At 63.6% G+C, this 109,327-nt stretch carries 117 protein-coding genes, 1 tRNA gene and 1 pseudogene (2 of these 119 cut by a window edge); 51 read left to right on the top strand and 68 right to left on the bottom strand.

All coding sequences use genetic code 11. From position 1 onward, the window contains the following. Positions 1 to 674: the 3' portion of a nucleoside hydrolase gene (locus tag ACYHH6_RS32355; RefSeq protein ID WP_352585732.1), read on the top strand. The gene continues 268 nt to the left of window position 1, outside the view; only the last 674 of its 942 coding nucleotides appear in the window; its start codon lies beyond the left edge, outside the window; its stop codon occupies positions 672 to 674. 60 nt (positions 675 to 734) lie between these two features. Here the strand turns inward: ACYHH6_RS32355 and ACYHH6_RS32350 are convergent, their stop codons facing one another. From ACYHH6_RS32350 to ACYHH6_RS32325, 6 genes are all read right to left on the bottom strand, one after another. Continuing rightward, positions 735 to 1,106, bottom strand: coding sequence for a hypothetical protein (locus ACYHH6_RS32350; RefSeq protein WP_352585734.1), 372 nt, complete (start codon positions 1,104 to 1,106; stop codon positions 735 to 737). A 57-nt stretch (positions 1,107 to 1,163) separates the two neighbouring features. Beyond that, positions 1,164 to 1,436: a hypothetical protein gene (locus tag ACYHH6_RS32345; RefSeq protein ID WP_352585736.1), complete on the bottom strand. Its 273-nt coding sequence runs from the start codon at positions 1,434 to 1,436 to the stop codon at positions 1,164 to 1,166. Between the two features lie 148 nt (positions 1,437 to 1,584). Then, positions 1,585 to 2,199, bottom strand: a complete 615-nt coding sequence (locus tag ACYHH6_RS32340; protein ID WP_352585737.1) for a LysE family translocator — start codon at positions 2,197 to 2,199, stop codon at positions 1,585 to 1,587. Positions 2,200 to 2,324: 125 nt separating this feature from the next. Further along, positions 2,325 to 3,785, bottom strand: coding sequence for an amidase (locus tag ACYHH6_RS32335; RefSeq protein ID WP_352585739.1), 1,461 nt, complete (start codon positions 3,783 to 3,785; stop codon positions 2,325 to 2,327). Next, on the bottom strand, positions 3,782 to 4,690 hold the full coding sequence (locus ACYHH6_RS32330) for a ribokinase (protein ID WP_352585740.1): 909 nt from the start codon (positions 4,688 to 4,690) through the stop codon (positions 3,782 to 3,784). The genes ACYHH6_RS32335 and ACYHH6_RS32330 overlap by 4 nt, the downstream gene beginning before the upstream one ends. A 148-nt stretch (positions 4,691 to 4,838) precedes the next feature. Further along, positions 4,839 to 5,744, bottom strand: coding sequence for a methylated-DNA--[protein]-cysteine S-methyltransferase (locus tag ACYHH6_RS32325; protein ID WP_352585742.1), 906 nt, complete (start codon positions 5,742 to 5,744; stop codon positions 4,839 to 4,841). 115 nt (positions 5,745 to 5,859) lie between these two features. On the opposite strand from ACYHH6_RS32325, the gene ACYHH6_RS32320 reads away from it, so the two are divergent. After that, positions 5,860 to 6,675, top strand: a complete 816-nt coding sequence (locus tag ACYHH6_RS32320; protein WP_352585744.1) for a class I SAM-dependent methyltransferase — start codon at positions 5,860 to 5,862, stop codon at positions 6,673 to 6,675. Between the two features lie 9 nt (positions 6,676 to 6,684). Here ACYHH6_RS32320 and ACYHH6_RS32315 read toward each other — a convergent pair whose 3' ends face one another. Beyond that, positions 6,685 to 7,179: a DUF2244 domain-containing protein gene (locus ACYHH6_RS32315; protein ID WP_352585746.1), complete on the bottom strand. Its 495-nt coding sequence runs from the start codon at positions 7,177 to 7,179 to the stop codon at positions 6,685 to 6,687. A gap of 22 nt (positions 7,180 to 7,201) precedes the next feature. On the opposite strand from ACYHH6_RS32315, the gene nth reads away from it, so the two are divergent. Beyond that, positions 7,202 to 8,008: an endonuclease III gene (nth, locus tag ACYHH6_RS32310; RefSeq protein WP_352585748.1), complete on the top strand. Its 807-nt coding sequence runs from the start codon at positions 7,202 to 7,204 to the stop codon at positions 8,006 to 8,008. Here nth and ACYHH6_RS32305 read toward each other — a convergent pair. From ACYHH6_RS32305 to ACYHH6_RS32290, 4 genes are all read right to left on the bottom strand, one after another. Beyond that, the gene (locus tag ACYHH6_RS32305; protein WP_352585750.1) at positions 8,005 to 9,513 is read right to left on the bottom strand and encodes a tripartite tricarboxylate transporter permease; all 1,509 of its coding nucleotides are present in this window, start codon (positions 9,511 to 9,513) and stop codon (positions 8,005 to 8,007) included. The genes nth and ACYHH6_RS32305 overlap by 4 nt on opposite strands. A gap of 9 nt (positions 9,514 to 9,522) precedes the next feature. Then, complete coding sequence (locus ACYHH6_RS32300) at positions 9,523 to 9,996, bottom strand: tripartite tricarboxylate transporter TctB family protein (RefSeq protein WP_352585752.1); 474 nt, start codon at positions 9,994 to 9,996, stop codon at positions 9,523 to 9,525. 82 nt (positions 9,997 to 10,078) lie between these two features. Continuing rightward, positions 10,079 to 11,056, bottom strand: a complete 978-nt coding sequence (locus ACYHH6_RS32295) for a tripartite tricarboxylate transporter substrate-binding protein (protein WP_352585754.1) — start codon at positions 11,054 to 11,056, stop codon at positions 10,079 to 10,081. A gap of 179 nt (positions 11,057 to 11,235) precedes the next feature. Next, a complete protein-coding gene (locus ACYHH6_RS32290) occupies positions 11,236 to 11,691 on the bottom strand; it encodes a DUF2214 family protein (protein WP_352585755.1) in 456 nt (151 codons plus the stop codon). Between the two features lie 245 nt (positions 11,692 to 11,936). On the opposite strand from ACYHH6_RS32290, the gene ACYHH6_RS32285 reads away from it, so the two are divergent. Next, complete coding sequence (locus ACYHH6_RS32285; RefSeq protein WP_352585757.1) at positions 11,937 to 12,476, top strand: GNAT family N-acetyltransferase; 540 nt, start codon at positions 11,937 to 11,939, stop codon at positions 12,474 to 12,476. Positions 12,477 to 12,596: 120 nt separating this feature from the next. Then, entirely contained in the window at positions 12,597 to 13,697 is a 1,101-nt protein-coding gene (locus tag ACYHH6_RS32280; RefSeq protein ID WP_352585759.1) for an OmpA family protein, read from the top strand. Between the two features lie 25 nt (positions 13,698 to 13,722). Here ACYHH6_RS32280 and ACYHH6_RS32275 read toward each other — a convergent pair whose 3' ends face one another. Further along, positions 13,723 to 16,209: an EAL domain-containing protein gene (locus ACYHH6_RS32275; protein ID WP_352585760.1), complete on the bottom strand. Its 2,487-nt coding sequence runs from the start codon at positions 16,207 to 16,209 to the stop codon at positions 13,723 to 13,725. A 336-nt stretch (positions 16,210 to 16,545) separates the two neighbouring features. Beyond that, the gene (locus ACYHH6_RS32270; RefSeq protein WP_112562645.1) at positions 16,546 to 17,298 is read right to left on the bottom strand and encodes an IclR family transcriptional regulator; all 753 of its coding nucleotides are present in this window, start codon (positions 17,296 to 17,298) and stop codon (positions 16,546 to 16,548) included. Positions 17,299 to 17,603: 305 nt separating this feature from the next. Here ACYHH6_RS32270 and ACYHH6_RS32265 point away from each other — a divergent pair, with 305 nt between their 5' ends. The 5 genes from ACYHH6_RS32265 to ACYHH6_RS32245 all read left to right on the top strand — a co-directional run bounded on the left by ACYHH6_RS32265 (position 17,604) and on the right by ACYHH6_RS32245 (position 22,929). Further along, a complete protein-coding gene (locus ACYHH6_RS32265; protein ID WP_352585763.1) occupies positions 17,604 to 18,581 on the top strand; it encodes a Bug family tripartite tricarboxylate transporter substrate binding protein in 978 nt (325 codons plus the stop codon). Between the two features lie 241 nt (positions 18,582 to 18,822). Beyond that, positions 18,823 to 19,359, top strand: a complete 537-nt coding sequence (locus ACYHH6_RS32260) for a tripartite tricarboxylate transporter TctB family protein (protein WP_352585765.1) — start codon at positions 18,823 to 18,825, stop codon at positions 19,357 to 19,359. Between the two features lie 4 nt (positions 19,360 to 19,363). Further along, on the top strand, positions 19,364 to 20,887 hold the full coding sequence (locus tag ACYHH6_RS32255) for a tripartite tricarboxylate transporter permease (RefSeq protein WP_352585767.1): 1,524 nt from the start codon (positions 19,364 to 19,366) through the stop codon (positions 20,885 to 20,887). A gap of 15 nt (positions 20,888 to 20,902) precedes the next feature. After that, complete coding sequence (locus ACYHH6_RS32250; RefSeq protein WP_352585768.1) at positions 20,903 to 22,081, top strand: CaiB/BaiF CoA transferase family protein; 1,179 nt, start codon at positions 20,903 to 20,905, stop codon at positions 22,079 to 22,081. Beyond that, entirely contained in the window at positions 22,078 to 22,929 is an 852-nt protein-coding gene (locus tag ACYHH6_RS32245) for a citryl-CoA lyase (RefSeq protein WP_352585770.1), read from the top strand. The genes ACYHH6_RS32250 and ACYHH6_RS32245 overlap by 4 nt, the downstream gene beginning before the upstream one ends. Before the next feature lie 3 nt (positions 22,930 to 22,932). Here the strand turns inward: ACYHH6_RS32245 and ACYHH6_RS32240 are convergent, their stop codons facing one another. Both ACYHH6_RS32240 and ACYHH6_RS32235 read right to left on the bottom strand, forming a co-directional pair. Then, positions 22,933 to 23,409 carry an NUDIX hydrolase gene (locus ACYHH6_RS32240; RefSeq protein ID WP_352585772.1) on the bottom strand — a complete coding sequence of 159 codons (477 nt, stop codon included), beginning with the start codon at positions 23,407 to 23,409 and terminating at the stop codon, positions 22,933 to 22,935. Between the two features lie 122 nt (positions 23,410 to 23,531). Next, positions 23,532 to 23,804: a hypothetical protein gene (locus ACYHH6_RS32235; RefSeq protein WP_192259130.1), complete on the bottom strand. Its 273-nt coding sequence runs from the start codon at positions 23,802 to 23,804 to the stop codon at positions 23,532 to 23,534. 225 nt (positions 23,805 to 24,029) lie between these two features. On the opposite strand from ACYHH6_RS32235, the gene ACYHH6_RS32230 reads away from it, so the two are divergent. Further along, the gene (locus ACYHH6_RS32230) at positions 24,030 to 24,608 is read left to right on the top strand and encodes an invasion associated locus B family protein (protein WP_352585774.1); all 579 of its coding nucleotides are present in this window, start codon (positions 24,030 to 24,032) and stop codon (positions 24,606 to 24,608) included. Positions 24,609 to 24,616: 8 nt separating this feature from the next. On the opposite strand, the gene ACYHH6_RS32225 is transcribed toward ACYHH6_RS32230, so the two are convergent. From ACYHH6_RS32225 to ACYHH6_RS32185, 9 genes are all read right to left on the bottom strand, one after another. After that, positions 24,617 to 25,309 carry a response regulator transcription factor gene (locus ACYHH6_RS32225; protein ID WP_192259127.1) on the bottom strand — a complete coding sequence of 231 codons (693 nt, stop codon included), beginning with the start codon at positions 25,307 to 25,309 and terminating at the stop codon, positions 24,617 to 24,619. Continuing rightward, complete coding sequence (locus ACYHH6_RS32220) at positions 25,306 to 28,032, bottom strand: DUF4118 domain-containing protein (RefSeq protein ID WP_352585776.1); 2,727 nt, start codon at positions 28,030 to 28,032, stop codon at positions 25,306 to 25,308. Before ACYHH6_RS32220 ends, ACYHH6_RS32225 begins: the two co-directional genes overlap by 4 nt. Before the next feature lie 67 nt (positions 28,033 to 28,099). Next, entirely contained in the window at positions 28,100 to 28,663 is a 564-nt protein-coding gene (kdpC, locus tag ACYHH6_RS32215; RefSeq protein ID WP_352585778.1) for a potassium-transporting ATPase subunit KdpC, read from the bottom strand. 12 nt (positions 28,664 to 28,675) lie between these two features. After that, the gene (gene kdpB, locus ACYHH6_RS32210) at positions 28,676 to 30,769 is read right to left on the bottom strand and encodes a potassium-transporting ATPase subunit KdpB (RefSeq protein WP_352585781.1); all 2,094 of its coding nucleotides are present in this window, start codon (positions 30,767 to 30,769) and stop codon (positions 28,676 to 28,678) included. Further along, positions 30,766 to 30,981, bottom strand: a complete 216-nt coding sequence (locus ACYHH6_RS32205) for a hypothetical protein (RefSeq protein WP_352585783.1) — start codon at positions 30,979 to 30,981, stop codon at positions 30,766 to 30,768. Before ACYHH6_RS32205 ends, kdpB begins: the two co-directional genes overlap by 4 nt. Before the next feature lie 8 nt (positions 30,982 to 30,989). Beyond that, positions 30,990 to 32,693, bottom strand: coding sequence for a potassium-transporting ATPase subunit KdpA (kdpA, locus tag ACYHH6_RS32200; RefSeq protein WP_352585785.1), 1,704 nt, complete (start codon positions 32,691 to 32,693; stop codon positions 30,990 to 30,992). A 24-nt stretch (positions 32,694 to 32,717) separates the two neighbouring features. Further along, positions 32,718 to 32,807: a K(+)-transporting ATPase subunit F gene (locus tag ACYHH6_RS32195; protein WP_023669708.1), complete on the bottom strand. Its 90-nt coding sequence runs from the start codon at positions 32,805 to 32,807 to the stop codon at positions 32,718 to 32,720. A 382-nt stretch (positions 32,808 to 33,189) separates the two neighbouring features. After that, on the bottom strand, positions 33,190 to 33,459 hold the full coding sequence (locus ACYHH6_RS32190) for a hypothetical protein (protein WP_352585787.1): 270 nt from the start codon (positions 33,457 to 33,459) through the stop codon (positions 33,190 to 33,192). Between the two features lie 72 nt (positions 33,460 to 33,531). Further along, on the bottom strand, positions 33,532 to 33,930 hold the full coding sequence (locus ACYHH6_RS32185) for a GFA family protein (protein ID WP_488500506.1): 399 nt from the start codon (positions 33,928 to 33,930) through the stop codon (positions 33,532 to 33,534). 218 nt (positions 33,931 to 34,148) lie between these two features. On the opposite strand from ACYHH6_RS32185, the gene ACYHH6_RS32180 reads away from it, so the two are divergent. Then, positions 34,149 to 35,942, top strand: a complete 1,794-nt coding sequence (locus tag ACYHH6_RS32180; RefSeq protein WP_352585791.1) for an NAD(P)-binding domain-containing protein — start codon at positions 34,149 to 34,151, stop codon at positions 35,940 to 35,942. A gap of 148 nt (positions 35,943 to 36,090) precedes the next feature. Here ACYHH6_RS32180 and ACYHH6_RS32175 read toward each other — a convergent pair whose 3' ends face one another. Next, complete coding sequence (locus ACYHH6_RS32175) at positions 36,091 to 37,317, bottom strand: amidohydrolase/deacetylase family metallohydrolase (RefSeq protein ID WP_352585793.1); 1,227 nt, start codon at positions 37,315 to 37,317, stop codon at positions 36,091 to 36,093. 29 nt (positions 37,318 to 37,346) lie between these two features. Then, positions 37,347 to 37,712 carry a RidA family protein gene (locus ACYHH6_RS32170; RefSeq protein WP_112562601.1) on the bottom strand — a complete coding sequence of 122 codons (366 nt, stop codon included), beginning with the start codon at positions 37,710 to 37,712 and terminating at the stop codon, positions 37,347 to 37,349. A 185-nt stretch (positions 37,713 to 37,897) separates the two neighbouring features. Here ACYHH6_RS32170 and ACYHH6_RS32165 point away from each other — a divergent pair, with 185 nt between their 5' ends. Continuing rightward, on the top strand, positions 37,898 to 38,383 hold the full coding sequence (locus tag ACYHH6_RS32165; protein WP_352585795.1) for a hypothetical protein: 486 nt from the start codon (positions 37,898 to 37,900) through the stop codon (positions 38,381 to 38,383). Between the two features lie 135 nt (positions 38,384 to 38,518). Here ACYHH6_RS32165 and ACYHH6_RS32160 read toward each other — a convergent pair whose 3' ends face one another. Together ACYHH6_RS32160 and ACYHH6_RS32155 are read right to left on the bottom strand one after the other, a co-directional pair. Then, complete coding sequence (locus ACYHH6_RS32160; RefSeq protein WP_352585797.1) at positions 38,519 to 38,668, bottom strand: hypothetical protein; 150 nt, start codon at positions 38,666 to 38,668, stop codon at positions 38,519 to 38,521. 152 nt (positions 38,669 to 38,820) lie between these two features. After that, the gene (locus ACYHH6_RS32155; protein WP_192259115.1) at positions 38,821 to 39,051 is read right to left on the bottom strand and encodes a hypothetical protein; all 231 of its coding nucleotides are present in this window, start codon (positions 39,049 to 39,051) and stop codon (positions 38,821 to 38,823) included. Between the two features lie 152 nt (positions 39,052 to 39,203). Here ACYHH6_RS32155 and ACYHH6_RS32150 point away from each other — a divergent pair, with 152 nt between their 5' ends. The 3 genes from ACYHH6_RS32150 to ACYHH6_RS32140 all read left to right on the top strand — a co-directional run bounded on the left by ACYHH6_RS32150 (position 39,204) and on the right by ACYHH6_RS32140 (position 42,579). After that, positions 39,204 to 39,845 carry a glutathione S-transferase family protein gene (locus ACYHH6_RS32150; protein ID WP_352585799.1) on the top strand — a complete coding sequence of 214 codons (642 nt, stop codon included), beginning with the start codon at positions 39,204 to 39,206 and terminating at the stop codon, positions 39,843 to 39,845. Between the two features lie 136 nt (positions 39,846 to 39,981). Beyond that, a complete protein-coding gene (locus tag ACYHH6_RS32145) occupies positions 39,982 to 41,484 on the top strand; it encodes a helicase HerA domain-containing protein (RefSeq protein WP_352585801.1) in 1,503 nt (500 codons plus the stop codon). Between the two features lie 129 nt (positions 41,485 to 41,613). After that, complete coding sequence (locus ACYHH6_RS32140; RefSeq protein ID WP_352585803.1) at positions 41,614 to 42,579, top strand: hypothetical protein; 966 nt, start codon at positions 41,614 to 41,616, stop codon at positions 42,577 to 42,579. 78 nt (positions 42,580 to 42,657) lie between these two features. Here ACYHH6_RS32140 and ACYHH6_RS32135 read toward each other — a convergent pair whose 3' ends face one another. Then, positions 42,658 to 43,101, bottom strand: a complete 444-nt coding sequence (locus ACYHH6_RS32135; protein WP_352559626.1) for an SRPBCC family protein — start codon at positions 43,099 to 43,101, stop codon at positions 42,658 to 42,660. A gap of 408 nt (positions 43,102 to 43,509) precedes the next feature. On the opposite strand from ACYHH6_RS32135, the gene eglC reads away from it, so the two are divergent. Genes eglC through ACYHH6_RS32120 form a run of 3 tightly spaced genes read left to right on the top strand, consistent with a single transcriptional unit; the run spans position 43,510 to position 48,030 of the window. After that, positions 43,510 to 44,934 (top strand): endo-1,3-1,4-beta-glycanase EglC, encoded by a 1,425-nt coding sequence (gene eglC / locus ACYHH6_RS32130; protein WP_352585804.1) that lies wholly within the window; start codon positions 43,510 to 43,512, stop codon positions 44,932 to 44,934. Further along, positions 44,935 to 46,707, top strand: a complete 1,773-nt coding sequence (locus tag ACYHH6_RS32125; RefSeq protein WP_352585806.1) for a type I secretion system permease/ATPase — start codon at positions 44,935 to 44,937, stop codon at positions 46,705 to 46,707. Positions 46,708 to 46,710: 3 nt separating this feature from the next. After that, entirely contained in the window at positions 46,711 to 48,030 is a 1,320-nt protein-coding gene (locus tag ACYHH6_RS32120) for an HlyD family type I secretion periplasmic adaptor subunit (RefSeq protein ID WP_352585808.1), read from the top strand. Here the strand turns inward: ACYHH6_RS32120 and ACYHH6_RS32115 are convergent. The 3 genes from ACYHH6_RS32115 to ACYHH6_RS32105 form a co-directional block, all read right to left on the bottom strand. Continuing rightward, positions 48,017 to 48,331 carry a type II toxin-antitoxin system RelE/ParE family toxin gene (locus tag ACYHH6_RS32115; protein ID WP_352585809.1) on the bottom strand — a complete coding sequence of 105 codons (315 nt, stop codon included), beginning with the start codon at positions 48,329 to 48,331 and terminating at the stop codon, positions 48,017 to 48,019. The genes ACYHH6_RS32120 and ACYHH6_RS32115 overlap by 14 nt on opposite strands. Further along, on the bottom strand, positions 48,328 to 48,606 hold the full coding sequence (locus ACYHH6_RS32110; protein ID WP_352585811.1) for a type II toxin-antitoxin system ParD family antitoxin: 279 nt from the start codon (positions 48,604 to 48,606) through the stop codon (positions 48,328 to 48,330). The genes ACYHH6_RS32115 and ACYHH6_RS32110 overlap by 4 nt, the downstream gene beginning before the upstream one ends. A gap of 91 nt (positions 48,607 to 48,697) precedes the next feature. Beyond that, entirely contained in the window at positions 48,698 to 49,687 is a 990-nt protein-coding gene (locus ACYHH6_RS32105) for a GlxA family transcriptional regulator (RefSeq protein ID WP_352585813.1), read from the bottom strand. A 236-nt stretch (positions 49,688 to 49,923) separates the two neighbouring features. Between ACYHH6_RS32105 and ACYHH6_RS32100 the strand changes: the two genes are divergently transcribed. Together ACYHH6_RS32100 and ACYHH6_RS32095 are read left to right on the top strand one after the other, a co-directional pair. After that, positions 49,924 to 51,072, top strand: coding sequence for an amidohydrolase (locus ACYHH6_RS32100; RefSeq protein WP_352585815.1), 1,149 nt, complete (start codon positions 49,924 to 49,926; stop codon positions 51,070 to 51,072). An 86-nt stretch (positions 51,073 to 51,158) separates the two neighbouring features. After that, positions 51,159 to 51,518 carry a protein kinase family protein gene (locus ACYHH6_RS32095; protein WP_352559620.1) on the top strand — a complete coding sequence of 120 codons (360 nt, stop codon included), beginning with the start codon at positions 51,159 to 51,161 and terminating at the stop codon, positions 51,516 to 51,518. 268 nt (positions 51,519 to 51,786) lie between these two features. Here ACYHH6_RS32095 and ACYHH6_RS32090 read toward each other — a convergent pair whose 3' ends face one another. After that, the gene (locus ACYHH6_RS32090; protein ID WP_352585817.1) at positions 51,787 to 52,512 is read right to left on the bottom strand and encodes an SDR family oxidoreductase; all 726 of its coding nucleotides are present in this window, start codon (positions 52,510 to 52,512) and stop codon (positions 51,787 to 51,789) included. 36 nt (positions 52,513 to 52,548) lie between these two features. After that, positions 52,549 to 53,028 (bottom strand): VOC family protein, encoded by a 480-nt coding sequence (locus ACYHH6_RS32085; RefSeq protein ID WP_352585819.1) that lies wholly within the window; start codon positions 53,026 to 53,028, stop codon positions 52,549 to 52,551. A gap of 127 nt (positions 53,029 to 53,155) precedes the next feature. On the opposite strand from ACYHH6_RS32085, the gene ACYHH6_RS32080 reads away from it, so the two are divergent. Then, on the top strand, positions 53,156 to 54,037 hold the full coding sequence (locus ACYHH6_RS32080; RefSeq protein ID WP_352585820.1) for a transcriptional regulator GcvA: 882 nt from the start codon (positions 53,156 to 53,158) through the stop codon (positions 54,035 to 54,037). A 193-nt stretch (positions 54,038 to 54,230) separates the two neighbouring features. On the opposite strand, the gene ACYHH6_RS32075 is transcribed toward ACYHH6_RS32080, so the two are convergent. Next, positions 54,231 to 55,220, bottom strand: coding sequence for a quinone oxidoreductase family protein (locus ACYHH6_RS32075; RefSeq protein ID WP_352585822.1), 990 nt, complete (start codon positions 55,218 to 55,220; stop codon positions 54,231 to 54,233). 17 nt (positions 55,221 to 55,237) lie between these two features. Further along, entirely contained in the window at positions 55,238 to 56,887 is a 1,650-nt protein-coding gene (locus ACYHH6_RS32070) for an ABC transporter substrate-binding protein (protein WP_352585823.1), read from the bottom strand. 139 nt (positions 56,888 to 57,026) lie between these two features. Here ACYHH6_RS32070 and ACYHH6_RS32065 point away from each other — a divergent pair, with 139 nt between their 5' ends. Both ACYHH6_RS32065 and ACYHH6_RS32060 read left to right on the top strand, forming a co-directional pair. After that, a complete protein-coding gene (locus ACYHH6_RS32065) occupies positions 57,027 to 57,911 on the top strand; it encodes a LysR family transcriptional regulator (protein WP_352585825.1) in 885 nt (294 codons plus the stop codon). Between the two features lie 183 nt (positions 57,912 to 58,094). Further along, positions 58,095 to 58,484 carry an ester cyclase gene (locus tag ACYHH6_RS32060; protein ID WP_352585826.1) on the top strand — a complete coding sequence of 130 codons (390 nt, stop codon included), beginning with the start codon at positions 58,095 to 58,097 and terminating at the stop codon, positions 58,482 to 58,484. 217 nt (positions 58,485 to 58,701) lie between these two features. Here ACYHH6_RS32060 and ACYHH6_RS32055 read toward each other — a convergent pair whose 3' ends face one another. From ACYHH6_RS32055 to ACYHH6_RS32045, 3 genes are read right to left on the bottom strand one after another with little or no spacing between them, the layout of a single operon-like run. Continuing rightward, positions 58,702 to 58,932, bottom strand: coding sequence for a hypothetical protein (locus ACYHH6_RS32055; protein ID WP_352593662.1), 231 nt, complete (start codon positions 58,930 to 58,932; stop codon positions 58,702 to 58,704). Then, positions 58,929 to 60,122 (bottom strand): IS91 family transposase, encoded by a 1,194-nt coding sequence (locus ACYHH6_RS32050; RefSeq protein ID WP_352593664.1) that lies wholly within the window; start codon positions 60,120 to 60,122, stop codon positions 58,929 to 58,931. Before ACYHH6_RS32050 ends, ACYHH6_RS32055 begins: the two co-directional genes overlap by 4 nt. 2 nt (positions 60,123 to 60,124) lie before the next feature. Further along, positions 60,125 to 61,033 (bottom strand): tyrosine-type recombinase/integrase, encoded by a 909-nt coding sequence (locus tag ACYHH6_RS32045; protein ID WP_352593666.1) that lies wholly within the window; start codon positions 61,031 to 61,033, stop codon positions 60,125 to 60,127. 336 nt (positions 61,034 to 61,369) lie between these two features. Here ACYHH6_RS32045 and ACYHH6_RS32040 point away from each other — a divergent pair, with 336 nt between their 5' ends. Next, positions 61,370 to 61,810, top strand: coding sequence for a lipid-binding SYLF domain-containing protein (locus ACYHH6_RS32040; RefSeq protein WP_352586171.1), 441 nt, complete (start codon positions 61,370 to 61,372; stop codon positions 61,808 to 61,810). 314 nt (positions 61,811 to 62,124) lie between these two features. On the opposite strand, the gene ACYHH6_RS32035 is transcribed toward ACYHH6_RS32040, so the two are convergent. The 8 genes from ACYHH6_RS32035 to ACYHH6_RS32000 all read right to left on the bottom strand — a co-directional run bounded on the left by ACYHH6_RS32035 (position 62,125) and on the right by ACYHH6_RS32000 (position 71,348). After that, positions 62,125 to 63,105 (bottom strand): ABC transporter permease, encoded by a 981-nt coding sequence (locus ACYHH6_RS32035; protein ID WP_352586172.1) that lies wholly within the window; start codon positions 63,103 to 63,105, stop codon positions 62,125 to 62,127. Positions 63,106 to 63,310: 205 nt separating this feature from the next. Beyond that, complete coding sequence (locus ACYHH6_RS32030) at positions 63,311 to 64,282, bottom strand: ABC transporter permease (protein ID WP_112563462.1); 972 nt, start codon at positions 64,280 to 64,282, stop codon at positions 63,311 to 63,313. Further along, a complete protein-coding gene (locus ACYHH6_RS32025) occupies positions 64,279 to 65,829 on the bottom strand; it encodes a sugar ABC transporter ATP-binding protein (protein WP_352586173.1) in 1,551 nt (516 codons plus the stop codon). Before ACYHH6_RS32025 ends, ACYHH6_RS32030 begins: the two co-directional genes overlap by 4 nt. Positions 65,830 to 66,033: 204 nt before the next feature. Continuing rightward, positions 66,034 to 67,068 (bottom strand): ABC transporter substrate-binding protein, encoded by a 1,035-nt coding sequence (locus tag ACYHH6_RS32020; RefSeq protein ID WP_352586174.1) that lies wholly within the window; start codon positions 67,066 to 67,068, stop codon positions 66,034 to 66,036. A 69-nt stretch (positions 67,069 to 67,137) separates the two neighbouring features. Further along, the gene (locus ACYHH6_RS32015; RefSeq protein WP_352586175.1) at positions 67,138 to 68,052 is read right to left on the bottom strand and encodes a sugar phosphate isomerase/epimerase family protein; all 915 of its coding nucleotides are present in this window, start codon (positions 68,050 to 68,052) and stop codon (positions 67,138 to 67,140) included. Positions 68,053 to 68,067: 15 nt separating this feature from the next. Continuing rightward, complete coding sequence (locus ACYHH6_RS32010) at positions 68,068 to 69,603, bottom strand: mannitol dehydrogenase family protein (RefSeq protein WP_352586176.1); 1,536 nt, start codon at positions 69,601 to 69,603, stop codon at positions 68,068 to 68,070. Then, on the bottom strand, positions 69,600 to 70,382 hold the full coding sequence (locus tag ACYHH6_RS32005) for an SDR family oxidoreductase (protein ID WP_352586177.1): 783 nt from the start codon (positions 70,380 to 70,382) through the stop codon (positions 69,600 to 69,602). The genes ACYHH6_RS32010 and ACYHH6_RS32005 overlap by 4 nt, the downstream gene beginning before the upstream one ends. A 78-nt stretch (positions 70,383 to 70,460) precedes the next feature. Continuing rightward, positions 70,461 to 71,348, bottom strand: a complete 888-nt coding sequence (locus ACYHH6_RS32000; RefSeq protein ID WP_352586178.1) for a MurR/RpiR family transcriptional regulator — start codon at positions 71,346 to 71,348, stop codon at positions 70,461 to 70,463. Positions 71,349 to 71,627: 279 nt separating this feature from the next. Between ACYHH6_RS32000 and ACYHH6_RS31995 the strand changes: the two genes are divergently transcribed. Then, on the top strand, positions 71,628 to 72,812 hold the full coding sequence (locus ACYHH6_RS31995; RefSeq protein WP_352586179.1) for a Gfo/Idh/MocA family protein: 1,185 nt from the start codon (positions 71,628 to 71,630) through the stop codon (positions 72,810 to 72,812). A gap of 113 nt (positions 72,813 to 72,925) precedes the next feature. Here the strand turns inward: ACYHH6_RS31995 and rsgA are convergent, their stop codons facing one another. After that, on the bottom strand, positions 72,926 to 73,951 hold the full coding sequence (gene rsgA / locus ACYHH6_RS31990) for a ribosome small subunit-dependent GTPase A (protein ID WP_435053303.1): 1,026 nt from the start codon (positions 73,949 to 73,951) through the stop codon (positions 72,926 to 72,928). Positions 73,952 to 74,122: 171 nt separating this feature from the next. Here rsgA and ACYHH6_RS31985 point away from each other — a divergent pair, with 171 nt between their 5' ends. Both ACYHH6_RS31985 and ACYHH6_RS31980 read left to right on the top strand, forming a co-directional pair. Next, positions 74,123 to 74,467 (top strand): hypothetical protein, encoded by a 345-nt coding sequence (locus ACYHH6_RS31985; protein ID WP_352586181.1) that lies wholly within the window; start codon positions 74,123 to 74,125, stop codon positions 74,465 to 74,467. Between the two features lie 274 nt (positions 74,468 to 74,741). Continuing rightward, positions 74,742 to 75,887, top strand: a complete 1,146-nt coding sequence (locus ACYHH6_RS31980; protein ID WP_352586182.1) for an extracellular catalytic domain type 1 short-chain-length polyhydroxyalkanoate depolymerase — start codon at positions 74,742 to 74,744, stop codon at positions 75,885 to 75,887. Between the two features lie 39 nt (positions 75,888 to 75,926). On the opposite strand, the gene ACYHH6_RS31975 is transcribed toward ACYHH6_RS31980, so the two are convergent. The 5 genes from ACYHH6_RS31975 to ACYHH6_RS31955 all read right to left on the bottom strand — a co-directional run bounded on the left by ACYHH6_RS31975 (position 75,927) and on the right by ACYHH6_RS31955 (position 78,229). Next, positions 75,927 to 76,100 carry a hypothetical protein gene (locus tag ACYHH6_RS31975; protein WP_352586183.1) on the bottom strand — a complete coding sequence of 58 codons (174 nt, stop codon included), beginning with the start codon at positions 76,098 to 76,100 and terminating at the stop codon, positions 75,927 to 75,929. A 15-nt stretch (positions 76,101 to 76,115) separates the two neighbouring features. After that, the gene (locus ACYHH6_RS31970; RefSeq protein WP_112559173.1) at positions 76,116 to 76,724 is read right to left on the bottom strand and encodes a cysteine hydrolase family protein; all 609 of its coding nucleotides are present in this window, start codon (positions 76,722 to 76,724) and stop codon (positions 76,116 to 76,118) included. 34 nt (positions 76,725 to 76,758) lie between these two features. Then, positions 76,759 to 77,280: a DUF6894 family protein gene (locus tag ACYHH6_RS31965; protein ID WP_352586184.1), complete on the bottom strand. Its 522-nt coding sequence runs from the start codon at positions 77,278 to 77,280 to the stop codon at positions 76,759 to 76,761. A 104-nt stretch (positions 77,281 to 77,384) separates the two neighbouring features. After that, complete coding sequence (locus ACYHH6_RS31960; RefSeq protein WP_352586185.1) at positions 77,385 to 77,894, bottom strand: YciE/YciF ferroxidase family protein; 510 nt, start codon at positions 77,892 to 77,894, stop codon at positions 77,385 to 77,387. 125 nt (positions 77,895 to 78,019) lie between these two features. Further along, complete coding sequence (locus ACYHH6_RS31955; RefSeq protein WP_352586186.1) at positions 78,020 to 78,229, bottom strand: hypothetical protein; 210 nt, start codon at positions 78,227 to 78,229, stop codon at positions 78,020 to 78,022. Between the two features lie 103 nt (positions 78,230 to 78,332). Between ACYHH6_RS31955 and ACYHH6_RS31950 the strand changes: the two genes are divergently transcribed. Together ACYHH6_RS31950 and ACYHH6_RS31945 are read left to right on the top strand one after the other, a co-directional pair. Beyond that, positions 78,333 to 78,476 carry a hypothetical protein gene (locus tag ACYHH6_RS31950; RefSeq protein WP_352586187.1) on the top strand — a complete coding sequence of 48 codons (144 nt, stop codon included), beginning with the start codon at positions 78,333 to 78,335 and terminating at the stop codon, positions 78,474 to 78,476. Continuing rightward, positions 78,461 to 78,864, top strand: a pseudogene (locus ACYHH6_RS31945) (inorganic diphosphatase). Before ACYHH6_RS31950 ends, ACYHH6_RS31945 begins: the two are co-directional and overlap by 16 nt. 27 nt (positions 78,865 to 78,891) lie before the next feature. Here the strand turns inward: ACYHH6_RS31945 and ACYHH6_RS31940 are convergent. Further along, complete coding sequence (locus ACYHH6_RS31940) at positions 78,892 to 79,182, bottom strand: hypothetical protein (RefSeq protein WP_352586188.1); 291 nt, start codon at positions 79,180 to 79,182, stop codon at positions 78,892 to 78,894. A gap of 19 nt (positions 79,183 to 79,201) precedes the next feature. Next, positions 79,202 to 79,393: a hypothetical protein gene (locus ACYHH6_RS31935; protein ID WP_112559179.1), complete on the bottom strand. Its 192-nt coding sequence runs from the start codon at positions 79,391 to 79,393 to the stop codon at positions 79,202 to 79,204. A gap of 169 nt (positions 79,394 to 79,562) precedes the next feature. Between ACYHH6_RS31935 and ACYHH6_RS31930 the strand changes: the two genes are divergently transcribed. The 3 genes from ACYHH6_RS31930 to ACYHH6_RS31920 all read left to right on the top strand — a co-directional run bounded on the left by ACYHH6_RS31930 (position 79,563) and on the right by ACYHH6_RS31920 (position 81,360). Then, positions 79,563 to 79,901, top strand: a complete 339-nt coding sequence (locus tag ACYHH6_RS31930) for a hypothetical protein (RefSeq protein WP_112559180.1) — start codon at positions 79,563 to 79,565, stop codon at positions 79,899 to 79,901. 186 nt (positions 79,902 to 80,087) lie between these two features. Further along, positions 80,088 to 80,675 carry a TetR/AcrR family transcriptional regulator gene (locus tag ACYHH6_RS31925; protein WP_352586189.1) on the top strand — a complete coding sequence of 196 codons (588 nt, stop codon included), beginning with the start codon at positions 80,088 to 80,090 and terminating at the stop codon, positions 80,673 to 80,675. A gap of 109 nt (positions 80,676 to 80,784) precedes the next feature. Further along, entirely contained in the window at positions 80,785 to 81,360 is a 576-nt protein-coding gene (locus ACYHH6_RS31920; RefSeq protein ID WP_352586190.1) for a DUF308 domain-containing protein, read from the top strand. A gap of 283 nt (positions 81,361 to 81,643) precedes the next feature. Here ACYHH6_RS31920 and ACYHH6_RS31915 read toward each other — a convergent pair whose 3' ends face one another. Then, the gene (locus ACYHH6_RS31915) at positions 81,644 to 82,102 is read right to left on the bottom strand and encodes a DUF3237 domain-containing protein (RefSeq protein WP_352586191.1); all 459 of its coding nucleotides are present in this window, start codon (positions 82,100 to 82,102) and stop codon (positions 81,644 to 81,646) included. A 93-nt stretch (positions 82,103 to 82,195) separates the two neighbouring features. On the opposite strand from ACYHH6_RS31915, the gene ACYHH6_RS31910 reads away from it, so the two are divergent. The 3 genes from ACYHH6_RS31910 (at position 82,196) to ACYHH6_RS31900 (ending at position 83,739) form a co-directional block, all read left to right on the top strand. Further along, positions 82,196 to 83,053 (top strand): LysR family transcriptional regulator, encoded by an 858-nt coding sequence (locus ACYHH6_RS31910; protein ID WP_352586192.1) that lies wholly within the window; start codon positions 82,196 to 82,198, stop codon positions 83,051 to 83,053. A gap of 143 nt (positions 83,054 to 83,196) precedes the next feature. Beyond that, complete coding sequence (locus tag ACYHH6_RS31905; RefSeq protein ID WP_112559186.1) at positions 83,197 to 83,406, top strand: hypothetical protein; 210 nt, start codon at positions 83,197 to 83,199, stop codon at positions 83,404 to 83,406. Positions 83,407 to 83,469: 63 nt separating this feature from the next. Continuing rightward, on the top strand, positions 83,470 to 83,739 hold the full coding sequence (locus tag ACYHH6_RS31900) for a PilZ domain-containing protein (RefSeq protein WP_352586193.1): 270 nt from the start codon (positions 83,470 to 83,472) through the stop codon (positions 83,737 to 83,739). A gap of 305 nt (positions 83,740 to 84,044) precedes the next feature. Here ACYHH6_RS31900 and ACYHH6_RS31895 read toward each other — a convergent pair whose 3' ends face one another. Continuing rightward, positions 84,045 to 84,344, bottom strand: coding sequence for a DUF1236 domain-containing protein (locus ACYHH6_RS31895; protein WP_352586400.1), 300 nt, complete (start codon positions 84,342 to 84,344; stop codon positions 84,045 to 84,047). 191 nt (positions 84,345 to 84,535) lie between these two features. Here ACYHH6_RS31895 and ACYHH6_RS31890 point away from each other — a divergent pair, with 191 nt between their 5' ends. Together ACYHH6_RS31890 and ACYHH6_RS31885 are read left to right on the top strand one after the other, a co-directional pair. Further along, on the top strand, positions 84,536 to 85,186 hold the full coding sequence (locus tag ACYHH6_RS31890) for a DUF1236 domain-containing protein (protein ID WP_352586194.1): 651 nt from the start codon (positions 84,536 to 84,538) through the stop codon (positions 85,184 to 85,186). Positions 85,187 to 85,333: 147 nt separating this feature from the next. Beyond that, entirely contained in the window at positions 85,334 to 86,335 is a 1,002-nt protein-coding gene (locus ACYHH6_RS31885; protein WP_435053305.1) for a L,D-transpeptidase family protein, read from the top strand. Positions 86,336 to 86,387: 52 nt separating this feature from the next. Here the strand turns inward: ACYHH6_RS31885 and ACYHH6_RS31880 are convergent, their stop codons facing one another. Next, entirely contained in the window at positions 86,388 to 86,579 is a 192-nt protein-coding gene (locus ACYHH6_RS31880) for a hypothetical protein (protein ID WP_112559191.1), read from the bottom strand. Between the two features lie 381 nt (positions 86,580 to 86,960). Next, entirely contained in the window at positions 86,961 to 87,905 is a 945-nt protein-coding gene (locus tag ACYHH6_RS31875) for a DMT family transporter (RefSeq protein ID WP_352586401.1), read from the bottom strand. Positions 87,906 to 88,263: 358 nt separating this feature from the next. Between ACYHH6_RS31875 and ACYHH6_RS31870 the strand changes: the two genes are divergently transcribed. After that, positions 88,264 to 90,264 carry an AI-2E family transporter gene (locus ACYHH6_RS31870; protein ID WP_352586196.1) on the top strand — a complete coding sequence of 667 codons (2,001 nt, stop codon included), beginning with the start codon at positions 88,264 to 88,266 and terminating at the stop codon, positions 90,262 to 90,264. Between the two features lie 223 nt (positions 90,265 to 90,487). Here ACYHH6_RS31870 and ACYHH6_RS31865 read toward each other — a convergent pair whose 3' ends face one another. The 3 genes from ACYHH6_RS31865 to ACYHH6_RS31855 all read right to left on the bottom strand — a co-directional run bounded on the left by ACYHH6_RS31865 (position 90,488) and on the right by ACYHH6_RS31855 (position 92,381). Continuing rightward, positions 90,488 to 91,261: a hypothetical protein gene (locus ACYHH6_RS31865; protein WP_352586197.1), complete on the bottom strand. Its 774-nt coding sequence runs from the start codon at positions 91,259 to 91,261 to the stop codon at positions 90,488 to 90,490. A gap of 233 nt (positions 91,262 to 91,494) precedes the next feature. Beyond that, positions 91,495 to 92,157, bottom strand: coding sequence for a DUF6998 domain-containing protein (locus ACYHH6_RS31860; protein ID WP_352586198.1), 663 nt, complete (start codon positions 92,155 to 92,157; stop codon positions 91,495 to 91,497). Positions 92,158 to 92,291: 134 nt separating this feature from the next. Further along, a tRNA-Ser gene (locus ACYHH6_RS31855) sits at positions 92,292 to 92,381 on the bottom strand. Positions 92,382 to 92,741: 360 nt separating this feature from the next. Between ACYHH6_RS31855 and ACYHH6_RS31850 the strand changes: the two genes are divergently transcribed. The 3 genes from ACYHH6_RS31850 (at position 92,742) to ACYHH6_RS31840 (ending at position 95,157) form a co-directional block, all read left to right on the top strand. Beyond that, positions 92,742 to 93,494 (top strand): hypothetical protein, encoded by a 753-nt coding sequence (locus ACYHH6_RS31850; RefSeq protein WP_352586199.1) that lies wholly within the window; start codon positions 92,742 to 92,744, stop codon positions 93,492 to 93,494. 117 nt (positions 93,495 to 93,611) lie between these two features. Beyond that, positions 93,612 to 93,935 carry a hypothetical protein gene (locus ACYHH6_RS31845; RefSeq protein WP_352586200.1) on the top strand — a complete coding sequence of 108 codons (324 nt, stop codon included), beginning with the start codon at positions 93,612 to 93,614 and terminating at the stop codon, positions 93,933 to 93,935. Between the two features lie 232 nt (positions 93,936 to 94,167). Continuing rightward, positions 94,168 to 95,157, top strand: coding sequence for a BMP family lipoprotein (locus tag ACYHH6_RS31840; protein WP_352586201.1), 990 nt, complete (start codon positions 94,168 to 94,170; stop codon positions 95,155 to 95,157). 193 nt (positions 95,158 to 95,350) lie between these two features. Here the strand turns inward: ACYHH6_RS31840 and ACYHH6_RS31835 are convergent, their stop codons facing one another. Further along, on the bottom strand, positions 95,351 to 95,770 hold the full coding sequence (locus tag ACYHH6_RS31835; RefSeq protein WP_352586202.1) for a hypothetical protein: 420 nt from the start codon (positions 95,768 to 95,770) through the stop codon (positions 95,351 to 95,353). Positions 95,771 to 95,783: 13 nt separating this feature from the next. Next, a complete protein-coding gene (locus ACYHH6_RS31830) occupies positions 95,784 to 95,993 on the bottom strand; it encodes a SlyX family protein (protein WP_142866097.1) in 210 nt (69 codons plus the stop codon). Between the two features lie 215 nt (positions 95,994 to 96,208). Here ACYHH6_RS31830 and ACYHH6_RS31825 point away from each other — a divergent pair, with 215 nt between their 5' ends. From ACYHH6_RS31825 to deoA, 6 genes are all read left to right on the top strand, one after another. Further along, complete coding sequence (locus ACYHH6_RS31825) at positions 96,209 to 97,741, top strand: ABC transporter ATP-binding protein (protein WP_352559571.1); 1,533 nt, start codon at positions 96,209 to 96,211, stop codon at positions 97,739 to 97,741. After that, positions 97,738 to 98,877, top strand: coding sequence for an ABC transporter permease (locus ACYHH6_RS31820; RefSeq protein WP_112559200.1), 1,140 nt, complete (start codon positions 97,738 to 97,740; stop codon positions 98,875 to 98,877). Before ACYHH6_RS31825 ends, ACYHH6_RS31820 begins: the two co-directional genes overlap by 4 nt. Position 98,878: 1 nt before the next feature. Next, the gene (locus ACYHH6_RS31815) at positions 98,879 to 99,850 is read left to right on the top strand and encodes an ABC transporter permease (RefSeq protein ID WP_023671125.1); all 972 of its coding nucleotides are present in this window, start codon (positions 98,879 to 98,881) and stop codon (positions 99,848 to 99,850) included. Positions 99,851 to 99,964: 114 nt separating this feature from the next. Continuing rightward, positions 99,965 to 100,357 (top strand): cytidine deaminase, encoded by a 393-nt coding sequence (gene cdd / locus ACYHH6_RS31810; RefSeq protein ID WP_352586203.1) that lies wholly within the window; start codon positions 99,965 to 99,967, stop codon positions 100,355 to 100,357. Between the two features lie 12 nt (positions 100,358 to 100,369). Next, positions 100,370 to 101,191: a purine-nucleoside phosphorylase gene (locus ACYHH6_RS31805; RefSeq protein ID WP_352586204.1), complete on the top strand. Its 822-nt coding sequence runs from the start codon at positions 100,370 to 100,372 to the stop codon at positions 101,189 to 101,191. Continuing rightward, on the top strand, positions 101,191 to 102,510 hold the full coding sequence (gene deoA / locus ACYHH6_RS31800; RefSeq protein WP_352586205.1) for a thymidine phosphorylase: 1,320 nt from the start codon (positions 101,191 to 101,193) through the stop codon (positions 102,508 to 102,510). Before ACYHH6_RS31805 ends, deoA begins: the two co-directional genes overlap by 1 nt. 9 nt (positions 102,511 to 102,519) lie before the next feature. Here deoA and ACYHH6_RS31795 read toward each other — a convergent pair whose 3' ends face one another. The 3 genes from ACYHH6_RS31795 to ACYHH6_RS31785 form a co-directional block, all read right to left on the bottom strand. Continuing rightward, positions 102,520 to 103,083, bottom strand: coding sequence for a TIGR02281 family clan AA aspartic protease (locus ACYHH6_RS31795; protein WP_352586206.1), 564 nt, complete (start codon positions 103,081 to 103,083; stop codon positions 102,520 to 102,522). A 129-nt stretch (positions 103,084 to 103,212) separates the two neighbouring features. After that, positions 103,213 to 103,842 carry a uracil phosphoribosyltransferase gene (gene upp / locus ACYHH6_RS31790; RefSeq protein ID WP_095084682.1) on the bottom strand — a complete coding sequence of 210 codons (630 nt, stop codon included), beginning with the start codon at positions 103,840 to 103,842 and terminating at the stop codon, positions 103,213 to 103,215. 100 nt (positions 103,843 to 103,942) lie between these two features. After that, positions 103,943 to 104,917 (bottom strand): adenosine deaminase, encoded by a 975-nt coding sequence (locus tag ACYHH6_RS31785; RefSeq protein WP_352586207.1) that lies wholly within the window; start codon positions 104,915 to 104,917, stop codon positions 103,943 to 103,945. A 134-nt stretch (positions 104,918 to 105,051) separates the two neighbouring features. Between ACYHH6_RS31785 and ubiE the strand changes: the two genes are divergently transcribed. The 3 genes from ubiE (at position 105,052) to coaBC (ending at position 109,014) form a co-directional block, all read left to right on the top strand. Then, positions 105,052 to 105,828, top strand: coding sequence for a bifunctional demethylmenaquinone methyltransferase/2-methoxy-6-polyprenyl-1,4-benzoquinol methylase UbiE (ubiE, locus tag ACYHH6_RS31780; protein ID WP_192259058.1), 777 nt, complete (start codon positions 105,052 to 105,054; stop codon positions 105,826 to 105,828). Positions 105,829 to 105,886: 58 nt separating this feature from the next. Beyond that, on the top strand, positions 105,887 to 107,461 hold the full coding sequence (ubiB, locus tag ACYHH6_RS31775; protein ID WP_352586208.1) for a 2-polyprenylphenol 6-hydroxylase: 1,575 nt from the start codon (positions 105,887 to 105,889) through the stop codon (positions 107,459 to 107,461). An 80-nt stretch (positions 107,462 to 107,541) separates the two neighbouring features. Continuing rightward, entirely contained in the window at positions 107,542 to 109,014 is a 1,473-nt protein-coding gene (coaBC, locus tag ACYHH6_RS31770; protein WP_352586209.1) for a bifunctional phosphopantothenoylcysteine decarboxylase/phosphopantothenate--cysteine ligase CoaBC, read from the top strand. Positions 109,015 to 109,037: 23 nt separating this feature from the next. Here the strand turns inward: coaBC and ACYHH6_RS31765 are convergent, their stop codons facing one another. Further along, positions 109,038 to 109,327 carry the 3' portion of an aspartate aminotransferase family protein gene (locus ACYHH6_RS31765; RefSeq protein ID WP_352586210.1) on the bottom strand. 1,042 nt of this gene lie beyond the right edge of the window, so 290 of the gene's 1,332 nt are visible here — the last part of the coding sequence; the start codon falls outside the window, past its right edge; its stop codon occupies positions 109,038 to 109,040.

Genomic DNA, 109,327 nt, shown 5'->3' with positions numbered 1-109,327 from the left:
ACGGCCCGCAACTGCCCGACCCGAAGATGAAGCTGCAGCACCAGTATGCGGTCGATTTCATCGTCGAGACGTTGATGAAGGAAGAGGCCGGCACGATCACGCTGTGCGCACTCGGCCCGCTCACCAATGTCGCGCTGGCGCTGATCCGCGAGCCGAAGATCGCGCCGCGCATCAAGGAAATCGTGCTGATGGGCGGCGGTTTCTTCGAGGGCGGTAATGTCACACCGACCGCCGAGTTCAACATCTATGTCGACCCGCAGGCCGCCGACCTGGTGTTCAAATCCGGCATTCCGATCGTCATGATGCCGCTCGACGTTACCCACAAGGCGCTGACCACGGCCAAGCGCACGCAGGCCATCCGCAAGCTCGGCACCAGGGTCGGCACGGCGACGGCCGAGATGCTGGAATTCTTCGAGCGCTTCGACGAGGAGAAATACGGCACCGATGGCGGGCCACTGCACGACCCCTGCGTCATTGCCTATCTGTTGAAGCCGGACCTGTTCAAGGGCCGCAAGTGCAACGTCACCGTGGAAACGGCCTCCGAACTCACCATGGGCATGACCGTGATCGACTGGTGGGGCGTGACCAAGCGGCCGAGGAACGCCATGGTGATGCGCGACATCGACCATGACGCGTTTTTCGCGCTGCTGGTGGAGCGGTTGGCGCGGCTTTAAGCCTGCCTTGACGCAGATGTTCGCCCAGGGGCCTGGCGCCTCTGGGCGTTACCTGTGCGCCTATTCACGCAGCAGGCGGTATGTTTCGGTATCGTTGCGGCGATGCTGCCGCTCGATCGAAACCTTGGAGCCAATGGCTCTCGGCACTGTCGTGTTGTCATAGGCAAACACCAGGCCGTCATTTTCATCGAGGCGAATTCCATACAAGTAGCGGAACCCGCTGCCGATCGCGACTTGGGGACTTGCAGGAGCGTTGAGAACGTTGACCACTGTACCGGTCAGGCGCTCGACATCGACGATCGGACTGCTTCGCCTTGCAATCGGAATGCCGATCGCCAGCGCGCAAACGCCCACGACAAGAATGGTGATGAGAATGCCCCTGAGGTTCTCCTGCACGGTCATCCAGGCAAGGGAATGGCGAGCCTTGGCCATGTGTATCACCTGACAGCAGGGACGCTGTGTTTCATCGGTATCGTGACCGGCGGTCGTTCAATTTGCGAACCTGTAGAAGGTCGAGCCATTCTCGCGCGTGACGAGCTCAATGTTTGCGTGAGCGCCGATCAGATGCGGGCGTTCGTCTTCTACAAGAAAAGACGAGCCGTCCTCGGCAGACACCAGATAGATGCCGCGGCCGTGATCCAATTGGACACTTTTGACCGTTGCATCGATTGGCTCAGCCGAGCGAATCGGGCTGGCGTCATTCGCCCATTTGTGCGGATCCATGGCGAAAAGCGCCGCAAATACGGCAACGATCAGGATCACGCCAGGCGCATTCCTTTTAATGTCAGCAACAGCCCACGGCACCGGCATGAATCCCCAACTGCCTATTCATGTAGTGGACAGGAGGCCGACTTTCAATCGGCCTACCTATTCAGGAGATTGTGGTTTGCGTCTTGGCTTCTGACTGCCGTTACTTCGCCTTCGAAAAGGCCAACCACAGGCCGCCGCCGACCAAAAAACTGCCGCTGATCCTCGACATCAGTTTGATGCGGTTGGCCGAGAGCAGGCGGCCGGCACGGCTGGCGGCGAGCGCGTAGGTCGAATCCGAGACGGCGGCGAAGATCATGGCGGTGAGGCCCATGACGACGATCTGCAGCGTGTAATTGCCCTGAGGGGCGATGAACTGCGGGAAGAAGGCGCCGAAGAAGACCAGCGTCTTGGGGTTGCTCAGCGCCACAGCCAAGCCCTGCAGGAAGAAGCCGCCGCGCGGCTTCCTGGCGGTGCCGTCGGCGTTCAGCGTGCCCTTGGCGCGGAACATCTGCACGCCCATCCAGATCAGGTAGGCGGCGCCGATCAGGCGCACCCATTCGAACCAGTGGCCCATGCCCGATATCAGCGTGTTGAGGCCGATGCCGACAATGGCGATCATCACGGCAAGCCCGGCCTGCGTGCCGGCGACATTGGCGAGCCCGGCGCGCGCGCCGTGGCGGATGCTGTTGGCGATGATCAGCGTCACGGTCGGGCCGGGCACCAGGATGATGACGATGCAGGCAAGGACATAGGCGGCGTAGAGTTCCAGCGACATTGGGATTCCTCGGGGATTTCCTCAACAGAAAGCGCCTCGCGCGGGCGCGGCAGGGCCTGATCAATGCACGCCGGCGACGCCGGTGCAAGCCGGCAGGAGAGGTCGCCGGCAGCCGCGGGTTGACATCAGGAGGCTCCGGCCTGCCACGGCAGCGTCGCCTCATAGGCCGCGCCGGCCCTGAGCACGGCGAGATCGCCGCGCGGCCGGCCGACCAGCTGCATGCCCATCGGCCTGCCCGCGGCGTCGAAGCCGACCGGCACGTTGAGCGCCGGACAGCCACCCAGTGTGGCGAAGGCCGAAACCTGCATCCACCGGTGGTAGCTGTCCATCGCGCGTCCGGCGACCTCCTGCGGCCAGTGGATGCCGACCTCGAAAGGAAAGACCTGCGCCGTCGGCAGCGCGATGAGATCGAAGCGCTCGAACAGCGACAGCAGCGTGCGGTGCCAGGAGGTGCGGACAACCGACGCCGCGCGGACCTGCGGCGCCGTCAGCCGCATGGCGTTCTCTACCTCCCAGACGGCTTCTGGCTTCAGCAGGGCGCGTTTGTGCGGGTCGTCATAATGGACTTTCAGCGCCGAGCCACTGCTCGCCTGGCGCAGTGTCACGAAGGCCTGCCACAGCGCTTCGAAATCGACATCCGGCAGCAAGGGCTCGCTCACGAAGGATGCCTCCGCGAAGCGGCCGAGGGCTGATTCGCACAGATCGAGGATACCGGGCTCTGTCGGCAGGTGACCGCCGAGGTCGCCGAGCCAGCCGATGCGGCCGCCCTTTGCCGGCGTTGCCAACCCTTCGAGGAAGGAGCCAGGCTTGTCCCATGACAGTGGCGCGTGCGGGTGATAGCCCGCCTGCACATCGAGCAGCAGCGCCATGTCACGCACATTACGGCCCATCGGCCCGTCGACGCCCATCTGGGCATGAAAGACTTCGACGTCCGGTCCACCGGGGACAAGGCCCTGCGACGGGCGGAAGCCATAGACATTGTTCCAGGCGGCCGGATTGCGCAGCGAGCCGCCGAAATCGCTGCCGTCGGCGACAGGCACCATGTCCAGCGCAAGGGCGACCGCGGCGCCGCCGCTCGAGCCGCCGGCGGTGAGCGCCGGATCGAAAGCGTTCAACGTCGGGCCGAACACGTTGTTATAGGTGTTGGACCCCAAGCCAAATTCGGGAACGTTGGTCTTGCCGATGATGATGGCGCCGGCCTTGCGGATGCGCTCGACGAAGAAATCATCTTCCTGCGGCACGAAATCGGCGAAGATCGGTGAGCCGGAACTGGTTCTTAAGCCGCTGGTCATGGCGAGGTCTTTTATCGCCATCGGCAGGCCGAACAGGGAGCCGGTCTGTCCGCCCTGCGCCAGATGCGCGTCAGCCGCGTCGGCCTCGCGCAAAATGTCTGCGCGCTCGCGCAGCGACACGATGGCGTTGACCAGCGGGTTCACCGCCTCGATACGGTCGAGGAAGGCCGTGACTACGTCGCGCACGGACAGGCGACGAAGCCTGATCGCCTCGGCAAGGTCGATGGCGGAAAGGCGGCAAATATCGCCGGCCGGTGGCACTGCATGCTTCGTGGCAGGGCGCATCACTGTCATCCGGCGGCGTTACGCAGGGCGGCATCGACATCCGCCGCCAGCGGGATCGCCGGCTGGGCGCCGGGCTTCAGGCAGGCCAGGGAGCCTGCGGCGGCGGCACGGGTGAGAGCCTGGTCGAGCGGCAGGTTGGACGCCAGCCCGGCCGCAAGATAGCCGCAAAACGTGTCGCCGGCGCCGACCGTATCGACCGGGGTGATCTTGAGCGCCGGCACGGTCAGGAAATCGTCCGGGGTCGCGGCCAGCACGCCGTCGCCGCCGAGCGTGACGACAATGGTGCGGCCGGTCTTGCCGGCGAAGTCGCGCATGCGCGCCGCGCGGTCGCGGCCTTTCAGCGACAGCGCCTCGCCGTAAAGGTCGAATTCGGTTTCGTTGGCAACGGCGTAGTCGGCCTTGCCGAGAAAGGAAGCCGCGTCGCCGCGGAAGGGCGCGGTGTTGAGCAAGGTGATCGCGCCGGCGGCGCGGGCGGCGTCAAGCGCTGCATCGACCGTCTGCAGCGGGATTTCGTGCTGCAGCAGAACGACGTCGCCCTTACCAAGGAAAGCTTTGGCGAGATCGCCGGGCAGCACCGAATCATTGGCGCCCGGCACCACGGCGATCACGTTCTCGCCGTCGGCGCCGACCAGGATCAGCGCCGTGCCGGTGGAAGCGAAGCTCTGGCCGACGCCCGACAGATCGACCTTGCCCGCGACAAGCAGCGCCTGCGCCTCGGTGGCGAAGTTGTCCTTGCCGACGGCCCCGACCATGCGCACCTTGGCGCCGGCGCGCGCCGCGGCCAGCGCCTGGTTGGCGCCCTTGCCGCCGGGCGCGGTGGTGAAACCGGAGCCGCGGACCGTTTCACCCGGCGAAGGCAAGCGGTCGACATTGGCGATGAGGTCGAGGTTGATCGAGCCGACAACGATGATCAAGAAAAGGCCTCCTGCGGGAATGCGCGGGAAGCTAACCTGTAAGCCGGCGGCTTGCCAGAGCGTGCGGATGTTTTGCTCGACTTCCGAGGCTCGCAAAAAGAAAAACACCGGCGAAGGGTTTTCGCCGGTGTTGTTTGATGCGGGTGCTTCAGGAAGCGGTCTGGCCCGCTTCCCAACCGAGGATGGCGCGTTTGCGCGTCAGACCCCAATGGTAGCCGGTCAGCGCGCCGGACTTGCCGATCGCCCGGTGGCACGGCACGACGAAGGACAGCGGGTTGGCGCCGACTGCCGCGCCGACCGCACGGCTCGCCTTCGGCGCGCCGATCCCGGCGGCGATCGAGGAGTAGGTGCAGGCCCTGCCCATCGGGATCCTGAGCAGCGCGTCCCAGACACGCAGCTGGAAGTCGGTGCCGATCATCACCACGCGCAGCGGCTGGTCGGCGCGCCACAGCGTCGGATCGAAGATGCGCGCGGCATAGGGTTGGGTGGCGCTCATGTCCTCGACATAGGTCGCGTTCGGCCAACGGCCCGACATGTCGGCGAAGGCCGCCCGCTCGCCGCCCGGATCGTTGAAGGCGAGCCCCGCAAGGCCGCGTTCGGTGACCATGATGAGGGCAATGCCGAAGGGCGAGATGTGGTAGCCGTAGCGGATAGTCAGCCCGGCGCCGCGCGTCTTGTAATCGCCCGGCGACATCGCTTCATGGGTGACGAAGAGATCATGCAGCCGGCCAGGGCCGGACATGCCAAGCTCGAACGATGTTTCCAAGAGCGGCATGCCGGAATCGAGCAGCTTGCGCGCATGGTCGAGGGTGACCGCCTGCAGGAAGGCTTTCGGCGACAGGCCAGCCCAGCGGGTGAACAGCTTTTGCAGGCCGGTCGGCGTCTCGCCGACATCGGCTGCCAAAGCTTCCAGCGAGGGCTGGTCGCGATAGTCGAGGCTGATCTTCTCGATGGCGCGGCGCACGACCTCGTAGTCGCTGCCTTCGGGGGTGATGTCGTTCTGCAGGATCGCTGTCGGCTTCATCTGCGTATTCATGGTCATCTGGGCGTTCATGGCAATACCTCCTTGACCGCGAATATCGGTCTTTGCGCCCTTTACAACCACCCGAAACTTGCCTTGTCGCCGACCATTCACAAATAGACAGTGCATTCCCAAGCGCGAGATGCCGATGGCCGGCGAAAAGGTAAATCTGACCGGGGCAAGGGAGACCTTGCTGATGACGCTCTACGGCAAGGCGCTGGAGAGCCGGCTGCCGCAGTCACTGCTCGGGGATCGCTTCGCCGACGAGGCCGTGCGCAAGATCGACTATGATTTTTCGCGCCTCAAGGTCGACACCAATCTCGGCATCGGCCTGGCGATCCGGGCCAGGACGTTCGACGTCCGTGTGCAGGACTTCGTCGCCAGAAATCCCTGCGCCATCGTGCTGCATCTCGGCTGCGGGCTCGACACGCGCATCTTCCGTGTCGATCCGCCTGACGGCGTGGAGTGGTTCGATGTCGACTATCCCGATGTCATCGCGCTACGGCGCAAGCTCTACCCGTCCCGGGAGCTCTATCACCTGGTCGGCTCTTCGGTGACCGAACCGGACTGGCTGACGCAAGTGCCACGCAATCGCCCGGCCGTCGTGGTGATGGAGGGGCTGACGCCCTATCTCCCGGCCGAGGAAGGGCCGCGCCTGTTGTCGCGTCTCGTCTCGCATCTTGCCGGCGGCGAGCTGATGTTCGACGCCTACAGCCGATTCGGCCTGAAGATGCTTCGCCTCAATCCGACCATCAGGGCGACCGGCGCCGAGGTCCACTGGGCGATCGACGACCCGCACGAACTGGAGCGCGCCGTTCCGAAGCTGCGCTTCGTCGATGACATCTCGGCCTACAGCGCCGAACGCACCACTCACATGGGCTGGTCCGCGAAACTGTTCATCGTGCTCTGGAGACACATTCCCGCACTGCGCAAGGTCGGCAGGATTCTGCGCTTCCGTTTCTGAGGCGCCGCTTCAGCGCGTTTTAGCGGTCGCAAGAGCGCGCGAGAACGCGGTGGCAAAACTTTCGCGGGAGTCTGGATCCAGGAACGAGCCGATCGGCACATTCTGCCCCTGTGCTTCAACTGCCATCCTGGTGATACCGATCTCGGCGTGGCGGGCGACGGAAAAGCGCGCCCAGAACGGGTTGAAGCGATGCGCCTCCGATTTGCCCGAGGGCGCGGTCTTGCGGATGTCGAGGCTGGTGCGCGACACCGAGACCTCCTCGCGGGCGCGGGCGGCGCGGTAATTGGCGCGGAAGGCGATGTAGACGGCGATCACGTCGAGCCCGAAGAAGCCGAACACCGGCCAGGCGCCGCGCGACAGGAAAAACGCCCCGGTCACCACCCAGCCCAACAGCAGCGCGCCCATCAGGATCAGGAAGCCCGTCCTTCCCAGCGACCGGTGTGGGGTCAACAATGCGTGAAAGAAGGGCTCGTCAGCCTGAAACGAGGCGTTTGTGTCGCTCATGGCGGGATATTATAGGAGGGAAATGGCTAGCCCCAAGTCCAAAGATTCTTCCATGCCCAAAAGTGAACTGCCACCAGGCCGGCGCGACGGCTCGAACGCGAAGCCGCGGCCACGGCCGGCAAGGGTTCGTTCGCTCTACAGCGCTGCCGAAGTGCATGAGATCTTCCGACGGTTTTCGGTGCAGCGGCCCGAGCCGAAGGGCGAACTCGAGCACGTCAACGCCTTCACGCTGCTGGTGGCGGTGGTGCTGTCGGCGCAGGCGACCGATGCCGGCGTCAACAAGGCGACGCGGGCGCTGTTCAAGGTCGCCGACACGCCGCACGAGATGCTGGCGCTGGGCGAGGCCAAGGCGGGCGAATACATCAGAACCATCGGGCTCTGGCGCAACAAGGCCAAGAACGTGATTGCGCTGTCGGAGGCGCTGATCCGCGACTATGGCGGCGAGGTGCCCGGCGACAGGGATGAGTTGGTCAAGCTGCCGGGGGTCGGACGCAAGACCGCCAATGTCGTGCTCAACATGGCGTTCGGCCAGCACACGATGGCGGTCGACACCCACATTTTTCGCATCGGCAACCGGCTCGGCCTGGCGCCGGGCAAGACGCCTGAGCAGGTCGAGCAGGGGCTGCTGCGGATCATTCCGGACGAATATATGCGCCATGCGCATCACTGGCTGATCCTGCATGGCCGCTATGTCTGCAAGGCGCGCAAGCCGGATTGCCCGGCCTGCGTCATCGCCGATATCTGCAAGGCGGCGGAGAAGACCACCGATGTACCGGCGCCGCTGGTGGAGATCGCGGCGCTCGGCGCCTCCGACGTTCCGGATAACTAGTTCTCCTCCACGAACACCTCTTCGCGCTTCTTCTTGACCGAGGGCAGGAAGACGACGACGAGCACGGCCAATGCCACGAGCAGCAGGCCGGCGCTGATCGGCCGGGTCACGAAGGTCGAGGGGTCGCCGCGCGACAGGATCATGGCGCGGCGCAGGTTTTCCTCCAGCAACGGGCCGAGCACGAAGCCGAGCAGCAGGGGTGCGGGTTCGCAGCGCAGCTTGGTCAGGACGTAGCCGAGCAGGCCGAAGAAGGCGACGGCATGCAGATCGAAGGCGTTGGTGTTGACGCTGTAAACGCCGATCGAGCAGAACGCCATGATGATCGGGAACAGCACGTAATAGGGGATCGTCAGCAGCTTCACCCAAAGCCCGATCAGCGGCAGGTTCAGCACGATCAGCATCAGATTGCCGATCCACATCGAGGCGATGATGCCCCAGAACAGTGCCGGCTGCTCAGTCGCGACATTGGGACCGGGCACGATGCCCTGGATGATCATGGCGCCGATCATCAGCGCCATGACCGGGTTGGCCGGAATGCCCAGCGTCAGCATCGGGATGAAGGACGTCTGGGCGCCGGCATTGTTGGCTGATTCCGGCCCGGCGACGCCGGCGATCGCGCCCTTGCCGAATTCCTCCGGGTGTTTCGAGACGCGCTTTTCGACCGTGTAGGAGGCAAAGGCGGCAAGCACCGCGCCGCCGCCGGGCAGGATGCCGAGCGCCGAACCGATGATGGTGCCGCGCACGATGGGTGCCGCCATGGCCTTGAAGTCGTCGCGGGTCGGCATCAGGCCGGACACCTTTTTGATCAGCACCGAGCGCTCATGCTCGTTTTCGAGGTTGCGCAGGATCTCGGCGACGCCGAAGACGCCGACCGCCACCGCGACAAAGTTCAGCCCGTCGGCATACTCGCGGATTCCGAGCGTGAAGCGCGGCGTGCCGGTGTAGATGTCGGTGCCGACGATGCCGAGCAGCAGGCCGAGCACGACCATCGCCAGCGCCTTGACGATCGAGCCGTGGGCGAGCGCGACGGACGAGACGAGGCCGACGATCATCAGTGAAAAATACTCCGCCGCGCCGAATTGCAGGGCGATTGCCGTCAGCGGCGGGGCAAAGACGGCGACGAGGAAGGTCGACACCGTGCCGGCGAAGAACGAACCGATCGCGGCGATCGCGAGCGCCGCCCCGGCGCGGCCGTTGCGGGCCATCTGGTAGCCGTCGATCGCGGTCACAGCCGAGGAGGATTCGCCGGGCATGTTGATGAGGATGGCGGTGGTCGAGCCGCCATACTGGGCGCCGTAGTAAATGCCGGCAAGCATGATCAGCGAGGAGACCGGGTCGCCGATCTGGAAGGTGATCGGCAACAGCATGGCGATGGTTGCCGTGGCGCCAATGCCGGGCAGGACGCCGATCAGCGTGCCGAGCAGAACGCCGATCAGGCAGAAACCGAGATTGGCCGGCGTTGTCGCCGTTGAGAAGCCGAGTTCGAGGTTTTTGAGCAGGTCCATCTCATCACCTCACAATGCCGGCCATTGGGGCAGCCAGGGGCCGAAGCGCTGGAACGGCAGCCCGAGCGCGTAGCTGAAGACGAGCACCGAAAACAGCGTCAGTGCGGCTGACAGCACAAGCGCGGTCAGCGGCTTCATACGGCCGCTGGCAAAGGAGGCGATCAGCGCCGTCAGGAAGATCGACGGGACGAAGCCGAGCCCGCGCACCGTCAGGCCGAAGAAGATCGGCGCCGGCAGGATGAACAGCATGCCGCGCCAGGCAATGGGGCCGATCGGTTCACCTTCGACGCGCACCGCCTGGACGAGGATGATGGCGCCGAGCACGATCAGCACGATCGCCAGCACCAGCGGGAAATAGCCCGGTCCCATGCGGAAGGCGGTGCCGATCTCAAGGCCGAGCGACTGTATCGCGAAAAAGGCACCGAAAAAGATGAACAGCGCGGCGCACAGGCCGTTTGTCCTGTCGATTGCGAAAGGTTTCATGACGGTCCTCCCAGGGGCCTGCCGTTGCAAATGTGAAAACCGAAGCGAAAACGAGGCGCCGGAAGCGCCCCCGTTCAAGCCCTCAGTCGGCGTACTGGCCGGCGGCTTCGATGATCGGCTTCCAGCGTGTGATCTCGCCCTCCAGCTTGGCCTTCAGCGCCGCCGGCGTCGCATCGGCTTCGGGTGACGGCTTGGTGCCGAGTTCGGCGAAGCGGGCGATGACGTTGGGGTCCTTCAGCGCCACCTGGAGCGACTTCGACAGCCGGTCGGTGATCGCGGCCGGCGTGCCTTTCGGCGCATATAGGCCGTGCCAGATGCCGACCTGCACTGCGGGCAGGCCACCTTCGATCGTCGTCGGGACGTCCTTCATGACATCGAGGCGTTCCGGCGTGGTGACGGCATAGGCCTTGATGGTACCGCCCTGGATCTGCTTGGTGGTGTTGGTGGTCTGGTCGCACATGATATCGACCTGACCGCCGAGAAGGTCGGTCATGGCCGGGCCGGTGCCCTTGTAGGGCACGGTGACCAGCGGCGTGCCGATGGCGCTCATGAACAGCATGCCGCACAGATGCGAGGCCGCCCCGATGCCGGCATTGGCGACGGTGATGGAGTCCTTGTTGGCCTTGGCGTATTCGACCAGCCCTTTGAGATCGGTCGGCTCCAAATCCTTGCGGGCGACGATGGCCATCGGCACCTCGGTGACGAGGCCGACATATTCGAAGGCGTTCAGCGTGTCGTAGGCGAGCTTCCTGTAGAGTGTGGCGCTTGTCGCCATGCCGATGTGATGGAGGAGCAGCGTGTAGCCGTCCGGATCGGCGTTGGCGACGCGGCCGGCGCCCAGCGTGCCGCCGGCGCCGCCGACATTCTCGACGATGATCTGCTGGCCGAGATCCTTCGACATGGCTTCGGCGACAAGGCGCGTGACCGTATCGGTCGGACCGCCGGCTGCAAACGGCACGACGACGGTGATGGTGCGCTCGGGATAGGTCTGTGCGCCGGCGGTGAACGAATAAAGCGTGACGGCCGCGGCGGCGGCCAGGGCGGTAACGAATTTCCTCATCGTAATTCTCCTCCCAGGATATCAATTTCCAACCGTTGCCCGGAACCCGCCAGCGATGTGCAACATTGGCAGGCTAACAGATTGTCGCCTGACGCAAACTGCAAAATACAGTCGTCCGCAAGCATGGCGATCGGTGGGGAGTATGCCCGGCGGCGATGCGGTTTCGTGTTGGCGTTGCTTCAATAACCGTAGCCGCGCGCCATGGCCGCTGCAAAGACCGGGATCAGCAGGAAGATGAAGGCTTCGGCGCGCACATAGGTCTTCACCGAGGCGAGCTCCGCCGCCGGCACCTGAAAGCCGGGACTGCCGCTGGCCTGCCGGTTCCAGGAGATGAAGCGGATGGTCGGGATGATCGACAGCATGCCGACAATGGCGAACGCCGAGATCTTGGCCCAGAACACCCAGTTGTAGACGTAGAACTCCCAGCCCTTCAGGCCAAAGATGACGCGGCCGATGCCGATGATGATGATCAGACTGGCGATGATGCCATAGTGGCGGTCAATGCCGGCAAGCCGTTTGAGCGTGGCGGCGGAGAGGTCGCCGAGGATCAGGACAAATTCGGCGCCGATGATGCCGGCCAGCGAGAGCACCAGCAGGTGATGGAAAATGGCAAGCACAAGGTCCGTGGTGTCCATGGCGCGCTCCTCCGTTGGCGGTGTCGAGTCCGGCCCTCACCGGACCGGTCGCGGAAGGTAGCATCGTTCGGCAGAATTCCCAGAGGCAGGCTGCTTCCTGTCCAGTCATCAGTGTCATTGACGCCACATCCTGACCCTAGCTTGATTGATCGAGATGGTTTCGCTGGCCGTACGATGATCCGCCTTGGCCCTTGTTGGCGAGCGTTGGTCTGTTAAGCGACGACCGTCAACGGAGGCAGAGTTTCATGGGCAATCCAAAAGTTGCCGGCGTCCCGGTTCTCGAGACGGAGCGGACCATCCTGCGGGCGCACCGGATCGATGATTTCGACGACTATGCCGTCATGTGGGCCAATCCCGTCACCACCCGCTTCATCAGCGGCAAGCCGCGGACGCGCGAGGAAAGCTGGATGCGATTCCTCAGGCACGCCGGCTTGTGGTCGCTGCTCGGCTACGGCTTCTGGGCGATCGAGGACAAGGCCAGCGGGCGTTTCATCGGCGAGGCCGGGTTCCACGATCTCAAGCGCGATATCGAGCCGTCGCTCGAGGGCATTCCGGAAGCCGGCTGGGCGCTGGCGCCGCAGGCGCATGGCAAGGGTTTTGCCAGCGAAGTCGTCAGGCGGGCGCTGGCCTGGGGCGACGAAACCTTTGCCGGCGCCAGAACCGTCTGCATCATCGATCCGGAAAACACCGGCTCGCTGAACGTCGCGGCAAAGTGCGGCTACACCAAAGTGCTGGAAACCACCTATCACGATGGGCCGACAATCCTGCTCGAACGGCGGGTGTGAAGCACTTCATCGACGCAATTGCCTCGTTCTGCAAAAATTGCCATCCTGATCTAGCTACGCAGTTCCTGTGGGAAAACCGCTCACACTTTTCCTGGAATTGCTCTTTGGGGGAGGCTGACCATGCGTACGATCAATGCGATACTTGCAAAGCTTTTCTGGGCCGGGCTGCTCATCTTTGCGACCGTGCGGCTGGCTGGCGCCGATGCGACGGTGCCGACCGCCGACATCGAGGGTGCCGCCGACAATCATCTGGCCAAGCGCTATGAGGGGTCATTCATCGTCTCCTACGAAAAATTCGCCTATACCGATTTCACCGTGCCGCTGTCGCCGCTGAAGCCGAGTGCCGATGCGGACGCGCGCGATACGATGAACAATCGCATCTATGCACCGGACAAGAAGGCCGAGGTCGAGGGTGCGCTGACCCGCATCGCCTATGTGCTGCCGGCCGAGCGCTCGCCGCTCGAAGTGCTGCGCAACTATCAGGATGTGATCGAGGCCGCCGGCGGCGAAGTCCTGTTCGAATGCAAGAAGGAAGAGTGCGGCGGCGCTGCCGACCGGTCGTCGAGCGGCGGTGGCGGCGACATGAGCTTGATGATGTATTTCTTCCATGAAAGCGATATCAAGTACGCGGCGTTTTCCAATGGCGCCTGTGCAGTAACCACGGGCATCAACGACCAGCGCTTCTTCTCAGCCAAGGTGCCGCAGGATGGCGGCGACGCCTATGTCACGGTGCAGGCCTACTCGCTGATCGATGACCTCTACTGCAAGGAACTAAACGGCCGCACCATCGCCGTCGTCCAGGTGCTGGAGCCGAAGGCGCGCGACAAGAAGATGGTGGTCGTCGAGGCCGCCAAGATGGCGGATTCGCTCTCCACCACCGGCTCGATCTCGCTCTACGGCATCTTCTTCGACACCGACAAGTCTGACATCAAGCCGGAATCGGAGCCGACGCTGAAGGAGATCTCGACGCTTTTGACCAACGAGCCCGGCATGGCGGTGATCGTCGTCGGCCACACCGACAATCAGGGCGCTTTCGACTACAATATCGACCTGTCGTCGCGGCGGGCGCAGTCGGTGAAGGCGGCGCTTGTCTCTAAATACGGCATTGACGGCGGGCGGCTGACTGCCGCCGGCGCCGGCATGATGGCGCCCGTCGCCAGCAATGACGACGAAACCGGCCGCGCCAAGAACCGGCGCGTGGTGCTGGTCAAGGCGAACTGACGAAGTCCGGCGACGGCTTTTCTTGTCATCCGGCCTTGCGCAATTTTCGCGCAAGGCCGTTCCAACGATCTTTGTCCCTCCCCTTTGCTGGCCCCGCTGGATGCAGCAGCGTCATGGAGGCGTTGAAACGTTGCGGCCTGGCTATCGCATAGCCTTGCGCATAGTCGACGCCGATGGTCTTCAGTGCCGCGATGATGCCGTCGCTTTCGACGAATTCGGCAATGGTGCGCTTGCCCATCACCTTGCCGATATGATGGATCATCTCGACCATGGCACGGTCGATCCGATCCTCCAGCATGTCCTTGACGAAGCTGCCGTCGATTTTCAGATAGTCGACGGGCAGGTGTTTCAGGTAGGCGAAGGACGACATGCCGGAGCCGAAATCGTCGAGGGCGAAGCGGCAACCCAAGCCGCGCAGATCGGCAATGAAGCGCATGGCATTGGCGAGATCGGCGATGGCGCTGGTCTCCGTGATCTCCAGACAAATCATTTTCGGCGGAATGCCATGGGCAAGAAACTGCTCGCGCAGGAAGCCGAGGAAGGTCTCGTCGCCGAAGCTGGCGCCGGAAAGATTGATGGCACAAGTGGTGATGGGAGAGGCCGTTGGATCGGCGAGGCGCGCCGCCAGGACGCCGAAGGTGTTGCGCACGACCCAACGGTCGATCGACGGCATCAACCCATAGCGCTCGGCCGCCGGAATGAAGCTGGCAGGCGAGACGACGAGACCGTCCTCGTCGGTCAGCCGCAGCAAGATCTCGATATGCGCGCCGGCTTCGGCGGCCGCCTCGTTCAGCGGCCAGATCTCCTGGGCATGAAGCGTAAAGCGGTTTTCTTCCAGCGCGGCATGCAGGCGCTGAACCCAGGCCATCTCGCCGAAGCGTTCGCGCAAGGCGACATCGCTATCGCTGTGCAGCTGAACCCGGTTGCGGCCTTTTTCCTTGGCCATGTAACAGGCGACATCCGCAGCCCGCAGGGTCTCCTCAAGCGTGATTTCGGCATTGGTGATCTGAACCATGCCGATGCTGACGCTGCTGTTGAAAGGCCTGGCTTCCCAGGTGAAATGCAGGTCCTGCACCGTTGCACGCAGGCGTTCGGCGATGTCGACAGCGAGATCCAGGCTGCAATCGAACAGCAGAACGCCGAACTCGTCGCCACCCAGCCGCGCTAGCATGTCGCCCGGCCGCAGCGCATTGCCGAGGAGCATGGAAATCTGCCGCAGCAACTGATCGCCGGCCGCATGACCACACGTATCGTTGACAAGCTTGAACTGATCTAGATCCAGGTACATCAGCGCGTGCTGACGGGGCTTGTGACGCAATTCGGCAATTTCCGACTCCAGCCGGCTTTCGAAGTCGTGGCGGTTGGCAAGTCCGGTCAGCGCGTCATGCGAGGCCTGCCAGGAGAGCCGCTCGATGTAGTCCTGTTCGCGCGTCATGTCGTGGAAAGCCAGCACTGCGCCAACCACATGGCCGGAAATGAGCAGTGGCGCGCCGGTCAGCGCCACGGGAATGACCGAGCCGTCCGCGCGCTGCAGCAGTTGCGGGCGGACGTTGGGGCGACGTGGCTCGCCAGCCAGCAGGCGTTCCGCCAACCCGAGTTCCTCGACACCGGTGTCCTTGTCCAGCAAGCGGAACAGCGAGGCGATCGGCTTGCCCCTGGCCATGTGGAGCGAGTGTGCCAGCAGCCGCTCGGCGACGGGGTTCATGTAGTCCACCAGTCCGTCCGCTTGCGTGCTGATGACAGCCTGGCCGATCGAGGCGAGGGTGATCTGGGCGCGCTCGCGTTCGGCATTGAGGGCGGATTGGAAAGCCCGGCGCTGCGCCAGCAGTTTGCGGGTGCGCCACACGGCGAGCAGGATGAGCAAGGCGGCGGTAGCCAGGTTGGCGAGCGTCAGCACCATCTTGATGAAACGGGATCCCTCGCCGAGGCTGTCGGAGAAGGCCTTGGAAAGGGGACCGATCAGATGGTTGAGTTGATGGATTTGGGCTTTCCAGGTGCTGATTTGCGCAGCCGAAACTGCCCCTTCCAAAAATCCTTGGTGGATCGTGTTGCCGAGCCGATCGATTTCAAGAATCATTCTGTCAGCGGCCGTCCAATGCTGGATGGCAACGTCGAGATAGCTCACCTCGCGGAAGTTCTGGAACAGCCAGATCAATCCCGTCAGATCGTCGGGGTGGTTGCCGCCTTGCAGGAAGCCGGCGCGGGCGGCGCTGATGTCGGGTTCGGGCTGCTCGAGGGCAAGTCGAGCCGAACGATCGGCGAGCGGAACAGCGATGGCTCCGCGATACTCGTTGAAGAATTCTTCCTTGCCGGTTTCGGCATAGAGACTGAGAAAATAAATGGCCTGCTTCTGTCCCTTGGACCAGTGGCTCTCGCCGCCGACATAGGCGCGTACCGCCGAGAGCGTGTAAAGGCTGCCGCTGGCAACCAAGGCCTGGACAAGAACCACGAGGATGAATGGCCAGACCAGCCCGAGAAGACGGGGACTGGTGTCTGTTGGTGACAGCCTCATCAAGCTCTCATGGGTATAGCCATGGCTCCTTGCGAATTGCCTGCCGACCAGATGCTGGCCAAGCGACGCCCCCTTCCAATGTCGCCTATATCCGGCGACGATTGACTGACTAGCCTACCGGCATTAACAGCAAATAAATTCTTTGGATACTTGCTTTCGGATTGGTTCGATTTCTGTAGAATTTGCTTGCGCGGAGTCAGGTGCACAATCTTTTGCAAAAATTGGGTTGTATTCGAGTAAATTACAAGAATACATTCGGTATCGGGAGCTTGCAAGAGCGGGTGGAAACACCACGCAAACCGCACATGCTTGATCGCGTTGCGGAGCTTGGCCGCACTAGGTGAGGTTGCCTGCCTTCACGCCTGCATGTTCGAGGGCTGAGGCATCCTCGCCGAAAGCGCGGGTGGCGCGGGCGGCTGCTTCCAGCAAAGCCGGCGTCATGCGGCGCAGAAAGGCCGTATCGACACGCGTCGATGGACCGGCGAGTGTCAAGGCGCCGAGCAGAACGTGCCCAGGTCCGAACACCGGCGCCGACACGCCCGCCGTCTCCGGGTCGCGGTCGCCGATCGACAGGTAGTAGCAGGTTTGGCGGATGGTCTCGTATGGCTCGCCCTGCTGGCCTGAAAACGCCGCCAGCACGCGGCCGCCCGAGCCGGAAAGCAATGGAAGCAGGTCGCCTTCCCGGATCGTATAGCGGATCGGATGCTTGGATTCGACGCGGTAGAGGCAGGTGCGGGCGTCGCCCGAGCGGACATAGAACGCCACGCTTTCCCAGCTGCGCTCGGCGAGATCGCGCATGATCGGCAACAGTATGTCGACCGCCACCACCGAGCGCTGGTAGAGCGCGCCGAGCCGGAAGGTGGCTGGCCCGATGCGGTAGCGGCCATCGTCGAGCCGCTCCAGCAATTGCCCGCGCAGCAACGAGTTCGCCAGCCGCAATATGGTGCTCTTGTAGAGCCCGGTCCGCGCCGCGATTTCGGCCAGGCTGAGCGAGCGGTCGGCGGTGGCGAAGGCGTCGAGAATGGCGATCGCGCGATCGAGCGCGGCAACGCCATCTGCCTGTAACGGCTGGGGTCGCGCCTCGGTCATCTCACGGACAGTTTCATGCCAGTTTACTCGCTCGGACTAGAGCGTTTCGCCGTTTCACAGAACGGCGAACCACTCTATCTCTTTGTTTTTGCCCAATTCCTGTGGGAAAACCGATCACACTTTTCCTGGAATTGCTCTAGGCCGACCGAAGCGATTGTGCCGCACATCTCTTGTTCTGTCTAGTAGAACGCCGTTCCTGTTGACAGAACGTATCGAAATCGGCATGAATTTTTGCCGAGCGGGTCTGTTTTCAGGCTACGTTTCTGGCAGGCACCGGAGGAGGTGTCGTGATTTGGAGGAATCCCATGCTGAACAGACGCAGATTTTTGATGAGCACCGCGGCCGCAGGCGCTGCCGGTTTCGTCGCAACGCATTTGAGGCCCGCCTTCGCTCAGGATGCACCGCAGATCCAGATTTTCGTGCCGGCCGCTCCCGGTGGCGGCTGGGACCAGACAGGGCGAACCATCGACCAGGTGCTGCGCAGTGAAAAACTGATCTCCGGCTCGCAGATCACCAATGTCGGTGGCGCCGGCGGTACGGTCGGCCTGCCGCAATTCATCAGCCAGTGGAAGGGCAAGGGCAATTCGCTGATGGTGGCCGGCATGGTCATGGTCGGCGCCATCATCGCCAACAAATCGGCCAACAACCTGTCCGAAGTGACGCCGATCGCCCGCCTCACCGGCGAGTTCGAGGCGCTGGTGGTTCCGGCGGATTCGCCGTTCAAGACGGCCGGCGATTTCGTCGCCGCGCTTAAAGCCGATCCGACCAAGGTTCCTGTTGCCGGCGGCTCGGCCGGCGGTTCCGACCACATCCTGTTCGGCCTGATCGCAAAGACGGTCGGGGTTCCGGCAACCAACCTCTCCTACGTACCGTTCGCCGGCGGCGGCGAGGCGCTGTCGGCGCTGCTCGGCAACCAGGTTGCGGCTGGCATTTCCGGCTTCGGCGAGTTCTCCGAGCAGATCAAGGCAGGCGCGCTTCGGTTGCTGGCGATCTCCGCCGACAAGCGCCAGGACGGCATCGACGCACCGACAATGAAGGAAGCCGGCATCGATGTCGAATTGTTCAACTGGCGCGGCGTCTTTGCACCGCCCGGCGTCTCCGATGCCGACAAGGCGGCGATGGTCACGATGATCGAAACCATGGCCAAGAGCGACGCCTGGGCGACCGAGTGCAAGAACCGCAACTGGACGCCCATCCTTCTGACCGGCGACGACTACGCCAAATTCCTCGCCGACGACACCGCCCGCATCACCGCGATCCTCAAGGACCTCGGCCTCGCCTAACACCTATAGAGCGGTTCACCGTTTCACGGAAACGGCGATCCGCTCTAACTTTTGTTTTAACGCAATTCCGGACGGAAAACCGCTTCACACTTTTCCTGGAATTGCTCCGGGGGGCGGCGTCTCAAGGAGGCTTGGGCCGCCCCTTTCCGACTTTCGCCTGCAGCATGGACATATCATGCGGTGGGAGTGAAACTGCGGATGCGGCCGGCGGGAGGATGCCGGCCATATTGGGAGGACATTGATGAGCAGCAGCGACCAGCAGCCGGCGCCCCCGCGCCTTGCCATGCCCGAATTGTTGATCGGCGTCGGGCTTCTCGCCTGCGCCGCGGCCGTGGCGTGGCAGACCCTGGCGATCCCGGTATCGCCGCTCTATTCCAAGGTCGGGCCGACCGTCTTTCCCTACATCACCATGACCGGCATGATCGTGCTTTCGCTGCTGCTCATCCTTGCCGCGGTGCGCGGCGGCTGGCAGCCGCAGGAGGAAAAGGAAACGCCGACCGACTGGAAGGCGATGGGCATCGTCGTTGCCGGTCTGGTCGCAAATCTGGTGCTGATCCAGCCGCTCGGCTTCACCGCCGCCTCCGTCATCATGTTCGTGCTTGTCTGTTACGGCTTCGGCAGCAAGCACACGCTGCGCGATGCGCTGACTGGTCTGATCCTGGCGCTGGCCGCCTATTTCGGCTTTGCCAGGGCGCTCGGCGTCAACATCGGCGCCGGCTTCATCGAAAACCAGCTGAACACGGTGATCGACGCGATCGTCACCACGTTGAGGGGCTGAAGCCATGGAAACGCTCGGCCATCTCGGACACGGATTTTCCGTCGCTTTCTCACCGATGAACCTGCTGTGGTGCCTGGTCGGCACCACGCTTGGCACCGCCATCGGCGTGCTGCCCGGCCTTGGGCCGGCGCTGACCATCGCGCTGCTCTTGCCGATCACCTACCAGGTGGCGCCGGAAGCCTCCTTCATCCTGTTCGCCGGCATCTATTACGGCGCCATGTATGGCGGCTCGACGACGTCGATCCTGCTCAACACGCCCGGCGAAAGCGCCACCATCGTCACAGCGCTGGAAGGCAACAGGATGGCCCGTTCCGGCCGTGGCGGCGCGGCACTGGCGACCTCGGCGATCGGCTCCTTCGTCGCCGGTACCATCGGCACGCTGGGCGTTGCCTTCCTGGCGCCGGTGGTGGTGAAGTTCGCGCTGGCTTTCGGGCCGGCCGAATATTTCTCGCTGATGGTGCTCGCCTTCATCACGGTGTCAGCGGTGCTTGGCTCGTCGTCGGTGCGCGGCCTCACCAGCCTGTTCCTCGGCTTTGTCATCGGCATGATCGGCGTCGACCTGCAGACCGGACAGCCGCGCTTCACCTTCGGCACGAACGAACTGCTCGACGGCGTCGATGTCATCATTGCCGCGGTCGGCCTGTTTGCCGTCGGCGAGACTCTCTACATGGCTTCGCGCCGCTATGCCGGCAAGGACGAGATCGTGCCGCTCAAAGGCTCTCTCTACATGACGGCAGCCGAATGGGGGCGCTCGTGGAAGCCCTGGCTGCGCGGCGCCTTCATCGGCTTCCCGATCGGCGCCATGCCGGCCGGCGGCGCCGAAATCCCGACCTTCCTGTCCTATGCCATCGAAAAGAAGCTGTCGAAGCACAAGGAGGAGTTCGGCACGGTCGGCGCCATCGAGGGCGTCGCCGGACCCGAAGCCGCCAACAATGCCTCGGCCGCCGGCGTGCTGGTGCCGATGCTGACGCTCGGCCTGCCGACCTCGGCGACGGCCGCGATCATGCTGTCGGCCTTCCAGAGCTATGGCATCAATCCGGGGCCGCTGCTGCTGACGACGCAGGCCGATCTGGTCTGGGGCCTGATCGCCAGCCTGTTCATCGCCAACGTCATCCTGGTCATCCTCAACCTGCCGCTGATCGGGCTGTGGGTGCGGCTGTTGAAAATTCCGGCGCCGCAGCTCTACGCCGGCATCCTGGTGTTCGCGACCGTCGGCACATACGGCATCTCGCAATCGCCGATCGATCTCGTCATCCTCTATCTCCTGGGGGCCGCCGGCTTCCTGATGCGGCGCTTCGATTTCCCCACCGCGCCAGTGATCATCGGCATGATCCTCGGGCCGCTCGCCGAAACCCAGTTCCGCCGGGCGATGACGATCTCGAATGGCGACTGGTCGGTGTTCTACACCCACAAGCTGTCGCTGGTGCTGCTGATCCTCGCCTTCATCGGGCTCGCCGGTCCGCATATCTGGGCCTTCATTGAGCATAGGCGCCGGCGTGGACCGGAGCATGTGCCGGGCGATGCCTGAGCGATCTGGAGCATCATGACCGATCTGCTTGCAGGCATCCGTGTTCTCGACCTGACCAACGTGCTGGCCGGGCCTTACTGCGCCTACCAGCTGGCGCTGCTTGGCGCCGACGTCATCAAGGTCGAGGCGCCGCAAGGCGGCGATCTGGCGCGCCAACTCGGCGCCTCGCCGGCGCTCAACAAAGCCGGCATGGGCGCATCGTTCCTGGCGCAGAACGCCGGCAAACGATCGGTGGTGCTCGATCTCAAGAGCGAAGCCGATCGCGAGCGTTTCCTCGATCTGGTCGCCTCGGCCGACGCGCTGGTCGAGAATTTTCGTCCCGGCGTGATGGAGCGCCTTGGGCTCGGCTATGAGAAGCTGAAAGAGGTTCGCCCCGGTCTCGTCTATTGCGCCATATCAGGGTTCGGCCAGACCGGGCCGATGCGCGACAATCCGGCATACGACCAGATCATCCAAGGGCTTTCCGGCATTATGAGCGTCACGGGCACGCAGGAGACCGCACCCTTGCGGGTCGGCTATCCCGTTGCCGACACGCTGGGCGGGCTGGTCGGGGCGTTTGCCATTGCCGCAGCACTTGTGAAGCAGAAGACCTCAGGCGAGGGCGCGTTTCTCGATGTCTCGATGCTCGAATGCACGCTGTCGGCGCTCGGCTGGCCGGTGTCCAACTACCTGACGGCCGGCGTCGAGCCAAAGCCGATGGGCAACGAGAACATGACGGCGGCGCCCTCCGGTGCGTTTCGCACCGGCGACGGCCTGCTCAACATCGCCGCCAACAAGCAGGAACAGTTCGTCACGCTCTGCCGGCTGATCGGCCAGCCGGGGCTGGCATCGGACCCGCGCTTTGCCGAACGCGAGATCCGCAAGCAGAACCGCGCGGCGCTGAAGGCGCTGATCGAGACGGCTCTGGCCAGTGGCTCGGCCGCCGCCTGGGAAGAAAAGTTCAACCGCGCCGGCGTGCCGGCGGGCCGGGTGCTGACCATCCCGCAGGTGCTGGGCGAGCGCCAGGTGACCGAGCGCGACATGACCACCCGCTTCCAGGGCCTGCCCGGCATGGACCAGCCGCTGACCGTCGTGCGCGGCGGCTTCATGGTCGATGGCCAGGCACCCTTGCCGGTCCTGCCGCCGCCTGAGCTCGGCGAACACATGGACGAGGTTTTTTCCACCCTGCCGCCGCGCACCAGGAGAAGCGCGTGAGCGAGCTTGAGAAAAAAACCGGCCGCGAGCGCGGTGAGGAATGGTGGCAGACCGGCATCATCGAGATGAGCCCCGGCATCATCCGGCTACGCGGCTATGAAATCCAGGATTTGATCGGCCGCGTCAGCTTTCCGGCTGTCATCTGGCTGATGCTGCGCGGCGAACTGCCAAGCGAGGACCAGGCGGCGCTGCTTGGCATTGCGCTGGGGGCTGCCGTCGATCATGGGCCGCAGGCGCCGTCGATCGCCATTGCCCGCATGGCCATCACCTGTGGCGTCGGCATCAACAGCGCCATGGCCTCGGCCGTCAACGTGCTGGGTGACGTGCATGGCGGTGCGGGCGAACAGGCGCTGTCCTTCTACGGCGACATTGCCGTGGCGCTAGATCAGGGCGCGACGCTCAGCGAAGCCGTATCGGCGCGGCTCGATCGCTTCTTCGCCGAGGAGAAGGGCTATGTGCCGGGGTTTGGCCACCGCTTCCATCCGATCGATCCGCGCGCGCCGCGGCTGATCGAGGTGACCCGCGATTTTGCCGCGCGCGGCGTCGTCAGCGGACGCTTCGCCGACATCGCCGAGGCTGTCGAGGCGGAGGTGGCGCGGCGCAAGCGCAAGAAGATACCGCTCAACATCGACGGCGCCACCGCCGTCATCTATGGCGAACTCGGCTTTCCGCCGCCGCTGACGCGCGGCCTGTTCGTGTTGTCGCGCTCGGTTGGCATCCTGGCGCATGCCTGGGAGCAGTCGCAGCAGAGCGACCGCAACAAGGGGCCGCTGCCGCGCGAATGGCTGTGGGCCTATACAGGCACGCCCGTGCGGCCGTTTCCCGCTGAAGGCGACGAGGGCAAGTGAGGCTCAGGCCGGGTCTGGCGCCGCTGGCTGCGTGGTCGCCAGGTTTGCCATCAATGTCGAAAGATCGGGCTCATCGATGAGCAACGCCGCGTCTTGCGGCTTGAGCCAGGCGCGCTGGCGGCTCTTGGCCTCCTGCCAGTTGGCCAGTTCCTCGGACACTTCGAGCAGGTAGACGACGACGTCGACGCGGACGAAACTGTTTTCCAATCGTTTCCAGTAGGAATAGCTGCCGGCCGGCGCCTTGCGGGTCTTGCCGAGCACGCCCGCCTCTTCGCGTGCTTCGATGGTGGCGGCCTTGCGCCCGCTCTTGGCTTTCATCGGCCAGCCCTTGGGCACGATGAAGCGCTTCGTTGTGCGCGACGTCACCAGCATCACTTCGAAATTACCGTCAGCGTCCAGGCGAAAGGGTATGGCGGCGACCTGGCGAATCCGCTCACCTCGCCTTGCCTTGCGCACCGCCTTTTTCTTCGTCGTCGCCATTTGCTGATAACCCGGTCGACGGGCGCACCGCCGCACGCCGCCTGCAAACCCCAAAAATGCCCGCGAGGCAATGAAGCATTTTTATTAGATAAGTCGACTAAGTAAATCGCAAGCGACCGATATCAACGGCAAACACGCACAATCTGGTTGCCGACGATCTGAATTGGGCAAGCTTGCCTGACGACCGGCACTTCAGGGCGCGGCTGCGGCACGATCCGGCGGTCCTGGTCGCGATATTGCTGCTGCTGTTGCTGGAACTGCTGCCGCTGCAGGCTGTTGCGCAACTGCTGCAGCTCGTTCTGCTGGATCAGACGGTTTGTGCCGGGATTGACGGCCTGCGCCGAGGCAGATTGCACCATGCCCGGCAGCGTCACCGCCGCCAGCATCGCCGACATCAGAATTGTCGATAGACGAAGCGTCGACATCCGTTCATTCCCGCACAGACATAGCCTTCCTTCTATATAGGGCGTTCGTCCCGATCTGCCATGGTTGCGAAATCGGCGGAGCCAGTGGCGGATGGGACCTGCCCGCACTTGACAGAAAAGATCGATTGAACGCTCTATCGGGCGCGGTCCTTGAGCTCAATGGCGGCTGGCTCGAGGCACAATCGGGAGATATTGATGAAAAGCAGGCAAGTATATTTCGCAGCGCTACTGGGCAGCGTCTGTATTCTTGGCCCGGCGGCGGTCGCCGCGCAGACCAAGACCGACAAGGCAGCACCTGCCGCCGCTGCCGCTGGCCCGACACTGCCTGGCGGCGCGTCGGCGCTGTCCGAAACCCATGGCGACTGGACGGTCAATTGCCAGATAACGGGGACCAATAAGGCCTGCAGCCTGTCACATCAGCAGTTCAACAAGCAAACCAACCAGCGCCTGCTGGCAATAGAGCTGTCGAGCAAGAGCGGCGAGGATGCGGCCGGAACGCTGGCGCTGCCATTCGGTCTGGCGCTGGCCAAAGGCGTCAGCCTGACCATCGACGACCAGAAGCTGGATGGCAGCCTGCCGTTCAACACCTGCCAGGCCGTCGGTTGCCTGGTGCCGGTGGCGTTCGATGCCAGCGTCACGCCGTTGCTCAAGGGAGCCACCACGCTGAAGATCGGCGCCTTCGCGGCCGATACCGGGCAAGCGGTGAGCTTCACCATCCCGCTCAACGGCTTCGGCGGCGCACTGACCCGGACCGCGGAATTGTCAGCTGACTGAGCGCCCGGTCACTCGACCTCGCGCAGCCGATACCCCACGCCGGTCTCGGTGGTGATGTAGCGCGGCTGGTCGGGCGATTTTTCGATCTTCTGCCGGAGCTGGCGGACATAGACCCTGAGATACTGCACGTCGGTGGAATCGCCCCACACCTGCTTCAGCAGGAAATGGTGGGTGAGAACCTTGCCGGCGTGCTGCACCAGAATACGCAATATGTCGTATTCCTTCGGCGAGAGTTTTACCTCCTTGCCCTCGACCTTGACGATGCGCTTGACCAGGTCGACGCTGAGATCGCCGGTGTGGAAGACCGGCTTCTCGCCCTGCTGCTGGAATTTGTGGCGCAGCGCCACGCGGATGCGGGCGACCAGCTCGTTCATGCCGAACGGTTTGGTGATGTAATCGTCGGCGCCCAGTTCCAGTGCGGCGACGATGCCGGCCTCGTCGGTGCGGCTGGACAGGATGACCACGGGGACGTCGAGCCCGTCGTCGCGCCATTTGCGCAAGAGATCGAGGCCGCCCATGCCGGGCAGGCCGAGATCGAGCAGGATCAGATCCGGCTTTTGCGTATCGACGATCTCGATCGCGGCCCTGGCGTTGGGCGCCTCGCTGACCGCATAGCCCTGGCTGCCGAGGCCGACGCGCAGCAGTTTGCGGATCGGCGGCTCGTCATCGACCACCAATATGCTGACGTTGGAATTTGTCATGCCAGATCACCAGATGCTTGCCCGTCCGCGCTGATGCCGGGCGATTGTGCCGGCCTCGGCATGCGGATGGTGAAGACCGCGCCCGTGCGATCGCTGCGGTTCGCCGCCGTGATCGTGCCGCCCATCGCCTCGATGAAGCCGCGGCAGATCGACAGGCCGAGCCCGGTGCCGGCCTGGACCTGGTCGCGTTTGCGCACCCGGTAGAAGCTGTCGAAGATCCGCTCCAGGTCGGCGGGTGGAATGCCCGGTCCTTCATCCATGACCTGCAGCACGACGGAGCCATTGTCGACCCAGCCCTGCACGCGGATGGTCGACCCCGGCGGCGCGTATTTTGCGGCATTGTCGAGAAGGTTGAACAGCGCCTGCTCGAACAGGACGGGGTCGAGCTTCAGCATCGGCAGATCGGCCGGAATATCGACTTCGGTCTTGTGTCCGGCAATGATCTTGCGCGCCCGCTGCAAGGCCGAGCCGACGACATCGCCGACATAGTGAAGAGCGAAATTCGGCTCCATGGCGCCGGACTCGATCTTGGTCATGTCGAGCAGGTTGGCGATGAAGCGGTTCAGCCGCTCCGATTCGTCGAGCACGGTGGTCAGCAGCTCGGCTCGATCGCTCTCGGGCAATGAGGGCGCGTATTCCCGCAGCGTGCCGGCCGCGCCCATGATGGCCGCAAGCGGCGTCTTCAGATCATGGGAGATCGAGGTCAGCAGCGCCGAGCGCAGCCGGTCGGCCTCGGCCGCCAGATTGGCGCGGTCGACATCGGCGACCAACTGAATGCGCTCGATGGCGACCGCCGCCTGGTCGGCCAGTGCGTCGAGCAGGCGCTGCTGCTCAGGCGTCAGCAGCGGCCCTTGCTTGTCGTTGTCGAGGCCTACGACGCCGATGGCGGTGCGGCCTGTCCGCAAGGGCAGATAGAGGCGCTTGGCGCCGGGCAGCGTGTCGGCGCCACGGCCGGCGGCACGGTTGTGCTCCCAGGCCCAGCGGGCGGCGGCGATGTCGGCCTCGGCCAGTGTGTCGTCGGGTGGATAGCCGGCCTTGACGGTGATCGTGCCATCTTCAGGCAAAAGCAGCACCACGCGCAGCTTCAGCATCGAGGCGATCTGGAAGGCCGTGGCCCAGAGCACGTCGTCAAGCGTGCCGGCGCCGGCAAGCTTCTTGGAGAAGAGGTAGATATCCTCCGTCGCCCGGGCGCGTGAGCGGGCAGCGACCGCCTGGCGCTGCACGCGCGCCGTCAGGTTGCTGGCGATGACGGCAACGACAAGGAAGACGGCGAGCGCGACAATGCTCTCCGGATCCCGGATGGTGAGCGTGTAGCGCGGCTCGAGGAAAAAAAAGTTGAAGGCAAGGGCGCTGGCCACACAGGCATATAGAGCCGGCCACAGACCACCGGCCACCGCCGATGTCAGCACGCCGATGAGAAAGATGATCGCAAGATTGCGGACGTCGAGAAACTGGTCGAGCAGCGCGGCGAAACCGAGCGAGCCGGCAACGAAGGCCGTCGCCTTGAGATAGGGCCAGACATCGAACTGCCATTGCTCGTCCGCTGCCTTGACGTTCCGCGAGGCCGCCTCGTTGCCGCGCTCGGTTCCCGAAATGACATGGACGCTGATGTCGCCGGCATTGCGGATGAGATCGTAGGTGAGCGAGCCTTCGATCAGCTCGCGCCAGCGCGACCGGGTTGGCCTGCCGATGACGATGTGGGTAAAATTGTTGGCCGTCGCATGGCGGACGATGTCCTGGGCAACGTTCTGGCCCGGAATGGTCGTCACCTCGGCGCCGAGTTGCTCAGCCAGGCGCAGCAGCGTCGCCAGCCGGTCCTTGTCCTCCTCGGACATGGTGGCCGAACGCGGCGTGTCGACGTGGAGTGCCGTCCACGGAGCGCGCAGCCGGTCGGCCAGCCGGCGCGCATAGCGGATGCGGGAGGCTCCGCCCGGACGCGAGTCTACGCAGACAAGCACCCTTTCGCCGGCCGCCCACGGACCCTGGATGGCATGCGACTGCATGTGGTTGAGCAACTGCTCATCGACGCGCTGGGCGGTGCGGCGCAGCGCCAGTTCGCGAAGCGCCGTCAGATTGCCGGGCGAGAAATAGTTTTCGACCGCGCGTTGGGCGGTGTTGGGGAAATAGACCTTGCCTTCCTTCAACCGCTTGATCAGGTCGTCGGGGGTGAGATCGATGATCTCGATGTCGTCAGCCTGGTCGATGATGGAGTCGGGAACCGTCTCGCGCACTCGTACGCGAGTGATCTGCGCTACGACGTCGTTCAGGCTCTCGACATGCTGGATGTTGAGCGTGGTGTAGACGTCGATGCCGCGGGTCAGGAGTTCCTGGACATCGAGATAGCGCTTGGGGTGGCGGCTGCCGGGCGCATTGGTGTGGGCGAGCTCGTCGACAAGCACCAGCGCCGGACGGCGGGCGAGGATGGCGTCGATGTCCATCTCGCCCAGCACGCGGTCCTTGTAGCTGACCTTCTGGCGCGGGATGACCTCGTAGCCTTCGACCAGCGCCAGGGTTTCCTTGCGGCCGTGGGTTTCGACGATGCCGATCACCACGTCGACGCCGTCGGCAAGCCTGGCGCGGCCGGCCATCAGCATTTCGTAGGTCTTGCCGACACCGGGGGCGGCACCGAGAAATATCCGCAAACGGCCGCGCTCTTCCCGTTCCGCATGCTCAAGCAGCGCGTCCGGAGAGGGTCTGGTGTCGTTGCTTCTGTCGTCCGGCATCAGGCTCGATCATGAACGGCGCCGGGGATGCTGTCGATCCCCGGCGCTAGGCTTCAAAGACTGTCTCTCACTTGGTATCGTCCAGCGCCAGGTTGAGCGCCAGAACATTGACGACCGGCTCGCCGAGGAAGCCAAGTTCGCGGCCTTCGACATGGCTGTCGACAAGCGCCTTGACCTTGGCTTCGTCGAAGCCCCTGGCCTTGGCCACCCTGGCGACCTGGAAATAGGCGGCCTCAGGGCTGATGTCGGGATCGAGGCCGCTGCCGGAGGTCGTCACCAGATCCATCGGCACCGGCTGGTTCGGATTTTCCGCCTTCAGCTTGTCGGCATCGCCCTTGATGCGGTCGATCAGCTTGGGGTTGGTCGGGCCGAGGTTGGAGCCGCTCGATGCCGCGGCGTTGTAGCCGTCGCCGGCAGCCGAGGGGCGGCCATGGAAATATTTGTCGCCGGCAAAGGCCTGGCCGATCAGTTCGGAGCCGACGACCTTGCCGTCCTTTTCGATCAGGCTGCCATTGGCCTGGTGCGGAAACAGCGCCTGGGCGATGCCGGTCATCCCCAGGGGATAGACCAGGCCGGTCAGGACGGTGAAGAAGACGATCATGATGATCGCGGGTCGTATCTGGGTGAGCATGGAAGTGTTTCCTTAAGCGAGGCCGAGGCCGGTGACGATCATGTCGATCGCCTTGATGCCGACGAAGGGAACGATGATGCCGCCGAGGCCGTAGACCAGCAGGTTGCGGCTGAGCAGGGCGCCCGCGCCGATGGCCCGGTATTTGACGCCTTTCAGCGACAGCGGGATCAGCGCGATGATGATCAGCGCATTGAAGATGATGGCCGACAGGATGGCGCTTTGCGGTGTCGCCAGGTGCATGATGTTGAGCGCCTGCAGCGGTCCGGTGGTCTGCCCCGGCGCGACGTAGAAGACGGCGAACATCGCCGGGATGATGGCGAAGTATTTGGCGACGTCGTTGGCGATCGAGAAGGTCGTCAGCGAGCCGCGCGTCATCAGCAGCGCCTTGCCGATCTCGACGATCTCGATCAGCTTGGTCGGGTCAGAGTCGAGGTCGACCATGTTGCCGGCCTCGCGGGCGGCGACCGTGCCGGTGTTCATGGCGACGCCGACATCGGCCTGGGCAAGGGCGGGTGCGTCGTTGGTTCCGTCGCCGCACATGGCGACAAGTTTGCCCTTGGCCTGTTCGTCGCGGATCAGCTTCAGCTTGTCTTCCGGCGTTGCCTGGGCAAGGAAGTCGTCGACGCCGGCTTCCGCCGCGATCGCCGCCGCCGTCATCGGATTGTCGCCGGTGATCATCACGGTGCGGATGCCCATCTTGCGCAGTTCGGCAAAACGCTCGCGAATGCCGCCCTTGACGATGTCCTTGAGGTGGACGACGCCGAGCAGGCGGCCGTCACGCTCGACCGCCAGCGGTGTGCCGCCGGACTTGGCGATCTCGTCGGCGATCGCCTGGAGATCCTTGACGGTGTCGCTGGCGGGGCGCGCGCCATGGGTGGCCGATGTCGACTGGTTGACATAGGCGAGAACCGAATCGACGGCGCCCTTGCGCACCGACGAGCCATCGACATCGACGCCGCTCATGCGGGTCTGGGCGGTGAAGGGCACGAAGGTCGCATGCAAGGTCGCCATGTCGCGGGCGCGGATGGCATATTTCTCCTTGGCCAGCACGACGATCGAGCGTCCCTCCGGCGTCTCGTCGGCCAGCGAAGCGAGCTGCGCCGCATCAGCCAGTTCCTGCTCGGTTACCCCTTTGACCGGGCGGAATTCGGTGGCCTGGCGGTTGCCGAGCGTGATGGTGCCGGTCTTGTCGAGCAGCAGCGTGTCGACGTCGCCGGCGGCCTCCACGGCACGTCCGGACATGGCCAGCACGTTGAAGCGCACGAGACGGTCCATGCCGGCAATGCCGATGGCCGACAGCAGGGCGCCGATGGTGGTCGGGATCAAGGTGACGAACAGCGCGACCAGCACGGTCACCGAGATATAGCCGCCGGAATAAGAAGCAAAGCTCGGGATCGTCGCGGTGGCGAGCACGAAGATCAGCGTCATTCCGACGAGCAGGATGTTCAGCGCGATTTCGTTGGGCGTCTTCTGGCGGGCAGCGCCCTCGACCAGCGAGATCATGCGGTCGAGGAAGGTGTGGCCGGAGGCGGCTGATATGCGCACACGGATCCAGTCGGACAGCACCTGGGTGCCGCCGGTGACGGCCGAACGGTCGCCGCCGGATTCGCGAATGACGGGTGCGGACTCGCCGGTGATCGCCGCCTCGTTGACCGAGGCCACGCCTTCGATCACTTCGCCGTCGGACGGAATGATGTCGCCGGCTTCGACCAGCACGATGTCGCCGACCTTCAGGCTGGTGCCGGGCACCAGCTTGAACTTGGAGCGGTCCTCGCCGGCAAGCAGCTTGGCCTGCGTTTCGGTGCGCGCCTTGCGCAGCGAGTCGGCCTGCGCCTTGCCACGGCCTTCGGCGACGGCTTCGGCGAAGTTGGCGAACAGCACGGTGAACCACAGCCAGATGATGATCTGCAAGGTGAAGCCGAAATCGCCGCCGCCGGTGAAGCGATCCCTGATGAACAGGACCGTGGTCAGCAGTGAGACGATGGCGACGACGAACATCACCGGGTTCTTGACCAGGGTGCGCGGGTCGAGTTTCCTGAAGGCGCCGCCGATGGCGGGCCACAGGATGCTGGCATCCATGATGACAGCGGATTTGGACTGGCTCATTTGGTGGCTCCAGTATCTGAAATGTTGGCCGGCACCGATCGATCGGATGCCGAGAAAAGGTGCGGCGGCCCGTAGGCCAGCAGCCAGATCACGATCATGACTGCTGAGAGGCCGACGAAGGTGGACACGCTGGGGAAGGGAGGGGGAGGATCCTCCCCCTCGGTGCCGGCTCGCGTCCGGCCCTTCCTGCGTTTTGGGTTGAACCAGGACATGACAAGCCTCAGAAGGTCTGCCCGTTGATGGCAGCCAGGTGCTCGACGATCGGTCCGATCGCCAGTGCCGGGAAGAAGGTCAGGCCGACGACGATCAGGATGACGCCGACGAGCAGGCCGACGAACAGCGGACCATCGGTCGGGAAGGTGCCGGCCGAGGCAGGTACCGTCTTCTTCGCCACCAGCGAGCCGGCAATGGCCAGCGCCGGGATGATGACGAAGAAGCGACCCACCCACATGGTGATGCCAAGCGTGATGTTGTACCAGGGCGTGTTGCCGGAAAGGCCGCCAAAGGCCGAGCCGTTGTTGGCCGCCGCCGAGGTGTAGGCATAGAGAACCTCGGAGAAGCCGTGCGGCCCGCCATTGGCCATGGAGGCCACGGCGCTTGGCAGCACGACCGCGATGGCGGTGAAGGTCAGCATTGCCAGCGGCAGGCACAGGATGGCGAGCATCGCCATCTTGACCTCCTTGGCTTCGATCTTCTTGCCGAGATATTCCGGGGTGCGGCCGACCATCAGGCCGGCAACGAAGACGGCGACGATGATGAACATCATGATGCCGTAGAAGCCGGCGCCGACACCGCCAACGATGACCTCGCCGAGCTGCATGTTGACCATAGGGATCAAGCCGCCGATCGCGGTGAACGAGTCATGCATGGCGTTTACGGCGCCGCAGCTTGCTGCCGTGGTGATGGCCGCGAACAGCGCCGAAGCGGCAATGCCGAAGCGGCTCTCCTTGCCTTCCATGTTGCCGCCGTCGATGCCAAGCGCGTGAACCAGCGGATTGCCTGCGGCTTCGGCCCAGTAGCAGATGGCGACGCCGGCGATGAACAGCACACCCATCGTGGCCAGGATCGCCCAGCCCTGGCGCTGGTTGCCGACCATGCGACCGAAGACGTTGGTCAGCGCCGCACCCAGCGCGAAGATCGTCACCATCTGGATCAGGTTGGAGATAGCATCCGGGTTTTCGAACGGATGCGCGGCATTGGCGTTGAAGAAGCCGCCGCCATTGGTGCCGAGCATCTTGATGGCGACCTGCGAGGCAACGGGGCCGAGCGCCAGCGTCTGCTTGGCGCCTTCCAGCGTGGTGGCGTCGACATATGGCCCGAGCGTCTGTGGCATGCCGAGCCAGACATAGACCAGGGTGAGCACGATGCAGAGCGGCAGCAGGATGTAGAGCGTGCAGCGGGTCATATCGACCCAGAAATTGCCGATCGACTTGACCGAGTGCCGGGCGAAGCCGCGGATCAGCGCCACCGCAATGGCGACGCCGACAGCCGCCGACAGGAAGTTCTGCACGGTCAGGCCGGCCATCTGCACGAGATAGGACATCGTGCTTTCGCCGCCGTAATTCTGCCAGTTGGTGTTGGTGACGAAGCTGACGGCGGTGTTGAAGGCGAGATTGGGTTCGACAGCCGTCATACCCGCCGGATTGTAAGGCAGCACGCCTTGCAGGCGCTGCAGGACATAAAGCACCAGGAAGCTGGCGAGGCTGAAGAAGATGATGCCTGCCGAATAGGTCGTCCAGTGCTGCTCCTCGCGTTCACTGGTTCCCGATATGCGATAAAGGCCGCGTTCAACCGGGCCAAGTATGGGCGAGAGAAGGGTGCGATCGCCGTTGAAGACGCGATACATGTAGCCGCCGAGCGGCTTCACCAGCAAAACGACGATCCCGCAATAGACGAGGATCTGTATCCATCCGTTGAGAGTCATGAGAATAGCTTTCCGTGCCTTGCGTCAGAAGCGTTCTGGGCGAACGAGGGCGTATGTCAGGTAGACGAGCAGGAACAAGGTCACGCCGCCACCGAGAATGTAATCGACAAGCATGGTGTGATCCTTCGCTTAAAGAGCGTCACAGGCTTTGATGTAGGCAAGGGAAAGAGCGAAAAACAAAACCTCGATCCCGATGACGACGATGTCCATTGTGTTGGTCCTTGCTTCTGCTTGTATTTGGCGCCGGCTGCTGGCGAGCCAGAAATTCCATGAGAACGACCCGCCGTACCTCGATCGGTCACGACGGCCGGAGCGTTTTGCTCGCAATGGAATATGGACCCGACAGCCATAAAGGTTCGAGACGGGGCCGAGAGGAAAGATATAAAATTCCTATAAAGATTTCGCGCCAGCCCGCGCGCTGCCGCGCCGCTCCTATAAGGCGTTTATAAATCAGGCCGCGCAGTCCTCTCGAATTCCTATGCGGTCGCGGACTATGTCATGCGAGTCGGCTGATCCGGAGATGACGCCCCTGATCGCCGCTAACGCGATCGGTGACGCAATGCGCAACAGTCTCAATCCATTCAAAATGACCGGGAGGATCGGGCGGAGCGAGGGAGCGACCATCGGCCATCTCGCGGACAAGCCCATTGTAGAGACGGTCGTCGATGCAAACGGGCACTGGTATCGCTATGTCGGCGTTGCACTGCGCGTCCCTGATGGGCGCTTCGATGTCGATGCGTTGCGCAGCGGCGAATGGATCGTCCATGCGGGCCTTGTCTACGCGCCGGAGGAGAAACGTAAGCCGGCTGAACTAGCCCGCGCTCGCCGATCTCCTGCCCTAGCCTTTCGTATAGTCAGGCCCAAAACGTGTCGGCAGGCCGTCGGCGAGTTTCAACCAAGGGAGCTTCTCCTCAAAAGCTACATGCAGCGTAGGCGCAAAGTTTTCCGGCTCCTCCATCGCTGCCGCAAAAAAATGCATGACACCGGACATGTTCTTTGAGCGGAAGGACAGCGGCGAGCCACAGTGATCGCAAAATGTTCTTTCCACACCGGGAGAAGAGTTGAATATTTTCGGTGGCTTGCCCAGCCATCTCCATTGGCTGTCCAAGACGCCAATGTAGGTGGTCATCGGTGCAGAACATTGCCGCCGACAACTTTCACAGTGACAGCTCACGCATGCCTGTGCCGGGCCGTCGACTTCAAAAGCAATAGCGCCACATAAGCAATGTCCACGCATGCAAATTCTCCTTGAGCCAACAAGGACAGCTTCATGCCCGGGCGTGAGGAGGGCGCGATGAAATGCGCCGAGCTGGAGCCCAATTCCGACATTCGGCGCTGGTCTCCCCCACCACAGTCCGCCGACAGCAGCGCCCGAAATGATGTCTTGATATCGCCCCCCCCTTGCGGCGGCGCCGTCTTTCGAAACAATGAGAGCGCAAAACAAGGGAAGAAAAGATGCTGGACATGGCCCCATCGAAACAGGCGGCGACATGGCTTTCCGCCCTTGCGCGGGCGCTGGAAGCGGACGACATCGAGGCGGCCGCCAACCTGTTCGTCGACGACTGCTACTGGCGCGATCTGCTGGCCTTCACCTGGAACATCACGACCATGGAAGGCCGCGACGCCATCCGCGACATGCTGCAGGCAACGCTGGCGACGGTGAAGCCGTCACACTGGACCTTATCTGGCGAAGCGACGTCGGACGAAGGCACCGTCGAAGCCTGGTTCACGTTCGAAACCTCTGTCGCGCGCGGCGAGGGGATTTTGCGCCTCAAGGAGGGCCGCTGCCGGACATTGTTCACGGCGATGCGCGAGCTCAAGGGGTTCGAGGAACAAAAGGGTCCGGCGCGGCCGCTCGGTATTCGTCACAAGGCCGATCCGGCGCGGGAGACCTGGGCGGAGGCGCGGGCACGCGAGGCGCGCGACCTCGGCGCCACCGAGCAGCCCTATTGCCTGGTCGTCGGCGGCGGCCAGGGCGGCATCATGCTCGGCGCGCGGCTGAGGCAGCTCGGCGTGCCCACGATCATCATCGAGAAGAATGCGCGCCCCGGCGATTCCTGGCGCAACCGCTACCGCTCGCTCGTGCTGCACGATCCGGTCTGGTACGACCATCTTCCCTACATTCCGTTCCCCGAGAACTGGCCGGTGTTCACGCCCAAGGACAAGATGGGCGACTGGCTGGAGATGTATACCAGGGTGATGGAGCTCAACTACTGGGTTGCCACCAAATGCGTCAGCGCCTCCTATGACGAGGCCGAGAAGGTGTGGACGGTGGTGGTTGACCGTGCCGGCCGACACATCACGCTAAAGCCGAAGCACGTCGTCTTTGCCACCGGCGCCTACGGTCCGCCACGGAAGATCGCGCTGCCCGGCGCCGAGACTTTCAAAGGCGAGCTCTTGCATTCCAGCCAGTATGCGAGCGGCGAGAAGTTCCGCGGCAAAAAGGTCGCGGTCATCGGCGCGGCAAGCTCCGGCCATGACGTCAGCGTCGACCTCTGGGAGAGCGGCGCCGACGTCACCATGATCCAGCGTTCACCGACGACGGTGGTGAAGTCCGACACGCTGATGGAAGTCGGTTTCGAAATCTTTTCCGAGAAGGCCCTGGCGCGCGGCATCACCACCGACAAGGCCGACATGATCGTCGCCTCGACGCCATTCGCGCTGGTGCCCGAGGGCCAGCGGGACCTCTACGAGGTGATCAAGGAACGCGACGCGGCGTTCTACGACCGGCTGCGCGCTTCAGGCTTCGCCATCGATTTCGGCGACGACGAGACCGGGCTGTTGATGAAGGCCTACCGCACCGGCTCCGGCTACTACATCGATGTCGGCGCCTGCGAGTTGATCATCAACGGCGAGATCAAGGTGAAAAGCGGCGTCGGCATCAAATCGCTGACGCCGACCGGCATTGCCTTCGACGACGGCAGCGAGTTGGCGGTCGATGCGATCATCTCGTGCACCGGCTATCATTCGATGAACGAGACGGTGGCGGCGATCGTCTCGCGCGAGGTCGCCGACAAGGTCGGGCCATGCTGGGGCCTCGGCTCCGGTGTCAAGGGCGACCCCGGACCGTGGCAAGGCGAATTGCGCAACATGTGGAAGCCGACGGCGCAGGAGGCGCTGTGGTTCCACGGCGGCAACCTTGCGCTGTCGCGGTTCTATTCGAAATATGTGGCGCTGCAGATCAAAGCGCGGATGGAGGGGATTGAAACGCCAGTTTATGGGGCGGTGAGTAATTCGGGGCGCTGCTGATCTCCCCCCTTGAGGGGGAGATGTCGCCGAAGGCGACAGAGGGGGTCGCCGCGCGTGGAGCGCTGACCTTCATCCGCCGCAAGCAGGTCGCGTCCGGTCGAACCGACCCCCTCTGGCCTGCCGGCCATCTCCCCCTCGAGGGGGGAGATTAGCTCTGCCCGAAATGCCGTGCCGCAACCTCGACATGCGTATGCGGCGCATGCGGCTCGAACCTCTCGGTCTCATTGAAATCGCCGGCCTCGTTCGGCCACCAGACACCACCAATGGCGATGCCGTCGGAGGTGAGCCGCTGATCGGCGATCAGTGCTGCGCCGACGGCATCGACAAAGGTGAAGCGGCCGGGGCGCAGCCTGAGCACCGCGACATCGCCGACGCCGCCTACTTTCAGCGTGCCGAGCTCCGGCCTGGCGATCGCCTCGGCCGGGCGCTGCGTCGCCGCGTGCAAAACCTCGACCAGCGGCATGCCGAGCGCCATCAGCTTCGACATGCAGACGAGGATGTCGAAGGCGGGACCGTCGACGCAGTAGAGATGGACGTCGCTCGAGATCACGTCGGGCGCCAGGCCTTCGGCCAGCATGGCTTTGGCCACCTCGAAGTCGAACGAGCCCATGCCGTGGCCGATGTCGAAGATGACGCCGCGTTCGCGCGCCAGGTACATGTCCGGCCGCACGGCGCCGGAGGCGAAGACCGGCGCGTTGGGGAACGGGCGGAAACAGTGGGTGAGGATATCGCCCTTGCGCAGGCGCGGCAGCACTTCGGAGCGGCCGGGCGGCGGCTCGTCTATATGCGCCATCAGCGGCAGGCCGGCCTGGTCGGCGGCCTCGAGCGCGAGGTCCACCGGCGCAATGCCGCTGGTGCCGCCGGCATGCTTGCCGGAACGGACCTTGACGCCGACGACGACATCGGCGTGCTCGCGCACCGCCGCCACCGTCTCGCGCGGCTCGCACAGCCTGAGATCGCTGCATTCGCCAACCGAGACCGTCTGCGAAAAGCCGAATATGCCGGCAAAGGAGATGTTGACGTAGGCCAGGATGCGCACCTTCGAGCGCTCGATGACATGGCGGCGAAAGCCGAGGAAATTGCCCGCACCCGCGCTGCCGGCGTCGATGAAGGTCGTGGTGCCGCTCTTGGCCGCCAGGCGGTCGGCATCGACGCCAAGCGAGGTGCCGCCCCAATAGACATGGCTGTGCAGATCGATGAGGCCGGGCGTGACGATGCAATCGCGGGCGTCGACGACCTGCGTGGCGCGCTCGGCATCGATGGCGGCCTCGATGGCCGCGACGCGGCCATTGGCGATGGCTACATCGCGCACGGCGTCCAGGCCGGAGGCCGGATCGATCAGGCGGCCGCCCTTGATCAGGAGATCGAACTGCATCGGCGCCTCCGCTGGTATTTATCTACTGATCAAACCGGCCGGTAGGCGACGGCTTCGACCTCGATCTTGATGTCGATCATCAGCCGCGATTCCACCGTGGTGCGGGCCGGCGGGTTGCTCGGAAAATGTTTGGCGTAGACGGTGTTGAAGGCGCCGAAATCGCGCGCGTCTTCGAGCCAGACCGTGGTCTTGACGACGTCGTCCATGGTGCAGCCGGCCAGCGCGAGTGCTGCCTTCACATTCTGCAGCACCTGCTCGGTCTGCTCGGTAATGCCGCCCTTGACCACGATGCGGTCGGCGTCGACCGGTACCTGACCGGAGATATAGACGAAATCGCCAGCGCGCACCGCTGGCGACAGCGGCACATGCGATGTTCCAAAACACTGCTTGGGCAAGGGAAAACTCCTGTTCAGACTTGGCGGATCACGCCTGCGGTTCGATTTCAGCCGACCGCTCTACGCCTCTCCTCATGATCCTCATAGGGGGCTTTTGGGAAAGCAAGATTTTTCCAGATGCGTGTTGCTTTATCAGGGGCCGGCCAGCATCTTGCGCCTCGCATTTTCCCGACAGGAGATTTTAAATGACCTTCGACAAGAACCCGTTTCCGGAAGGCGATGCCGATCGTCACGCGCTCTGGGAAATGCTGGTGCGGCGCGACATCGACGCCTTCATCGGCCAGGACTGGTTGATGGTCGAGGATGATTTCATCGCCGAGAGTTTCTTCGGCATGCATGCGCATTTCCTGAGCGACGCTGACGCCTGGCGGCTGCAATTCCCGAGCCTTGGCGTCTATCGCGACGAGTGGCTGCGCCAGGCCAAGGAGACGGCGGCGACCAAGTTCGCCGAGCCGCTGCGCGAAGCCCTGTTTCGCGTCACCAACATGCGCGACATCGATGTCGATGGTGACCGCGCGGTGCTGCACAAGAAGTTCAACGGTTCGGTGACCAAGGCCGACGGCAGCGTCGACCGGCTGAAGTGGCAGACGCTGTATTTCTGCAGGAAAGTGGCGGGGCGCTGGAAGATTGCCGGCTTCGTCGGCTACATGCCGCATCCCCTGGGGAGCTGAGGCGCGCTCCGCGCCTTCAGGAGGCTACTGCCGGCCTTCGCGCACGAACATGTTTGCTTCCCGGGCTGCGGCGGTGAAGGCGCGGCAGCGCCGTGCCAACCGCTCGGCGCTGCTCCATCGCATCCATCATCGCTTTCAACGCGGAGCGGTATTTTGGCCCACGCTCTTCGTCCGGCCAGGCCATCCGTCGACCAGCAGGGAGGTTGCCTGGACCGTTCCGGTAACGGTCAGGCCGCTGCCTTCGCTTTCGATGGTCACGGGAACGTCGAATTGTTCATCGCGCATTGACGCTACTCCTGGAACACAACTCTTTGTTTTGACGCAATTCCCAAGGGAAAGCGCTACGCGCTTTTCCCGGGAAAACCGCTCACACTTTTCCTGGAATTGCTCGAGCTTGAAGACGTCAGAAACGGCGCAATGCTCGTTTCGTTCCAGCGTCACTGCTTGCGGTGGTCGAACACGACCGCCATGGTCTTACCAATTGCCGCCATCACGATCAGTTCGACCAGATCGTCGTCGCTGTCGACACAGGCCGGATTCATGCGGCGGATGGCGTCGAGCGCCGCCCTGGTCGAGACGGTATCGCCGGCGCGGAATTTGGAAAGCGCAGAGGAAACAAGATTTTGAGCTGTCAGATCGATGACAGGTACGCTTGCTGCAACGTTCATTGGCTTCCTCCTGCCAAGAACCCTATCCCGCAGGAATGATACGCCGAACGGCGATTTCCGCCAGCGGAATCGTGGTCCGACCAGATTGCGGAGGGGGCACGTTTGCGTGTTTGATAAGGTCGAGCCAACAGCGTCTAGGAACCAGCCCGAACATGAAACTGTACTTCAGCCGCAATCCCAATCCGCGCCTCGCGGTTGCAACGGCGCGTCATCTCAGGGTCAATGTCGAGTTTGAGTTCGCGGCACCCATGGCGCCGGGGCAGGCCGAGCGGTTCCGACCGCTCAATCCTAATCTTACCCTGCCGACATTGGCATGGCCGGGCGGCAGCCTCTGGGAAGCCGACGCCATAGCCTGCCTGCTGTCGCGCGAGGCGGGTTCGGATTTCTGGCGCAATGGCGACGACCAACCCGACATGATCCGCTGGCTGAGCTGGGGCAAGGAGAATTTCGTCCTGGCCTGCGACACCGTGCATTTCGAGCGCGGCACCAAGCAGCGCTACGGGATTGGCCCGATCGACCAGGGCAAGGTCGAGGAGGGAACGGACGAGTTCCGCAGGGCGGCAGGGGTTCTCGAGGCCGAGCTGTCCCAACGGCAGTGGCTGGTCGGCAGCTCACTTTCCTATGCCGATTTTCGCATGGCGACGTTCCTGCCCTTCAACGATGTCGCCGGCCTGCCGCTGGGCGACTATCCCTCCGTCTTGGGCTGGTATCGCAGGCTCGAGGCCATCGACGCCTGGCGCGATCCCTTTGACGGGCTGGATGCGCCGCTTTTGCCGCCGGTGAAGCCGGTCTAGCCAGCTTTTCAACCGACCAGGCCGGCCAAGTGTGGCGCTTTGGCAGCATAGGTGTGGAACACCGGGCCTGTTGCCTCGGCGCGCTCGACGGCTTGCGGTCAGGTTGATAAGCCCTCTCCTCAAGGAGAGTCGTGACATGACCGTAGCCATCGAGATGGGACAGACGACGGCGGGTGCGCCGGCGGCGCTCGACCTTGAGGAGCTGCTGGCGACGCGCCTTCTGGTGCAGGGCAATTCCGGCTCCGGCAAATCGCATCTTTTGCGCCGGCTCTTGGAGCAGAGCGCGCCCTGGGTACAGCAGACCATCATTGATCCCGAAGGCGATTTCGTCTCGCTGGGCGACCATTACGGCCATCTGGTGATCGATGCCGAGGAGCATACGGAGCGTGGCCTGCAGGCGGCCGGCGAGCGGGCGCGCATCCACCGCGTCTCCACCGTGCTCAATCTTGAAGGGCTCGACGCCGAGAACCAGATGCGTCGCGCCGCCGCCTTTCTCGGCGGCCTCTTCGAAGTCGCCCGCGAGCATTGGTATCCGATGCTGGTGGTGGTCGACGAGGCGCAATTGTTTGCGCCCGCGGTGGCCGGCGAGGTGTCCGACGAAGCGCGCAAACTCTCGCTCGGCGCCATGACCAATCTGATGTGCCGGGGCCGCAAGCGCGGCCTTGCCGGCATCATCGCCACTCAGCGGCTGGCCAAGCTTGCCAAGAATGTCGCGGCGGAGGCGTCCAATTTCCTCATGGGCCGCACCTTTCTCGACATCGACATGGCGCGCGCCGCCGATCTTCTGGGCATGGAGCGGCGGCAAGCCGAGGCGTTCCGTGACCTGGAGCGGGGGCACTTCATGGCGCTCGGGCCGGCCCTGTCGCGCCGTCCGCTCGGCGTGCGCATCGGCCAGACCGAGACAAGCCCGCGCAACGGGACGCCGCGGCTGATGGCGATGCCGGAATCAGCGCTTGAGGACGCCCGCGCGATCATCCTGGCAGCGCCGCCGCCCGAGACGATGCGCGCACCGCGCCGGGTGGCGTCGCCGGACCTGCTCGACCAGCTGATGGCGGCGAAGTCGGCGGCGATGGAAATTCGCCCCGAACCGACGGAGCCGGCGGTGAGCGCCGAGGATCTGGCCGAGCGGCGAGAGCGGGTGGACCGTGTCCTGCGCGCCATCCTGGCGCAGCCCGACGCGGGTTTTCGCGTCATCGGCGTGCTGTACCAAGAATTCGTGGTCCGCTGCCGCATCGAAGGGCTTGCTTCGGTGGTGCCGGACCTCTCCGAATTCCGCCGCATGCTGACACGCGCCCGCGCCGGGCTCGGCGCTGATATGGTAGGCGATGACGCCTGGCAGGATGTTTCCGTCCGCGCTTCGCTGCTGCCCGAGGACATGCAAGGCGTGTTCATGATGATTGCGCGCGCCGCCAAGGAAGGCTGGCCGTGCCCGAGCGACGCGGCGATCGCGCGCGCCTACGGTTCGCATTCGCTGCGCCGCGCCAGGCGCCTGCTCACCTATATCGAGGAGCAGGGTCTCATCGTCTGCCAGCTCGACGGCACCGGCCGCCGCACGGTGACGCTGGTCGAACTCGCCTGGGCAACGGCGCCCGGCGACCCTAATGCCGCGGAGGCGGAGCAGGGCAGTTTGGCGCTGTGATTGCGGGCGCTTTGGGCAGCCTGGCCTCATCGCCTATGTAGGCGGTTCTGAACAAGATGTGTTTCGCCGATCGGCGCGCGACGAATTATGATTGTTTCTGAGAATCGCAGAACGGTTCGGGCGGGAGGGTTGCGGTTGAAATCTCTGGCTGTCTTTGTCCTCGGCATCCTTGCCGTAGCTGTCATCGCGATCACGGTGTCGGCCCGGTCGTTTGCCGCGCCCTCCGGTATACCGGATTGGTTGCAGGCCCATGTCGGCGATGGCGACGGCGAAATCTCTCAAGTGGTGCTGGAACGGGCGCGCGCGCTTTATCAGAAGAAGGTGTCGCAGGGCGCTGTCCACAATGGCTGCTATTTCGCCATGGACGCCACGCGTCCCGGCGATCTTGGCGGCGGTGCGTTGGGGCGGCGCTACTACGTCATCTGCGAAGCCAAACAGTCGTTTCGCGCGATTTCGTCAGGGCATGGCGGGGGCCGCAATCTGAAGGGCGTCGTCGATTTCTCCAACGGGAAACGCTGTGCGAAAAACTTCGGCAATGCCCTGGACTCGTCCTTGACGATGGGCGGCGCCTATATGACCAGCGAGGCAAAGACGTCATTCAAGGGTTTCTATCGCGTCGGCGCGAAGCAGGATCAGATTCTGCAACGCACCTTTATCCAGTTCGACGGCGAGGGTGAGACGGCGAATGCCAGGCAGCGTGTGATCGGCGGCCATGCGGCGCGGCTCTTGCGCGGCATGTGCCTGCGCAAGAAGTCCAACAGTTCCTACGCCGACCATGACGGCTTTGTGCCCTACGGCAAGCTGGTCGATTACGCCGGTGGCCGCAGCAATGGCTGCACCAGCTGGTCGCCGGCCGATGCGGAGCAGATCATTTCGATGGTGAAGGGCAATCCGACGACGCTCTACATTTATCCCGAATCGCGCGACATAGCCGCCGTTGGCAAATCCGGCACCTACTGGAACGCGTCCTGCCTGAAGGCGATCGGCAAGCCGAAATTCTGGCCGCGCCAGCGCCTCGAGCCGATCATCGCGCAATACAAGAAGGACAACCCGCCACCGCCGCCGCAGCCGCTGCCGATCTGCAGCGGGCCGTGAGGCGATGAGAGCTCGGCTCGGCATTGTCGCGGCGCGGGCTGGGCCGCGCCGCCGCCGATTGCGATGGGGTGGGTGGCTCTACTGATTGATCTCGGGTTCCACGAGCTTTGCCAGGTTCCTGAGCGACTCCTGCCAGCCGAGATAGCACGCCTCGGCCGGAATGGCGTCCGGAATGCCCGCCTGCGTGATATCGAGTTCCGTGCCGACCGACACTTTCTTCAAGGTCACGGTCACCACGATCTCGCCGGGCAGGTTGGGATCGTCGAACCTGTCGGTGTAGCGCAGGCGCTCGCCGGGAACGAGTTCGAGATACTCGCCGCCGAAGGCGTGGCTGCCGCCCGTGGTGAAGTTGCGGAACGACATTTTGAAGGTGCCGCCGACTTTCGCCTCTAAGCTGTGCACCGAGCAGGTGAAGCCGTTCGGCGGAAGCCATTTCGCCAGTGCATCGGCTTCAGTGAAGGCACGGTAGACCTTCTCCGGGCTGGTCGTCAAAACGCGGTGCAAACGTACGGTGCTTGGCATGTCTTCGGTATCCTTTGTGGTTTCGCTGGTCGATGCCCCAAGGACGGGTGAACTTCATCCGGTCCGACACAGCCTGTCAAATTTTTTCGGCCGTTTGCTTGCAGCCATCCGTCCCGCGATTTCGAGCCGCCGCTTCGGACGTGCAGCCACGGCGCGACGGAATGCCTGCATCATTGACACTCTGCCTAATATTTTGGCACAACTTTCACAATATTTATTAAAATTCGCAAAGTCTCTCCTTAAAATTGTGTTAGGATCATCTTATTATATTCGGTCTGACTGAGTGACTATCTTCCTCGTGTACTATAGGATGATTCCCAGGAGCCGTGGATTAATCTAAAAGTTGATCCGAAGTGACCGCTCGAAGGTTGTCGAGTGACCAAGGCGCCACGTGCAAGGAGTGTCCGAATGACCACCGTCCTGAACGCCAAGGGGATTGCCCTTCCCTACACCGGCGCTTCCACCCACTGGTTCTCCGCGGCCGGAGGCGCGCCTTACCTCTACGGCACCTCGGGCAACGATTCCTTCTGGGGCGACACCAGCGTCAAGGTCACCATGTATGGCGGCGCGGGCGACGATTATTACCATCTCTATTCGACGATCAACAAAGCGGTCGAGACCTACGGCGCGGGCGTCGACACGATCGACACCTGGATGAGCTACAAGCTGCCCGCCAATTTCGAAAACCTCGTCGTCACCGGCAGTGGTCACTACGCCTTCGGCAATGCGCTGGACAACATCATCACGGGCGGCTCCGGCAGCCAGACGCTGGACGGCGGCAAAGGCAATGACGTGCTGATCGGCGGCGCCGGCGCCGACACCTTCATCGTCACCAAGGGCAACGGCAGCGACCTGATCTCCGATTTCGACGCAACCGACACCGTGCGCCTCAACGGCTACGCCTTCACTTCGTTCGAGGCCGTCCAGGCCAATATGGTCCAGCTGGGATCGAACGTGCAGCTCAACCTCGGCTCGAGCGAGGTGCTGGTGTTCAACAACACCACGATCGACAAGTTTCAGCCCGCCCAGTTCGAGCTGCCGATCGACAAGACAGGCATGACACTGTCTTTCAACGACGATTTCAACACGCTGAGCCTGTGGAACGGCCAGAGCGGCACCTGGGATTCCAACTTCTGGTGGGGCGCGCCGAACGGCAGCACGTTGACCCAGAACAACGAGCTGCAGTGGTATATCGACGCCAATTACGCGCCAACGAGCTCGGTCCATCCGTTCAGTGTGGCAAGCGGCGTTCTCACCATCACCGCGGCGCAGACGCCGGCGGACATCAAGCCGCTGATCAACAACTACGAATACACCTCCGGGCTCCTGACCACACACGACTCCTTCTCGCAGACCTATGGCTATTTCGAAATGCGGGCCGACCTGCCCGAAAACACCGGGGCCTGGCCGGCTTTCTGGCTGTTGCCGGAAGACGGCTCATGGCCGCCGGAGCTGGACGTCGTGGAAATGTATGGCCAGAACCCGAACCAGCTTCTGATGACCGCGCACACGAATGAGACGGGGCAGCACACCACGGTCGGGTCGACGGTGAATGTCTCGAACACCGACGGCTATCACACCTATGGCCTGTTGTGGACGCCAGACAAGCTGGTCTGGACTTATGATGGCGTCCAGGTCTCGGAAGCGGCGACGCCGTCCGATATGAACAAGCCCATGTATATGCTGGTCGACCTTGCGGTCGGCGGTCAAGCCGGCGCGCCGCCCGACCATCTGGCGACGCCCGCCCAGATGAAGATCGACTATATCCGCGCCTACACGCTGGACGATGTGCAGCAAAGCCATCTGAGCGCAACAGGCGAGCACGCGGTCTAGATGTCGCGGGACCGCACGCCGCTCAGGGATGCGGCCATCCGGCCCGGCCTGCGCCCGGTCTTCCTGCGCGCCATCGCCGATATCGGCGTCTTCTCGTTGCTGATCAACATCCTGCTCCTGGTGATCCCGCTCTATCTGCTGCAGGTCTATGACCGGGTGCTGCCTTCCTCCAGCGTCGAGACGCTGATTTATCTCTCGGCCATGGCGGTCGTCGCACTCGCCTTCCTCGGCCTGCTGGATGCGGTCCGCGCCATTTATGCGCAGCGTATTGCGGCTACCGTCGACCAGAAGCTCGGTGCGCAGACATTTTCTGCCTCGCTTGGCGCCAGATATGCCGGCAGCGCGCTGTCGCCGCTGAACGACCTTGCCACGGCCTGCGCCTTCATCAGGTCACGCGGCGTGGCGGTGCTGTTCGACCTGCCGTTTGCTCCCGTCTTCCTCGCCTTGCTCTATTTCATCCATCCCGTCCTGTTCTGGCTGACGCTCGCCGGCGCCGTGCTTCTGTTTCTCCTCGTCGTGGCCAACCAGTCTGCCATCGGCAGGAACGATGCCATGTCGGCGGAACGCTCTGCCGTGGCCAGCCAGGCGGAGCAGGCCTTTGCCCGCAACACGGACACGTTGCGCGCCATGGGTATGGTGCAAAATGCCGCCGCGGTTTGGGGGCAGCACGTGGCCGAAGCGCTGACCCTGCACGACCGTTCCGGAAGCGCCAACGCGATCTTCAGCGCGACATCGCGGTCGCTGCGCATGATGCTGCAGCTGGCGATCCTCGGCGCCGGCGCGTGGCTGGTTCTACAAGGGCAGATGACCGCCGGCATGATCTTCGCGTCCTCGCTGGTTTCGTCGCGCGCCCTGCAGCCGCTCGACCAGCTGATCGGATCCTGGCGGCAGATCGTCGACGCCAGGCGATGCTGGAAGCGTCTGAACACCGCACTTGCGGCGCAACCGGCGCAAGCGCGCAAACTCGTCCTGCCCGATCCGTCCGGTACGATTTCGGTGCAGGATCTGTTCTTCATCGCGCCGAATGCGGCTTTCGGCACGGAGCCCATCCTCAAGCGACTGAGTTTTGCCATCGGCGCCGGCGAGGCGGTGGCGATCGTCGGCCCGAGCGGCGCCGGCAAATCGACGCTGGCGAAACTGCTTGTCGGGGCACTGCAGCCGACCGGCGGCGCGGTCAGGATCGACGGCGCCGACCTGAGGAGCTGGGACGAAACCCAGCTTGGAAGGCATATCGGCTATCTCCCGCAGGAGGTGGAGCTTTTCCCCGGATCGATCGCGCAAAACGTCGCCCGCTTCGACTCCGCTGCCGATGACGCAGCGATCGTCGAAGCGGCCAGGCATGCCGAGGCACATGGACTGGTGCTTACGCTGCGCGATGGCTACCAGACCATGATCGGCCCGTCGCACACCGTGCTGTCGGGCGGCGAGCGCCAGCGGATCGGGCTGGCGCGTGCCTTCTACGGCAATCCACGCATGCTGATATTGGACGAGCCCAACGCCCATCTCGACGGCAGTGGCGAAACGGCGCTCGAGGTGATGCTGTCGGCCGCGCGCGGCGCCGGCGTCACGGTGCTGGTGATCACGCATCGCCCGTCGATCGCGGCGGCCTGCGACCGCGTGATAGTGCTGCGCAACGGCGCGATCGAAGCCTTCGGCCCCGCGAGCGAGGTGCTGCGGCAATCGGCGACCGGCAAGAGCGTTGCCGGGAGCGCGGTGGTGACAGGCTCGTTCGTGCCGACCGCGCGCCCGCACAGCGTCCGCTTCGGATCATAGACAATGATGCAGCAGAGCCTTGCCTTCGAAAGCCGACCGCGCACCGACTTCCGGCGCACGGCCGTTGTTGGCTACGCGGCCATAGCGCTTTTCGCCGGCTGCTTCGGCTATTGGGCGGCGAGCGCTCCGCTCTCCGGCGCGGTGATCACGTCCGGCACGATCTCGGCGACCGGCGGCAACATCCTCATCCAGCACCCCGAAGGCGGCATCATCGAGCAGTTGCTGGTGCATGAGGGCGACCGCGTGCAACAAAGCCAGCCGCTGGTCCTCCTCGACCGCACGGCGGCCGAGGCCGACCTCAACCGGCTGACCAGACAGTCGATCACGCTGAGGGCAAGTGCCGCGCGGCTGGAAGCGGAGCGCGACGGATCGGACAGGCTGGCGCCAATCACCGATGCAGCCCCCGCGCCGTTCCAGAGCGATTTCGACAATCTGGTGCGCGAACAACAAAAGGAGTTCGACGCCAGGCTCGCCCGGTTCCGGTCCGAGCAGTCGATCCTGGCGCAGCGCGTCGCCATGCATCACGAGTCGGCACTGGGCCTGGACGCGCAGAAACTGGCCATTCAGCAACAGGCCGGCATCGTGAAGAAGGAGCTCGGCATCAAGGCCAGCCTGCTCGACAAGGGCCTCACCAACCGCAGCGAATATTCGCAGCTTCTGCGCAGCGAGGCCGATCTGGTCGGCCAGGCCGGCGCGCTGGAGGCGGACCTTGCGGCGACCAAGACGCAGATCGTCGAAGCCCAGGCGCAGGTCGAGCGCGCGACCACGCAACGTGTCGAGGACGCGCTGACCAAGCTCGACGAGGTCCGCACCAAGCTGGCCGACATCGGCGAACAGATCACGGCGGCCGAGGCGGTGCTGGGGCGCACGACGATCAAGGCGCCGGCAGCCGGCATCGTGGTGTCGTCGACGTATAATTCCCAAGGCAGCGTGATTGCGCCGGGGCAGAAGATCATGGAGATCCTGCCCACCGCGTCAGGCCTCATCGTCGACGCGAAGCTGCGGCCGAGGGACGTGGATCTGGTTCGCGTCGGCCAGCCGGCGAAACTCAGACTGTCGGCCCTCAACGCGCGCCTCACCCCTGAAGTCCCGGCGACGGTGACCCAAATCTCCGCCGACCGGCTGATCGATGAAACCACGCACGAGGCGTATTTCCGCGCCAGGCTGAAGATCACCGACACGCTGCCGCAGGGGGTGAAGGCCGGGCAGCTTTACCCGGGAACGCCGGTCGAGGCGTTTATCAGCACCGGCGACCGGACCTTCTTCGAATATCTGGCGCGGCCGATGCTGGATTCGTTCGCGCGGGCGTTCACGGAGCGATAGGAGCCAGATGGTCCTCCCAGTTGGCGCCACCGTAAAACACCCGGAGAATCACCACCTGATCGTCGCTTATGGCGAAGGCCACAGTCAGTCGCCGTTCGAAACCAACGATGCGAAGCCCCGGCCGCACGTCATCCCTTCGGGTTCCACGTTCCGATGCGTAGTCAAGACCCAGGCAAAATCGCTCGATCCGCTCGATGTAGCGAATGGCAGTGAGGTTGCCGGACGCATGAGCGACCGCATCGTATATCCATATCAGGTCCGCCTGGGCTTCCGGCAAAAAGACAACATGCCGGCGCTTCACACGTCCCCCTTGAGGCGGGCGTGATGAGCGCGGATGCTGTCAAAAACCTGGTCGGCCGGGATGGCCTGGGAGGGGTCTGCCTTCCACCTGTCATAGGTCGGCACGACCTCCTCGCGCAGCCAGCGCTCCACGGCGGCGTCGCGTTCCTGCAATGCGCGAAGACCGGCGCGGATCACTTCACTGCTGGTCGCGTATGTGCCCGACTGAACGAGCTGGTCGATAAAAGCGGCCTGCTCGGCCGGCAAACTGAAGGTGCGTTTTTCAGTTGCGGACATGGTTGTGCTCCTATCAGAGTTGGTATGATATTATCATACCGGTGCTGGGATCGCATCTGGAATCTGACGCGGCATAGTTCTGAACATGCGCCTATGGGCCGCTGCTACCGGCAGAGACACCGGACATTCGGCCGGGATGCCTGAGATGGGTCGGCGTGATGCCGGTCTGCTGGCGGAAGACGCGGCTGAAATGGCCGGCATTGAGAAAGCCGCAGCGGTAGGCGATGTCGCCGATTGCCAAGTCGCTCCCTTCCAGCAGCGACTTCGCTTGATGCACGCGCAGCGCAAGATAGGCCGCCATCGGGCCGATGCCGAGCTCGGCGCCGAACAGCCGCTCGAGCTGGCGCCGCGATAAATTCAGCCGGCTCGCGATCTCGGCGACCGACAGCGTCTCCTGGAGGTTGCTTTCCATCAGCAGCATGGCCCGCTTCACGGCGCGGCTCGACGCCGCGGGAAAGAGGTCGCCGACGGGCTGCACGTCGCGGCTCGAGCGGATGCGGTCGAGCACCAGGATCTTGGCGGCTTTTTCCGCCGCCTTGCGGCCGATGAACTGCGAGACGAAATGGCCGGCAAGGTCGGCCGCACCGGTGCCGCCGGCGCAGGTCGAGCGGCCGCGGTCGACGGAAAACAGGCTGTCGGCATGGGCGTTCACGTCAGGGAACTGGTTGCGGAAATCCTTGATGTGGAACCAACTCACAGCGGCGCTGTAGCCGTCGAGCAGGCCGTAGCGCGCGAGCACGAAGCTGCCGGTGCAGAGTGCCGTCAGCGGCACGCCCTTTCCGGCGGCGCGCAACAGGAAGGCCTCTTTTTCGGAGCTCAGGCTGCGGTTGGTGTCGAGCAGGCCCCCGACCACGACGACATTGTCGAACTCCTCCGGATTGCCCATCGCCTTGGTCGGCAAAAGTTCGACGCCGCAGCTCGCCCGGATCGGCAGGCCGCGTTCGCCGACGATCTCCCAGTCGAACTCGATCCTGCGGCTGCGATCGCCCTCATCGCCGGCGAGCCGCAGCGTGTCGATGAACAGCGACAGCGGCGATAGCGTGAAGTCGCGAACCAAAAGAAACGCAAACCGCCTGGCCATTGTGTTCCCGGAAACCGCTCCTCGGCTGGATTTGGTTATTGTCGCTGATATCTACGGTTTGGCACAGGCGTGTGCGTCATACTCGTCAGGAGCGGCCGCAGGATGTCGGAGATGAGATTGATAACCACAGCGCAACGATGACATACGGATGGACTAGCGGAATTGATCGGCATGGCACGGCGCGAGAAAAACCCTATCGTGTTTGTGTGACCGGCAAGCCAAGCGGAGCCCAGACCATGACCCTGACCAATCGAGACATCGTCGAGCTGACGGCGTGGCGGCGCAAGCTGCACCAGCAGCCGGAAATCTCGAACGAAGAGGAAAAGACGGCCAGGGAAGTCGTCGCCTTCCTCGCCGATACCGGTCCGGACAAGGTGCTGACCGGCCTCGGCGGCCACGGTGTCGCGGCGGTCTATGACAGCGGCAACGCAGGGCCGACAGTGCTGTTCCGCTCGGAGCTCGACGCGCTGCCGATCGAGGAGCTTTCGGGCGTCGACCATGCCTCGCAGGTGCCGGGAAAATCGCATATGTGCGGCCATGACGGGCATACCGCGATCCTCGCCGCACTCGGCCGCCAGCTCGGGCGCGAAAGGCCGGCGCGTGGCCGTGTCGTCTTGATGTTCCAGCCGGCGGAGGAGACCGGCAATGGCGCGGCCGGCGTCGTCGCCGATCCGCGCTTTGCCGAGATCGCGCCGGATTTCGCCTTCTCGCTGCACAATCTGCCGGGCGTGCCGTTCGGCGAGGTGCGGCTGAAACCCGGCGTGGTCAACTGCGCCTCGCGCGGCATGCGCATCGTGCTGGAGGGCAAGACCGCGCATTCCTCCATGCCGGAAACCGGGGTGTCGCCGATGCCGGCGATCAGCCAGCTGATGCCGGCGCTGCCGGCGCTTGGGCGCGGCACCTTTGCCGATGACGATTTCAGCATGGTGACCGTCACCCATGCGACGATGGGCGAGGCCGTGTTCGGCATCGCGCCCGCCCACGCCGAGGTGTGGGCGACGCTGCGCACAAGGCGCGACGAGCGCATGGCGGAACTGGTCGCGGCGGCTGAAGTGCTGGCCGCCAGGATCGCGGTAGAGCACCGCCTGACCGTCCGCTGCGACTACCACGAGATCTTCGTCGCCAGCGTCAATGCGCCGGACGCGGTGGAGCATCTCAACCGCGCGCTGGACGAGGAAGGGGTCGCGCGCAGCGAGGAAGCCCTGCCGATGCGCGCTTCGGAAGATTTCGGCATTTTCGGCCACAAGGCGAAGTCGGCGATGTTCTTCCTCGGCGCCGGCGAGCGCACCCCTTCGCTGCACAATCCGGACTATGATTTTCCCGACGACCTGATCCCGATCGGCTCGAAAATCTTCATGCGCACGGCGCGCAACCTTTTGGGCTGAGCCGTGCGAAATCCGCACGCCGAAGCTGCCTTTTTGCGGCTCGAATCATCCTGTAGTCGCCGCCCTACATTAGGAGGGACTTGCCGATGAGGATTGCAGTGGTCGTCGCGTTGACCGCGACAGTGGCGGGATGCGTGAGTTCTCCGGTCCAGTACGGCGCATCGCTGTCGCCGCAGGACCCGAAATGGGCGACGCCGGAATGCCAGCAGGCCCGCACCGATGCCATGAATTACGATGCACGCGAGAAGGGGCAGCCGGGATGGGGCTTCGGCGTGCTGCTTGGGCCCTACAGCATGGGCCTCGTCGCGGCAGCCAAGGAACACCAGCAGCAGCAGCGAAGGCTGCTTGCCCGCCAGGTGCATCTGCAGTGCTCGAGCCTGCCGCTGCCGAAGGACCTGGACTTCGATCCGCAGATCTACGCGCCAAAGCCGGCGAAATATCCGTAGGGCTGGCATTTAGGTTTGCCGGCGGCAATAGCAGAGGTCGGCGCCAGCCCCCCACTCCGTCTCGGCTTCGCCGAGCCACCTCTACCCCCATGTACATGGGGGTAGAGGAAACCCAAGCTTTTTGGGGGCGAGGGAACCCAAGTTTTTCGAGGTCGCGACTCCGGCGGTTAGCATTTCCTCTCCCCCACGAATGTGGGGGTAGAGGTGGCTCGGCGAAGCCGAGACGGAGTGGGGGAACGCCCATGCGACTTGCCCCGCCCCTTGCCCGTCACACCAACCGCTGCCCGCCATCGATATGGATGGTCTCGCCGGTCATGAATTCGGCTTCCATCAGATAGAGATACGCAGGCGCGACATCCGCCGGCGCCGCCACCTTGCCTGCCGGCACCCGCCCGGCCATGGCGGCGAAGTAGCCGGATTTGGCCTCGCCGACGAGTTCATCCCACATCGGCGTGTCGACCCAGCCGGGCGAGACGATGTTGACTCGGGTGGGCGCCAGCTCCTGCGCCAGCGCGCGGGCGAAATAGCTGAACGAGCCGGCGATCGCCGAGACCACCGAGCCGCCCGGCACCGGCGGCCGGTCCTTGTTGATACCCGAGGTGAAAATCATCGAGCCGCCCTTCTTCAAACCGCGCACCGCGTGCTTGGCCAGCATCACCGCGCCGATCAGCTTGTTGTCCACAAAGCCGCGCACGAACTCCATGTCGGTGTCGCCGATTGGATAGTTCGGCGGCGGCGTGCCAGCGGTCGATACCAGATGATCGAAGGCGCCGACCTCGTCGAACAGCTTGGCGATGTCCGCCTCCTTGATCATGTCGGCCCCAATGCCCTTCACGCGGCCGCCCAGCCTCTTTTCCGCTGCCTGCAGCTTCTGCGGCGAGCGGCCGACGATCACTACCTCCGCGCCGCCTTCGAGTGCGGCTTTCGCCACGCCGAGGCCGATGCCGGAACTGCCGCCGACGACAACAATCTTTTGTCCCTTGAGCGGTGCCATTGATACCTCCTGTTTTTCGGGAATGTCAGGTTTGACTTACGGACGGCTGGCGTGCGCGGCTTCGAGATCGGCGAGGATGATCTTCTTCATCGAATACATCGCCTGGCGGGCGCGATGCGCCTTGTCGCGATCCGGATCGTTCATCAGTCGGATCGCGGCTTCCGGAATGACCTGCCAGTAGACGCCGAACTTGTCCTGCAGCCAGCCGCAGGGCTTTTCCGAGCCGCCGCCCGCTGTCAGCGCCTGGTAGTAATAGTCGGTCTCGGCCTGGTCCCTGGTTTCGATGTAGAGCGACATCCGCTCGTTGAAGGGCGGCATCCCGCCGGCGTTGAGCGCCGTCAGCCGCAGCCCTTCGAGCCCGAAGTCGAAGATCGCGTGCGGCACGCCGGTGCCGCCGACGTGGTCGGTGAAGGTCACCGTCTCCAGCGCGCGGCCGTTCTTGAACACCGAGAGATAGAAGTCGCGGGCTTGCTCGGCATTGCCGGTGTACCAGAGGAAAGGATGGACTGTAGCCATATCATGCTCCTGCGGTGAGGTTTGATCACAAATCTTGTGAGGATTTGTGACTGGCAAAAGCCCAATGGACAAACCAAAATTTGGCAAGTATTTGTTACCAACACTCACAAATGCCCGGCGCTCACCGATGCCCCGCAAGCTGCCTCCGCTCAACGCATTGCCGGCCTTCGAGGCCGCGGCCCGGCACCTGAATTTCTCCAGGGCGGCGGACGAGCTCAACCTCACCCATGGCGCCATCAGCCGGGCGGTAAAGCATCTGGAGGAGCAGCTCGGCGTGCAGCTGTTCGAGCGCGCGACGCGCTCGGTGCGCCTCACCCCGGTCGGCGAGCCCTATGCGCGGGCGGTGCGCGAGATGCTCGACCAGCTGACGGTGGCGACGCAAGCGGCGACATCGCGCCATTCCAACACGAGCCTGAACGTCAGCACCTCGGACGGTTTCGCCGGCAAATGGCTGGAGCCCCGGCTCTACCGTTTTCACCGCGCGCATGGCGACATCGATGTGCGCGTCTCGACGTCAGGCAAGCTCACCAATTTCCTCGGCGACGGCATCGACATCGCCATCCGCTATGGCGGCGGCAACTATCCCGGGCTGACGTCGGAATTCCTCACCGGCGAGGAGGTGTTTCCGGTCTGCAGCCCGCGGCTGCTGGAAGGGCCGCATCCGCTACGGACGCCGCAGGATCTCAAACACCACACGCTGATCCGCGACGGCTACCGCATCGACTGGGCGGCATGGCTGGCCAGCGCCGGCGTCGAAGGCGTCGACCCCAGCAGCGGCCTGACGTTCGATTCCGCCACCTTCGCGGTCGAGTCGGCCGTGCAAGGCGAAGGCGTGGTGCTTGGCCGCACCATGCTGGTCTCGGCCGACCTCGCGACGGGCCGACTGGTGCGGCCCTTCGACCACGCGCTGAAGGCGGTTTCGAGTTTTTATGTGGTGTACCCGCCGGAGGCGATCCGGCAGAGGAAGGTGAAGGCGTTCAGGGATTGGCTGTTTGCGGAGGTGGGGTAGGGGGTGGAGCGGCGAGAGCGGAGTGGGACGGCACCACAGCGAGAGCATGTCAGCTGCGACGTCAGCTTTGCGCCGCAAATTGGCCATTGAAGCTGGCTCTGCCACTTACCTTAAAGCGGACACGCCGGCGACAGTGCCTGGAGGTCATGGATGCGCCAAAAGCTGCCAATCGCCGCGTCGGTATCGGCAGGGTTTAAGGCACCAGCAGGATACGCCCCTTGCCTCCCCCCTGTTCGAGCGCGGCATGTGCAAGGGAAGCCTCAGAGATCCGCATCGTTGTCCATTCTGGTGTCCGCATAGCTCGTTGGGCGAGAAGGTGCGCCAGCGTTGCGATGGCGGCTTCAAGTGCCGTCCCGTCAAGGTTCTCTGTTGAATAGCCAGTCAGCGATACCGGCCGGATCAGGTTCCAGAGATCGAACCGGACATCACTACCCCCTACCGCGCCAACAAGGGACATCGTCCCGCCAGGTTTCAGGGCGGAGACCGATGTTTCAAACACGGCTGCGCCCACCGTATCGAAAACGCCGTCGAGGCTTTGCGGCTCGACCAGAGACAGTTCACCGGCCTTCGAAGCCAAGACCCGTTCGGCTCCCAGCGCGCGAACGTAATCGGCCTGCTCCGGCCGCGAGACGAGGCCCAGCACATGTGCGCCGAGCGCACTGGCAAGCGAAACCGCCGCCGAGCCCACGCCGCCTGCCGCGCCGGTGACCATGACGTGCCGTCCATCGAGCGGTCCGAGGCGTTGCAAGCCCTCGTGGGCGGTGACGCCGGCTAGCCCAATCGCCGCAATAGCCAGCGGATCCGTGCCGGCGGGTAGTTGACCTGCCGCACTGGCATCGACCGTCACGAACTCGGCATAACCCCCTGGCCGATCGGCCCGGACCCCGCCGAGGCCCTGCATCATCGTGATGACCTGCTGGCCAACAAGTGCACGACCCGCGGAAGACCCCGCCTCAACCACCTCGCCTACGACTTCCACGCCGGGCACGTATGGAAAAGGCTCTGGCTTGCGGATAGGCCAGTTGCCCGCCCTTATCTCGAGGTCGGTGTGATTGACTGCGGCGGCGATGGTCCTGATCCTGATCTCCGAGGCGCGTAGCGAAACGACCGGAACGGTCTTCCACTCAAGGACCTCCGGACCGCCGTAGCGGCTCATGACGATCGATCGCATTTCGCTTTGCATGACAGCTGGTTCCGGGTTCAGCCTTCATCCAGCCAGGCATCGAAGTATTCGTGTTCCTGCGTCGGATGGACCCGGACACCCTTGAGGGCTGGGACCCAGTGCTTGTACAGCTTTCGCCAGTAGGGCTGGATCAGAATGCCGGCATCCTGCAGCATAGCCTCGATGTCCTTCATCAGAGCCTTGCGCTTCTCGGCATCGGGAATGGCAAGTGCGGCATTGAGCTTGGCGTCGAATTCGGGATTTGACCACGCCGATTCGTTCCAGGCCTCGCCCGTCCGATATGCGACGGCAAGGACCTGGACGCCGAGTGGCCGCATGTTCCAGGTCGTCATCGAAAACGGGTACTTCGTCCAATCATTCCAAAAGGTTGATCCCGGCAGGACGGTGCGCTTGATCTTGATCTTCGCTTCACGCAACTGAGCGGCGATAGCGTCGCCCGAATTCCGGTGAAAGTCCTCGTCGGCCGTGATGAGCTCGAACTCGAAGTCCGCGCGGCCGGCCTCCTGAAGCAACCGGCCGGCCTTGTCGATGTCACGCCCGACCAGGGGCAGCTCGACGTACTCGGGATGAATTGGAGAGACATGGTGGTTGTGCGCCACATCGCCGGCGCCGCTATAGCCAAGATCAAGCACAACCTTGTTATCCACGGCCAACTGCAGCGCGTTGCGCACCCGCTGATCGTCAAAGGGTTTGTTGGTGACATTCATCCGGGCCAACAACGTGCCCGCGGTCGCCGCCTCACCTTTTACCAGCCCAAGTCCATCCAAGGCTGCCATCTGGTCTACCGGCGATTCGTAATTCGTGTGGATCTCGTTGGCTTCGAACGCTCCCAAGGTTGCGTTCGGGTCGGACCCGTAATCAATGAACTCGATGCCATCGAGGTGCGGTTCCCCGCCCCACCATTTTCCATTTGTACGACGTTTCAAAACGACGCGGACGCCAACATCGTAGGAAACCAACTCGAACGGTCCGGTTCCGATTGGGCATGCGCTAAAGGTCGCGCCTTTTTCGTCGAAGCTTTTGTGAACCAGCAGGGCCGGATAGTCGGCCAGAGTAGGAATGAACGTAATGTCCGGCTGTGGAAGTGTGATCCGCAGGGTCATGTCATCGAGGCGTTCGATGGCCGTCTCGCGCAACTTGCCGGTTGATTGATCGATGAGCGTGCCCATCCGCCCGGCCATGGAGTTGCCGGCAGCATCCCGCTCACACCAACGTCGCAGATTGAAGACAACATCATCGACCGTAAACGGGTCGCCATTGTTCCAGGTGGCGCCGTGCCTGCAATGGAGGACAAACTGCGTCGCATTGTCGTTGACCTCCCAGGATTCGAGCAGGCGGCCTTCGAAAGTGTAGTCGGCGGTATACTTGACGAGCGGCTCGAGCGTCTGGCGTTCAGCATTTGCAATCTCCGACCAGTCCGCTGTCCGCGGGTCCTTCGGGTCTTTGACGAACATCGCTACCTTTAGGGTCCCACCGCGCTTGGGCACCGCCGCCAGTGCCGGCGTCAACGATGCACCGATCAGCCCGTAGGCCAGAGGCGCCGATGCGCCGAACGCACTTGCCAATGCCAGAAATTCGCGACGATCCAGCCGACCGTTCAAACAAGATGCTGCCGAGGCGTAGATGTGCTCGGGAACCTTGTCGGAATTGCTCTTAAACATTGGCATTTCGCTTCCTTAAAGCAGCATTTGTCCCGCGCGAACGGCCATAGGGTATTTCCTATCGGGCCGGCGATTGCACTTCCATATGAAACGCAATCGAGATAAATCGGCATCAGCGAACAACACTTGAAACGAATTGGCTAAAATGGACCGTTTCGCCAGCATGACCCTATTCGTGAAGGCTGTGGAACTCGGGTCCTTTTCAGCGGCGGCGGAAGCCCTGTCGACCTCGCCGCAACTGGTCGGGAAGCACGTTCGCGCGCTGGAGGACCATCTTGGGGTGCGCCTTCTAAACCGCACCACACGTCGGCAGAGTATGACTGACTTCGGACGTGGCTATTATGAGCGGGCCAAGCACATCCTCGCCCAAGTTGAAACGGCAGAGGGGCTAGCTGAAGAGACAAAGTCGGTTCCGACCGGCAGGCTGAGAATCAACGCTCCGGTCAGCTTCGGCATGCACAGCCTAAGTCCTTGTCTGCCGGAATATCTGAAGGCCCATCCGCAGATTTCAATCGAATTGACGCTTTCCAATCGAGCGGTCGACGTTGTTGACGAGGGATATGATGCGGTCTTTCGAACCGGCGAACTTGCCGACAGCGGCCTCATCGCCAGAGCCTTGGCTCCCTATAGGCTGGTCCTGTGTGCCGCCCCTGCATACCTGCAGGCACATTCAGCCATCACGCACCCGCTTGATCTTCAACAGCACGAATGTCTTGGCTTTTCCCACACTGAGTTGCGAACGCACTGGACGTTCGACGGCCCGGATGGACGGATTGTGGTTCCGATATCGGGCCGCGTGATGGCCGATCATGGCGAGCCCCTGCTTAGTGCGGCGGTAGCTGGGGTGGGCGTCTTGCTGCAGCCGAGCGAAGTGGTGACTAAGGCACTGGCAAGCGGCGAATTGGTTGGGATCTTGTCGGCCTATCATCCGCCGACGCGGCCACTCAATGTGATCTACGCTCACGACCGCCGCGTAACGGCTAAACTCAGGAGCTTCTTGGATTTCGCCGTTGCCAAATTCGGACGGTAGCGGCGCGATTGCCGGATCATCTCCAGTCCCGCGCGGAGTGCATTCGAGCAAATTTGTTGTAGGTCAACAGCGGTTGCAGCGATTGATCCCGCTCTATGCAGAGCGTAGACGCCCCCTCGATCGCTGCTAACGCGGCTTCAGCCAAATGGGACATTTGTTATGAGCAGCACCGCCACCTCCTTCATGGCCAAATTCGTCGAGTTCATCAACGCGGCGGATGAAAAGCTGGCGAACGAACTCGTCTCGCCGAATGCCATTTTCCATGTCCCCGGAAGGCCAGAGCCGATGATCGGGCCTGCGGGCTATATGGCGATCGTCGCAATGATGCGAGGAGGCTTTTCCGACATCCAATGGACGTTGGAAGAAACGATTGCCGAGGAAGATAAGGTCGCCGCCCGCTTCACAATGAACGGCACCCACACCGGAACGTTCATGGGCGTGCCGCCAACTCAAAAGACAATCAGCGTCCAGGCTCTGAACATCTATCACTTGGAGAATGGCCAGATCGTCAAGGAATACGGCCAGCCAGACCTGCTCGGCCTGTTGATACAGCTTGGTGCCTTTCCCTCCTAGCCTCAGGAGAAGGCGACACACGGCCGGCCGCGTTTCACGCCCTTTTTGCCCCTGACGTTCGCAACGGGTCAGTTCACCTCGATATACGCAGGGCACCGAAGGTCCGCTTCGGACATTCCGAGCCTCGTAACCGCACGTCCGCTGTCGTGAAGAGTTTCGGGCGCCGGCAGGCGTACGAAAGTCCCCGAGGAAGGAACCCGTGGGCCACAGTCGATGGCTATGGGGATTTCGATTTGCGGCTGGTGTCGGCGACGGCGCGACCGCCGCCGGCAAGCGTCGGTTTTGATGTGGACGGACCGCTTCGCCTTTCAGCCACGCGGTATTGTCGGCTCGGCGCGCGGCCGGACGCGACCCGTTCGGCGTCGATGATCACCATGGACACGCGTGGGTCCGTTGCCGGAGGCTGGGCGCCTGCGGCTGAACGCTGGAGCATGCCATGCCGGGTCATGGAGAGTTCTCCCGGTTCGTCGCGGTGGTGTCCGGCGGTCCGCGCGGCTGTCGCCACCGTTCGAACGTCTCGATGATGATCATGCTTCCGCCGCAGCATCGGCATGGCGGACGGAAGTCAGTCGGTTCTACCGAGTTGTCGTCCTCCGACGGCGCAGCAACGTTCAGCAGTTCGCGGGCGCGTGCGAGGCTGCCTTTGCGGGAGCCGCCGGCGAGCAGGCCGTAGTGACGGATGCGGTGGAAGCCGCGCGGCAGGATGTGGAGCAGGAATCGGCGGATGAACTCGTCGGTGGCGAGTGTCATGACCTGCTGCCGATCGGTGCCGTCACGACGATAGTCCTTGTAGCGGAACGTGACCCCTGCTTCATCGAACCGGATGAGGCGGCGGTTCGAGATCGCAACCCGGTGGGTATAGCGGGACAGATAGGCGAGCACTGCCTCCGGCCCGGCGAACGGCGCCTTGGCGTACACCACCCAGCGCTTCTTGCGGACCGGCGACAGGTGCCGCACGAATGCCTGCCGCGCGGACAGGTGCGCCATAAATCCGAAGAAGGCGAGCCGTCCTGCGTCGTGCAGAGCGACCAGCCGGGTGAGGAAGAGCCGTCGGAACAGCTTGCCGAGTACGCGCACCGGAAGCAGGAAGGCCGGCCGAGAAGATATCCAGCGGCTTCCGTCCGGCGCGATGCCGCCGCCCGGCACGATCATGTGGACATGCGGATGGAGCGTCATCGCCGAGCCCCAAGTGTGAAGGACGGCGGTGATGCCGATGCGCGCGCCGAGATGCTTTGGATCCGCCGCGATCGTCAGCATCGCCTCCGCTGCCGCCTTGAACAGCAGGTCGTAGACGAGCGCCTTGTTCTGGAACGCGATGTCGGCGACCTCGGCGGGCAGCGTGAACACGACATGGAAGTAGCCGACCGGCAGCAGGTCGGCCTCGCGCTCGGCCAGCCACGTCCGCGCCGCCGCGCCCTGGCACTTCGGGCAGTGCCGGTTGCGGCAGGAGTTGTAGGCGATCCGCCATTGGCCGCAGTCCTCGCAAGCCTCGACGTGACCGCCAAGGGCTGCGGTGCGGCAATACTCGATCGCCGACATGACCTTGAGCTGCTGCAGGCTCAGATGACCTGCGTGGGCGGCCCGGTAAGCGGGTCCGGCAGCACGGAAGACGTCGGCAACCTCGATCGAGGCGCGCACGCTCAGCCGTCGGATGAGATCTCTTCCGGCTTGAACAGGCCAAGCTTGTCGAGCGGGCTCGTGACCGTGCGCACCGTTCGGGTCGCCACCTTCGCGTAAAGGGCGGTGTTGTTGAGCTTGGCATGCCCGAGCAGGACCTGGATGATCCGGATGTCGGTGCCGTCCTCCAGCAGGTGGGTGGCGAAGCTGTGGCGCAGCGTGTGCGGCCCGACCCGCTTGGCGATGTCGGCGGCCTGGGCCGCCTCGACGACGATGCGATAGAGCTGCCGCGTGCTGATCGGCTTCATCGCGTGCTGTCCGGGGAACAGCCAGCCGTCACGGTGCATCACGCCCTGCTGACGTCCGACCTTCCACCACTCACGCAGAAGCGTGAGCAGGTCCTCCGAGAGCATGGCATTGCGATAGCGCCCGCCCTTGCCACGCTCGACGCGCAGCAGCATGCGCTCGCTGTCGACGTCGGCAACCTTCAGCATCGACACCTCGGCGACACGCAGGCCCGCGCCATAGGCGACTGACAATGCGGCCTGGTGCTTGAGACACGTGGTGGCGTTGAGCAGCCGGGCCACCTCGTCGCGGCTGAGCACCACGGGCAGGTTGCGCGGATGCGCCAGCCGGACAAGCCTGCGCGCCAGGTCCGGGCGGTCGAGCGTGTGGGTGAAGAAGAAGCGCAGTGCCGACACGATGCTGTTCATCGTTGGCACGGGAACGCCGTCCTCCTGCTGCTCGATCTGGAACCGGCGCAGGTCGTCGGCGGTAGCGGTGTCTGGTGAACGCCCGAGGAATGTCGCCAGGCGTCCGATGTCGCGGAGATAGTTGCGCTGCGTCTCGCGTGAGAAGCGCCGCATGTTCATGTCGTCGATCAGCCGCTGGCGCAGCGGGCTGACGGGTGCATCGAGAACGGGATGGTGCATGGTCAGGCTCCTTGTTGAAGAAGCCCGCCATGCTCTGCCGCTGCCGAACCACCCTCAATGCGAGCGCGACGTCCGGGTCGTGATCGCTACCTCACCCCACGCGCCCATCCCGCGCAGCGGGTTCGTTCCTCGGCCCCAGTTCAGCCATCAACTCGTCCGTTCTCCCCCTACCGTTCTCTACACCTTTCCCCTCCGCTGGCGTCGCCGGCGCTCCATTCGTGGCGATCTCCCGCGCCAACCCCACCTCCCTGGAACCAAATCCCAGCCTAAACTGTTCCAGTTTGATTCGACGCCGCCTGCCGGTTGGGTAAGCGGCGCACTTGAGGAGCTTGCATCATGACCATTTCATCCAGCTTTCGTTCGCTCGCGGTTGCGGCCATCGCCACTGTTGCCGTCAGCGTTGCCAGTGCCGCGCATGCCGATAGCGGCACGATCCGCTTTGCCGTTTACAAGGCGGCCTTCTTCGTCGGCGGCTCCGGCGGCGAGGGGACGCTGACCTTCCATGGCCGCTCCTATCCCATCTCGATCGGCGGCGTCTCGGGCGGCTTCGCCTTCGGGGTTTCCAAGACCTATTTCCGGGGCACCGTGCGGCACATCAGAAGGGTTCGCGATGCGACCGGGGTTTACGGCGCGGCGGGCGGCGGCGGTGCGCTCGGCAAGGGTGCGCAGGTGATAGTCATGACCAATGACAAGGGCGCCACGCTCGAGCTTACGGGCCGGCAGGTGGGGTTGCAGGTGAATGCCGATTTGAGCGGAATGGCGATTTCGCTGAAGTAGGGGGCGGGCGTGATGTGATGCCAGCTTGGCCTGGTCAAGGCGATCGCATGTAAAAGGCCCCCTCATCCGGCCGCTTCGCGGCCACCGCCCTTCGGGCGTTCGTAGTTCGAAAAGCCAAGCAATTGGCTTTTCGTCCGCTGTGCGGACCACGCCTCACCCCCGAGGGGAGAAGAGGCTGGCGTCGGCGCCGGCGTCCTCCTCTCCCCTTGGGGAGAGGTCGGATTGCCCCGAATTGCCCTTCGCAATTCGGTTGGCAATCCGGGTGAGGGGGAACTTGCTCCGTTCGCTTGCCTGCAAACACCGGGATCAGTCCCCTACCTCTCCTCCACAATCCGCAAATACGCCGCCGTCACGAACAGCACGATCAGCCCGAACAGGATCCGCCTTGCCCCCTCTGGCATCTGCAGGATGGTCAGCAGCGTCGTCAGCACGGTCAGGATCAGCGCGCCGATGATTGTGCCGGTGTAGCCGCCGCGGCCGCCGAAGATCGAGGTGCCGCCGATGACGGCGGCGGCGACCGAGGGTAGCACCAGCGGTTCGGCGAGCGACAGCGAGGGCGCCTTGATCAGGCCGATATAGAGCAGGCCGGTGATGCCCGCGAGCACGCTGGAGGTGACGTAGAGCGCGGTGATCACCTGCCAGTGTTGCACGCCCGACAGGCGGGTTGCGCGCTCATTGTCGCCGACGGCGTAGAGCAGGCGGCCGAAGCCGGTGCGGGCGAGCGTGAAGACGATCAGCGCCGCCAGCGGCACGAACAGCAGCAGCGCGTTGGGGAAGCCCCACGTTACGCCGGTGCCGAGCCAGGCGAGGAAGTCGGGGATTTTGGCGCCCGACGCGATCACCGTGCGCTGGTAGACCTGCAGGCAGCCGGTGCCGATCAGGCTGGTGCCCAGCGTCATGATCAGCGGGTGGACGCGGAAGACGCCGACGCCGATGCCGTTGACGAGGCCGATCAGCACCGCCGGCATCATCGCCAAAAGGAACGCCACCGCCGGGTCCTGGTTGACCACTTGCGTGGCCATGATGAAGGCGCTCATCGTCGCCACCGTGCCGACCGACAGGTCGATGCCGCCGGTCAGCATGGTCATGGTCTGGCATCCCGCCAGGATCGCCAGCGGAATGGCGAATTTGATGGTGTTGGCGATCCAGCGCTCGTTGACGATGCCGGGTCGCAGGATCTGCAGGATTACCACCAGGATGACGAGCAGGATCATTAGCGGGATGAGCGGCCGGTCGGCCATGAAGCGTTTTAGGCGACGGCCGAGGGGGACGGGGGTGACAGCTGATATGCTCATGGGGTGGCTCGCGGTGGGGTTGGCGCGACGCATCTTCCCCTTCTCCCCTTGTGGGAGAAGGTGGATCGGCGCGCAGCGCCGAGACGGATGAGGGGTGCGTGACGGAACGAGACGGCGGCGTTCCCTGGAACACCCCTCATCCGACCTCGCTTCGCGAGGCCACCTTCCCCCACAAGGGGGGAAGGAAGAAGCGCGCGCCTGCCCATCATTGCCGCCCCCGCATGGTGATAAACGCGCCGAACATCACCACCGCCACCATGATGGCGCCCTCGATGATGGCGGTGACATTCGGGTCTATGGCGAGCAGTGTCAGGTCGGTGCGCACCAGGCGCAGCACGAAGACGGCGACGATGGGGCCGAGCAGGCCGCCCTTGCCGCCGCCGAGCGCGACGCCGCCCAGCACGACCGCCGCGACGCTGGCCAAGAGATACGGGCCGGGGATGGGGGCGCCGATGCCGGTGCTCATGGTCAGCGCCAGGCCGCCAAAGGCGGCGAGCAGGCCCGACAGCGCATAGGCGATGATGCGGGTGCGCTTCACCGGCACGCCTGAGCGGAACGCCGCCAGTTCGCTCGAGCCGATGGCGTAGAGGGAGAGGCCGAGGCGCGAGCGCCTGAGCGGTATCCAGATGATGCAGAGGCAGACGATCAGCACCAGCAGCGCCTTCGGGACCCAGGCGTCGATCGCGTCGGGCAGGCCTGGGATCGGCACGGTTCCGGAGATCAGCGCCTTCAGCCATTCGGCGATGCCGCCGCCCGGCGCGTCGAGCACCAATAGCGCCGCGCCCTGCAGCACGAACAGCATGGCGAGCGTGACGACAATGTCAGGCACGCGGGTGACGACGATGAGCAGGCCGTTGAGCGCGCCGAGCGCAAAACCCATGGCGAGCACGAAGGGCACCACGAACAGCGCGTATTCTTCCGACGCGCCATTCATCATCGAAGCGGCGGTGACGCTGGTCAGCGCCATCATGGCGGCGACCGAGAGGTCGATGCCGCCGGCGATGACCACCACGGTCTGCGCAGCGACGGCGAAAGCGTAAGGCAGCACGGCGCGCGCGAGCGAGCCGAAATCGTTGCTGCCATAGGCCGGCTGGATGATCCGGGTGGCGATGAACAGGACGATGAGCAGGGCGAAGAGGCCGACGACCCAGCCCTGGCGGCGCAGGAAATGGCTCATGGCGTCGCCTCCGGGGCATCGGAGGCATGGGCGGTGGGATCGGCCAGGATACCGATATCGGCCTTGGCGCCGCGCGGCAGGCCGTAGGCGGCGCGCATCAGTGCCGGCTCGTCGGCCTCCTCGACAGGAAAGATGTCGACGAGGCGGCCGCCGAAGATGACGATGACGCGGTCGCAGACGCGCTGCACCTCTTCCAACTCGGAAGTGTAGAACAGCACCGACTTGCCGTTGCCGGCGAGCTCGCGCAGCAGCTTGTAGATCTCCTGCTTGGTGCCGACATCGATGCCGCGCGTCGGGTCGAAGCACAGGATGGTGCGGGCATCGGCCGCGATCCAGCGGGCGATGGTCACCTTCTGCTGGTTGCCGCCGGACAGGCGCTGCACCTCGCCCTGCGCGCGGGTGTCGATCTGCAGCCGCTCGATGGCGCTAAGCACGGTAGCGCGCTCGCGGCGCATGTTGATCGGCCCCCAGTTGCGCAGAGCGGCACTGAAGGGCAGGGCGATGTTCTCGCGCACCGAGCGCTGCATGGCGAGCGCCTCGGATCGGTCGCCCGGCACATAGGCAATGCCGGCGCGAATGGCGTCGATCGGGTGCGAAAATTTCACGGGGGCGCCGTCGACTTCGATGGTGCCGCCGGAGGGACGGATCGAGCCGGCAAGGGCGGCGAACAACTCGTCCTGGCCCTGGCCTTCGAGTGCGACGACACCGGCGACCTCGCCATCGGCGAGATCGAAGGAGACATCGCTGAGCTTGGTGCCGACGCGCAGATTGTGCACGGCCAGCCGCTGCCGGGCGGCGGCGGGCGCGGCCTTCTCGGCGGCGCTGCGGGCGGCGACATGGGTCTTGACGATGCGGGTGCCAAGCATCAGCTCGACGATCTTCTCCTCGACGCCAGGCACGATGTCGACGACGCCGACGGTCTCGCCGTCACGCAGCACGGTGGCGCGGTCGCACAGCGCCGAGATTTCGACGAAGCGGTGCGAGATGAAGATCACCGCGCGGCCCGAGTCACCTTGGCGGCGCACCACTTCCAGCACTTTTTCGGCGAGGTTGGCGGGAAGTGCGGCCGTCATCTCGTCGAGCAGCAGCACGTCCGGCTCGACGGCAAGCGCGCGGGCAAGATCGAGCACGCGCAGCACGGCCAGCGGGATGTCGCGCGCGGTGTCGCGCAAATCGAGGTCGGCAATGCCGAGTTCGCGCACCCAGGCGCGGAACGGCTCGACCGGCGTGCCGGTCAGCCTGAGATTGGACAGAACGTCGAGATCGGGGATCAGCGACGGCTCCTGGTAGACGGGCAACAGCCCGGCACGGCGCGCAGCGGCGGGCGAGCGTATGTCGCGCGCCTCGCCGCGGATCAGGATGCGCCCGGCATTCGCAGGAATGGCGCCGGTCAGGATCTTCACCAGCGTCGACTTGCCAGCACCGTTGGCGCCCATCAGAGCGTGGACCTCGCCCGGCAGGACGGAGAGCGACGCGTTGCGCAAGGCTGCAACCGCGCCGTAGTTCTTGGCGACACCGGTGGCGTCGAGGAGGGGGCTGCTGGTCAAATGGTTTGGGTCTCGATTTGTGTGGTCGAAATCGTTCCGTCGGCGCTGCCCCTCACCTGCCTGCCGGCATCCTCTCCCCGTATAGAGACGGGGAGAGGGGGCTTGTCGCCGGCGCTGCGGCCAGCTTCTCTCTCCCCGTTTACGGGGAGAGATGTCCGGCAGGACAGTGAGGGGCGGCGCTGACGGATGGTCAGCTAAAACTGCTTACTCCCCCGGCCCCTTGCACGCGATGATCTGCTCCTTGGTGTACGTCGTCCACTCAGGGATCGAGATCGAGACCGGCCATTCCGGGCTGAGCGACGGGTCGGCGGCTGCTTTCAGCTTGGCCTTGCCTTCGTCGGTGGCGTTGTCCCACAGCTGCGGGTCGACCAGCACGGTCTGCTGCGCCGGCTTCTTGCCGTCGAGGATCTGCAGCGCCAGCGTCACGCCGGCACCGCCGATCGAGCCGGGGTTGGTGACGGCAGCGCCGACGAGGCCCTTGACCGAGCTCAGCTGGCCGACGAAGCCGGCATTGTCGGCGCCGACAACCGGCACCAGCGGCGCCTGCGATTCGACCAGCGCGTCGACGATGACGTTGTCGATTCCGGAAGTCCAGATGCCGTTGAACGGCGTGCCGGTGGCCAGGAACGACAGCATCTGCTGCTTGGCCTGGTCCTGCTGCCAGCCGGTGAAGACCTCCTGCGCGACCTTCACGTCGGGGTTTTCGGCCAGCGCCTTCTTGAAGCCTTTGTCGCGATCGCTGTCGGCCGAAGCGCCGGCGGCGCCGCGCATGTAGAACACCTCGCCCTTGCCGCCCATCTGCTGGAACAGCCATTTGGCGCCGAGATAGGCATACTGCTCCTGGTTGTTGGAGATGATGTAGGCCGACGGTTCGGTGACCGCCTGGTCGACGGCGACGACGACGATGCCGGCCTTGGTGGCTTCTTCCAGGCCCGCCTTGATGCCGGCGGGATCGGCCGGGTTGACGACGATGGCGTCGACCTTGGCGCTGATCAGGTTGCGGATGTCTTCGAGCTGGCCGGCGGCGTCGGTGTTGCGGTGGGCGATGTTGAGCTTGGTCACTTCGCCGGAAGCCAGCGCCTGCGCCTTCATCGCGCAGACCATTTCCTCGCGCCAGCCATTGCCCTGCACGGTGTTGGAAATGCCGATCCTGTATTTGCCTTCGGCCGACGAGACGCCCACCGAGGCCAGCAAGGCAGCGCCCGCAAGCAGCGGGACCATGGTCGGTATTTTCTTCATGTCAGTACTCCTCCACATTGTTTTTCAGTTTCAGGGTTTTGCTCCTGACAAAACCAAGCCATTGCCTCGTCATTTGACGAAGGGTCGCAGCACGTCGCGGGCAAGCAGGAAACCGCGCTTGACCTGATCGTCGCCGCCTTCAAAACGCCTGTCCTCGTGCTCGATGATGACCGAGCCGTCATAGCCTGCACGGTAGAGGCCAGAGAAGAAGCCGCTCCAGTCGACATCGCCCAAGCCCGGCATGCGCGGCACCTGCCAGCCTATCCCGGCCGAAAGAATCCCGCGCTCATAAAGTCCATCACGATCAATCATCAGGTCCTTGGCGTGGACATGCAGCATGTAGGGGCCGAATTCCCGGATGAAGCGGGCCTGGTCGATCATCTGCCAGACCAGATGCGAGGGATCGAAATTCATGCCGACCTCGCCACCCCAGGCCTCCAGGATGCGGCGCCAGACCTGCGGCGAATAGGCGATGTTGTGCCCGCCCGGCCACTCGTCATAGCTGAAGATCATCGGGCAATTCTCGAAGGCAAGCTTGACGCCATGGTCGCGCGCATAGGCGACGATCTCGGGCCAGACCGTGAGCGCATCCTGCCAGTTGACGTCGACGGTCTTCGAGGCATCGCCGCCGCAGAACGTGTTGACCACCGGCACGCCCATATTGACGGCCAGCGCGATGACCTTCTTCAGATGACTGATGACGGCCTCGCGATGCGCGGCGTCGGGATGCAGCGGGTTGGGATAGTAGCCGAGGCCGGAGACCGTCAGCTTCTTCTCCGTCAGCGACGCAACGATCTCCTTGGCCTGCGCAGGCGAGGTCGAAGCAGCGTCGATGTGGCTGGTGCCGGCATAGCGTCGCGTGGCGCCGGAAGTTTTCGGCCAGCAGGCAATCTCCAGCGCCTCGAAGCCGGCCGCGTTTGCCCAATCAGCGACTTCGGCAAGTGGCGCCGCCGCGAACGGTGCCGTCAGCAGTCCAAGTTTCATAGTGCCTCCCAGCCCCTATAATGCCGATTGTTTGGATCGCTTCAACCGTGCGACCTCATCTTGTTCAAGACTGTGCCGGACCGCCGCCATCGGATCGTCCGATAGCAGGTCGCCCAGCGCCGATGTGACGGCCGCGCGGAACGTCTCGTCAGCGGCGAGGGTGGGGTCGAATATCCCGTCGATGGCGAGGATGGCGGAGGCCAGCGCCTGCGCATCATGGCCGGTTGTGTCGGCGATCTCGGCGACCGCGTCGGCATAGGGGTCCGACACCGGCCAGCGTTTGCCGAAGCGGTCCGAGGCCTGGATCAGATAGGCCATCCAGCCGGCGACTGGCACCGACAAAAGGCCGATGCTGCCGCCCTGGCTCAGCCGGTCGCGGATCGGGTTCAGCAGGCGCTGGACGATCTTTTGCGAGCCGTCGGTGGCGATCTGGTGGTTGCGGTGGCGGATTGCGGTGTTCTTCAGCCGGGCAAGGCTTTGCTCGACATAGGCGAGAGGCAGGATGCCGGGCACCGGCATCAGCGTTGGCAGCGTTTCTTCGACCAGCATGCGTCGGATGAAGTCCGACAACAGCGGATTGGCCATGGCATCCGATGTATGCTCGAGCCCGGCCAGCACGCCAAGTGTGGCGAGCGTGGTCTGGGCGCCGTTCAGCACCCGCATTTTCAGATGCTCGAACGGCGTCACATCGTCGACAAAGGTAGCGCCGACCAGATCCCAGCGCGGCATGCGGCCGGCGAATTTTTCCTCGATCACCCATTGCCGGAACGGCTCGCCGACGGCGACAGCGCCGTCGCGATAACCGAACCATTGCTCGACACTGTCGAGGTCGGCTTGCGTCACCGCCGGCGCGATGCGGTCGACCATGGCTGAGGGGAAAGCGACATTGGCCGCGATCCAATCCGCCAGCCCATTGCCGCGCCCTTCGGCAAAGCTGCGCACGACATTGCCGAGGATGACGCCATTGGCCGGGATGTTGTCGCAGGAGAGCAGTGTTAGCGGTCGGCCATGCGTGGCCTGGCGCAACTCCAGCGCCCGCACAAACAGGCCGGGCACGCTGCGCGGTGTCTCGGGGTTGGCGAGGTCGTGGACGATGTCGGGATGGCTAAGATCGAGTTCGCCGCTCGACGGGATGTGGCAATAGCCTTTTTCCGTAACCGTCATCGTCACCAATTCGATGTCGGGCGAGACCAGCACGCCGAGCGCCGGTGCCGCACTCTCCTGGCTGTCGACCACCCGGACGATGCTGCCGATGACACGTGCCTCGATATGGCTGTTTTCGCGGATCAGCCTTGTATAGAGCCCGCTCTGCCGTCCCAGCGTGTCGGCGAGGCTGGGCGGGCGGATGTTGATGCCGACAATGCCCCAGCGGTCGAAGCGCAGCGACAGAAGATCATCGGTGTATTCGGCCTGGTGGCAGCGGTGGAAAGCGCCGACGCCGAGATGCGCCATGCCGGGCGCCAGCATCGTGCGGTCGTAGGACGGTGTCTGGACCGATGCCGGCAAGCGGTCGAGCAGCGCCGGCCCGAGTGTCTCGGTGGAAGCGCTCACCGGTTCGCCCCGATCACCGCCTGCTCCTGGTCGATCACGGCACCGGTCATCGGACCGGCAGCGTCGGAGAGCAGGAAGACGGCGAGGCTGGCGATATCGGTCGGCGTCAGCAGCCTGCCGAAAGGCTGTGCGGCATTGGCCTTGTCGAGCCAGCCGGGGCCGTTGCCCAAAGTCTCGGCCTGCATGATGCGTTCGGCCGGCGTGTCGGTCCAGCCGACATTGATGCCGTTGACGCGGATGCGGTCGAAGCGGTGGGCGTTGGCGGCGTTCTTGGTCAGTGTCGCCAGCGCGCCCTTGGTGGCGGAATAGACGGCAAGCTCCGGCGAGCCGCATTGGGCGTTGATCGACAGGATGTTGAGGATAGCGCCGCCCTGGCCGCGCGTCTTCATGTCGGCAATGGCCGCCTGCATCAGGAAGAACGGCGCGCGCGCGTTGACGGCAAACAGCGCCGCCCAGTCGTCGAGGCTGGCGTCGAGGAAGGAGGCGCGGTCGGTCAGGCCGGCAGCGTTGACGAGGGCATCGATGCGGCCGAAGCGCTCGATGCAGGTCTGCGCCAGAAGGGCAGGGGCTGCCGGGTCGGCAAGATCGGCGGCGACGAAGATGGTCGGCGTGCCGAGCCGCGAAAGCTCCGCGGCCACCGCGTCGCCGCGCGTCTTCTCGCGCCCGGTGACCACAAGCCCGGCGGCGCCGGAACGCGCCAGCGTCTCGGCAATGGCGCGGCCAATGCCTTGCGTCGACCCGGTGACCAAGGCCACCTTGCCGTCCAGCCGGATCTCCATTCCTCCTCCCGGAACAAAGTTTCTATTTTTCTAGATATGGAATGGTAATTCCCGATAGTCAATTGTGCCAGCGATGGCTCACTCCCCGCGTCGCGCCGCCACCCCGTGGACCAGCGCCATCCCCACAGCGAGCGATGCCGCCAGCGAGCGGAAGCCGGCGAAGTCGGATTCCACCACTTCGAGCCAGCTGTCCGACAGCGGGATCAGCGGGCTGAAGGTGCTGTCGGTGACGGTGACGATGCGCGCCTTGCGCTCATGCGCCACCGCGACGAGATCGGGCGTAATCGAATTGTAAGGGCTGAAGGAGACCGCCAGCACCGCGTCCTGGCCGCCGATGCAGCCGATCTGGTCGAGCGCCGAGGAGCCGACATTGTCGACCAGCACGTTGCGCACGCCTTGCTGCGAGAGGGTCAGCGACAGATAGGCGGTGACGGGAAAGGCGCGTTTGGAGCCGATGACGTAGATCAGCTCGGCATCCGCCAGCAGCGCCACCATCTTGTCGAAACTCTCGACATCGAAGCCGGCCTCGATGCGGCCGAGCGAGGCCTGCGATGCCCCGACCATGCCATGCAGGAAATGCAGGTTCGGCTCGGTCTCGGTGCGCGGCTCGCCACGCCCTTCCGGCCATGATCCCTTGATGTGTTCCTTGAACAGGCCCTGGAAATCGGAAAAGCCGGAATAGCCGAAGATCTGCGCAAAGCGCACCAGCGTCGAGGGCTGCACGCCGGCCTGTGCCGCCACCTGCGCGATGGTGCCGAGCGCGACATCGCTCGGATGCTGCCACAGGAAGATCGCCACCTGCCGAAGCCGCTTAGGGAAATGCACCGTGCCCGACGACAGCACGGCGCGCAGCTCCTCATAAGTTTGCGGCTGGATGTAGCCGAGCGCTGCCAGCGAGCGCCCGCGCTTGCGCGTCGCCGCCTCGTCGGCGATCGATCGTCCGGATGACTTGCTTGCCCCGCTCATGATTTCAGGCTAGCGCGATACGATCGTTTTACAATATGAAAAGTGGAAATCGTGTTCGAAAGCGGTGAGGCTTCCCAACGTCGTCATCCTAGGGCGAAGCTCCGTCGCGGAGACCCTAGGATGCATGCCGCGACAGTTGTCGAGGAATGCGACGGAAGGGAAGATTCTGAACCGTCGCAACGCCTGGAAGTCACGGCATGGATCCTGGGGTCTGCGCTGCGTCGCTGCGCTCCTTGCTGCGCCCCAGGATGACGAAGCCACAGGTGGAGGAGTTTGAAAATGGTCTACGCAACATCGGACGGATCGGCCGGCAAGCGGCTGAGGGTCGGCATGGTCGGCGGTGGGCGCAATGCTTTCATCGGCGCCGTGCATCGTCTAGCCATGCGGCTCGACGACCAGATCGTGCTGGTCGCCGGGGCGCTGTCGTCCGACCCGGAAAACGCCGCCGCTTCGGCGGCCGAGATCGGCATCGCGCCGGAACGCAGTTATGCCGATTATCGCGCCATGGCGCAAGCCGAAGCCGTGCGGCCGGATGGTATCGAGGCGGTCGTCATCGTCACGCCAAATCATCTGCACGCCCCGATCGCCACGGCCTTTCTCGAAGCCGGCATCGACGTGATCTGCGACAAGCCGCTGTCAACGACGCTCAGCGACGCCGAGGCATTGGTAGCGCTCGCCAAGGCGAAAAAGCGCCGTTTCGTCGTTACGCTCAACAACACCGGTTACGCCATGGTGCGCCAGGCGCGCGAAATGGTGGCGGCGTGCGCGCTTGGCCGCATCGTGTCCGTGCATGGCGCCTACATCCAGGACTGGCTGACCAGGCCGATCGACGCCGAGGGCCAGAAGCAGGCGGAGTGGCGCACCGACCCGGCCCGCGCCGGGCAATCTGCGGTGCTGGCCGATATCGGCGTGCATGCGTTCAACCTGGCAAGCTATATCTCCGGCTGCGAGGCCGAGGCGGTGTCGGCCGATCTGTTCACCGCCGTGCCCGGGCGCAGGCTCGACGACAATGCGCATGTGCTGGTGCACTGGACCGGCGGCGTACGCGGCACGATCCTGGCCAGCCAGACCTCGCCCGGCCATTACAATGATCTCTCCGTGCGCATCTATGGCGACAGAGCCGGGCTCGAATGGTCGGGCGGCCGGCCGGACGAATTGCGCTTCTCCGTTTATGGTGAGGAAACCCGCACGCTGGTGCGCGGCGGCCATGGTTCGACAGCGGAAGCCCAGCGCGTGTCGCGCATGCCAGCGGCGCACCCCGAAGGCTATATCGAGGCCTTCGCCAATTTCTACCGCGACGCCGCCGACATTATTCGCGCGCATCGCTCCGGTGGGGTGGTGGATGCGGCGCGTGCGGCTCAGGTGCCTGATGTGGTCGATGGAGCGCGCGGCGTGAAGTTTGTCGCGGCGGCGGTGGAGTCGAATGCGGCGGGTGGGGCTTGGACGCCGGCACGGTTTGGGTGAGATGGACCGGCAATTGCGGCAGGGGCAATCACCTACGGCAGTCCCCCACTCCGTCTCGGCTTCGCCGAGCCACCTGTACCCCCTGAATCCTCTTTCTGGAATGCCTTATCCGCTCAACGCCGCTTTGGGCGACTGCCGGGGGATTTGTTGCCGCGCGGGCCGCTCTGAACCGGCGTGTTGCCCTGGTTTTCCTCGGATAGTTTGCGCCAGCGGGCCAGGCGCTCGGGATCGAGCGTACCGGCCTTCAAGGCAGCCTGCACCGCGCAGCCCGGTTCGTGGACATGGGTGCAGTCGCGAAACTTGCACAGTGGGGCGAGCTCGGTGATTTCGGCAAACAGTGTGTCGATGCCGTAGGCGACGTCGCTGACATGCAGCGTGCGCATGCCCGGCGTATCGATCACCCAGCCGCCGCCGGCAATGGCGTGCAGCGATCTGGCTGTGGTGGTGTGGCGGCCCTTGGCATCGTGCTCCCGGATGCCGGCGGTCTGTTGCGGCGCTTGCTGCGCCGATCCGGCCAGCGTGTTGACCAGCGTCGATTTGCCGACGCCGGCTGAGCCGACCAGCGCCACAGTCTGGCCCGCGCCGCACCAGGCGGCGAGCGCCGTTGCGGCATCGGCGACGCGCGGGTTCAGCGTCACGACGGCCAGTCCGCGCTGCAGGGCTGCGGCCTGGCTTTGATAAGCCTCGGCATCGTCGGCCGTATCGGCCTTGGTCAGCAGGATCACCGGTGTCGTTCCGGCCTCGTTGGCCAGCGCCAGATAGCGCTCGAGGCGGGCGATGTTGAAATCGGCATTGCAGGAGGTGACGATGAACAGCGTATCGACATTGGCCGCTGCCAGCTGTGGCACCCTGCCGCCCTGCGTGCGGCGCTCCAGCACCGTCTTGCGGGTCAGACGGCGCCGCAGCAGATGCGTATGGGGCTCGACAAGCACCCAGTCGCCAACGGCGTAGTCGCCGGTGTTCGCATTCGCCGGCAGCGTCAGATCGGTTTGCCCATACTGGGACAGGCCGGCCAGGCGGTCGCGGTGCACCGAGGCAATGCGTGTCGGAACGAGGCTGGCCTCATCAGGCTCAAGCTGATCGCCGAAAAACTCCGTCCAGCCCAGGCTTGCGAGGGAGTCTGTCAAAGCCTTGACCAAGGGGACGGTGTCGCAGGCATCGAGGGTATCCTTGGCAAATGGGCGCGGACAACAGCCTTTCGGAGCGGGGCGGTAATCCGAGCCGTTCTATGGGCGGCGCGGCGATGTTTGGCAAGCCGGGTCCCGCGCGGGCGAGCAGAGCAAATGGCTGGAGCTCGACACAACCGGCGCGTGGATCGGACCGAATTTCAAGAAGGGTATTACAAGAACAACCGCCGGCAGCTGTTCTCTCCCGAGGCGGACGTTGGGACATGGAGCGATCTGGCGGCCACCGATCCCGATCCGTTTGCGGATGGAAAGGAACGCGCCGCGGCCAAGAAAAAGAAGAAACCGCTGCAGGGGTGTGAGCGCTATTGGCACTCGCCATGGCGCGTTATTTTCCTTGCGAGGGGAGGGGATGGCCGGCGCCACAGGGGGCGGGGGGTTGGGATGGGGTTGCCTGAAGCACCGGCCAAAGCGGGACAAGTCCCGCTGCTGAACAAGGTATCAGAGGTTGGATCGGTTCATATGGTGTGATCGCGGAACTGGCGCAAAAGCGCTTTCGCATCGTCGCTTCGTTGCCGCCAAAGGCCGCGCAACCGGGGGTTTCCGGTGGCTTGCGTGGGTTGCGCAAGCGCCGGTTGAAGGCCTGATGAACAGCCGTGGTTTTGAGTGTTCTTTCCGGGGTCGCGCAACGGATTGTATGATCGGTCATTAATCCTCAGCGCAGCTTGTTATTGTGCAGTGCAGCAACGATATTGCTGCGAGTGCGTTGTGCACGACTGCGATTCCGGCGCGCAAGGATACCGATTTGCGAAATATATCCGATACGATCGCTCGCCTGAGCGCGATGCGCGGCCGGCCGGTTGGCTCCGGGCAGAGCAAGGACGATCATCTCTCAGACATGACAGGCTTCGGGTCCAATCCCGGCGCTTTGCGGGCGCGGCTCTATCTTCCGGAGAATCTTCCAAAACAGGCGCCGCTGGTCGTTGTGCTGCATGGCTGCACCCAGACTGCCGCCGGCTACGACCATGGCTCCGGCTGGACCGAGCTTGCCGCCGAGCATGGTTTTGCCGTGCTTTTCCCCGAGCAGCAGCGCGCCAACAATGCCAATCTTTGCTTCAACTGGTTTGTGCTGGGCGATATCAGCCGCGACAGCGGCGAGGCGCTGTCGATCCGCCAGATGATCGAGGCGGCCGTCGTCACCCATGGTCTTGACCGCAAGCGGATCTTCGTCACCGGTCTTTCCGCCGGCGGCGCCATGGCGGCGGCGATGCTGGCCGCCTATCCGGAGGTGTTTGCCGGCGGCGCGATCATTGCCGGGCTTGCCTATGGCAGCGCCTCGACCATCCCCGAAGCCTTCGACCGCATGCGCGGCCATGGCGGCCCGTCCAAGACCGAGCTGCAGCGTCTGTTGCGGGCGACCTCGTCACACAAGGGGCCGTGGCCGAGGATTTCGGTGTGGCAAGGCTCGGCCGACACCACCGTCGTGCCGGCCAATGCGGACGCGGTGCTGGCGCAATGGCAGAGCGTGCACGGCGTCGGCGAGAGGCCGACACGCACGGAAAAGGTCGACGGTCAGACGCGGAAAGTCTGGTCGGACGGCGATGGACGCGACGTCTTGGAGACATACACCGTTGTCGGCATGGGCCACGGCACGCCGCTGAAGACGAGCGGCGACGATGGCCTCGGCAGAGCAGGGCCGTTCATGCTGGATGTCGGGATTTCCTCGACGCGGCACATTGCCCATTTCTGGGAGCTGACCGAGCCAAAGCTGCGACGCAAGGCGACTGCCGAAACCGCTTCAGGCGCCGCGTTGCAGCCTTTCGCGCCGAAGGAAAAACCGCGGGCGGTCCGTGTCGACCCTACGCCGGAACCTGCCAACGCACGTGGCACGGCAGGCGGGATCACCAAGGTCATCGAGGATGCGCTGCGCGCAGCGGGGCTGATGCGCTAGCGTTGGCGGCGGACGAGCTTACGGGCTCGCCCGTCGTGCTCACTCCTTGCGAGCAGGGACCGGCGAAGGGGCGGGCTCTTCACCCTCGACGCTGTTGTCGTTCACCCGCAGAGCGTTGCCCTCCACCTTGTTCGGTTCGGCATCGGTGCGCGGCTTCGTCGGCCCCGCGATCAAAGCAATGGTCAGTCCGTTGTTTCGGAAGAAGGCTCTCATGCTCGTGGTCCTGTCTTAGTGCCAGTTTTCCAAGACGTCCTGCATGGCAACGGCCTCGACCTGCTCGCTAAAACGCGATCGGTAGAGTTCCATTAGCGCATTATGGGTCTGGTCGGCCGAGCTGCAGACGGCATCAGTCACCACGATCGCGCGGAAGCCTCGATCAATCGCGCCCAGCAGTGTGGCAAGCACACACACGTCCGTCTCCGCGCCCGTGATGACGAGCGTGTCGACATCCCGCCCCGCCAGCGCAGCGTCCAGGCGACCTCCCGTCCATGGTGAATAAACCCGCTTGTCGAGCACGGTCGCGGGCGGCACGAAACGCGCCAGCTGCGGCATGATATCCACGAGCCTGCGATCGATATTGGCAAGGGTGACGTCCGCCCAGCGTCGATAATAATGCGCCCACATGCCGGTTCCATCGCCGGGCTTCTCGGCAGGGATGAAGCGGGTAAACACGGTTTGATGGGGGTGTTTGCCGGCAAGCTCTTCAATCGCCGGGAGCACCTTTTCCGCCCAGGGTACTGCCCAAGGCCCTTCGGGCGCGAACAGCCGTTGCATGTCGACGCACAGATGAAGGCAGGTTTCTCCAAGAGGGCCATGAACCAGGCCGCGCGCCGCCATCCTCAACTCCCGACTACATGGATCCCCACCGCCTTCAAAACGCGGCAACCTCGGCTTGGCGCGCTGCTTCCGCCTCGGAAACGTCGATCGAGCAGAGCAGGCCGCCGTTCTCGTCGAGCACCCGCACCAGCCAGCCCGACAGATCGTCGGTGCCCGGTTGCAGATCGGCCAGCACGTCGACGGCACAGCGGATGGCCTCTTGGCGCGCCGCTTCGAAGCTTGGCATCGTCGAGGCCGGAACCTGGCGGGCGCCGTCTCCATCGCGATACTCAAAAATGTAGGTCGCACCGCTCTCGTCATTGACGGCGGTCACCGCGACTTCGTCGAAATTGCCGCTGCTTTCAGCCTCGTAGTCGTTGGCCGCCAAACCGAAGGTCGCGGTCTGCACGAGCACCGCTCTCGCCCGCTCGATGGTGGCGCCCTCATTCTCGGCTGCTTGCGCCTTTGCCATGTCGACGCTGACGCATTCGCCGCCTTCACCGCAAAACACCACGCGCCGAACGGGTTGGCCGCCGCGCCCGATCGTGTCGTCGACCTCAGTCCGGATTATTTGCATGGAAGAATTCCGATCGCTGGTTGGATGCGCGAAGAGCCCCGATGCGTGAGCATCGAGGCTCAAGAGCACATGCTTGTGAAGCGCCGTCGACGCTGCTGCTTTGCTTAAGCGGCTTCGGCTGCGACGTTGACCGCCGACTCGGCGAGTTGGGTCAGCGCCGCATCGGTTTCCTTTTCCTCACTCAGCGTCAGCTCGAGCAGGTTCACCGCCTCGTTGTAGCCGAGTTCCGCGGCCCAGGTGCGCAAGGTGCCGTAGCGCGAAATCTCGTAGTGCTCGACGGCCTGTGCTGCCGCCAGCAGGCCGGCATCGAGCGCTGCCGCGCCTTTGTATTCGTCCATGATCTCGGCGCCTTCCTCGGTGATGCCCATGATCGCCGCACAGGTCTTGCCAACTGGCTTCTTGCCGATGACCGCGAACACTTTCTCCAGCCGGGCAACGTGTTCTTCGGTCTGGCCGCGATGCTTTTCGAAAGCTGCTTTCAGGTCGCGGCTCTGCGCCGCCTTGGCCATTTTGGGCAGTGTCGCCAGGATCTTCTTTTCGGCGAAATAGATGTCCTTGAGGGTATCGTGAAACAGGTTGCTGAGGTCTTTGGAGGATGCCTTGGTCGTTGCCATTGTTGCTTGTCCTTTCTTTGGGGGTGGAGTTCAGGTCAACTCCGGCATCCGAGACAGGTTCCGCCGAGATATCGATAAAACAGCGGGTTGGTTCGGCGGCCCTTGCGCGGCCCTTTGCGTCGCGTCTATTTGTCCTCCTGGCGCTTTTCGATCTCGTAGGTGAGCCAGCGGCAGAACATGCCGACGATCGATGCCGCGGCGCCGCCGAGCAGGCAGGCGACCAGCAGCGGATTTTGTGAAGCGCTCGACCAGCTCACGATGGCCAGCAGGACGACACTGGCGGTCGAAATCAGATAGCCGACGCCCTTGAGCAGATGTAGAGCAGCTCTTGTCATCCTGAAATCTCTTTAGCCGGGATCTCCGTGGCGGCCTGTCCTCCGGAACATTCTTCTGGTCTTGAAGTTCCATTCGAAGCGAACCCGCGACAGAGTCACGCCGATGCCCGACTATCTGAAACTGCCGACCACGACCAAAGGCCTAGTCAGAGTGGTGATCGAGACCCCGCGCGGCGCTGCCGCCAAAATGGCCTATGACCCGGCCATCCAGGCCTTCGCTTATGTCCGACCATGCCGGTCGGGATGACCTATCCCTACGACTGGGGCTTTATCCCTTCGACACTCGGCGAGGATGGCGATCCCCTCGACGGGCTGGTCATCCATCAGAGGCGACCGCCCCTGGCATCGTCATCAAATGCGACCTGCTGGGCGCCTTGCGGGTCAAGCAGAAGGACAAGGGTGGCGCGACCCTGCGCAATGACCGCTACATTTTTTGCCCACGCAAGGAGGATGCAGAAGACGAGCCGGTCGCCGCGGACCACGTGCCCGAGCATCTGAGGCGAGAGATCGAACAGTTCTTTCGCTCGTCGGTGTCGGAAACGGGCAAGGAGATCAGGTTCAAAGGCTGGCAGGACGCCAAGGCGGCCCGCAAGTCCATCAAAAAGGGAATGAAAGCCTTCGCGGCCCGCAAATGAACACCGCTCGCAGTGACATGCGGAGGTTCAGCGATCGTTGCGTTCGAGGCTGCGCGCAACCTCTGTCTGGGCGACCTGCAGCAGCGTGTCTATTTCGAACATCGCCACGGCATGCCCGCTATCGCGGATGACAATCCGGGCGCGGTGGAGCAGGTCCGAGACCGCTCGCAGCGTTTCAGAATGGCTCGATGGATTTGACAACTGCGTGCCCTCCATCAGGCACAACCATTGGATCGGGAGACTGTTCCCAAAAAGCATGTCGCTGTCGTTTTGCAGGGGCTCGGCCGCCAATGGCGGGGCTGCCGTCTTCGAGTCCATCAAGCACTCGCAGCGAATGCTAAATCCGCGCGATCTTTTCCAACCCCAGCCGCATTCGCTGGCCCTCGGCGAAGGTCAGGGCGAACGCCTCGAGTTCGAACGACGTTGTGGTTGCCTTGCCGTCTTCGACCACGCGGACGAACCATTCGCCGCAGGCTTCGACCACTTCGATGGCGGGTGGATCAACTTTGTTGCTCTGGACGTTATCCATCGCAATTCTCCTCAAGAGCAATGGGAAACGTCTATTTTTATAAGCCTCGCGCGAAGCGCGTTTCAATATCAAAAGTTAGCGGCCGGCCAGGCGAATGGCGGTGAGCGCGGGCAGCGGAACCATCCTTGTCTGTTCGCCGTTCCCTTTACCTCAACGAAAGGAACAGCCCATGGCCGACAACGAAACCCCGAAGATTTCCACCCGAGAAGCCCAGGAGGCCCTGGAGAAGCAAGTTGCGTCGCTGAAGCGCGAGATCAGCAAGATAAACCGGACACTTGCCGACCGTGCCGAAGATGCCGTCGAGGAGGCAGGCGGCTGGTATGGCAGCGCGACCGAGCGCGCGGCACGGGCAGCGCAGCAGCTGAGGTCGCAGGCGCAGACGGTGTCCGAAACCGTCCAGCAGAATCCCGGCACGATCAGCAGCGCTTTCGTCCTTGGTGGCATTGCCGGGCTGTTGATCGGCCTGCTGCTCGGGCAAACCCTGGAACGCGACCGCCGCTGGTTCTAGCCGGCGGCAAAGGTATTGCGGCTTGTCCCGTTCTTGCGGAATGGCCGCAAGGTTTCCTGCCCTATCTCGCCCGCTGGCTCGGCCGGCGGGCTTTTCATTTCCGGGTGGATTGCCAGCCTCTGGCCTTGGCGCCTCGCCCAGAAATCCAGGGTTGACAACAACCCTACTAGTAGGTAGATAGCCACCATGAGCAATCTTGTGATGACCTCCGATCAGATTCTGGCGTCGGCGCGAAACTTCATCGTGGCGGGCGGCTACAACGGATTCAGCTACGCCGATATCGCCGGCGAAGTGGGAATCCGCAAGGCGAGCATCCACCATCATTTCCCCAGCAAGGTCGACCTCGTTCGCACGCTTGTGGCCCGCCATCGCGAGCGTACCGAGGCCGGCATGGCAGAACTGGAAAGCAAATTCCCTGACCCGCTTGCGCTGCTTCAAACCTATGCCGGCTACTGGGCAAAATGCATTGAAGATGCGAGCGTCCCGTTTTGCGTCTGCGCGCTGCTTGCCAGCGAACTCCCGGCACTGCCGCCGGAAATTGCCGTCGAGGTGCGGGCCTACTTCAGGTTCCTGTCGTCCTGGCTGACCAAGGTCATGCAGCGGGGCGCCGAACAGGGGGTGCTCAAATTCGCCGGCTCTGCCGAGCTGGAGGCTGAGACGTTCATGGCGACTGTCCATGGCGCGATGCTGTCGGCGCGTGCCTATGGCACCCCTGCCATATTTGACACCATCCTGACGCCAACCGTGCAACGTCTATCGGCGAAGGTTCACTAACAGGAAATCTGGCGACAGAGGGCGAGCCGTCTGCCGATTCCCGCAACGTGCCCGCGATGCCTACCTTCTAGTAGGTATACCCAATCAACCACGAGAAAGGAAAATCAGAATGCTTGCCAACACGAATGAAACCAACCAATCCACCTGGCTCAAGAGCTACTATTTCACACGCTTTGCCGTGGCGGCCGCCTGGGTGCTGCTGGCGTTCACGGTCGCCAGGGCAATGCCGTCCCTGGCAGCCATCATGCTGGTCGCCTATCCCGCCTGGGATGCGCTGGCCAACTTCGTCGACGCCCGGCGCAGCGGCGGCCTGAACCGCAACAAGACGCAGCTGCTTAACTTCATCATCAGCATCGTCACCACGGTCGCGGTCGCCATTGCGCTCGGCAAGTCCATGAATGCGGTGCTCGCGGTGTTCGGCGTCTGGGCGGTCCTGTCGGGCCTTTTCCAGCTCGCCACCGCCATCCGGCGCTGGAAGTCCGGCGCGCAGTGGGCAATGGTGCTGAGCGGCGCCCAGTCGGCGCTGGCCGGGATTTTCTTTGTGAAGATGGCGGGCGGTGCGGCGATTATCGACATCACCAATGTCGCGCCCTATGCCGCCTTCGGCGCCTTCTACTTCCTGGTCTCCGCTGTATGGCTGACGGTGAGCGACGCGCGGCGCAGGTCGGCGCAGGCCGCGGGATGAAGGTACCGCACGGCTGGCGAGGATGGGATCGCGGCCTTGCCGATTGCGCCGCTCAGCGACCGGAGTGACATGGCCTGGCTAGCGTTCATCAAGGCGGTCTGTTGGGCGTGGCGAGACTTTCCCGATGGAGCTGCGGCGCTGGCCGATGTCGCTGAGTTGCTCGTCTGTCAGCTCGCGCAGCATGCGCGAGCTTTGGCGCCTCTGCATTTGCAGCCAAAACCAGCGAAGCATCATCTGCCATGCTCGCTCCAAGCGATGCGTATTGGGTAGCCGCGCTGTCACGTCAGAGGATTTCAAAGACCTCATATTCGACACCGCTTGCCGTCCGGCCACCGCTGGCGACCGATACAATGCTGTTGAGCCAGGCATGGGCCGGCGCAGCGGTCTCGAAATATGGCGTTGTGCGTAGATAGTATTCGGATGCATCGACCAACTCTCCGCGTGCCAGGCGTTCGTCGATGGCCTGAGACGCGCGCCTGACGCCGCGATAGGTCATGATGATCAAGCCGCCATCGTCGGCGACGAGGAGCAGCCGGACATCCTGTTGGAATGTGCCGTCCGCCCGGCTGAGAAGCAGATCGGACCCGATGAGCGGCGACACTGTCCCGCTAATGCGCTCGCCCTCGAAGTTTCCGCCCGAGACCGCGAAAATACGTCGGCCGCCTGCTGGCGTGTGCCCAAGATCCATGACGGGGTGAAGCGTCATGGAGAGGGTAAACAAGTGTCTTGATTGCAGCGACATCAAATGCCTCCTAGTTTCGAGGCCGGCATCTACACCAGTGCGCGTTGCTCAAAAAACGCGCTCTTCTTGTCGCTGTCACAAGGAAAACTAATCATGCGGCCCTCGCTCGAATCCTTGCGCATTCTCGAGGTATGCGTTGCGACCGCCAGCTTTGCGCGGGCGGCCGAACGGCTTTTCCTGACGCCGGCGGCTGTTAGCCTGCGTATCCGCTCGCTGGAGGCCGAGCTTGGGCAGCCGCTTTTTGTACGCGTTCATGGGCGCGTCGTGCCGACACCTGCCGCCGCCGCGCTGGCAAGCCAGGTTCGGGAATCACTCGCCGGGATAGCAGAGGCGGTCGACCGATTTCAGGCGGCGACGCCTCCACTAAAGGTCACCGCACCACCCACGTTCGCATCACGCTGGCTCGCACCGCGTCTACCGCACTATCCCGAGTCAGGACCGGCCGGCATCGAGCTAGATGTCTCGACGGATATACGCGATCCCAACGCATTTGACGTCATCATCAGAACGGGTCGCGGTGGGTGGACCGGCCTTGAAGAACACCGGCTCATCCCGGTGGACGTGACGCCAATGCTGGCGCCGTCCCTGCTCGGAGCGCATTCGCTTGCCGTTCCTGCGGAACTGGTCGATTTCGAGCTCTTGCCGCATCCCGACTGGGAACAATGGTTCACCATGGCGCACGTCGAAATCCCGTCGGCCATACGGTTCGCCGCAGTCGATTTCCCGACCCATGAACTTAACGCCAATGCCGCATTGGCAGGTGGTGGTGTGGCGCTGCTGTCGCCCACCCTGTTCGGTTCTCTGTTGACCCAGGGCCTTCTGGTCGCCCCCTTCCGTCACGTGCTGAGCGGTCCCGCCTGGCACTTTGCGCTGATGCGCGCCGACGACCGCCGCATGGCTCCGAGGCATTTCTGCGCCTGGCTGCGGGAGCAGGCCGGCAATCCGCCATGAAGATGGCGAGCGCGGCACAGGCCGCTGGGTGAGAGCTTCGCACGTCCGAAACGGCATTTGCGCGCCTGGGCGGCGCCCTCAACAGTGGAGTTGAGTTTCCTGGCCACGGTCGTATGTTCGTTGACCGCGGTGGAGGATAACAATTGCCTATTCGACACAAAGCCACGGAGGCTGGCATTCTGCAGCCATCCGAACTCGAGCTGTTGGGGCGTGTATTCCAGCAGCTCAAGCTCGACGGTCAATCGCCAGAAGCACGCGAGGCTCTCGCATCCCGGATTATTGCGAACTATATGGCCGGCGTGGTCGACGAAGCCGAGCTAGTCAGTCTTTCGAGGCAGCCGCTGGGCCGGTAGTTTCCTTCCATCCCGCGTTCCGGAACGAAAGGTTTCGGTTCGTCAAATCAGAGGAATAAGGCAGTGCCGACTGACCCACCAATAGAGCGACGGTCGCATATCCGTGACCTTGTTCTGAAGGAAGCGACAATCGACTCCGGCGACGTCAGCATCAATTGTCTGGTTTGTAACCAGCACGCTCACGGTGCGGAGTTGCGGGTGAAGGCCGACATCGCAATTCCCGACCGTTTCGTGCTTCACGTCCCTGTAGATCATACTAGCTATCGCGCCGTGGTGCGGTGGAGAAGGAAAGAGCGACTTGGGGTGCAACTCGATTCCGGAAGGCAGACCTAGATGGCGGTAGACCCCATTCCTGGATACCCCTCGGGGTCGATGTCATCCGATTTGCGCGCAATCTTCGCTCGGATTGGCCAGCCGTAATCGTAACCGGCTGCGCCGATGCGGACGCTATTTCCGACCGACCGTCCAATGTCCCGTTGCCTGGCAGGCCGTTCCGCCAAAAAGGGTCTCATCGAGAGCATCTCGATCGCCCACGCCGGCCCCAGCCAATCAATTAGGCCGGGGTTAGCTCAACCGGCCGACTTGGCACCGGCAAATGCCCGCCACTCCGGAAAGCGGCGGGCTAGGACGAACTTGGATCACTGAATAATCTTCACGATCTTGCGTGTGCCAGGATCAACCACCACTGTCTGGTTGTCGACCACGACGTAGCGGTATTTGACGTTGGGAACTTCGTGAAGTTCGACGGTATCGGGCAGAGCCGTACCTACATTGAGTTCCACGCCGGGAATCTTAATGGAAGCCAGCGGCTGTTTGTGCACATACTCCTTGATTACCGTTTCCTGCTCAGGCTGGATGATCACATCCTGAGCGGCTGCAGCGCCAACGTCGGCGAGTAGCAAAAGTCCTGCCGCGGCGGTGGTAAGATGCATTCTCATGATCGTCTCCACTGTGAGCGAGCCCTTGCGCTGCGCGTTTCGCAGCCGGGTCTCCTGGTCGTAAACGCCATCGGATGGGGCTTGTTCCTTCAAATTTCCGCTTGTCGGTTTTGCCAATTCTCCTTGGAACAAAGCTTTTCGGTTGAGATTTACCCAATGAAGGGACTGACACCTTTCGAGGAGACTTCCTTATGAAACATATTCTGATCACCAGCGTGCTGGCGCTCGGCGTTGGCTGTGGGGCAGCGGCAGCGCAGACGCAACCAGCCGAGACCAAACCCGGCGCCGACGCCAATTGCGCGGCCGGCACGGCCGACTGTCAAAAAGGCTCGAAGATGAAGATGGGCGGGCAGGCTCAGGGTAAGGCAAGTGAGACTACCGATCAGCAGGCCCAGGGTAAGCCCAAGGTCCAGACGGATGAGCAGGCCCAGGGCAAGACCAAGCTCAAGACCGACGAGCAGGCCCAGGGCAAGGCTGGTGCGACCACCGATCAGCAGGCTCAGGGCAAGCCAAAGGTCCAGACCGACGAGCAGGCTCAAGGCAAGACCCCGACACAGACGGATCAGGGGTCGACTGCTTCGATTACCAACGTGACGGTTGAACAGAAAACCCAGATCACCCAAGTCATCAAGCAGACCAGGATCGAGCCGGTGTCCAATGTCGATTTCGACATTTCGGTCGGCGTTGAGATTCCCCGGCACAAGATTCGGCTGCATCGTCTGCCGGCGCGTATCGTCAAGATTGTACCCGCCTACGAAACCTATGAGTATTTCGTGTTGGCCGACGGTCGGATCGTCATCGTCGATCCGGACACGCTGAAGATCGTGCTTATCCTGACGTGAACAGTGCACGTCGCACTGCAAAGGCTCGCCACATCGACGTGGCGAGCCTTCCATAAGATCTGCCGATGAATCAGCTGTCGGCGAACGGAACCACAAAGGCCGTTCCGCGTCATAAGGGAGGTCCTGTGCAACTCCGGAGTTGACTCGATGTTTAGGCTCCTCCTTTTCGCCGTGGCGCTCGTCCTCGCTTGCGGCGGGGCAGAGGCGGCCAAGCTGGATCAAACCGCCGTCAATCAGGCCCAATTCGTCGTCAGTCCACCCAAAGGCGTCAATCCAGCTGTACTGAAAGCCCAGATTCTTCTGGATCGCGCCCGATACTCGCCGGGCATGATCGACGGCCGCCTTTCAGAGAACCTCGCCAAAGCGGTTGGGGCCTTTCAGGCCGCGAACGGATTCCCATCAGATGGCAAGCTCACTCGGGAAACCTGGGACAAACTGATGGCAACCTCCGCCAGTCCCGTTCTGGTGGCCTACGAACTGACACCCAAGGATGTGCGCGGACCTTTCACCAAGCGCATTCCGGCTCGCCTGGAGAGGATGGCCCGTCTGTCGAGGCTTGGCTATCACAACGCGGCAGAGAAGATTGCCGAGCGCTTCCATATCAGCGAACAGTTGCTCAGAAAGCTCAATCCGGGCGTCGGCTTCAAGAAGGCCGGCACGATGTTGGTGGTCCCAGATGTTGGCCGAGGCGATTCTCCCGCCGCTGTTGCTGGTGTCGAGGTCGACAAGGGCGCTCGCCTGGTGCGCGTGCTTGACGCCTCTGGCAAATGGCTCGCAGTCTACCCCGCCTCGATCGGGAGCAACGAGAAGCCGGCGCCAAGCGGTCAGGCAGAGATCAAACGTGTCGTACGCAATCCCACATACCACTATGATCCGGACTTCGCCTTCAAGGGAGTAAAGACCAAGCGGCCTTTCACCATCGCTGCTGGGCCGAACAACCCCGTTGGATCGGTCTGGATCGACCTCTCTATCGAAAGCTACGGCATTCACGGCACGCCCGAACCCGGCAAGATCGGCACGACCTTCTCGCATGGCTGCATCAGGCTGACCAACTGGGATGCCGAAGACCTCGCCTCGATGGTGCAGAAGGGCACGAAAGTTAGCTTCAAGGACGAGATGGCGAACGCAGACATCAAGCTCGCCCGCTAGACCACGCGCACTTGGGCTGCCTAAGGGCCGAGCATGCAAAGGCTACTAGGGTCTACAATCGCTTGAAGTCCGCAAGCCCCAACCGTATTCGCTGACCTTCCGCATAGGCCAGTGCGAACGATTCCAGATCGAATGATCGGGTCAGCTCCTGGTCATCCTCGACCACGCGGACGAACCATTCGCCGCAGGCCTCGATCACTTCAACACAGGGGCAAACCCAGGCGTTGAATGTTACATCATCCATTTCGCACCGCCTCCCGCGCAATGTGGCCAATCACGAATTTATGGGACCGCCGAAATCAGTTCTTCAAGTAACAAAAGGGTCTCGACCAAACTCAAACCGCGAACCCGCGCCTTCTCCCTACACGGAAGAAGCGCGCAGGCCGCCGGCTACCCCACCCCCGCCAAGCAATGGGATTATCTGGCGAGGGACCGTTGCCAGCAATAAAGTTTGACATAGTGGGACGAAAATTCTGCGACGAGGCAATCGCGCGATAACCACCGACCTTGCGATCAGCGCGGTTCAGCGCCTGCGGGACGACTGCGGACGAACATCGCAACATCGCACGCGGCAGGAGCATGGCGGGTCAAATCGCTTGTCGAAGTTGCGTTGTCGGTTTGGTGATTAAGCTGGCCTTGGCTTGATCACGGTGGCAAGTACGATGCCGGCGACGATGAAGGCCGCACCGACCAGGTCGTAATCGTGCAACTTTTCGCCGAGCAGAAGATAGGCGAGCATAGCGACGAACACCGTCTGCAGGTAAAGCAGCATGCTCGCCCGGCTCGCGCCGAGCGTTTCCACGCTTTTGTTGTAGAGGTAGTACATCAAGGCGCCGCCGGGACCTGCCAGATAGGCGAGCGCGAGAATGCTGTCGACGTTCATGGCGGAGCGTTCGTCGTTGAACAATTCCCACAAATGGAATGGCAACGCGACCAGCGCACCGGCGCCGAGCAGCAGCACGACCATCGGCAGGAGTTCGATGCCGAATTTGGCACGGCGCAAAAGCACGGTGTACAGGCCCCAGCAGAACGCGCTGCCGACGATCCACAGCTCACCAGCGTTGAACTTGAGTTGCAGCAGCGCCGTCAGGTTCCCGTGGGCAACGATGAAAATCATCCCGGCGAGCGCAACCAGCGCGCCAAGCGACTTCCACAGCCCGAGCGGCTCGCCGAGCACGAAACGGGCGAGCACCATCGTCATGACAGGCGACAGCGCCATGATGATACCGGCAGTGGTGGCATCAGTGTGATTGAGGCCATGGTAGATCATACCCTGGCACAGTGTGAGACCGATCGCCCCCACGGCGATGACCTCTGCGGCGCGAGTGCGCAAAAGCCCGATCATCGCGTCGTGATGACGGTGCACAATCGGCAGCAGGATGGCGCAAGCAAGCGTCAGCCGCCAGAAGCAGAGGCCCCAGGGCGGCATTTCAGGCGCCACCCATTTGGCCGCGATATAGACACCAGCCGAAAGCAGCCAGCACAGGACGGCGGCGGGATAGCCGGTCAAGGAGGATATGGGCCTGACCTCGGATTGCGCGGCTTGATGCGCTATCGGCATTGCCTGCATGTCATGCCCTCTCCTTCGATGACGTAGGCCCGGCGGGGCAACATAGCCTGCGTCGTTGGGTTGTGCATCCGTTTTGAAAGGATGAGGTGCCGCAAGGACACCGACCCAAACATCAGCAGCCAGGCCGAGGAACTGGCCCACATGACACCTCTTTGAGCATATTCGTGACCCGAAGCGGAGTGGGGACGCAGATCGACATACTCACAGTCGGGAGGTTCCCGAGCTCGGTTTCACGGTTGAGCGAGCGTGAGGCGGGAAATCTGGAGCCTGCAAGCCGCAAAACGCATGTATTCGACCCTGCTAACATTGCCCGGCCGCCGAATGGGTCTAACTATCGTTAGGCAACGGGGGGAATCAGGTGGCTGCCAATCGTCGAAACGACATCCCATCGTCCGAGCGAGGGCTAGGACGGATTATTGCGGCCGGGGCTGCCCATCCGCGCACAGCTCTGCCCACGGTGGCGACGGTCGTCACGACGGTAGCTGCCTTGTATTTCGGTCGCGAGGTTTTTCTCCCGATCGCCGTTGCATTGCTTTTGACATTTGCGCTGGTGCCGATGGTCTCCGCACTGAAGCGTGTCGGCTTGCCTCGGTTGCCCGCAGTGCTTCTCAGCGTCATTGGAGCATTCGCGGCCCTGGGTTTGTTCAGCTTCATTGTTGCGACCCAGGTGAGCGAGCTTGCCCAGAACATTTCAGCCTACCAGACAAACATTCTGACCAAGGTGCGTTCCCTAAAGGAGACGGGCGTTGGTGGCGGCATCATTGCCAGGCTAAGCAGCGTGATCGAGCGTGTCGGTCAGGAGATCGACAAGCAGGAGGTGACGCCGCCTGTGGCGGACAAGCCTCGCCGCGAACCTGTTCCCGTCGAGATCGTCGCCCGAGAGCGACCGCTCGAGGTCTTGCAGAACATCATCGGACCGTTGATCAGCCCGTTGGCATCGGCTGGCCTGATCATCATCGTGGTTATCTTCATGTTGCTCGAGCGCGAGGATCTGCGCGACCGGTTTATCCGCCTGGTCGGCTACGGGGATCTCCACCGCACGACAGAAGCATTGCAGGACGCCGGCAAGCGGGTGGGCCGCTATCTGCTCATGCAATTGGTGGTCAACATCGTCTACGCGATACCCATTGCGATCGGGCTTTGGGTGCTCGGCATTCCCAACGCGCTGCTGTGGGGCTTGCTGGCACTGGCGCTTCGCTTCGTTCCCTATATCGGCCCCGTGATAGGCGCGCTGCTGCCATTGTTCCTCGCCTTGGCCGTGGCACCGGGCTGGTCGCTGGTGCTGTGGACCGCTGCACTGTTCATCGTGATGGAACTGGTAACCGGCAATGTCGTCGAACCGTGGCTCTACGGTTCGCGTACCGGACTATCCCCTCTGGCTATCATCGTCGCGGCGATCTTCTGGACATGGCTGTGGGGGCCGCTCGGCCTGGTCCTTTCGACACCGCTGACGGTCTGTCTTGTGGTGCTTGGCCGACACGTTCCGCAGTTCGAATTTCTCGACGTCCTGTTTGGCAACGAGCCCGTCCTCGAACCCCACGCCCGGCTCTATCAGCGGCTCCTGGCCGGCGATCCCGACGAAGCCACGGACCATGCCGAGGAGATCCTCGAGGAGAAGTACCTGATCGATTTCTACGACAAGGTCGCCATTCCTGCTCTCCTTTTGGGCGAGCAGGACCGCATGCGTGGCGTGATGGGCGATCAGCAGCAAAGGCAGGTGGCGGCGAGCGCCCAAATTCTTGTGGCAAATCTTGCCGACGATGCACAGGAAGAAGCAAGTGAGGAAGATGAGCCGACAGCCGTCGCGGAAGGGAGCGCGAGCAAGGAACTGGATGGCGCCGAAGATGAGGAGATCGAGTTGCCCGATGGCAAGGACATGTCGGTGCTTTGTGCCGGCGGTCGCGGGGAACTTGACGACGCCGCTGCCGCCATGCTCGCTCAGGTGCTGGAGGTGCAAGGCGCAACGGTGGCGAAGGCAAGTTTTGTCGATATGGAGCCGGCAGGTATTCGTCGTCTCGAACTAGAGACGATCGACACCATCGTGGTCGGGTTCCTCAATCGGGACTCCCTCAAGCATGCTCGCTTTCTGGTCCGCCGACTGAAACGCGCCAAGGCAGGATTGAGAATTGGGATTGTATTCTGGTCGGACGCGGAGCAGGGCGGTGCCGGGCAAGAAAGGCAAGCTCTGGCCGCCGACATCAGCGCCGATTTCGTAGCTGACGGCATGGTCAACGCTGTGCTTGGCGCGCTGTCTCCAGCGCCGGCCGTTCCCCTCAAAGTCGTTTCGAAACGCCGCGATCGACGCCGTCCGGCCCCTCGAAAACGGGTCCCGGCTCAGGCGACGGCCGCAACAGCCTAGCCACGACGCTATGTGTCAGATTGCTGCGCTGGTGCTGGAATGTCAGATTCGATCGGCGGAGCGCCGATGGTGCGAGAGTTGCGATCGTGCTGCTCGGCCCATAGCAGGTTCATCAGCCACGGCTCCCGCTTATCTTCCTCTCAGACGGCTACGAGATGCGTGAAAACGCATCGGCAGATGCGTGGACAACATTTGACTGTCTGCTTTCCAATTTTCGCCGCGGCTAGCCGGCCAGCAATTTTAGAACAGCATGCAGTGCCTGATCTGCAGCCACACCGAGCGCTGCGCCAGCAAAGTTTGCCGACAGCCATTTAAGAGCGCGGATAAGAACTGCTTCAATGGCGGCTTGGCGGACCGATTGAGCCTTGAGTAAGAGTATTCCAGCGTTGAGCTCGAACTTGATCCGGTCGCGATCCTCTGGGAGGATTTTGTTGGAACTGGAAGCTGCGATTTCGGTGCTTTCAACAGCCTCAATCGCTGCAGCGTATTCGGGCTGATTGTGGTCAAGATACACGATGCGATCCGACGCTGGCACTTGGCTGGCGTCGGCGGGCTTGTCCTTATTGCGCTGAAGATACCGTCGGAGATCCCGGATCATCGGATCAAAGAGATGCCCCGTCATCTCGTGCAAGACGTCATTGATGTTGTTGGAGCGACTGTAAAAGTAGCCGCGAGAGAACTGCAACGCCTCCTTGTCGCTGTCGCCGAAAGATCCAAGAAGGTTCAATTGAGCACTTAGGGCAAGGTCGAAATCGTCTGGCCAATTTAACTGCCCCGAACCGACCATTCCACTAGGTTCTACCATGACCTCAGAGTTGACTCTCTCAACGGGGAAAAGGACGCGGAGCCATCTTATGTGGGATCTGGAAGGTTCCGGAGCCTGATCCAGAAGTTGGAAAAAGCGACGGACTGCGCGACCGAAGTCTTGATAGCGAGCTTGGACGAGGCGGTCCGCGAGATCATCATATTCCTCCAAAAACTCTTCGAATTCATCCACCTGCAATTTCCCCAAAAGTTCTTGCGCCTAGAGCAAATAACAAAGCCGCTGGCTATTTCCTAGAAGGAACGCACTATTGACTGCTCTCTCGATTAGCGGCCATGCCGATGCATGATGGGATCATGGTGCAGTCGCGATATGGGGGAGACTGCAAGGGTGGCGATGATGGAGTTGGCGAGACGCCTTTCAGGCCAAGAAATTCCGGTAGTCATCAAGTGACATGGTCACAGCGCTTAGGTGCGTGCCGCGAGCATCCGCAAGATACCTGCACCGATCTGCCTAGTGTTCTTTTGTTCGCCGCGATCATTGAGAATATCGAAGCCGATCTCGCTTGCGATTTTACGCAGCAAAGGCTTTGCGGGTTCAATTTTCGTTTCGCCTTCGAAAACTAGGATCGTTCCGTTCTCATATTGCTTGATCGTATAGGGCCCGTAGGCGGAAGAATCGACAACCGCTAGATGCTCCACAGGCTGTGCAAATCTGCGCTGTGTCCCGACTGAGAAGACAAGCCGTTCGTTGAGTTTGCTAGTACGCGCTTCGGCTGCGGTGCAATCCAACAAGGTCTCGACCGAAACGCCGTTGTCATCCCCTACGTTAATCCGCAAGATGACGACCCGGTCTACGTGCTCGAACGTGTTGGGATTGAAGGAAACGCTCGTGCTCGAAGTGATCGTCTTCACCGAAATTCGTTCATTGTCTGCGCTTACGACATCATAGCCGCGCTGGTTGACTTCAAGAGCCATCTGGCCACGTGTCAGTACGCAGGTGAACAACTCGCCAATGCGGCCTGTTAGATGCCCAAGGTTTGCAGGGTCGACTCCCCAAGACAGCTCACGCTCAAACCACGTTAAGGCTTCCGCCAGAGATTGGATGGTCTGAATTTGTGTCAGGGCCATACTTTTACAAATCCACGTTGGGAAACGGAAATGCGATGGTAGCCTTTGTTGGGGTACCGGGGTGGGGCACCGGGTCCTCAGGGAATCAAAGAAAATCTGTTTATAATCAGTTTCTTATCGGCAAGCTTGTGGAATGGCGGAGAGAGCGGGATTCGAACCCGCGTTACGGTCTCCCGTAAACACACTTTCCAGGCGTGCGCCTTCAACCACTCGGCCACCTCTCCGTCCTTGCATTCGCGCCGGCCGGTTGTGCCGCGCGGGTTGGGGGGATGCATCCCTTTGGGAAGTGCGGGGGAGACCCGCGCTGCGGGCGCCGCCAACCAGCGGATGCCCTTCCCGGCGCCCGTCAATCAAACAGGCGCGGGGCTCATCTAGTCGATCCGGCGCCGAATGCCAAGCCATAACGGCAGTCTATTCGCTTTGCCGGCCATGCATCGTTTCGCGGGCCGCCAACGCCACCGCCTCAGGGGCGCTTCGGTATCCGAATGGTGTGCACAGGCAAGGCGGCAGGGCCGGCCGTGCTTGACTTCGCCCCCGGCCACCTGTCGAGTGAGTCGGAGGCTTTGCGGGGGCAACGTCGGGACATGACATCGAGCAATGAACAGCCGGCCAGCGGGACGCTGGCCGGAGGCGTGCAAGGCAGTGGCGTGCCGGGCGGGTTGCCGCCCGGGCGTTCGGACCTGTCCTTCATCCCGGTGGTCTGGCTGGCCTTCGTCATGGCGTGGTCGGCCTATGGCCTGGTTTCGGCCTGGTGGCTGGTCGGTAATTCCGGCCTGCCGGACACGGTCTTCTATTTCGTCCTTGGCGCGCTGGCCTTCGACATCATCACCATCCTGTGGGGGCTCTATCTGCTCGGCCTCGCCTTCGGCCGTTCGGCGCCCTTCCCGCGCCATTTCACCTTCTGGCAGATCGCCGTTATCGTCTTTCTGCTGGCAAGGCAGGCCTATGTGCTGGCTGTGCCGGAATTCGTGTTCTCCGCCAGAAGTCTGGCCATCACTGCCGCCGAAATCGGCATCGGCCTGTTCTGCATCTACCTGCTGCGCCGCGACGCGGGACCCGCGGCTGTCTATGCCAGGCCGGCAGCGCAGGCGCCGTCGGTCTTCGTTTCGATCGTCGCCGCGCTGCTCGGCATCATCCTCGGCGCGGTCGTCGGCGCCGTCGCCGGCTTCGGGCTGGGTGCTGTCATCGCCGAAGTCACCGACATCAGCTGTTTTGGGGGCGGCTGCGGCTATTTCGCCGTGTTCATCGGCCTTGCCGGGCTGGTGGTCGGCGCCATCGGCGGCGGTATCCTCGGCGTCTGGCTCGTGCATCGGCGCAGCCGAAAGGCGACCATATAGGCGGATGGAGGGCTTCAAATTCGCGTAGGCCGATTGCGCGCCGAGCCTACGCATTCTATTCCTCGTCTTGACCGGATGGTCCTCGGGAGGAGCTTGAGGACCGGAGGAAAGATCTCGATGTTGCGTTTTCTGTTTCGCCTTGCGGCCATGGTCGCACTTTCGGTCGCCGTCATCATGGCGGTGCTTGACGCGACGCGCTCGGTGGCGGCCTCCGCGCTGGTCATGACGCCGCTCAATTCGAGCTGGCTGGCGGTGTCGCCCGACACCCGCGCGGCTTTCGAGACCTTCGTGCGCGCCAAGGCGAGCCCGATCATATGGGATGGCGGCATCGCCTGGGTGCTTGCCCAGCCCGGCTTTGCCGTGTTCGCGGTCGCTGCCTTGCTGCTCCACGCGATCGGCTACCGGCGCCGGCGGCGAGGCGGAGAATTCGCGCCGGGCTGACGGGTTGTTCCGGCGGGCAGGCGACGACAAAGCGGCAACCGTCCACGGTTGTTCACCGCCTTGGGCATGCTTTTCCAAAAGGTCAAAATTCCGCGTGAATTTTGTTTCGGGCCGTGCCAGATTGCCCGGAGCGGGAGGGGAGTACGCTCCTGGCTGATGTCGCATGCCTGCCGGAGAACCGGGCAGGCGGGCGGCGCGTAACGGAAAAAATAACCGACAGGGTGTGGATCACATGAAACGTATCGTTCTCGGCCTCCTGGCCGCAACCGCAATGGTTCTTCCGGCTTTCGCCGCGGATGTCCAGCCGGCCATCCTCTACGATCTCGGCGGCAAGTTCGACAAATCCTTCAACGAGGCTGCCTATCACGGCGCCGAAAAGTTCAAGACGGAAACCGGCAACGCCTATGTCGAGTTCGAAGTGTCCAACGCCTCGCAGCGCGAGCAGGCGCTGCGCCGCTTCGCCGAGGACGGCCGCAATCCGATCGTCATGGCCGGCTTTGCCTGGGAAGATGCGCTGAAGGTTGTCGCGAAGGAATATCCTGATCTCAACTTCGCCATCATCGACGATGCCGTCGATCTGCCCAATGTCCGCTCGCTTGTCTTCAAGGAAAATGAAGGCTCCTATCTCGTCGGCATCATGGCGGCGATGGCCTCGAAGACGAAGAAGGTCTCCTTCATCGGCGGCATGGACATTCCGCTGATCCGCAAGTTCGAATGCGGCTATGTCGGCGGCGCCAAGTCGGCAGGTGCTACCGACGTCATCCAGAACATGACCGGCGACACGCCGGCGGCGTGGAACGATCCGGCCAAGGGCGGCGAGATCGCCAAGACGCAGATCGACCAGGGCTCCGACGTGGTCTATGCCGCGGCCGGCGGCACCGGCGTCGGCGTGCTGCAAGCGGCGGCGGATGCCGGCAAGCTCGGCATCGGCGTCGATTCCAACCAGAACGGCCTGCAGCCCGGCAAGGTGCTGACCTCGATGCTGAAGCGCGTCGACGTGGCCGTCTACACCGCCTTCATGGACGGCAAGAACGGCACCTTCAAAGGCGGCCTGCAAAATCTCGGCCTCAAGGAAGGCGGTGTCGACTACGCCATGGACGACAACAACAAGGCGCTGGTCACCGACGAGATGAAGGCGGCGGTCGAAAAGGCCAAGGCCGACATCATCGCCGGCAAGATCGAGGTGCATGACTACACCGCCGACAACGCCTGCCCGTATTGATAGGCAAGGACTAAGGTTTGGAACCGCCGGGTGAAAGCCCGGCGGTTTTGTTTTGGGGGGTCGTTGAAGATTGGCGAAGGTCTCGGCGACATCCGATCTCCCCCCTTGCGGGGGAGATCGGCAGTTCCGGCGTCGCGGGCTCGGCGAAGGCGAGACGGAGTGGGGGTGCGCCTTATGCGACTTGCTCCGCCGTTCAAGGCAGAAGCACACCGCCCGCCGACAACAAGCCCACGAGATAACCCAGCGCAAACACCACGATCAGCGCGATGGCGATGACGGCGCCGCGCCGGCCGCCGAGCGAATGCACACCCACGCCATACGGGCTGCGTTCCAGCTTGCTGATCACCGGCGCCGGCTTAACCTCGTCGTGGCCGACCACACGCATTTGCGGCATTTCGGCGATGCGTTGCGAGATCAGCCGCCAGCGGTCGCTGCCACCCGACGGCGGCCCCGTGCGGTCGAAGACATGCATGCGCTCGGCCAGCCGCATCACCGTGTCGCGGAAGGCGGGGTCGATCTCCAGGTCGCGCTCGGCGCGTTCCCGGTCGCGGTCGTTCATCAGGCCAAGCACATAGTCGCCGGCACGCGCAACGGGATCGCTCTCACTGGCCATCGGCTTCTCCTTGCTACCAGTGCGGTGGTTTGGTTATCGGCACATCCGGCGCCGACTGTTCTTCAAGCGCCATGAAGCGCTCGGTCAGGGCATCGAGCTTGCGCTGCATGCGCTCGATCACCTGCCACTGCTCGGCGATCTGGCCGGACAGTTCTTCAATGGTCTTTTCCTGCTCGGTGGTGCGGATTTCCAGCGTCGTCAGCCGGTCGGCAGGCATGATCATTCGAAATTCCCCAGGTCTCGGTGCACGCAGTTACAAAGTGATGCGACTATTGAGCCTTGTATATTAGTGAATGTGAAGGTCTCCGGCCACGTTCGAAATTGACAATCGCATCGGGATTTGTCGAGAGTGGTCGCTGCGCCGCCAATTGGCACAGACGGGGCATCATGCTAGGCGTTTTGACCAAGCGATAAAAAAATAAGAGTGGGACAGGCTGCATGGCGCAAGCCGCAATCGAACTGATCGGCATCAACAAGAGTTTTGGCGCCGTTCGCGCCAATCGCGACATCAATCTGGAGATCGCGCGCGGCACCATCCACGGCATTGTCGGCGAGAACGGCGCCGGCAAGTCGACGCTGATGTCGATCCTCTATGGCTTCTACCAGGCTGACAGTGGCGAGATCCGAGTCGGCGGCAAGCCGGCGTCGATCAAGACCTCCAATGACGCCATCGCGCTCGGCATCGGCATGGTGCACCAGCACTTCATGCTGGTCGACAATTTCACCGTGCTGGAAAACATCATCCTCGGCGCCGAAAGCGATGCGCTGTTGAAAAAGAGCATTGCCAAGGCGCGCTCCGAACTGGAGCGCCTCGAGCGCGAATACGGGCTGGAAGTCGATCCCGATGCCATCATCGAGGAACTGCCGGTCGGCCTGCAGCAGCGCGTCGAAATCCTGAAAGCGCTTTATCGAGGCGCCGAAATCCTGATCCTCGACGAGCCGACGGGCGTGTTGACGCCGGCCGAGGCCGACCACCTCTTTCGCATCCTCAAGCAATTGAAGGAACAGGGAAAGACGGTGGTGCTGATCACCCACAAGCTGCGCGAGATCATGGCCATCACCGACAATGTCTCGGTCATGCGCCAGGGCACGATGGTGGCGACGCGCGAAACAGCCAAGACGACGGTGGGCGAACTGGCCGAACTGATGGTCGGGCGGCGCGTGCTGCTACGCGTCGAAAAGGGCGAAGCGGAAGCCGGCGCCGTCAAGCTCGCGGTCAAGAACCTGACGGTGAAGGATTCCCGTGGCGTCACCATGGTCGACGACATCTCCTTCGATATCCGCGCCGGCGAGATCGTCGGCATTGCCGGTGTCGCCGGCAACGGCCAGTCCGAACTGCTGGAGGCGATTTCCGGCATCAGGCGCGCGGTTTCCGGCTCGGTCATGCTCGACGGCAAGCCGATCGACCTGACCGGGGCCGCCGATCCCGGCGAGTTGCGCGACCGCGGCCTCGCCCATGTGCCGGAGGACCGCCACCATGTTGGGCTGGTGCTGGCCTTCGAGGAGAACGAGAATTCGATCCTCGGCTACCACGACGACCCGCGCTATCTCAAAGGGCCGTTCCTCAACATCGATGCGATCATGGCCGACGCCAAGGACAAGATCGAGAAATACGACATTCGTCCCGGCAACCCACGCCTGAAGACGGCGAATTTCTCCGGCGGCAACCAGCAAAAGATCGTGCTGGCGCGGGAAATGGAACAAGACCCGGGTGTTCTCATCGTCGGCCAGCCGACGCGCGGGGTCGATGTCGGCGCCATCGAATTCATCCACAAGCGGCTGATCGCCATGCGCGACCAGGGCAAGGCGGTGCTGGTGGTGTCGGTGGAACTCGACGAGATCCGTTCGCTGTCCGACCGCATCCTGGTGATGTTTGCCGGCCGCATCGTCGGCGAACGCGGCCCGGAGGCGACCGAAGGCGAGCTTGGCCTCTTGATGGCGGGTGTCGAGCGCCAGGAGGCGGCAGAATGAGCACGCCTTACGCCAAATTGCCCGCCTGGGCCGATTATGGGCTGATCCCGCTGATCAATCTGTCGGTGGCCTTCATCGTTGCCGGTTTCGTCGTCATGCTGGTCGGCGAGAACCCGTTCCGCGCTGCTGTCATCCTGGTCGAAGGCGCCTTCGGCAAGGGAACCGGCATCGCCTTCACGCTGTTTTACGCCACCACCTTCATCTTCACCGGCCTGTCGGTGGCGGTGGCCGCGCATTGCGGCCTGTTCAACATCGGCACCGAGGGCCAGGCCTATATTGCCGGCCTCGGCGTAGGCGTGGTCTGTCTCGCCTTCGACAGTGTGTTGCCGTGGTGGCTGACCTTCCCGTTGGCGATCGCCGCCGGGGCCGCGGTCGGCGCGCTGTGGGCGCTGATCCCGGCCTATCTGCAGGCCAAGCGCGGTTCGCATATCGTCATCACCACCATCATGTTCAATTTCATCGCTGCCTCGATCATGGTCTATCTCCTGGTCGGGCCGTTGAAGCCGGCTGCCTCGCAGGCGCCGCAGACGCGCAACTTCCTCGCCGGCGCAGAACTGCCCAAGCTCAACTGGATCATCGAACTGTTCGGCGCCAAGATCCGCTCGGCGCCGTTCAACATCTGCTTCCTGCTGGCGCTGGTGATGGCCTTCCTGGTCTGGCTGCTGATCTGGCGCACCAAGCTCGGTTATGAGATGCGCACCTATGGCCACAGCCCGAAGGCGGCGCGCTATGCCGGCATTTCGGAGACGCGCATCATCCTCATCGCGATGATGATCTCGGGCGCGTTGGCCGGCATGATGACGCTGAACCCGGTGATGGGCGACCAGCACAATGTGGCGATCGATTTCGTCTCCGGCGCGGGTTTCGTCGGCATCGCCGTGGCGCTGATGGGGCGGCTGCATCCGGTCGGCATCGTGCTGGCGGCGATCCTGTTCGGCATGCTCTATCAGGGTGGCGCCGAACTTGCCTTCGAGATGCCTGCAATTTCCCGCGACATGATCGTCATCATCCAGGGTCTCGTCATCCTGTTTGCCGGTGCGCTGGAGCACATGTTCCGGCCCTATGTCCAGGCGCTGTTCGCTTCGTTCAGTCCAAGGTCGGTCGGCATTGAAGCGGTCAAAGGGAAGGGCGCCTGAGATGGATGTGTTCATCGCCATCGTGCAGATACTCGACTCGACCATCCGCTTGTCGGTGCCGCTGCTGCTCGCCTGCCTCGCCGGCCTCTATTCGGAACGCGCAGGGGTTTTCGACATCGGGCTGGAAGGCAAGATGCTGGTCGGCGCCTTTGCCGGTGCGGCCGCAGCTTCGGTCTTCCATTCGGCCTTCCTCGGTCTCGGCATGGCGATCGTGATGTCGGTCGCCTTCGCCCTGGTGCACGGCTTCGCCTCGATCACCCACCGCGGCAACCAGATCGTCTCCGGCGTGGCGATCAACTTCGTCGCCGCTGGGTCGACCATCATTCTGGGCCAGGCCTGGTTCCAGCAAGGCGGGAGAACGCCGGCGCTGCAGCCGGGCGAGCGCTTCGAGGCCATCACTCTGCCTGGCGCGGCCGCCATCCACGACGTGCCGATCATCGGACCGATCTATTCCGAGCTTCTGTCCGGCCATTCGATCCTGGTCTATCTCGCTTTCGCCATGGTGCCGTTCACCTGGTGGGTGCTGTTTCGCACCCGCTTCGGCCTCAGGCTGCGCGCCGTCGGCGAGAACCCGGCCGCCGTCGACACCGCCGGTATCTCGGTCGCCTGGCTGCGCTACCGGGCGCTGATCTGCACCGGTATCCTCACTGGAATCGCCGGCGCCTATCTGTCGATGGTGCAGAATGGCGGCTTCGTGAAGGACATGACCGCGGGCAAGGGCTACATCGCGCTGGCGGCGCTGATCTTTGCCAAATGGCGGCCGGTCAACGCCATGTTCGCCTGCCTTCTGTTCGGCTTCCTCGACGCGGCGGCGATCCGCCTGCAGGGCTCGCCGCTGCCGCTCATCGGCAAGGTGCCGGTGCAGTTCATGCAGGCGCTGCCCTATGTGCTGACCGTGATCCTGCTGGCCGGCTTCATCGGCAAGGCGATCCCGCCACGCGCCGGCGGCGTACCCTATGTCAAGGAACGTTGATCCGGGCAGGCTAGTCTGGGACCGCTGAGCCGAACACGCGGCTCGGTGCTTGAAAGGCGCGAGGAAAACGCAAAGCGCCGGGTTTTGACCATGATCGTCGGAGAGAACACCTGAATGTCGCATGATCTGTTCGAAGCCGCGCTAGATGCCATGGCCAAGGCCTACGCGCCCTATTCGAAGTTTCCGGTGGGTGCGGCGTTGCGCACCGAGGACGGCCGTGTCTTCACCGGCGCCAACATCGAGGTCGCGTCCTATCCGGAAGGCTGGTGCGCCGAGACCACGGCGCTCGGCCACTACATCATGGGCGGCGGCGGCAAGATCGTGGAGATCGCCGTCATCGCCTCGCGCATGGCGAAGTGCACGCCCTGCGGCGGCTGCCGGCAGAGGCTGGCGGAGTTCTGCCGGCCGGACACCAAACTCTACCTCTGCGACAATGGCGGCGTGGTCGAGACCGTGACCATGGGGGAGATGCTGCCCTACGGATTTCGCGGTGATATTTTGAAATGAAGATTGGCTGACATGAAAGAAGCTCTGGACCATCTCGTTGAAAGGCTGGACGGGTTGGCGCCCACCACCGCCATGGTGCTGGGGTCGGGCCTTGGCGGGCTTGTCGACCAGGTCGAAAATGCCGTGCGCGTTTCCTATGCCGACCTGCCGGGTTTCCCCCGCAGCGGCGTTACCGGCCATGCCGGCGAGGTGGTGGCGGGGCTGTTTGCCGGCACGCCGGTGCTGATGCTGTCGGGGCGCGCCCACTATTACGAGCACGGCGTTGCCGCGGCGATGCGGCCGGCGCTGGAGGTGCTTGCCGGCATCGGCATCACCAAGCTGATCCTGACCAATGCGGCCGGTTCGGTCGATCCCGACATGCCGCCAGGATCGGTGATGCTGATCACCGACCATATCAATTTCTCCGGTTCCAACCCGCTAATCGGCGAGCCGAGCGACCGCCGCTTCGTCGGCCTGACCGAGGCCTATGACGCCGGGCTGCGTGCGGCGCTCGAACGGGCGGCGAAGGCCACCGGGACCAGGCTGCACCAGGGCGTCTATATGTGGTTTTCCGGCCCGTGCTTCGAGACGCCGGCCGAAATCCGCATGGCCCGCATCATGGGCGCCAATGCGGTGGGCATGTCGACCGTGCCGGAGGTTATCCTCGCCCGCTTCCTCGGCCTGCGCGTTGCCGCCTGTTCGGTGATCACCAACCTTGCCGCCGGGATGACCGGGGCGGAGCTGTCGCACCAGGAGACCAAGGACATGGCGCCGGTCGGCGGCGCGCGGCTGGCGACGATCCTTGCGCATGTGTTCCAGGACGGGTTGCCGGAGCCGAAGGGCGACGACGCCTGATGCTTCCGCAGGAAATCATCCGCCGCAAGCGCGACGGCCAGAAACTGTCGGCGCAGGAGATAGCGGCCTTCGTCGCCGGCGTGACCTCGGGCAGCGTCTCGGACGGCCAGGTCGGCGCCTTTGCCATGGCGGTGTTCTTCAACGGCATGAGTCGCGACGAAGCGGTGGCGTTGACATTGTCGATGCGCGATTCCGGCGACGTCCTAGACTGGTCGGACCTGCCGGGTCCGGTCACCGACAAGCATTCGACCGGCGGCGTCGGCGACAATGTCTCGTTGATGCTGGCGCCGATCGTCGCCGCCTGCGGCGCCTATGTGCCGATGATCTCCGGCAGGGGGCTCGGCCATACCGGCGGCACGTTGGACAAGATGGACGCCATTCCCGGCTATGTCACCCAGCCGGACGTGGCGCGCTTTCGCAAGACGGTGCTGGAGACCGGCTGCGCCATCATCGGTCAGACCGCTGATCTGGCGCCCGCCGATCGCCGGCTCTACGCGATCCGCGATGTGACGGGGACGGTGGAATCGGTGCCGTTGATCACCGCCTCGATCCTGTCGAAGAAGCTGGCGGCCGGCCTGGGTTCGCTGGTGCTGGACGTCAAGGTCGGTAACGGCGCCTTCATGGAGAAGTCGCGCGATGCGACGGCACTGGCCAACAGCCTGGTCGAGGTCGCCAATAGCGTCGGCCTGAAGGCCTCGGCGCTGGTCACCGGCATGAACGAGCCGCTGGCGTCGGCGGCCGGCAATGCCGTCGAGGTGCGCAACGCCGTCGACTTCCTGACCGGGCGGTTCCGCGACAAGCGGCTGGAGGATGTGACGCTGGCGCTTGCCGCAGAGATGCTGCAGTCGACGGGACTGGTGTCATCCCAGCAAGATGGTCTCAGGCGCGCCGCCGAAACGCTGGCCGGTGGCCGCGCGGCGGCCATTTTCGCGCGCATGGTGGCCGCCCTTGGCGGTCCCGCCGATTTCGTCGAGAAGCCGGAGAAATACCTGCCCAAAGCGGCGGTGGAGTTTACGGTCAAGGCAACCGAAAACGGCTTTGTCACCGGGATTGCCACCCGCGACATCGGCCTTGCCGTAGTCGGGCTCGGCGGCGGGCGGACGCGGCCGGACGACAGGATCGATCATGCGGTGGGTATCACCAGGCTGCTGCCGATCGGCGCCGAGGTGCGATCCGGCGATGCGCTGGCGCTGGTCCATGCCCGCACGGATGCGGAAGCCGCGGCCGCCGCAGCCGCTGTGCTTTCGGCCTACACGATCGGGGCTTCGAAGCCGGCCGCCGACAAGACCGTCATCCGCCGGGTGCTGGCGCGCGGCTAGTGGAAAGCGCTACTGCACGAGCAGCAAGGTGCCGTTTTCGACCTGGTATTTTGCCAGCCGCTGCAAAAAGCTCATGCCGATCAGGTTGGTGTGCAGCGCCCTGTCGTCGAGCACCACCGCCTGGATGTTGTCGACGCTGATCTTGCCGATCTGCAGGCGGTCGATGTTGACCACGGCTGCCCTGATCGCGCCGTTGGCGGTGTTGACCTGATGGCTGAAATCCGACGGGCTGAGCGAGATGCCGATGCGGCGCGCCGTCGAAGTGTTGATGGCGACCAGCGTGGCGCCGGTGTCGATCATGCCGTCGACCTGGCGGCCGTTGAGCTTGAAGGCGGAGGTGAAATGGCCGCGCTCGTCAGCCGCCACAGTGACCTTGCGGCCGGTGGGCAGCGGTGCGGCCGGTTTGTCGGGAACCGAGGCGAGGTTCAGCTCGGGCTGCGGTTGCGCGGCCGGCTTGCTGGCGACGGTCGACTTCAGCAGGCCGTCGAGCATTTGCGGGTTCGACTGGTAGACGATCGGAATCGACGCCGATGTTCCGGCAAACACGCCCAGAATGAGAAGCTTGCGCAGCATGGATGGACCTTCGTGAAGGGCCATTCTTGTCCGCACATGGTGTTTGCCGCTTTAACGCCGGCCCGAAACTGAGGCTTTGCGTAAACGGGCGGTAAACGAGGCTGCGTCGGCTGGCTTGGCCAGCCGCCGTCATTTGGTCCCGTACATGCGGTCGCCGGCATCGCCGAGGCCGGGCATGATGTAGCCCTTCTCGTTGAGCTGGCGGTCGATCGAGGCGGTGAACACCGGAACATCCGGATGCGCCTTGGTGAAGCGCTCGATGCCTTCGGGTGCAGCCAAAAGGCAAAGGAAGCGGATATTGGTGGCGCCGCGCCCTTTCAGCTTGTCGATGGCCGCGATCGCCGAATTGGCGGTCGCCAGCATCGGGTCGACGACGATCACCAGCCGGTCGGCGAGATCGCTCGGGGCCTTGAAGAAATATTCCACCGCCTCCAGCGTCTCGTGGTCGCGGTAGAGGCCGATATGGGCGACGCGCGCCGCCGGCACCAGGTCGAGCAGGCCTTCAAGCAAGCCGTTGCCAGCGCGCAGCACCGAGGCGAAGACCAGCTTCTTGCCCTCCAGCGTCGGCGCTTCCATGGTCTCGATCGGCGTCTCGATGGTGGTCGTCGTCAGTTCGAGGTTGCGGGTGACCTCGTAGCCGAGCAGCAACGAAATCTCGCGCAGCAGCCGCCGGAAGCCGGCTGTCGACGTCTCCTTCTTGCGCATGATGGTCAGCTTGTGCTGGACAAGCGGGTGGTCGACGACGGTGACGCCCTGCATGGGTTACTCCTGAAATTTTCGCTGCTTGCAACAACCCTAGCGACAATGCGCCGGCCAAGGAACCGCCTGGCGGCGCCGGCCACAGCTTTGTCGCGGGAAATCAGCGCGCGACGGCGTTCAGCCGCGCAAGAAGCGCTGTCTTGGTCTTCCTGTCGACGAAAGCCGCCTCGATCGCCGTTTTGGTGACGGCGGTCAGCGCCTTTTCGTTCATGGCAAAATGTTCGGCGGCAATGTCGTATTCGCGCTTCAGCGAGGTCCAGAAATAGGGCGGGTCGTCGGAGTTCAGCGTCACCTTGCAGCCCGCTGCCTGCAAAGCGGGGAAGGGATGATCGGCGAAACTGTCGTAGACCTTGAGGGCGATGTTGGAGCCGGGGCAGCATTCGAGCACGATGCCCTCATCGGCGATGCGACGCACCAGGTCGGGGTTTTCGATGGCCCGCACGCCATGGCCGATGCGCGAGGGGCGGATGTGGTCGAGTGCGGACTGCACTGTCTCCCATCCCGTCAGTTCGCCGGCGTGGATGGTGATGCCGAGGCCGGCTTCGCGGGCGATCTCGAAGGCGCGGACATAATCCTCCATCTCGCCGATACGCTCGTCGCCGGCGATGCCGAAGCCGGTGACCAGCGGGTTGCCGCAGCGCGCGGCGAAGCGCGCCGCCTGCTCGATCGATTCGACGCCGACATGACGCACGCCGGTGACGATCATGCGGCCCTCTATGCCGGTCTTGGCTTTGGCGCGCAGCATGCCTTCGCCGAGCGCGTCGGTATAGGCCTTGGGTGACAGGCCGGCCCTGACGGCATGGTCGGGCGAGGTGAAGACTTCGGAATAGATGGCGCCGTCGCGGGCAAGGCTGGTCAGATAATGGTCGGCGAGGCGCGCATAATCCTCCTCGGTGCGGAACAAATCGGAGGAAAAATCGTAAGCCGCGAGGAATGTGGTGAAGTCGTGCCAGACGAACGAGCCGTTCTGGATATAGGGAGAAGTGTCCTTGCCATATTTCTGCGCCTGGCGAATGACGAGTTCGGGCGCCGCTGCCCCTTCAATATGGCAGTGCAATTCTGCTTTCAAAGGCATTCAAATATCCCGTCGGTCAGTCCAGGTCTTGAAAACCCGCCACCTGGAAGCGCGGCTGAACACCGCGCCTTAAACAATAGCGCCCGCACCATCGATCGGCTATGGTCCCGCCGGTTTTATGACGGATCAAAATAATGTCAGTTGAGAGAACCACGGCCGCGGGCGGCATGGAAACCTCCTATGGTTTCAAGAGCGTAGGGCCAGGCGACAAGCAGCCTTTGGTCAACGAGGTTTTCCACAAGGTGGCGAACCGCTACGACCTGATGAACGACCTGATGTCGGCCGGACTGCACCGGCTGTGGAAGGACGCCATGGTGACATGGCTCAATCCGCCGAAACGTCCCGGCTGGAAAGTGCTCGACGTGGCCGGCGGCACCGGCGACATCGCCTTCCGCATCGTCGACGCCAGCCACGGCAATGCGCATGCCACGGTGCTCGACATCAATGGCTCGATGCTCAGCGTCGGCCGCGACCGGGCCGAGAAGAAGGGGCTCTCCGGAAGCACCGATTTCGTCGAGGCCAATGCCGAGGAACTGCCTTTTGCAGACGCTACCTTCGACGCCTACACCATCGCTTTCGGCATCCGAAACGTGCCGCGCATCGATGTCGCGCTCAGCGAGGCATTCCGCGTGCTGAAGCCCGGCGGGCGGTTCCTGTGCCTGGAATTTTCCGAGGTCGAGATGCCGCTGCTCGACAAGGTCTACGAAGCCTGGTCGTTCAACGCCATCCCGCAGATCGGCAAGATGGTGACCGGCGACGGCGAGCCCTATTCCTATCTGGTCGAATCGATCCGCAAATTTCCCAACCAGCAGAACTTTGCTTCGATGATCACCCGGGCCGGCTTCGAGCGGGTATCGTTCCGCAACTATTCCGGCGGAATTGCCGCGCTGCATTCGGGCTGGAAGCTTTGAGGCAGGACAGTTTGCAGCAGGCCAATTTGCAGCAGGTCAACTTGCAGCAGGTTTGGGCATGAGCAGCGTCGGCGCCGCCTTTCGGCTCGCACGGGCCGGCTGGGTGCTGGTCCGCGAGGGCGTGATCGCAGCACTTCCGGGTGACGAGCTCAGCGGCCTGCCGAAATTCGGCTGGAGCATGGCGCGGCTGTTCACCCGCCGTCGCGCGCTTGCCTATGAGCGCAGCGACCGGCTGGCCAAGGCGGTGGTCCGGCTTGGGCCCTCCTACGTCAAGCTAGGTCAGTTCCTGGCGACGCGGCCCGATGTCGTCGGCAACGACATGGCGCTCGACCTCGCCATGCTGCAGGACAAGATGCACACCTTCCCGCAGGCGGAAGCTGTGGCGGCTATCGAGGGCTCGCTCGGGCGCAAGATCGGCGAGCTCTATACCGAGTTCGGCGATCCCGTCGCGGCGGCCTCCATCGCCCAGGTTCATCCTGCGCAAGCCATCCACGATGGCGTTGATACCAAGGTGGCGGTGAAAGTGATCCGGCCGGGCGTGCGCCGCCGCTTCTTCCAGGACCTCGAAAGCTATTTCCTCGCCGCCCGCCTGCAGGAGAAATACATCCCGTCATCGCGCCGGCTGCGGCCGGTCGAGGTGACCGAGACGCTGGCGCAGACCACCAAGGTCGAGATGGATCTTCGGCTCGAGGCGGCTGCGCTTTCGGAGCTCGGCGAAAACACCAAGGATGATCCCGGTTTTCGCGTGCCGTCGGTCGACTGGGAACGCACCGGCCGCGACGTGCTGACCATGGAGTGGGTCGACGGCGTCAAAATGAACGACGTGGCTGGTCTCGTGGCGGTCGGTCACGATCTCAAGGCGATCGCCACCAACCTGATCCAGTCGTTCCTGCGCCACACGTTGCGCGACGGCTTCTTCCATGCCGACATGCATCCGGGCAATCTGTTCGTCGAGGCCAACGGCGATATCGTCGCCGTCGATCTCGGCATTGCCGGGCGACTCGGCAAGAAGGAGCGCCGCTTCCTCGCCGAAATCCTCTACGGCTTCATCACCCGCGACTATCTGCGCGTGGCCGAAGTCCATTTCGAGGCCGGTTATGTGCCGCGCCAGCACAATGTCGCGGCCTTCGCCCAGGCGATCCGCGCCATTGGCGAGCCGATCCATGGCCAGCCGGCCGAGACCATCTCGATGGCCAAGCTTCTGACGCTGCTGTTCGAGGTCACCGAACTGTTCGACATGGCGACGCGGCCGGAACTGATCCTGCTGCAGAAGACCATGGTGGTGGTCGAAGGTGTGGCGCGCACGCTCGATCCGGCCTTCAACATGTGGAAGACGTCCGAGCCGGTGGTCGGCCAGTGGATCGCCGGCAATCTTGGCCCCAGCGGACTTTTGATGGATGCGCGCGACAGCGCCAAGGCGCTGCTGGCGCTGGCGCGCCAAGCACCCGACCTCGCCGCCCGCACCGAGCGGCTGTCACGCGAGATCGATCTGATGGCCGAACATGGGTTGCGCTTCGACGAGGCGACATCGCGCGCCATCGGCAAGGCCGAAGCCCGCTACACCCGCTCAGGCCGGCTGGCGCTGTGGGTGATCGCGCTGACGCTGGTTTATATTGCCTGGAAGCTGCTCTAGCCGTTTGCCGGGAACGGCTTGTCTCAAAATGATTGCATTGCTATCGTTGCATCCGGCGATTTCGAGCAGAGTGCAATCATATGGCCAGCATCACCATTCGCAACCTTGACGACGAGGTCAAGGATCTGCTGCGCCGGCTTGCGGCGGAGAACGATCGCTCGATGGAAGAGCAGGCGCGGGTGATGATCCGCGCCGCGGTCGAGGGACAGCTTGGCCCCTCTGGCCGCATCGATCGGATCGAAGAGACGCTGCGCGAACTGGCTGTTGCACGCAGCCCGGCAGCACCGGTCGTTGCTGTGGCGAGCAAGACTCTGTCGAGGGGCAGCCTCTCCGGCAAGCGCATCCTGCTGATCATCGGCGGCGGTATCGCCGCCTACAAGGCGCTCGACCTGATCCGCCGGCTGCGGGAGCGCGGTGCGTCGGTGCGCGTGGTGATGACATCGGCCGCGCAGGAGTTCGTCACCACGCTTTCGGTCGGCGCGGTTTCGGCCGACCATGTCTTTACCGAATTGTTCGATCGCAATGACGAGCACGATGTCGGCCATATCAGGCTGTCGCGCGAGGCCGACCTTCTGGTGGTGGCGCCGGCCACCGCCGACCTGATGGCCAAGCTCGCCAACGGCCATGCCAACGACCTCGCCTCCACCGTGCTACTCGCCACCGACAAGAAGGTTTTGCTGGCGCCGGCGATGAACCCGAAAATGTGGTCACATGCCGCGACGCGCCGCAACCGGGCGACCCTCGCCAAGGACGGCATCGCCTTTGTCGGCCCGGCCAAGGGCGAGATGGCCGAAAGCAACGAGGCCGGCGAGGGCCGCATGGCCGAGCCGCTGGAGATTGTCGCGGCGATCGAGGCACTGCTGGAGACTAGGCCGAAGCCGCTGGCCGGCCGCCGGATCATTGTTACTTCGGGACCGACGCATGAGCCGATCGACCCGGTGCGCTACATCGCCAACCGCTCGTCGGGCAAGCAGGGCCATGCGATTGCCGGGGCGCTGGCAAAGCTGGGTGCTGACGTGCAACTGGTCTCCGGTCCTGTGAGCATTGCCGATCCGGCCGGCGTTGCGACGACGCATGTCGAGACCGCAGCCGAGATGAAAGCGGCGGTCGAACAACTACTGCCGGCGGACGCCGCTGTGTTCGTGGCGGCGGTCGCCGACTGGCGTACCGCCGGTACGGCTGGCGAGAAGATCAAGAAGGTGGCAGGTGAGGGGCCACCGGCGCTGCAGATGGTCGAAAACCCCGACATTCTTGCCGGCGTTGGTCATCACAAGCAGCGTCCGGGACTGGTCGTCGGCTTCGCCGCCGAGACGCAGGACCTGATCGCCAATGCCGAGGCCAAGCTGAAGAAGAAGGGCGCCGATTTCATCGTCGCCAACGACGTCTCGCATGAAAGCGGCGTCGGTCCCACCGGCGTCATGGGCGGCGATCGCAACAGGGTGCGCATCGTCTCCAAATCCGGCGTCGAGGAATGGCCGGAAATGGGCAAGGACGAAGTGGCGGCGCGGCTCGCCGCGCTCATCGCCGAAAGGCTGAAGACCATCGTGGTCTGAGCGGCTGCTCTGGCCGCCGATACTCACTCGGCGGCGATGCCTGGTGCACTTGCGCCCGCGGCGAGCGCGGCTTCGACCGACTCCGCAATGATCCGCAGGCCGAGATCCAGTTCCTGCTCAGAGATGGTCAGCGGCGGGGCGATGCGGAAGACGCCGCCCATGCCCGGGAGCTTGACGATGTTCATGCTGAGCCCGCGCCGGAACGCTTCCGCCGCAATGGCGGCGCCAAGCTGGTGGTCGGGCTGCTTGCCGTCCTTGACGATCTCGACGCCGAGAAGAAGCCCGCGCCCGCGCACGTCGCCGACGCATTCAT

This window comes from Mesorhizobium sp. P171375, from assembly GCF_057786075.1.
The sequence above is the reverse complement of the archived record's forward strand: the minus strand, read 5'-3'. Positions and strand labels throughout refer to the sequence as shown.

Coding starts and splice junctions, on each gene's coding strand:
- ACYHH6_RS32350 (WP_352585734.1), bottom strand. CDS start 1,106: ATGGCCAAGGCTCGCCATTCCCTTGCCTGGATGACCGTGCAGGAGAAC.
- ACYHH6_RS32340 (WP_352585737.1), bottom strand. CDS start 2,199: ATGTCGCTGGAACTCTACGCCGCCTATGTCCTTGCCTGCATCGTCATC.
- ACYHH6_RS32335 (WP_352585739.1), bottom strand. CDS start 3,785: ATGACAGTGATGCGCCCTGCCACGAAGCATGCAGTGCCACCGGCCGGC.
- ACYHH6_RS32325 (WP_352585742.1), bottom strand. CDS start 5,744: ATGAACGCCCAGATGACCATGAATACGCAGATGAAGCCGACAGCGATC.
- ACYHH6_RS32320 (WP_352585744.1), top strand. CDS start 5,860: ATGGCCGGCGAAAAGGTAAATCTGACCGGGGCAAGGGAGACCTTGCTG.
- ACYHH6_RS32315 (WP_352585746.1), bottom strand. CDS start 7,179: ATGAGCGACACAAACGCCTCGTTTCAGGCTGACGAGCCCTTCTTTCAC.
- nth (WP_352585748.1), top strand. CDS start 7,202: ATGGCTAGCCCCAAGTCCAAAGATTCTTCCATGCCCAAAAGTGAACTG.
- ACYHH6_RS32305 (WP_352585750.1), bottom strand. CDS start 9,513: ATGGACCTGCTCAAAAACCTCGAACTCGGCTTCTCAACGGCGACAACG.
- ACYHH6_RS32300 (WP_352585752.1), bottom strand. CDS start 9,996: ATGAAACCTTTCGCAATCGACAGGACAAACGGCCTGTGCGCCGCGCTG.
- ACYHH6_RS32295 (WP_352585754.1), bottom strand. CDS start 11,056: ATGAGGAAATTCGTTACCGCCCTGGCCGCCGCCGCGGCCGTCACGCTT.
- ACYHH6_RS32290 (WP_352585755.1), bottom strand. CDS start 11,691: ATGGACACCACGGACCTTGTGCTTGCCATTTTCCATCACCTGCTGGTG.
- ACYHH6_RS32285 (WP_352585757.1), top strand. CDS start 11,937: ATGGGCAATCCAAAAGTTGCCGGCGTCCCGGTTCTCGAGACGGAGCGG.
- ACYHH6_RS32280 (WP_352585759.1), top strand. CDS start 12,597: ATGCGTACGATCAATGCGATACTTGCAAAGCTTTTCTGGGCCGGGCTG.
- ACYHH6_RS32275 (WP_352585760.1), bottom strand. CDS start 16,209: ATGAGGCTGTCACCAACAGACACCAGTCCCCGTCTTCTCGGGCTGGTC.
- ACYHH6_RS32270 (WP_112562645.1), bottom strand. CDS start 17,298: ATGACCGAGGCGCGACCCCAGCCGTTACAGGCAGATGGCGTTGCCGCG.
- ACYHH6_RS32265 (WP_352585763.1), top strand. CDS start 17,604: ATGCTGAACAGACGCAGATTTTTGATGAGCACCGCGGCCGCAGGCGCT.
- ACYHH6_RS32260 (WP_352585765.1), top strand. CDS start 18,823: ATGAGCAGCAGCGACCAGCAGCCGGCGCCCCCGCGCCTTGCCATGCCC.
- ACYHH6_RS32255 (WP_352585767.1), top strand. CDS start 19,364: ATGGAAACGCTCGGCCATCTCGGACACGGATTTTCCGTCGCTTTCTCA.
- ACYHH6_RS32250 (WP_352585768.1), top strand. CDS start 20,903: ATGACCGATCTGCTTGCAGGCATCCGTGTTCTCGACCTGACCAACGTG.
- ACYHH6_RS32240 (WP_352585772.1), bottom strand. CDS start 23,409: ATGGCGACGACGAAGAAAAAGGCGGTGCGCAAGGCAAGGCGAGGTGAG.
- ACYHH6_RS32235 (WP_192259130.1), bottom strand. CDS start 23,804: ATGTCGGCGATGCTGGCGGCGGTGACGCTGCCGGGCATGGTGCAATCT.
- ACYHH6_RS32230 (WP_352585774.1), top strand. CDS start 24,030: ATGAAAAGCAGGCAAGTATATTTCGCAGCGCTACTGGGCAGCGTCTGT.
- ACYHH6_RS32225 (WP_192259127.1), bottom strand. CDS start 25,309: ATGACAAATTCCAACGTCAGCATATTGGTGGTCGATGACGAGCCGCCG.
- ACYHH6_RS32220 (WP_352585776.1), bottom strand. CDS start 28,032: ATGCCGGACGACAGAAGCAACGACACCAGACCCTCTCCGGACGCGCTG.
- kdpC (WP_352585778.1), bottom strand. CDS start 28,663: ATGCTCACCCAGATACGACCCGCGATCATCATGATCGTCTTCTTCACC.
- kdpB (WP_352585781.1), bottom strand. CDS start 30,769: ATGAGCCAGTCCAAATCCGCTGTCATCATGGATGCCAGCATCCTGTGG.
- ACYHH6_RS32205 (WP_352585783.1), bottom strand. CDS start 30,981: ATGTCCTGGTTCAACCCAAAACGCAGGAAGGGCCGGACGCGAGCCGGC.
- kdpA (WP_352585785.1), bottom strand. CDS start 32,693: ATGACTCTCAACGGATGGATACAGATCCTCGTCTATTGCGGGATCGTC.
- ACYHH6_RS32195 (WP_023669708.1), bottom strand. CDS start 32,807: ATGCTTGTCGATTACATTCTCGGTGGCGGCGTGACCTTGTTCCTGCTC.
- ACYHH6_RS32190 (WP_352585787.1), bottom strand. CDS start 33,459: ATGGACGATCCATTCGCCGCTGCGCAACGCATCGACATCGAAGCGCCC.
- ACYHH6_RS32185 (WP_488500506.1), bottom strand. CDS start 33,930: ATGCGTGGACATTGCTTATGTGGCGCTATTGCTTTTGAAGTCGACGGC.
- ACYHH6_RS32180 (WP_352585791.1), top strand. CDS start 34,149: ATGCTGGACATGGCCCCATCGAAACAGGCGGCGACATGGCTTTCCGCC.
- ACYHH6_RS32175 (WP_352585793.1), bottom strand. CDS start 37,317: ATGCAGTTCGATCTCCTGATCAAGGGCGGCCGCCTGATCGATCCGGCC.
- ACYHH6_RS32165 (WP_352585795.1), top strand. CDS start 37,898: ATGACCTTCGACAAGAACCCGTTTCCGGAAGGCGATGCCGATCGTCAC.
- ACYHH6_RS32160 (WP_352585797.1), bottom strand. CDS start 38,668: ATGCGCGATGAACAATTCGACGTTCCCGTGACCATCGAAAGCGAAGGC.
- ACYHH6_RS32155 (WP_192259115.1), bottom strand. CDS start 39,051: ATGAACGTTGCAGCAAGCGTACCTGTCATCGATCTGACAGCTCAAAAT.
- ACYHH6_RS32150 (WP_352585799.1), top strand. CDS start 39,204: ATGAAACTGTACTTCAGCCGCAATCCCAATCCGCGCCTCGCGGTTGCA.
- ACYHH6_RS32145 (WP_352585801.1), top strand. CDS start 39,982: ATGACCGTAGCCATCGAGATGGGACAGACGACGGCGGGTGCGCCGGCG.
- ACYHH6_RS32135 (WP_352559626.1), bottom strand. CDS start 43,101: ATGCCAAGCACCGTACGTTTGCACCGCGTTTTGACGACCAGCCCGGAG.
- eglC (WP_352585804.1), top strand. CDS start 43,510: ATGACCACCGTCCTGAACGCCAAGGGGATTGCCCTTCCCTACACCGGC.
- ACYHH6_RS32125 (WP_352585806.1), top strand. CDS start 44,935: ATGTCGCGGGACCGCACGCCGCTCAGGGATGCGGCCATCCGGCCCGGC.
- ACYHH6_RS32120 (WP_352585808.1), top strand. CDS start 46,711: ATGATGCAGCAGAGCCTTGCCTTCGAAAGCCGACCGCGCACCGACTTC.
- ACYHH6_RS32110 (WP_352585811.1), bottom strand. CDS start 48,606: ATGTCCGCAACTGAAAAACGCACCTTCAGTTTGCCGGCCGAGCAGGCC.
- ACYHH6_RS32105 (WP_352585813.1), bottom strand. CDS start 49,687: ATGGCCAGGCGGTTTGCGTTTCTTTTGGTTCGCGACTTCACGCTATCG.
- ACYHH6_RS32100 (WP_352585815.1), top strand. CDS start 49,924: ATGACCCTGACCAATCGAGACATCGTCGAGCTGACGGCGTGGCGGCGC.
- ACYHH6_RS32095 (WP_352559620.1), top strand. CDS start 51,159: ATGAGGATTGCAGTGGTCGTCGCGTTGACCGCGACAGTGGCGGGATGC.
- ACYHH6_RS32090 (WP_352585817.1), bottom strand. CDS start 52,512: ATGGCACCGCTCAAGGGACAAAAGATTGTTGTCGTCGGCGGCAGTTCC.
- ACYHH6_RS32085 (WP_352585819.1), bottom strand. CDS start 53,028: ATGGCTACAGTCCATCCTTTCCTCTGGTACACCGGCAATGCCGAGCAA.
- ACYHH6_RS32080 (WP_352585820.1), top strand. CDS start 53,156: ATGCCCCGCAAGCTGCCTCCGCTCAACGCATTGCCGGCCTTCGAGGCC.
- ACYHH6_RS32075 (WP_352585822.1), bottom strand. CDS start 55,220: ATGCAAAGCGAAATGCGATCGATCGTCATGAGCCGCTACGGCGGTCCG.
- ACYHH6_RS32070 (WP_352585823.1), bottom strand. CDS start 56,887: ATGCCAATGTTTAAGAGCAATTCCGACAAGGTTCCCGAGCACATCTAC.
- ACYHH6_RS32065 (WP_352585825.1), top strand. CDS start 57,027: ATGGACCGTTTCGCCAGCATGACCCTATTCGTGAAGGCTGTGGAACTC.
- ACYHH6_RS32060 (WP_352585826.1), top strand. CDS start 58,095: ATGGCCAAATTCGTCGAGTTCATCAACGCGGCGGATGAAAAGCTGGCG.
- ACYHH6_RS32055 (WP_352593662.1), bottom strand. CDS start 58,932: ATGACCCGGCATGGCATGCTCCAGCGTTCAGCCGCAGGCGCCCAGCCT.
- ACYHH6_RS32045 (WP_352593666.1), bottom strand. CDS start 61,033: ATGCACCATCCCGTTCTCGATGCACCCGTCAGCCCGCTGCGCCAGCGG.
- ACYHH6_RS32040 (WP_352586171.1), top strand. CDS start 61,370: ATGACCATTTCATCCAGCTTTCGTTCGCTCGCGGTTGCGGCCATCGCC.
- ACYHH6_RS32035 (WP_352586172.1), bottom strand. CDS start 63,105: ATGAGCATATCAGCTGTCACCCCCGTCCCCCTCGGCCGTCGCCTAAAA.
- ACYHH6_RS32030 (WP_112563462.1), bottom strand. CDS start 64,282: ATGAGCCATTTCCTGCGCCGCCAGGGCTGGGTCGTCGGCCTCTTCGCC.
- ACYHH6_RS32020 (WP_352586174.1), bottom strand. CDS start 67,068: ATGAAGAAAATACCGACCATGGTCCCGCTGCTTGCGGGCGCTGCCTTG.
- ACYHH6_RS32015 (WP_352586175.1), bottom strand. CDS start 68,052: ATGAAACTTGGACTGCTGACGGCACCGTTCGCGGCGGCGCCACTTGCC.
- ACYHH6_RS32005 (WP_352586177.1), bottom strand. CDS start 70,382: ATGGAGATCCGGCTGGACGGCAAGGTGGCCTTGGTCACCGGGTCGACG.
- ACYHH6_RS32000 (WP_352586178.1), bottom strand. CDS start 71,348: ATGAGCGGGGCAAGCAAGTCATCCGGACGATCGATCGCCGACGAGGCG.
- ACYHH6_RS31995 (WP_352586179.1), top strand. CDS start 71,628: ATGGTCTACGCAACATCGGACGGATCGGCCGGCAAGCGGCTGAGGGTC.
- ACYHH6_RS31975 (WP_352586183.1), bottom strand. CDS start 76,100: ATGAGAGCCTTCTTCCGAAACAACGGACTGACCATTGCTTTGATCGCG.
- ACYHH6_RS31970 (WP_112559173.1), bottom strand. CDS start 76,724: ATGGCGGCGCGCGGCCTGGTTCATGGCCCTCTTGGAGAAACCTGCCTT.
- ACYHH6_RS31965 (WP_352586184.1), bottom strand. CDS start 77,280: ATGCAAATAATCCGGACTGAGGTCGACGACACGATCGGGCGCGGCGGC.
- ACYHH6_RS31960 (WP_352586185.1), bottom strand. CDS start 77,894: ATGGCAACGACCAAGGCATCCTCCAAAGACCTCAGCAACCTGTTTCAC.
- ACYHH6_RS31955 (WP_352586186.1), bottom strand. CDS start 78,229: ATGACAAGAGCTGCTCTACATCTGCTCAAGGGCGTCGGCTATCTGATT.
- ACYHH6_RS31950 (WP_352586187.1), top strand. CDS start 78,333: ATGCCCGACTATCTGAAACTGCCGACCACGACCAAAGGCCTAGTCAGA.
- ACYHH6_RS31940 (WP_352586188.1), bottom strand. CDS start 79,182: ATGGACTCGAAGACGGCAGCCCCGCCATTGGCGGCCGAGCCCCTGCAA.
- ACYHH6_RS31935 (WP_112559179.1), bottom strand. CDS start 79,393: ATGGATAACGTCCAGAGCAACAAAGTTGATCCACCCGCCATCGAAGTG.
- ACYHH6_RS31930 (WP_112559180.1), top strand. CDS start 79,563: ATGGCCGACAACGAAACCCCGAAGATTTCCACCCGAGAAGCCCAGGAG.
- ACYHH6_RS31925 (WP_352586189.1), top strand. CDS start 80,088: ATGAGCAATCTTGTGATGACCTCCGATCAGATTCTGGCGTCGGCGCGA.
- ACYHH6_RS31920 (WP_352586190.1), top strand. CDS start 80,785: ATGCTTGCCAACACGAATGAAACCAACCAATCCACCTGGCTCAAGAGC.
- ACYHH6_RS31915 (WP_352586191.1), bottom strand. CDS start 82,102: ATGTCGCTGCAATCAAGACACTTGTTTACCCTCTCCATGACGCTTCAC.
- ACYHH6_RS31910 (WP_352586192.1), top strand. CDS start 82,196: ATGCGGCCCTCGCTCGAATCCTTGCGCATTCTCGAGGTATGCGTTGCG.
- ACYHH6_RS31895 (WP_352586400.1), bottom strand. CDS start 84,344: ATGAGAATGCATCTTACCACCGCCGCGGCAGGACTTTTGCTACTCGCC.
- ACYHH6_RS31890 (WP_352586194.1), top strand. CDS start 84,536: ATGAAACATATTCTGATCACCAGCGTGCTGGCGCTCGGCGTTGGCTGT.
- ACYHH6_RS31885 (WP_435053305.1), top strand. CDS start 85,334: ATGTTTAGGCTCCTCCTTTTCGCCGTGGCGCTCGTCCTCGCTTGCGGC.
- ACYHH6_RS31880 (WP_112559191.1), bottom strand. CDS start 86,579: ATGGATGATGTAACATTCAACGCCTGGGTTTGCCCCTGTGTTGAAGTG.
- ACYHH6_RS31875 (WP_352586401.1), bottom strand. CDS start 87,905: ATGCAGGCAATGCCGATAGCGCATCAAGCCGCGCAATCCGAGGTCAGG.
- ACYHH6_RS31860 (WP_352586198.1), bottom strand. CDS start 92,157: ATGGCCCTGACACAAATTCAGACCATCCAATCTCTGGCGGAAGCCTTA.
- ACYHH6_RS31850 (WP_352586199.1), top strand. CDS start 92,742: ATGACATCGAGCAATGAACAGCCGGCCAGCGGGACGCTGGCCGGAGGC.
- ACYHH6_RS31845 (WP_352586200.1), top strand. CDS start 93,612: ATGTTGCGTTTTCTGTTTCGCCTTGCGGCCATGGTCGCACTTTCGGTC.
- ACYHH6_RS31840 (WP_352586201.1), top strand. CDS start 94,168: ATGAAACGTATCGTTCTCGGCCTCCTGGCCGCAACCGCAATGGTTCTT.
- ACYHH6_RS31835 (WP_352586202.1), bottom strand. CDS start 95,770: ATGGCCAGTGAGAGCGATCCCGTTGCGCGTGCCGGCGACTATGTGCTT.
- ACYHH6_RS31830 (WP_142866097.1), bottom strand. CDS start 95,993: ATGATCATGCCTGCCGACCGGCTGACGACGCTGGAAATCCGCACCACC.
- ACYHH6_RS31825 (WP_352559571.1), top strand. CDS start 96,209: ATGGCGCAAGCCGCAATCGAACTGATCGGCATCAACAAGAGTTTTGGC.
- ACYHH6_RS31820 (WP_112559200.1), top strand. CDS start 97,738: ATGAGCACGCCTTACGCCAAATTGCCCGCCTGGGCCGATTATGGGCTG.
- ACYHH6_RS31815 (WP_023671125.1), top strand. CDS start 98,879: ATGGATGTGTTCATCGCCATCGTGCAGATACTCGACTCGACCATCCGC.
- cdd (WP_352586203.1), top strand. CDS start 99,965: ATGTCGCATGATCTGTTCGAAGCCGCGCTAGATGCCATGGCCAAGGCC.
- ACYHH6_RS31805 (WP_352586204.1), top strand. CDS start 100,370: ATGAAAGAAGCTCTGGACCATCTCGTTGAAAGGCTGGACGGGTTGGCG.
- deoA (WP_352586205.1), top strand. CDS start 101,191: ATGCTTCCGCAGGAAATCATCCGCCGCAAGCGCGACGGCCAGAAACTG.
- ACYHH6_RS31795 (WP_352586206.1), bottom strand. CDS start 103,083: ATGCTGCGCAAGCTTCTCATTCTGGGCGTGTTTGCCGGAACATCGGCG.
- upp (WP_095084682.1), bottom strand. CDS start 103,842: ATGCAGGGCGTCACCGTCGTCGACCACCCGCTTGTCCAGCACAAGCTG.
- ACYHH6_RS31785 (WP_352586207.1), bottom strand. CDS start 104,917: ATGCCTTTGAAAGCAGAATTGCACTGCCATATTGAAGGGGCAGCGGCG.
- ubiE (WP_192259058.1), top strand. CDS start 105,052: ATGTCAGTTGAGAGAACCACGGCCGCGGGCGGCATGGAAACCTCCTAT.
- ubiB (WP_352586208.1), top strand. CDS start 105,887: ATGAGCAGCGTCGGCGCCGCCTTTCGGCTCGCACGGGCCGGCTGGGTG.
- coaBC (WP_352586209.1), top strand. CDS start 107,542: ATGGCCAGCATCACCATTCGCAACCTTGACGACGAGGTCAAGGATCTG.